Source organism: Deltaproteobacteria bacterium, from assembly GCA_026129095.1.
GTDB lineage: Bacteria > JAGRBM01 > JAGRBM01 > JAGRBM01 > JAHCIT01 > JAHCIT01.
The window spans coordinates 170,677-286,019 of the sequence record JAHCIT010000004.1; the positions used below are offsets into that span (position 1 = coordinate 170,677).

Consider the following 115,343-nt stretch of genomic DNA (forward strand, 5'->3'; position numbering starts at 1 on the left):
GCGGCCAACCCCGCCTGCGGCCTCCAGACCGGCTCATTCAGGCCCGGTTTTTGCCCCCTCCCAAACCCCCCTTGACGCCCCCGGCCCATCGTGGGAAGGTATCTTGACGGGTCTTTTTTAATGGAACCGGCAGTTCCAGGGAGTTGTGTTACCTGATGGTGACGGCGGGCCGAACATCCGGGGCTTTCGCATCCGGCAGCCTGACGGCGGGGTTTCTGGCCCTGCTGGTGCTGGGGCCGCTCGCGGGGGCGGCGTCGGCCCAGATTCCGGTGGGCCGGTCGGACTGGCAGACCCGGGGCGTCGCCGGGCGCGAACTTGCCATCGTCGAGCAGCAGATGGCCGAGGTGGCCAAGGGGGCGAACCTTTCCCTCACGCCGCTTGCGGGTTGCACCGAATCGGACTGCACGCAGCACGCGCTCTCCAGGGGGCTCTCGCGGTATCTCTATCTCGAAATCGAGGACATCGAGGACAAGGGCCTCCGGGTCCGCATCCGGGTGGTGGACGCGCTGGCGAACCGGCCGCTCGGGACGCGCTCGGTGCCGATCCAGAAGAACGACCGGCGGGGGACGCGATCGGCGCTGGAGGCGTCGGTGCGGGATCTCGCCTTCCACCTGTTCGGCCCGCCGGTGCCCGACACGGTAAGGGCCAGTGCCGCGAGCCAGCTGGCGTCAAGGCCGCCGCCCGAACCGGCCGCGCCGGTCCAGCCTGCCTCGCCTCCTGTATTCGCCCGCGAGCCGGAACCGCCGCCCCGCGCCGAGCCTCCGAAACCGGAGCCGCCCGCCGTCTCGATCACCCGCCAGCCGGTCCGCTACGAACCGGAGGAGGCGGCTCCCCCGCGTGCGGAACCGGTCGTGCCCGCCGCGCCGAAACCGGCACCCAGGCCTGTCGCCACTCCCCGCGCCACCGAGCCGCCGCCGCTCCCCGAACCTGTGCGGCAGCCGGAGCCGGTGCGCGAGCCCGAACCGGAGCCCGAATACGAGCCGCCGCGCCGCCAGCAGCCAGCCGACGAACGCCCGGCGAGCGAGCGGATCATCCCCGACAAGATCGATATCCCGTACCTGCCGTAAGGCCGCCTCACCGGTTGCCTCACCCCCTGCCCCCCTCTCCGGGAACCGGAGAGGGGGGACTGCGTGAGCAGCCGGGGGAGTGGTTGATGAGAGAGAACCCTTCCTGCCCTCTCCAGTTCCTGGAGAGGGCCGCGCCGCAAAGGCGCGGGGTGAGGCCGCCTTCCCTTGCCTCCCCCCGCACCGGCCGGTTAGCAAGGCGCCTCCGGATTGCCGGGAAACGGGAGTAACGAAAGACCATGCCGAAGCAGATTCTGTCCACCAAGGGTGCGCCGACCGCCGTGGGCCCCTACTCGCAGGGGGTCGTAGCGGGCGGTTTCCTCTACACGAGCGGGGCGATTCCGCTGGATCCGGCGACGGGCGAGGTGGTGGGCAAGACCGCCGCCGAGCAGGCGGTGCGCTGCATGAAGAACCTGGAGGCGGTGCTCGCCGCCGGGGGATGCACTTTTGCCGACGTGGTGAAGACGACGCTCTACCTCGTGAATCTCGCCGACTTCCAGACGGTGAACCAGGAGTACGCGAAGTTCTTCACCGCCGCCCCGCCCGCCCGCTCCACCGTGGAGGTGAAGGGGCTCGTCAAGGGCGTGCTGGTCGAGATCGACATGACGGCGCTCGTCCCCGAAAAGCCGTTCGTGCCGACACCGAACGACGTGCGCTGACAGTATTACCCTAGAGGCTCGACCGGAAGTCGTAGACCTGCTCGACGCGCTGGCCGCCGGTGCCGCCGGACCACTGTTCCCACAGCTGGACGAGGGCGAGCGCGCTCACCGGGAGCGTGACGAGCAGGCCGATCACGCCGCCGAAGGCAGCGACGAGATTGAGCGCGATGATGGCGAAGGCGGCCGGCACGGCATCGCCGGGATGGGCGCCGCAGGTCGAGGCGGCCTCGCGGAAGGTCTCGACGATTCCGGCGCCGCGGCTCGCCGCATTTTCCGAGCGGATGATGAACACCGGCCCCAGGATCACGGCGGCGATCATCCAGCCGATGAAGGTCGGCACGAACACCAGCACCGAGAAGGCGTAGGCGATGCCGATCACGTAGTCGTCGGGAAAGCCGGCGAAAGCGTTTTTCACGGTGGCGAGTCCGGGCTTCTCGCCGCGCCGGACGGCGCGGGCCGCTCCGCACAGGAGCAGCATGCCGGGTCCGGTGAGGATGATCGTCGGGATGAGGAGTAGCGACAAAAGGGCGACGAGCGACAGGTGCGCCGGGGCGGTGAGGTAGGACCGCCAGGCGTCAGCGAGGTTTTTCCTGAAGTTCACCGTTCAGGCGGCGGGGGTTTTCAGGCGGCCTTCTTCGGGGCGGCCTTGAGCGCGGCCTGCCGCGTTCCGCGCGGGGCCTTCTCGACCCGGCCACTGCGGATGCAGGTCGTGCAGACGCGCATGCGCTTGCTGCCGCCGGGGGTCTTCACCTTGAGGTTCTGGACGTTCACCGACCACTTGCGCCGCGTCTTGCGGTTCGAGTGCGAAACCTGGTTGCCGAATGTGGGGCCCTTGCCGCAAACTTCACATGCACGTGCCACTGCCGGAATCTCCCTGAAAATCTGGTACTTGCGCGTCCTGCGCGGCCGGGCGTTTCAGTCCCTGGGCCTGCCGCCACTCAGGCGGCGGACGGCCCCCTTAACACGGCCCGGAAGCCCCGGCAAGAGGGGGGAAAGGGAGCGTTTGTATTTACAAACGCAGGACATCCGGGCTATCCTTAAGCTGGCGTGAAGAAGCGCGGCCCGGTGATGTTCGACGGTTTCGACTGGGATTCCGGAAACACCGGGAAGGCGGCCAGACACGGGCTGAAGATCGCGGAGATCGAGGCCTTTTTCACGCAGGAACTGCTGGTAACGGACGACCGGCGCCATTCGTCGGCCGAAAAGCGACTGATCGCCGTCGGCCGGTCCACGGCAGGGAGACCGATGTTCGTGGCCTACACGCTGCGGCACAAGGACGGGCGGCTGCTGATCCGGGTGATTTCCGCCCGGTACGCGCACACCAGGGAGCTCAAAGCCCATGAAAAGCTCGAAGAAGAAAACCCGCAAGACCGCTGACCCGCTCGCCGGGGATCTCACCGGGCTTCTGGAGGACGGCGGCTGGCGGCGCGTGCGCTACGAACTGCGCCCGAAGGACCGGACCGTCACCATCCGCATGAGCTCCGAGCTGCTCCGGGCTGTCAAGGACCGGGCTGCCCGGGACGGCCTCGACTACCAGAAGTTCATCCGCCTCTCGCTCGAAAAACAGGTGAGCTGACGGCCGTCATTCGACCGTGAAGGCCGGCGATAGTAGGGTTGGCGCACCAGCCCGCCGAAAAGGATCTTTTCTCCATGTCCCACATCAACTGGAACGACAGGCTCTGTTTTGAACCCCGCGTGGCAAAGGGCGGCCTCGGCCTACCGGCGGACGACGACCGGAACTGGGAGTTCAGGGGCCGCGAGCTGGTGGGCCTCGTCGAGAAGCGGCGGGCCGCGAAAAAGGACCTGGGGTTCCTGGACCTGCCGGAAACGATGCCGGCAACGGCCGCCAAATGCCGTGACTACATCGCCCACGCCCGCGAGCACGGCCTCGACACGATGCTGGTGCTGGGGATCGGCGGGTCATCGCTCGGCGGCCGGATGCTGCAGGAAGCGCTTGCTCCGGCGACGGCGGCGGCGAGCACCCGCCCGCGTGCCGCCGGAACGATGCGCGTCCTGTTCGCCGATTCGCTCGACCCGGACACCTTCGCTACGCTGCTCGCATCGGTGGACTGCCGCAAAACCTGCGTGAACGTCATCTCCAAGTCCGGCTCCACCGCCGAAACGCTGGCGCAGTTCCTCATCTGCCGCGAGCGGTGGGAGCGGGAAACCGGCCCCAACTGGCACCACTACTTCTGCTTCACGACTGATCCGGTGAAAGGGCCGCTCCGCCAGATCGCCGGGCAGCACCATATCCGCAGCTTCGAGGTGCCCCCGAACGTGGGCGGGAGGTTCAGCGTGCTGTCGGCCGTGGGCCTTCTGCCCGCTGCCGCCATGGGGATTGATCTGGCCGAACTGCTCGCCGGAGCTGGCCGCACCCGTGACCTGTGCCTGAGGACCGACCCGCTCACAAACCCCGCGCTGCGGTTCGCCCTGATGCACCTCAAGCTGAAAGACCGGGGACTTGCGGAAACACTTATATGGCCTTACGTGGACCGGCTGCGGTCGTTTGGCCTGTGGTTCGCCCAGCTCTGGGCCGAAAGCCTGGGGAAAAGCACCCGTTCGCACCGGGCAAAACTCAGGCAGGGGTTTACCCCGGTCCTGTCGCTGGGGGCCGCCGACCAGCACAGCCAGCTCCAGCTTTATCTGGAATCCCCCGCCCGGCGGCTCGCCGTGGTGATCGGACAGGAGCAGCACCTGTCAGACCCCAGATTCCCCAGTTATTTCAATGAGTTTGAGGAAATCGCCTATCTCCCCGGCCACACCCTGGGGGCCCTCCAGGAAGCCGAGCGGCAGGCGACCGTCCTCAGTCTCGCGCAAAACGGCACCCCTGTCATACAGATTTCCATAGACAGCGTTTCTCCCCGTGTGATAGGCGATTTGATAATGCTGTTCGAGGCCGCCACGGTTCTCACCGGCGAAGGGCTCGGGCTGGACGCCATGGACCAGCCGGCCGTCGAACAGGGGAAGCGGTACGCCATGGGTACGCTCGGCCGCAAGGGTTACGAGCATTACCGGCTGGCCGCAGACGCAACGAAGTAGCTGCAGCCGCGGGTGGCGGCTCCGGAAGAGGGTTCAGGCAGGGTACGGGGGAGTTCCTGTGCCCGGGCGCCGGCAGGAAAGGCCGGTGCGGCGGCAAACAGTTTGTGAAGGGGTATCAGGCACCGCGAAATGTCAGGAAAAAGTCCACTCAAGTTTGAAACATTCATCGAGCAGTTCCCCAGGCGGCTCGAAAAGGCCCTGTCGGGTTTCCGGGTAATCCGCCGGCTCGGCGACGAGCTTGAATACGAATACCAGGGGTTCGACAACGCCCTCGACCTCAAGATCGTCTACGAGAAGTTCCACGAGATCAACGCCGACCTCGCCTCGCTGGTGGCCCGCTACGCCGACTACGTGCGCCAGTTCGCCGAGAAGTCCCGCCTGCCGCAGGCGACCGCGACGGCTGTGCAGCACTACAACGGCTACTCGGAGAAAGAGGCCGACTGGTTCGAGAAGGCCGCCGCCGAGCGGCGCCAGCGCCTGCAGCTAGCCGCGCCGCCGCCCCCGCCGCCGCCCGTCTCCACACCGTCGAACCGCCACCCGAAGGTGATCAAGGTAAAGCCCCGCCGCGCGCCCCGGCTTCTGGTGCAGCCCCCGCCGCCACCGGCGGCCGTCCCCCCGGCTTCCGGCAAGAGCGGCAACGGCTCCCACCCGGCGCCCTCGCGCAAGCGGGCAGCCCCGGCAGCGCGCAAGGCCGCCAAGGGTGCATCGGCCAGGAAGAGCCCCAAACGGGCCCCTGTCAAGGCCAAGCGCCCCGCCTCCAAGCCAGCGGGGCGCAAGCGGGCCAAGGCGGCCGCCAAGCCGCGTTTCATGGACCGGGTAAAAAAGCTGTTCGGACGCTAAAGGGAAAGCCCCGCCCGTCAGTGGGCAGGTTCGCGGGCGAAGTTCCGGTTCCAGCCGGGAATCTCGACCTCAAGATTCGCCGTCCCGTCGGGAACGGCCTGGCAGGCAAGCCGCGAGTCAGGCGTGTTGCCGGGGGCCTGCTCGATCCGGTCCAGTTCAGCGTCGGAAGGTTCGCTGAGGCTCCTGCCGCCCTGCCGGACGATGACGTGGCACGTGGAGCAGGCGCATACCCCGCCGCAGGCATGGTCAATGTCCACGCCATGCGCCAGCGCGATGTCGAGGATCGAGCCCGGCTCGCCGTCCCGTCCGTAGGGGATTTTCGCCGGGTCCACCTCGACGGTGACGTTCGCCGGCTGGAAGGTGACGCTGAACTTCTGCTGCGCCTTCCTCGCCTCGCCGCGCTGGATGTAGGGACTGCTTCCGCCCATCAGGAATCATGCTCCGAAAACCGGGCCACCAGGGCCCGGGCAGGTAATTGGCACGGCTTCCGGTAAAAAGGGAATATGGTGCCCCCGGCAAGAGTCGAACTTGCGACCTTGGCCTTAGGAAGGCCCTGCTCTATCCAACTGAGCTACGGGGGCGAAAGCTGGCAGGGGCGGCAAACAGAGGCTCCGCCCGGCATTCGCGGCCTGGCGGAGCCTGTGTTGAGGAAAACCCCAGGTTCCGGCCGCCAGAGGACGGCCGGAACCGGATCAGGCCGCGATCAGATATCGCGGGCCTTCACTGTGGCACGGTTCGAGGCCTTGGCCCGCTCGACGGCCTTGGCGACCAGGCGCTCCACCTCGGCGCTGATTGCCGGGATGGCTTCGGCCGAGCACTGCATCTTCTTGCTCTTGACCAGTTCCTTGATCTTCGACTGAACCACGTAAATTTCCTTGGACTTGTTGTTGCTCATTGAGCACTCCCTCCACAGTTTTTCTGACCCGGCCCCGGCTGGTAAATTCCCCGGAAACCGCCACCTGTGCGGCTCCGGCCAGTCCGCAGGACGCGCCTTATGCACCGAGAATGGCCTTTAACGGTATCTCCCGTCAACCAGAAAAATAGGCCCAAGCCCAATTTTATTGCCCTGTCAGTACTGGACCACCGAGGCCACACGGCAGGGTGAAAGGCGTTCACGTCCCTTAAGAAACTCCAGTTCCACCAGTACCGACAGCCCGGCCACATGCCCCCGGCACTCCTCGACCAGCTTGAGGACGGCCCCGGCGGTGCCCCCGGTGGCCAGGAGATCGTCCACGATCAGGACGTGGGCGCCCTCGGCAACCGCATCTGTATGAATTTGCAACGTATCCTCGCCGTACTCCAGGGCATAGGAGACGGTCTTCGTGCGCCAGGGGAGCTTGCCGCTCTTTCGCACCGGGACAAACCCGGCGTGCAGGTAGCTGGCGATGGCGCTGCCGAAGATGAACCCCCGCGCCTCGATGCCAAGCACCACGTCTATCCGTTCCACCTCGAACGGCTGGGCCATCAGCGTGATGGCGCTTTTCAGCAGCCTGGGATCGTGCAGGACCGGCGTGATGTCCTTGAACAGGATCCCCGGCTTGGGGAAATCCGGCACATCGCGGATGGCCTTGCGGATGGCAGCAACGGAAGCGGTCGTGGTGGTCATGGGGTTTCTCCTTTATGTTGAGCCGGCCTTTGGGCCGGCATTGCAGTTAAAAGAGACGGGCCAGGAGGGCCAGTCAGGACGCGGCTCAAGGCACCAGGGCCAGGGCCGTCAGCGCGGTGGTTTCAGGGAAACCCGCCAGCAGATTCATGCACTGGACGGCCGAACCGGACGCGCCCTTGCACAGGTTATCGATGGCCGTGACGATCACGACCCGTCCGTCCGGCGCCACGGCGCAGGAAAGGTCGGCATAGTTGGTCCCGTTCACGTCGCGGGTGGCCGGGAAGGCGCCTTCCGGGCAGATGCGGATGAACGGCTCGCCGGCATATGCCTTCCGCCACAGGCCCGTCACCTGCTTCCAGGTGGTTCCGGCCGGGGCCTTGGCATAGATCGTGGAAAGTATCCCGCGGTTCATCGGCACAAGATGCGGCGTGAACGTCACGTGGATGTTTTTCCCCGCCGCCACCGACAGCTCCTGCTCGATCTCCGGTGTGTGCCGGTGGGTGAGCACCTTGTATGCCTTGAAACTCCCCGATACCTCGGTGAAGAGATTATCCACCGACGCTCCGCGCCCCGCGCCGGAGACGCCCGATTTGGAGTCGATCACGATGTCCCCGGTCCCGGTCAGGCCGGCGCGCAGGAGCGGCGCGAGCGAGAGGATCGGCCCCTGCGGATAGCAGCCGGGGTTGGCAATGAGCCGGGCCTTTTTGATCCGGTCCCGGTAGATTTCGGGCAGCCCGTAGACCGCCTCCCTGAGGAACTGCGGCGCCGGGTGCTGGCCGTAAGTTTTCCCGTAAACGGCGGCGTCCTTCAGCCGGAAGTCGGCCGAAAGATCTATTACCTTCTTGCCGAGTTTCAGCACCTCGATGACTGTCGGGGCCGCTTCGGCGTGGGGAAGCGCGGTAAAGACGATATCGGCCGACTTCGCCGCCCGGGCCGGATCCAGCCGCTCCAGTTTCAGTCCGTCGTACGGCCCCTTAAGCGAGGGAAACAGTTCGGCCACCGGCTGACCGGCCGATTTCTCGCTGGAGGCGTAGACAACCTCCACGCCCGGATGGCCCGCGAGCAGGCGGAGCAGTTCGAGGCCCGTGTAGCCCGATGCGCCGCAGATGGCGACTCGGAGCCTCCCTGCCGCCGCTGAACCCTTTTTGCCTGCAGGCCGCTTTGCCATGCCGACCTCCCGAACTGGCCGCTGCCAGAAAGCCCGCTCTCAAAACCCGCCCAAAACCGAGGGGCGGCTTCCGGTATGCCCGGAATGCCGCCCCTGCTGCAAGTCCCGCCGGGAAACCGGGCTTAGCGCTTGGAGAACTGGTAACGCTTGCGCGCGCCGGGCTGTCCGTACTTCTTGCGCTCGACCTCACGCGGATCGCGGGTGAGAAGGCCATTCTTCTTCAGAACACCGCGGAACTCCGGGTTCGCCGCCACCAGGGCACGGCTGATGCCGTGGCGCACAGCCTCGGCCTGACCGGTGGTGCCGCCGCCCACGACGTTCACATAGACGTCATAGGAGCCGTTGGTGCTGGTCAGGTCGAACGGCTGGTTGATCTTCATCTTCGCCGTGTCGAGCTTGAAATACTCCTCGATCGGGCGGTGGTTCACCACGATATTGCCCTGTCCCGACTTCATCCGGATGCGGGCGATGGACCGCTTGCGGCGGCCGGTGGTGTTGATGGTCTTGGAAGCTGCTGACATGAACGCGTTTCCTTACGTCGTGGTGGGGGCTAACGGGTTTTCAGGCCCGTGCGGTGTGCTGCTTTTTGGAATCCAGTTCGAGCTTCTGCGGGTTCTGGACCGCATGGGGATGCTCGGGACCGGCATAGACCTTGAGCTTGGTGAGGAGCTGCCGGTTGAGCGGCGTGCGGTTCATCATCCGCTTGACGGCAACCTCGATCACTTCCTCGGGGCGGCGGTCCAGCATCTGGCGGGCGTTGGCCGACTTGAGGCCGCCCACATAGCCGGAATACCAGTGGTACATCTTGTCGTTCAGCTTGTTGCCGGTGAGCTTCACCTTGCTGGCGTTGACGACGATCACGAAGTCACCCGCATCGGTGTGCGGCGTGTAGGCCGCCTTGTGCTTGCCGCGCAGGACGTTGGCGACGCGGGTCGCCAGCCGGCCGAGCACGACGTCTTCGGCGTCCACGACCCACCACTTGCGCTCGATTTCGCCGGGCTTCGCAAACCGGGTAGCCATAACAGTCAAATCTCCTGTACTTACCGGGAGTTAGTCCTCCCGCTCCGGGCAGGGATACCTCCCGAAGGCGGCGGACTATAGGGAGAGCCCCCCCAGCCCGTCAAGAGCCATCGGGCAGCTTTTCGGCATCCGGGGACTTTAGGAGCGGTCAGGGGGCCGGCATCTGGAAAATGCAGGAATTTCCGGTCGTGGGGCAGTCCTCGACGGCGAGGTAGAGCTTTGTCCCGTCGGGGCTGGTGGCCAGCGCCGAGAACCGGCCCGCATCGAACGTCTGCCCGTTGAAGCGTGGGACGATGTAGTCGATGAAGTCCCCCGCCTGCGAGGTCTTCACGATGGACGAACTGCCCCGGTTCAGGATGTAGAGGTCGCTGGAACTGCGCAGGTGGTCGGGGGATCTGGCCGGCGGGTTTGTCGGCGCGAGGTCCACCGGCGTCGAGAGCAGCCCGCTCACGTCGATCTGGTAGCCGCCGCTGCGGTAGTAGACGCCACGAATCGTCCCCGCGTCCAGCCGTCCGAGCGAAAGCGCCTGGACGAGATTCCGGACCGGGTCGGCCACGAACAGCGTGCGGGTATCCTCGGTGTAGAGCATGCCGTGCTTGAGGCTGGGATCGTCGGTGATGAGCTGGCCGGCGTCGAGATTGATCGCGCACGGCACGAGCGGGTTCAGCGGGCGCAGCGTGCATGGGGGCGAAAGCTGCGAGACACCAGAATCGAGGTCGATCTGTACCGCGCCGCCGTCGCCGGTGGCGGCGAAGTAGACCGGGTTGCGGGTGAAATAGTCCACGCCGGGCGTCAGGGGGTTGTCGGCCTGGAAGCTGTCGGCACCCGCGCCCCCGAAGACGACGCCATAGAGGCCGTTCGAGAGCCCGTTGCTCGTCGCCGCCGGGACCAGCGAGTCGGAGCCGCAGGGCAGTCCCGCCGGGGAGCCCGCCACCTCGGCCCGGAGCCGGAACGGCAGGCGGGTGTTGGGGAGCTGCGAACAGGCGCGCATGTCCTCCTCGCCCCACCACACGCCGGTCACGGGGCCGCCGCGGCGGGGCGGGAATGCAGGGACGAGCGGACCGGCCGGAACGAGCGGATCCTCCGGGATGTAGGTCACCGGGCGGCCATCGGCGCCAATGGAGGCGGCCCGTCCGCCCGCCTCCACGGTGTCGGGGGCGGCGATATTGTTCAGGTTGAGGCCGCTCGACACCACGAACGGATAGCCGTCGTTCTGGACGGCGATGCCCGTCGGCGCATGGAACGGCGAGAGGGGGCCGAGCTGCTCGTCGCCGATGGGCGAGAAGTCCGGATCGGGCGGGATTTCCACCAGCGGCAGGCCCCGCAGAAGGAGCCGGGTGTTCAGCGCCGTCACGTCCTCGAAGTCGAGGAAGCCCGCGATGTTGCGGGCGATGAGCCGCAGGATGCCGGGCAGGCTGCTCCGGGGCGGAGTGGTCGAGAAGAGCGTTCCGCCGGAGATTTCGGCCGCCGGATGGAGCGATGGGTTGGTGCCGCCATCGGTGCGGTCGATGTTGTCGCCAACCGGGTTCCCGCCGTTCGAGCGCGACAGGACGAGGAGGCCCCCATTGAGGAAGTTGGCAACCGCCACCGGGTCGCCGACGAGCGGCGACGTGGGCACGTGCGCCGGCATCTGGCCCATGTCGGACACCATGCCGTCCACGGTGAAGACGCGGGATATCTCGACGAACGTGGGGCGGATGCGCTCGATGCCGATGATGACAAGGCCGTTCTCTCCATCGGCCACATAGGCATGGAAGTCGCCGTTGTCGAGCTGGCGGAGCTGGACCGTGAAGGCCGAGCCCGGCGTCACCACGGTCGTCGCCACCTTGGGCACGGACGGATCGCTCACGTCCACCAGCCGGATGTCGCCGTCGGCCACCACCGCCAGTTCGCCGATGGAGGCGATGTCGGAAATGTCGCTCGGCGGCAGCGCGCGGTAGTCAGCCGTGCTGATGATCGAGTTCGACCGCCAGGCAGTGAGGCGGCGGCCGCTGGAGGACAGCACGTAGAGGTTCTCGCCATTGGTGGCCGCGGCCACCGGGAAGTTGATCGGGCTCTGGTTGATTCCGCTCAGGAACGGGAAATCCACCGAGGCCGACTGGGGGATGCGCCGGTCGGAGGTGCCGCTGCCACTGCTCACGTTGATCGTGCGGATGCCGAGGCGGCCCACGCGGGGGTCGTCCGGGTTGGAAACCTCGCAGGGGACGGTGGGTGGCGGAAAGCAGCCGGGATCGGGCGGAAGCTCCACGACGGCGAGCACCTGGCTCTCGCTGAGCTTTTTCAGGCCGTAGAACGACACCACGCCGAAGTCGGCCGGCTCGCCGAGGAAGGTAGCCTCCGGGTAACGGATGTCCTGTGCGTCGATGCGGTACAGGCCGCGGGCGCCGGCCGACACCATGAGGCTGTCACCGGCGCAGGCGATCCCCGCCCCCTCGGCAAGTTCGAGCTGCACCTCGCCCAGCTTCACCGGGACGGTGGGATCCAGGCCGATGTCGAACGTCGCCACGCGGGACTGGAACGGCGGCGCCTGGAAGTCGAGCGAATAGAGCCGCCGCCCGCAGGCCCGGACGTCCGAGGAGCGCACATCGTCCTGGCGGCGGGTGATGCGGATGTCGCTGAGGTCGCTGAGGTCCATCGTGACAAGACCGCTCTCGCCGTAGGCGGCATAGGCGGTCCGGTAGGTCGCGGAAAGGTCGAAGTTCACGAGCGAGCCGGTGGACCGCTTGGTGGCGATGATCCGGGCGGCGTAGGCCCCGGCGACGAACGGCTCCTCGGGCGGTGCCCCGCCGCCGCCACAGGCGGAAAAGGAACAAACGGCGAAACCGGCGGCAAATAGCGAGACTGCCAGACGGCGAACAGCCCCATGCGGCCGCCATCTACGGCGCGCACTGCCCCCTGCCGGAGGTATTCTCGCAGTTTCCACAAACATGCGGAATCTCTGGACCTTTCTGCCCGTTAATGCAACATCATATCGCCGGGGCCGCCGGGGCCGCAACGGGCCTCACAAACATTCACAGGAGGGCCTTAAACCGCCCGGAACGTCCCCAAGGGGAAACTCCCCGTGGCCCTTTGGCCCGCTCTCGTAGTAGAAACCCTACCTTCATGAAGACTTCCCGCCAGACCAGCCTGTTCCTTTCGGCCGCGGCCCGCACCTTCGGCTGGCTCGGTGGCGGCGGGAACGCGCCCGGCCGGGGCCTTGCGCCAATTCTGGGCACGGCACTCGCGGGACTCATCGAGGCGGGGATCTACGTTGCCCTGTTCAACGCCTATATCCAGAACGAAATCCACCCGCAGATCGGCGGGGCGCTCACCGTGTTCATCTTCGCCGTCGCGAGCGGCTTTTCCCGCGAGGCGGGCCTGGGGCGGCTCGTGGACCGGGCGTTCGGAAGCGTCGGCGACCCGTCGCCGCAGGCCGGGCAGGCCGGGCAGGCCGGGCAGGCCGGGCAGGCGGGCGAGCGCGGGGCCGTGGGCGCGGGGCTCATCCTCATCGCCTGGATCGTGAAGTCCCAGGGGTTCGCCCAGATCATCGCCGCCGGGGACGACATCTCGCACCCGGCCTCGACGCTGCTCGTCCTGCTGCCGGTGACTGTGCGCGTGGCCGAACTGGCCCTCCTGGAACTGCGCGTCCGCACCCGGCAGGGGATGCTGAACGCCCTCATCGCCGCGCTCCTGTGGCTTGCCCTGTCGGTGCCGCTCGTCCCCGGCGCGTTCCTCGCCCCGCTGGCCCTCACCGCCGCGCCGCTGCTCCTCATCGGCGGCTCGTTCCAGAAGGAACTGACCGGCCGCGACCTTGCGGGACTCGCCGAGACGGGCTTCATCACCGCGCTCGCGGGGATCACGCTTGTGACGGTGATGTATTAGGGGGGGGGGGGTGACACAACTTGTCACGACCAACGGTTAGGTATTGCCTGCCGTTACCGGTGGAACGGGGCAGCCCGGTGCGCTAATAAATCCGTCGGTATTTCGAAATGATGAGCCTGACGCCAGGGATGATCTCGCTAATCCCGGCCATGAAGATATTTCGGCGCTTCTCGCGCCTTCAGGGAGCTAATGTTCGATGAACCTCACCGACCGTGAAAAAGAAGAGTTGAAAGCCCTCATCGACCGGGGGGAGCCGCTTCCGCCCCGCTACAAGCTGCGGCTGTTCAGCGACGCGCCGGAGGTGGAACTGATCTGGCAGGGCAAGACGAATGAGGTCACGAATGTCGTCCTCCCGTTCCAGTCCATCGAGCAGATCGACGAGCCGCGCAAGGCGGTCAATGAAGCCCTCAACCTGTTTTCGATGGATCGGTCCAGCGGCCGCCAGGCGAGCGGCTGGTCGAACAAACTGATTTGGGGCGACAACAAACTCATACTTTCCAGTCTCAAGAACGGACCGATGCGGCGGGAGATCGAAGCCGCCGGAGGATTGAAGCTCATCTATATCGATCCGCCATTTGATGCCGGGATGGATTTCTCTGTCGACCTCGACGTGGGCGATGACACCTTGACGAAAGAGCCAAGCGTCATTGAGGAACTCGCATATCGCGATACTTGGGGTAAGAAAGGTGAACGATATCACCAGTACATGTATGAGCGTCTGAATGTGATGAAAGAATTATTATCAGAGGATGGGAGCATATACGTTCATTGCGATTGGCATGTAGGACATTACTTAAAGATCATTCTCGATGAGTTATTTTCTCCGGATTATTTTCTCAACGAGATAGTATGGTATTATTATAATAAATTTCAGGGAAATATTAATCGGTTTGCGTCTAACCATGATGTCATTTTTTGGTATCGCAAATCTGATAAGTATATTTTTAACAAGCAACGAGAAGACCGAGACGAGAAAGTTCGTCAACTGAAACGCGTATGGGATAAAGAGAAAGGCGCGATCATCAATGCAAAAGGCCCCGATGGGAAAGTAATTTATATCGAATCCTCAGAAAAGACCGTTGATGATGTATGGCGTCTCTCTATGTTGCAGCCAGCAGATCGTACTGAAAATCTTTTCTATAGTACTCAAAAACCGGAAGCATTGTTAGGACGTGTGATATCTGCGGCTTCAAATGAAGGTGACCTAGTTGCCGATTTCTTCTGCGGTTCTGGAACTACCTTGGCCGTCGCCGAAAGACTGAACCGGAAATGGATCGGTTGCGATCTGGGTCGCTTCGCCATTCACACGGCCCGCAAACGGCTGATCGGGGTCCAACGCGCACTGAAGTCCGAGGGCAAACCGTACCGCAGTTTTGAGATATTGAACCTCGGTAAATACGAGCGGCAGTATTTCATGGGCGTGGACCCGAACCTGCCGGAAGACCAGCGCAAGGCCCAGTCGATTCAGCGCGAAGAGCATTACGTCAACTTGATCCTGACTGCCTTTAAAGCCGAGCGGGTGTTCCAGTCGCCGCCGTTTCACGGCAAGAAGGGTTCGACACTGGTGCTGGTTGGTCCGATAGACGCCCCGGTGACGCAATCCCAGATCAACGATGTCATCAAGGCGTGCCAGAAACTCCAGGTCAGCAAGGCGGACGTGCTCGGCTTCGAGTTCGAGATGGGCGTCACCCAGCACCTTCAGGACGAAGCCCGCAAGAAGGGCGTCGCCCTTGGACTCAAATACATCCCCCGTGACGTGTTCGATCCTCGCGCCGTCGAAAAGGGACAAGTGAAATTCTTCGACGTTTGTTATGTGGACGTGAAGCCATTCGTGAATAAAGGCCTCGTTTCACTCCGGCTGACCGATTTCGGCGTCTTTTACCGGCAGGACGATATCGAGGAGCTGACGGCTGACCTGAAGCCCGGCGGGAGCAAAATCACGGTCGAAAACGGTCAGGTCGTCAAGATCATGAAGGACAAGAAAGAAAAAATCACCAGAGAGATTCTCACGAAAAAGTGGTCCGACTGGATCGACTACTGGGCGGTGGATTTCAACTACGAAAGCCGCAGGGAGATCATCCGGGTGGTCGAAAACGGCGAAGAGAAGGAACTCTGGACCGGCGGCTATATCTTCGAGAACGAATGGCAGAGTTACCGGACCCGTAAGGACCGGTCTCTGGAACTATCCAGTGGAACGCATGAATATTCCGGCAAGGGCAAATACAAGATCGCAGTAAAGGTGATCGATATCTTCGGCAACGACACAACCAAGGTGCTGGAGGTGAAAGTCTGATGGGCTTCCACCCGCAGTTTCCCACTGACCCGTATCAGATTATTCACCCTGACGTTCGCTGGTATCCGGGCGAGGAGTTGCTGGGACGAATCGGTCTCGCAAATCTCCTGCCGCCGCTGGTACACCGCATACGGGAGGGCGTATGGAAGTGGAGGGATTCCGGATATGCAGGCGCCAGTGCGACGACCAAGGCACTGCTCCGGCACTGGTTCGAGACGGAACATCTCCTGCCGCAAACCGACGAAACCGTCGGAAAGTTCCGCTATTACTTTTCCCAGCGTGAAGCGGTCGAATCGGCCATCTGGCTCTATGAAATAGAAGAAGCCCGCGACCCCTACGGGCTCATCAAATATGACACCGCCGGGCAGGTCACTAAAAGCATGTTCCGGGAGGACTGGACCCGGTACGTGATGAAACTGGCGACCGGCGCCGGAAAGACCAAGGTGATGAGCCTGCTCATCGCGTGGTCGTACTTCCACAAGATCTATGAGGAAGATTCCGAACTCAGCAAGAACTTTTTGCTGATCGCGCCGAATATCATTGTGCTTGACCGGTTGGCGACCGACTTTGACGGCCTGAAGATATTTTTTGCCGATCCGGTGCTTCCGGACAACGGGTACGAGGGCCGGAACTGGCGTGACGATTTTCAGATCACGCTCCACAAACAGGATCATGTCAGCAACGTCTCCCCAACCGGCAATATCTTCCTGACCAACATTCACCGGGTCTACGAGAAGGAAGAGGCCCCGAAGACGTTTGAGGAAGCCAAAGACAAGCTCGATTTCTTCGCCGGTCCCCGCCCCACCGGGAAAACCACGGATTCAAAGGTGGACCTCGGCGATATCATCCGGAACGTCTCGGAACTGGTCGTCATCAACGACGAGGCGCACCACGTCCATGAGGAAGACCTGGCTTGGTTCAAGAGCATCGGGGACATTTCAAATCGCCTGAAACTGAAGGGCGGCAAGCTCTCGGCGCAGTTCGACCTCACGGCGACCCCAAAACACACCAACGGCGCGATTTTCGTTCAGACGGTCAGCGACTATCCCCTTGTCGAAGCCGTCAGGCAGGGGGTCGTGAAGACGCCGGTGCTCCCCGATCCGGCCTCACGGGCAAAACTTCAGGAGCGGAAAAGTGCGAAGTTCTCGGAGCGGTACCGGGATTATCTCCAGCTCGGCTATCTGGAATGGGAAAAGGTTTATGACGAGCTGGAACCGGCCGGAAAGAAGTCGATCCTGTTCGTAATGACCGACGACACGAAGAACTGCGATGAAGTGGCGGATTACCTCGTCAAGACTTTCCCGAAGCTGGAGGATGGTGTTCTGGTCATTCACACCAAGAACAATGGTGAGATCTCGGAGTCCTCAACCGGCAAGAACAAGGACGAACTGGACAGGCTCCGTAAGCTGAGCCGTGAGATTGATAGCTGGGATAATCCGTACAAAGCGATCGTATCCGTGATGGTGCTGCGCGAAGGCTGGGACGTGCAGAACGTCGTTTCGATTGTCGGCCTTCGACCGTTCAAAGCGGCGAGCAAGATTCTTCCCGAGCAGACCATTGGGCGCGGCCTCAGGCGGATGTTCCGGGGTCAGGACATCCAGGAGAAGGTCAGTGTGATCGGGACCGATGCCTTCATCGATTTTGTGGAATCCATCAAGGATGAAGGCGTTGAATTGGAATACGCGGCGATGAGTGACCGGACCAAGCCTCAATCGCCGACCGTGATCGAGGTGGACTCGGAGAACCGGAAGAAGGATATCGAAGCCCTTGATATAGAAATCCCGGTCTTGGCACCGCGAATCTACAGGGAATACAAGAACCTGGCCGAGATCAATGTTTCAGAGCTGCCTGCTCCGAAGCTGAAGCTGATTCCGTTCACGCCGGAGCAGCAACGGGAAATCATCTTTCTGGAGATCGACACTGGAGCCGAGAGCCACAAGACCCTGATGGACGGGGATTTTGTCCCCAACCATCAGAATATGATTACATTCTTCGCCCGAAGCCTGATGCGTGAACTGCACCTGGTTGGTGGATTCGACGGACTGTTCGGGATGATGAAGGATTATATCCAAAACCGGCTGTTCGAAATACCGGTCGATCTGGATGACCTCAATGTTCTCCGGAATATGTCCGAAATCGAACCGGTCAGGACGATTCAGGAAACCTTCCGGAAGGCGATCAACGATCTGACGATTCAGGACACGGGCACAACGAAGATCCAGGAATATATCAAGGTCAGCAAGACGCGACCTTACCTGTCCGACAAGAAGGAGTATTTCAGGCCGGACAAGTCGATCTTCAACAAGGTGGTGGGCGACAGCCAGCTTGAACTCGACTTTGCGGTATTTCTCGACAAGTGCCCGGACATCGTTTCGTACTTCAAGAACTCCAACGCGACCCACTTCAAAATCGAATACAACAAGGCCGGCGGCGGCATTGCCGACTATTATCCGGATTTCGTCGTGAACCAGGACGGCAATAACTTCTGGATTATTGAGACCAAAGGCCGGGAAGATCTGGACGATCCTCAGAAATGGGAACGCCTCAAGCAATGGTGCGAAGACGCAACTTCACTGGAGCCGAAGAAACGCTACCGGGCACTGTTCGTCCGGCAGGACGAGTGGGAGAAATACCATCCGGCGACGTTTAACGAACTGGTGAAGGCGGTTGGTTAACCCCCTCAGTGCAGCAGTTCGACGAGGCCGGGGGAGCGGAACTCCTGGAAATACCCGACGGCGGCGGAGACGGTCACGCCGCCAGGCGGATGCTTTTCGCGCCGAAGTTGGCGCGGATCTCCAGTTCGCCGCCGAGGGCCTCCACGCACTTGCGGAGCGTTGACACCAGATAGTCCGTCCGGTGCTCCAGCCGCGAGATTTCCGACTGCGACATGGCGGTCGCCTTTGCCATCTCTTCCTGCGTTTTGCCCAGCAGTTCGCGGAGCGCCCGGATGTTGATCGCCAGCACTTCCTCGGCGGCGGCCTTCTCGATGCGTGCTATCGCCTCAGGCGAAAGCTGGCTGTCACGCAGTTCCTTCCACTTGTGGATCGCCATGAGTCACCCTTTGCCTTTCTTCTGCGAGGCCGAAGCCCTTTCCATCTCTTCACGTTCAGCGAGGTACTGCTTCCAGATTTTCTCCGCCACCGGTATCCAGGTCCGGTAGAACCGGCCGTCGTCCTGTCCTTCCTTGTCGCCCCCGATAATCAGGACGGCATCCCGCGTCCTGTCGAACGCATAGAAAACCCGGATCGGCCTGCCCTTCGACTGGACCCGCAACTCCCTCAGGGCGATGCTGGCCCCCCTGATCTCGCTGCTATGAGGATAACCCAGTGCAACACCGCATTGCTCCAGCAGTTCAACGGAGTAGGCAACCGATTCCTTGTCCGTGTCGTCCAGCGCCCTGTACCAGTCGCCGAACTCATCGGTATGCACCACTTCCACCCTGCAATTATGAGGTTAAACACATAATGATGCAAGTGAAAAAATAGCCGCCCAGGCCAACCGGTAAGCCCAATATATTCAGAGGCTAATCCCCTCAGTGCAGCAGTTCGACGAGGCCGAGGGAGCGGAACTCCTGGAAATACTCGACGGCGGCGGAGACGGTCTGCGGGTCGCGCTGCTGGGCGGCGCGGCCGCTGCGGCCGACGGTGATCCGGCGGGTCTCGCCGTAGACGCGGATGAACTCGCCGAGCGATGACGCCCGCGCCGTCTGGAGGTGGCGGAAGAACTCGTACTGCGGCGAGGCGGGCTGGTAGGGGAGCTTGCGGCTCCGCGAGACGCGGATCTTCAGCGACTCCTCGGGGTTCACGCCGGGGCGCGCGAAGGCGTCCACGACGGTCTTCTCCCGCTGGTAGCTGACGGCGAAGGGGCAGAGCAGCGCCACCTGGCGCACGCTCCCCTCGGTGATGCCGCGGTAGTAGGCGCTCATCTTGAGGCGGTAGCCGCTCACGGTGCCGGAGAGGTTCCCCTTGCGGTCGTATTTCCAGTGGGAACGGCGGCCGGTCTCGTGCAGGCTGATGACGACGGAGACGAACCGCTTGCCCATCGTGGCGACGTCGGTGTCGGAGAGGATGGGCTCCCAGGTCTGCCCGGCGTAGTCGGGGTGCGAGTGGAAGTCGCCCACCTTCCGCCAGCGGTGGAACTCGTCCATGAGCTGCCCCACCCGGCCCACGCGCTGCGTGCTGACGGACACCTCCATGAACTTGCGCTCGGCCGACTGGAGCGGCACGGCGAGGTCCACGTGGCAGGCGTCGTCGGTCATGTGCCCCAGCAGGTAGCCGAAGCACTCGCGCTTGTAGACCTCGACGGCCGCCACGGTGAGCGCGACAAACGCCTGATCCGAAAGATAGACTCGCATGGCCTCATCTCCGCTCCGCCGGTTCCTTCCTCGTGTGCCTGTGAAGGACGGCGTATCTGCTTTGCGTGTAACGTCCGGGGCCTGTCCGCTGCGGCGCATCCAGGGGGCTGGATTCAGCGTCAGGCCATGCCACGGCTCGCTGGGGGAAAGTGTGGAGCCGGGCCGGATGGCGTGGCAAGGGAGGGGGCCATCGGGGAGCGCGGTAGTGTCTGAAATACCCAGTTATCCCAACAAGTTATAATATTTTCTGAGTCTCCAGGTCCCGCCTGTCCCGTTAATTTGATGCCCTGCGCTATTGCCGGGTGGCATTATGCCGATTTCATTGGGAACCTGGCCCAAGGCGGGCTAAAACTGATCCCCGTCAACCCGACACTCAACGAAAAGGGAGAGTCCCCAACCCATGATGGAACGCCGCTCATTCCTCCGCACCACCGCCACCGGACTTGTTGTCGCCCCCGCTGCCCTCGCCGCCGGATGCGCCTCCACCACGGCCCATGCCGCTTACAAGGGCAAGCCGTTCAAGGGCTCTCTGAAGGGGACCGAGTGGGAGGGCCTCGAAACGACGAGCCCCGACATCCAGCACCCGTATTTCACGGACAAGACCTGGGAGGCGACCATTCCCGACTACCTCGAGTACAACCGCATCCGCGAGGACACCCTCGGCCGCCGCAGCGACGAGATGATCATCAAGCACGAGCCGCACCTGAAAGTTGCCGGGAACCGGTCGGACTCGATGGTGGACTTCATCAACACGCTCAAGCATCCGCACGTCCACAACCACTGGTGGTCGTGGGTCGAGCTGTGGGACGGGAAAACCCAGCCCACGGTCATCAGCATCCTCGCGCCCAAGGAGGGGGAAACCCTCTACGGTCCCGAGGGCATCCAGTTCTTCGCCTGGCTCTACACGCCCAGGCCGTTCGGAAACGACGTGGTCCGCGTGCGGGCCTACTGCGTGACGCACGGCCTGTTCACCAAATACGAGAAGATCTAGGCATTGCGCGTGACCAGCGAAGGCCCACAACCCGCCGCCGCCCCGCGGCGGCCCCGGAAGAAATCCCTCGACCAGCGGATCGAGGGCGATCTGGAGCGCGGCGACCTCGCCTCGGCCCGCCGCCGGATCGAGAGCCGCCTCCAGATCGAAACCGACCCCCTGCGGGCCGGCCGGCTCCGCACCCACCTGATCCAGGTGCTGGTCCAGATGGGCGACCCGGAGCGGGCCGGCATGTACGCGCTGCTCGTCGAGGACGACTCGGCCGAGCTGAACAGCCTGCGGACGCTGTTCATCCGGCGGTGCGGGGGCTCCAGCCAGACGGTGAAGGACCGCTCGGCCGCCTACCGCCGTGCCGTCGGCCCCAGGGCGCAGGACCGTCTCGACCAGCTCTTCATGGACCTCACGCCGTTCAAGGCCCACCCGGAGAAGTGGCGCAAGATCAACCTCAACGAATCCCTGGGGACGTTCATCTTCCTTGGGATCATGCTCGTCTTCATCGTCATGGGCGTCCGGTCGTGCTCCTGAAGGGGCTCCCTCCCGCCGCCCGCCCGGCCGTGATATCCTCACCCTGACCGGCCATGAACCTGGCGAACCAGATATCGCTCATTTCCGCCGTGCTGTGCGCGGCGCTGGCGTTCGCCGTGATCTACAAGAACCGGCAGAACGATGTCCGCCGGACGTTTTCCTACGTGGCCGCCGGGCTCGCCCTCTGGAACCTGTTTGCCTACCTGGGCGGCATCTTCCCCCGGACCGAACTGCTCCACCGGTTCACGGTGATGGCTGCCGCGCTGATCCCGCCGCTCGCCATCCGGTTCCTGCGGATTTTCCTCTACGCCGAGATGCCGACCCTGAGGCGGTCCACCCGTTCCATGTCCACGGCCAGCACGCTGGTGATCCTGCTGGCGGCGGTCATCCCCGTCACCACAACCGCCACCGGCGCCGGCACACGCATGCCCTACCTCGATTACGGCATGCTGTTCTACCTGGGAATCACGGTTCTCTACTGCTTCTACATCCTGCTGCGCCGCGAGCGCGAACTGCCCCGCCAGACGACCGAGCGGACGCGCCTCAAGTACCTGCGCAACGGCTCGATGGTCATCCTGGCCGCGGGGCTCATCGACCTCGCCATCCTGCTGACCAGCGGCGAACGCCACCGGTTCTCGGCCATGGCGACAAGCGTCTACGCCTACTTCATCTACCTGTCGATCCTGAACTACCGGCTGCTGGAGTACCAGGAGATCGTCGTCCGCGCCGCCATCATCGCCACGATCGCCACGGTCTTCTCGGCCGTGTACGGGGTTCTGGTCTTCTGGGTCGATTCGTTTGGCGTGACCGTGCTCTACACGATGATCGCGTCGATCATCATCCTCGTGATCTACGATCCGGTGAACAAGTACGTCGAGGACCGGTTCGCCACGTTTTTCCTGCGCCCCAAGCGCGAACTGAGCGAGGTGCTCGCCGTCCTGAGCCGCGAGATGATCCGCGCCACCGACGCCCGGCAGCTCGCCTCGATCATCGCCCGGCACATGAAGGTGCTCGAACGGGTGACCGACCTGGCCATCTACTTCCGCGACCGCCGGACCGGGCGGCTGGGGCTCCACGCCTGCTTCGGCCGGATGGCGACCTCCCTGCCGCCCGTGCTGGACCGGCTGGAGCTGCTGTTCGAACTGGAGTCGAGCCGGTCGCCGCTTTCGGCCGAGCATCTGGAACAGGAACGGCGCGCCACGCCGCCGGGATCCCGGCGGGACTACCTGGGGGTGATCCACGGCGAGATGGAACGGCTCAACGCGGCGGTCGTCCTGCCGGTACCCGGCGCCGACGACCTCGCCGGAATCGTCTGCATCCGCGACGAGCGGGCGGTCGAGGGCTACGACGCGGACGAGATCACCCTGCTGGCCACCATCGCCACGCAGGCGGCGATGCTGCTGGAAAACTTCCGGTCCAACGACCGCATCCGCGCCCGGTCGCGCATGGCCGCGCTGGGAGAGATGGCCGCCGGACTGGCGCATGAAATCCGCAACCCCCTGGGTTCGATCAAGGGGGCCGTGCAGGTGCTCGAAACCAGCCGGTCGCCGGAGCAGAACCAGGAGTTTCTCTCGATCATACTGGAAGAAGTCCAGCGCCTGAACCGGGTGGTGAGCGAGTTCCTCAACTACGCCCGCGAGCCCAAGCCTCAACTGGAGCCGGTGGACCTGAACCGCCTCATCGAGCGGACGGCGCGGCAGGTGTCTCTGGCCGAGGAGCAGGGAGAGGTGAAGATCGTCCTCGATCTCGCCGAAAACCTGCCGCAACTCGCCGCCGATCCCGAACAGATCAAGCAGGTGCTCCTCAACCTTGTCAGCAATGCCTTCGTGGCCATGAAGGACCGCACAGCCCGCGTGCTCACGCTCCGGACCCGCTGGCGGCCAGCCCCCGACGGCGGACAGGGCTCGGTGGTGATCCAGATTGCCGACACCGGCAGCGGAATGAACCCCGAAACACTGGACCGGGTGTTCACGCCCTTTTTCACCACCCGGCCAGAGGGGACCGGCATCGGCCTGCCGGTTTGCGAACGGCTCGTCGAGGCCCACGGCGGCACCATCGACGTCAACTCCCGGGAGGGCGAGGGAACGGAGTTCACGATCGTCCTGCCGCTGCCGCCCGCCGAAGTCCCCGCAGCCGCAGGGACCACTGGAAACGCGGCGTGAGGGGTAGTGCCCTTCCCTAGTTCCCGTCCGGCGGGCTATGAACCCTTCCTGAATGGAAAACTCCGACTACAGCATCCTCGTCGTCGATGACGAACCGAACATGCGGAAAGTCCTCTCGGCGCTCCTGGGCGGCGAGGGTTACGACGTGGAGACGGCCGATTCCGGTGCGAAGGCGCTCGACATGCTCCGCCAGGACCAGTTCCACGCGATGATTACCGACCTGCGCATGCCGGGCATGGACGGCCTGGAACTGCTGCGGAAATCCCGGCAGTTCCAGCCGCGCCTGCCCGTCATCATGCTGACGGCGCACGGGACCGTGGACACGGCGGTCGAGGCGATCAAGCAGGGCGCGTTCGACTACCTTTCCAAGCCGTTCGACAAGAGCGAGATCGTGGGCGTGGTGGACAAGGCGCTCCGGTCGTACGAAATCTCCCAGCAGGATGTCGTGGACCCCGAGCGCAAGCCGGCCGACCTGCCGCTCATCGGCGAGCACCCGTCCATGAAGGAGATATTCCGGATGGTGGACAAGGTGGCAGCCTCGCCGTCCACGGTGCTCATCTCCGGCGAATCGGGCACGGGCAAGGAGCTCATCGCCCAGCTCATCCATGACCGGTCGGACCGGGCGAAAAAGCCGCTCATCAAGCTGCACTGCGCGGCAATCCCGTCAACGCTTCTGGAGAGCGAGCTGTTCGGATACGAGAAGGGCGCCTTCACCGGGGCCGTCACCTCCAAGCCCGGCCGGTTCGAGCTGGCCGATGGCGGCACACTGTTCATGGACGAGGTGGGCGACATTCCGCTGGAGATGCAGGTGAAGCTCCTGCGGGTTCTCCAGGACCAGCAGTTCGAGCGGGTGGGCGGCGTGAAGACCAGCCAGGTGGACGTGCGCCTCGTGGCCGCCACCCACCGCGATCTCAATGCCGCCGTCCGCGAGGGGCGGTTCCGCGAGGACCTGTTCTACCGGCTGAACGTCGTGCCCCTGCACCTGCCCCCGCTCCGCGAGCGGCAGAGCGACATCCCGCTGCTGGCCGACCACTTCCGGCGGAAGTTCAATACCCGGCTGAACCGCAACGTCCAGTCGATCTCGCCGGAAGCGATGGAAAAGCTGGCCGCCTTCAGCTGGCCGGGGAACATCCGCCAGCTCGAAAACGTCATGGAGCGGTCGATGCTGTTCTGCGAGGGGACCGTCCTCACCGGTCAGGATATCCCGTCTCTGGAGGGAACCGTGCCGCTCCCGCCGCCGGGAGCGGCGTCCGCCGCGGCCCCCGAAGCCGCCGCCGGGAGGTTCAAGGAACTGACCCGCGAGGCGTCCGTCCGGGTCCAGCGGGAAATCATCCTCAAGGCGCTCGAAGAGCACAACCACAACGTCACCCGAACCGCCAAGGCGCTCGGCCTTTCGCGCAAGGGATTGCAGCTGAAACTGAAGGATCTGGGACTCCGGTAGGGAGAACCTACAGGAGGCTGAGCGACTGGCTCTCGATGAAATGGAGTATCCGCTCCCGCAGCGGCACATCGATCTCCGTAAACTCGATGCCGATACCGGCGGTTTCCTCCTCGCGCACGTCCATCTGCCGCCAGCGGATCACGCCGCGGGCCTCGACCATGTCACCCAGATAGGGAAGCTGGAACCGGACTGTCACTTCGGTGCCGGGGGCGAGGCTGCTGCGCGCCCGGAGGAACATGCCGCCGCCGGAAAGATTACCGCCCGGCGAGAAGACCGTCGTCGCCGGCTGGGCCATGCACCGGACAGCCCCTTGGAACGGCACCCGGTGGTGTTTCCGTAGCTCCGAACCCTGTGACATGGGGCACATGCTATCAGAAATGGATGGCGCTCGCCACGTTTTTCATTTCCCGAATTGGCAGAAATGGAAACAGGACATCCGGCAGGCAAATTGTCTACTGCGGTATACCGGACAGTCGGTTCAGGGAGCGGACTGGTCAGCTGGCCGGAGCGGCGGCGGCAGGAGCGGCAGGCTGCGCCGCCGGGGCGTTCATGGTCATCAGCGTCTGCATGATGAACGGCTTGGCAATCAGGAACATGTTCGCAGTCTTGTCGATCTGCGTGGCGAGCCCCGACAGCAGCGAAAAGGTCCGGCCGTACAGGATGATGTCGTTGGGGATCGTGATCCGGTCGATCTTCTCGATCGTTGCCAGCACGTCCTCCCGGATCTTGCGGAAATCCAGGTTCTTCGCCTCCTGCGGCGAGAGGTGGAAATAGTGCTGGAAAAACTCCGACAAGATGGGGCGCACTGCCTCCAGGTCGGCGTCGCCCAGGACTCCCAGTCCCTTCAGCGCCGGAAGGAACTGGTTCACGTCCCGGGAGAGGAAAGCGAAAACGGCGGCGAGGAGCTTCTGGTGAAACTCCTTCGGGAGGATCTTCACCTGGCCGAAGTCGAGGACGCAGACGACCACCTTGCCGCCAATCTTGTTGAACATGAGATTGCCCGGATGCGGGTCGGACTGGAACACCCCGTCCTGGTACATCATCTTGGTCCAGGCGTTCAGGATCATCGTCAGCGTTTCACGGCGGTCGATCTCCAGTTCCTTCATCTTGGCGAAATTGGTGATCTTGTAGCCGTCGAAGAACTCCATGCAGATCACATGGCGCGTGGTGTATTTGCGGATCACGCGGGGGATGACGACCCCGCCCGTAAACCCGGCGAAGTTATTCCCGATCGTCTCGCAGTAGGCCGCTTCCTGCTCGTAGGAGAGTTCATTCGACAGCGCGTGTGACATCTCCCGGCCGATCACCGACAGGTCGGTGCGGGGAATGAAGATGTTGAACATCTTCACCGCCGTCCGGAGCATCCACAGGTCCACCTTCAGCTTGAACTCGATGTCCTCGTGCTGGATCTTGAGGACCACTTCCTCGCCCTCTTTCGTCCGGGCCCGGTGGACCTGTCCGAAACTGGCGGCGGCGAGCGCATTATGGTCGATCCACTCGAATATCCCGTCCGGTTCGCCGCCCAGTTCCGCCTTGAGGGTCTTGTGGATATAGGGCCAGGGCGTCGGCGGCACGCTGTCCTGGAGCAGCGACAGTTCCTCGATCCATTCCCGCGGCATCACGTCCACACGGGCGGAAATGAGCTGCCCCACCTTGATCATGCCGCCTTTCAGCTTCACGGCCATGCGGTAGAACCGCTTTGCGTACTTGCGGTGCGTGGCGCGCCATTTCTCGCGGGTGGTCCGTATTCCCAGCCACTTCCGCCGGTACCACAGGAACACGTAGTAGAGGTACATGGGCAGCAGCGTCCCGGCGATGATGCTGAAACGGTAAACGGTCGCAAGTGCCTGTCGCATGGGTTCGGGGTGCCGTCCTTACTGGCTGCGCTCGGCAAGCCAGAGCGCCATCGGCGCCCAGATGTGTTTCTTCGCCCGCGATCCGGTCACGAGACCGATGTGGCCCACCTCCACCTTGACGCAGGTCTTGTCCTTCGAGCTGACCAGGCCTATCAGCGCCTCGACAGATTCCGGTGCGGCCACCTTGTCGGTCATCCCGACGAACAGCAGCAGGTTGGCCTCGACGTTGGCGAGGTCCACGCGGCGGCCCTTCATCACCAGCTGTCCCCGGCGCACCTTGTCGTCGCGGATGAAGTCCGTCACGAACTGGACGAACGCCTCCTGCGGATAGGCGATGAAACCCCGCCCCCAGTCACGGATCGTCTCGAATCCCGCCACATACTCCCGGTCCCAGTAGTTCATCAGCAGGTTGAGATAGCGGGTCAGCATTCCGAACGGAGCGAGCATCTCGAAGCCGATGCGCGGCAGGATCGGCGGCAGGTTGCCCATCTTCTCCATCGTGGCCCCGATACCCATGCCGAAGAACTTCACCAGCAGGTTGACGGGGAACATCTTCGAGAAGTCGAACGGGCTCCCCAGCACGATGGCGTTCCGCAGGTGGGCGTCCTTCTGGTATACCGACGCGTACAGCATGCTCATGATGCCGCCCATAGACCAGCCGATTGTCGAGACCTCGTTCTCGCCTGTCACCTCGCAGATCTTCGCAATCGCCTTCGGGATGAAGTCGGTCACGTAGTCATCCACGCGGATTTCCCGGTCGGCGTCCGTCGGCGATCCGAAGTCCACCAGAAAGACATCGAAACCGGCATCCAGCAGGAAATGGATCAGCGAGTGTCCGGGGCGCAGATCGAAAACGTCCGGGTTCACCATGAGCGGCGGAATAATGACCACCGGGGTCCGGTAGGTCCGCGCCTTTGTCGTATGGTACCGGAGCAGCGTCACGTTCTCCCACATGAACACCGTGCGGGAGAACGAGCGGACCTGCGGCGTGAGCGGCCCCAGGACGGCGCGCTCGACCAGATGGGCCGAACCCAGCGCCATCCGCCGGGCCGTTACTGCTGGTCTGATCTGGGGAAGTGCCGCCACAACCTCCAGTGCATATCCGAAACCGCCCGAAACCCGCAAGACGGGAAGACCCTGAAAGCGCTTTAACCCGCGACTCCCCTTGCGGGTGCCGCCAGCGGACGTTTAACGTTCCCCGGCGCCCGGAATCAGGACCATGCCGCTTCCGCAATCGGACGATTTTCTCCAATCCTCCGGCGACACCGCCGGGCGGCCCCTTGCTGCCCGCGCGCTGGATCTGCTGGAAGCCTACCTGGAGGGTCATCCGCCCACCCGGTACGACACCCAGCAGGAGGCCTGGTTCGGCCTGTTCCTCGACGGGCGCGGCATCGGCCTCGAAGAAAAGCAGGAGATACTGGCCATCGCCCGCCGGTACCGGGAGTTTCTCGGCGAGAGCCAGCCATCCGCTGATCCGGCGGAGGATTCCGCCCCCAGCCAGCCCGCATCCACTGAACTGAAAAACCGGTTCAAGCCCGGTCCGTCGGTGGGTCCGCCCCCCCGCCCCGGCTGGAAGAAAAAGGTACAAGCGGCCGGGAAGCGGGCGTCTCCCGCAGGCAAGATCCGCCCCCCGGCGGCCGGTGCTTCACTACTCGCCATGGCCGGAATCGCCGCCGCGATCCTGTGGGCGGCCTACTGGATACTCGTCACCCGGCCGCTCGGCGACTTCGAGCACGATCTTGGGGAAAAGCTCCGCCGCAACCAGTCCAATACCCGCCCCGCCTATGGCGCATGGGTGATGGCCGAAGCAGAACGGCGGGGACTGGAGATCATCCCGGAGCGGTCGGCCATCAGGGTTCTCGGTGTACGGGAGTACCTTCTGGACAATTCTCCCATGCACAAGGTGGAGTTCCGGGCCGGGGTGCGGCTCCCGCTCCCGCTGGGCCTGCACTGGAACCGCACGGTCACCGTGACGACCGAGACCTACCACGTGCCGTCCGACTGGCCGCCAAAATCCGCCAGCCCGCAGCCCAGGACCAACATCGCCGCCAAAGCACCCCGCCGGAAGGACGCCATTCCGCGCCAGCCGTATGAGACGATCCTGGCAGCCCTCGCCGGAGCCCGCTCCAGTGTGCTGGCATTCTATGAGGAAAACCCCGAGGAGACCGGCCGCCTGCTGGAAACCGAGCTGAGGCGGCTGAATGAAGGCTTTGCCGCCCTGCCCGCGGCCGGATCGCCCGATGAGCAGCTGGTACGGGACGACCTCAAGACCAGCATCGAGCGGATACGGTCGATGTCCATCGTGATCAGCCAGGCCCGCGAGGGACTGATCACCTCCCGTCAGCTCCGGCAGTCGATTGACACGCTGGTCGCGCAGAGCGAGATGCACCAGCGCAAGGCCGAAGTCAGGCTGGGCAACTAAAACCAGCATGGCCCGGCGGCGCAAGAGGAAACGGAAAGTGGCGGCCCTCGTCAGTGCATTCATGGCCGCCCTCGCCATCGTCACGCTGGCGGTGAGCAGCGCCGCCTATCACATGGTGGTGAGAAAATACCCCGGTGCGCACATCGAGCGCAGCTACATCATGTCCGTTCTCGCCCGGGAGAGCCCGATCTACGCCTCTGACGGCGTGACGCGGATCGGTGCCTTCTCGGGCCTGGAGCACCGCGACTATGTGCCGCTCGACCAGATCCCGGCCGCACTCCGGCAGGCCATCGTCGCCTCGGAGGACCGGAAGTTCTACCGGCATTTCGGCGTCGATCCGCTGGCCATCGCCAGCGCCATCTACGCGAACCTCCGGGCGGGCCGGATGGTCCGGGGCGGGTCCACCATCACCCAGCAGACCGCCAAGAACCTGTTCAAGCGCAAGGACCGCAGTTTCCAGGAAAAGTGGCGCGAGCTGGTGAACGCCCTCCGCCTGGAGGCACACTACACCAAGGACGAGATCCTCGAGTTCTATCTCAACCAGTTCCACGTCAACGCCAATGGCCGCGGAGTCGGTGTGGCCGCCCGCCACTTCTTCGACAAGGAAGTGGCGGAACTGACACTGGTCGAGTCGGCATTCATCGCCGGGAGCGTGAAGGGACCGTTCTACTACGATCCGTTCTCGACGAGCGATCCCGACCGGCAGGCACGCAACATCGCACGCGCCAATGTCCGCAAGGACTACGTGATCCGCCGGATGTTCGAGGAAAAGTACATCGACCGGCCGGCATACGAGGCTGCCCTGGCCACCCCGGTGCCATTCCGGCAGGGACATTTCCGGTTCGAGCGGAACGTCATTGCCGACATGGTACAGCGCGAGCTGGCATCCGACGATCTGGCCCCGCTGCTCCAGGGCCGGGGCGGAGAAAGCCTGTACGCCTCCGGCTACCAGATCTTCACCAGCATTGACCCGGAAGCGCAGAAGGACGCCCTCTATGCCCTGCGGAGCCAGTTGAGCCGGCTCAAGATTCTGCTCGAAGGAACCGCGCCCGCACCCGCCACGCCGTCGCCGCCTTCCCGGACCGAGCGGGGCGACTTCCTTGCCGGTGTCGTGGCCGAGACCGGGGCCGATGGCGTCAGGGTGCGTCTCGGACCGCATCTGGCGCTCATGGACCCGGACGGAGCGGCCGCCTGTGCCGAACCCGCCAAGGGACACAAGACCGCGAACCCGTGGGCGCGGGTGACGGCCACGGAGATCCGCGCATTCATGCAGTCGCTCCAGCCCGGACAGACGGTGCCGGTCATCGTGCGGCGGGAACCGTTCACGGATGACAGCGGCGGCCACCCGGCGCTGCTTGACTGCGCCTATCCGTACACGCGGGAGGAAAAACTCCAGGGCGCGCTCATCGTCCTGGACGACGGCTTCATCCGGGCCGTGGCGGCGGGGTTCAGCAACGCCGATTTCAACCGCGCCGTGGATGCCCGGCGGCAGGCCGGTTCGGCCTTCAAGCCCGTCGTCTATTACGCCGCGCTGCAGCTGGGCTGGTCGCCGGCCGACATGGTGCGGAACCGGCGCGAGGTGTACCGCTGGGGGAACGTCAGCTACCGGCCCCGGAACGACCATCCGCCTGTCTCGGATGAAATGTCGCTCGCCTGGGTGGGCACCCAGAGCGAGAACTACGCCTCGGTCTGGCTGCTCGCGCATCTCACCGACCGGCTGACCGATCCGCAGTTCGCCGCAGTGGCCGGGGCGGCGGGGCTCGGACCGGCAGAGGGCGAAACCAGCCGCCAAACGATCGCCCGGCTCCGCGACCGGCACGGCATCATGATCCGGCAGGCGGACGTCCGCGAAGCGGCCTTCCAGCAGATCCGTGCCGGCCTCGTCCGGGACATGCAGTTCGCCGGCGAGGCCGCCTGCGCCGCCCAGCTCGACCGGCTCGGCTTCGATGCGACCACCCGCGAGGAAATCCTGGAGGCCCTCAAGGCCGAGCGGGACGAAAAGACCGAAGCCCGCCGCCCGGAACGGAAGGCCGACGCCGAAATCGCCGTGGAGCGGTACGAAAACCTCCAGCGCAACCTGAACGATCCGTCCGCGTTCACCGGCCTGCCCGTTCCGCTCGCCGGATGCAGCGGCGATGTCCGCAGACGGCTGGTGGATGAGACTGAAAAGCTCGCCCGCGAGCAGGGGATCCCCGTATCATTCGATCCTGCCGTGTGGCGGCGGTTCCGCGACTACCGGATGGCGGTCAATGTCCACTACGTCATCACGATGGCCCGTTCGCTCGGGATCCAGAGCCCGCTGGCTCCGGTACTGTCTCTGCCGCTGGGGACGAGCGACGTCACGCTGGCCGAAATGGCCCACTTCTACGAGGAAGCCGGACAGGGAACCACCCGCGGCCCCGCGCCACGGCTCGTGCGGGAAATACGCAGCGCCGAGGGCGAACTGCTGTGGTCCTACGAAGGAGAGCCGTCGTCCACCGGCTCGCCCCAGGTATCCGCATCGTGGCTGGAAATCCTGCGCAACACGCCGGTATTCGGCACGGCGCGGGGCGCGGCAGATCTCGTGACCCTGACCCGGAACCCGGACCAGCCGGGCGCGGACGTGCGGGTTCCCTTCTTCGGCAAGACCGGAACCACCAACCGGTACCAGAACGTCTACTTCGTGGGGCTTTTTCCCCGGCCCGACCCCGACGCGGGCGGCAAGCTCTCGCACCGGCAACTGTTCACCGTGGCGGCGTACATGGGATACGACGACAACCGGCCGATGACACACGGACGGGTGCGAGTGTACGGCTCGACCGGCGCGCTGCCGATGGTGCTCGAATCCGCCCGCGGAATGATCGACCGGGCGGACTACCCGTTCGACGCCGGCGATCTTGCCGTGCGCATGGCGAAGCTGCTCCCCATGGGCTACCCGGACGGGTTCCTTACTGTCTCGATCAACGCGACGACGGGACTTCCCGACGACGCCCAGATGATCCAGGACCGCACGGAACTGGAACTCTCGTCGCATCCGTACCTGGTCCTGCCGGGCCGGATCGTGGGAAACCGGTTCGAACCCGCACGTTTTTTTGAACCGGTGGCGGTGGAGCCGGTTCAGCCTGAAATCCCGCAGGCCGACCGGGAGGCACTGCTCAGGCTGCTCGAAGCGGTAACGCCCACTCCGGCCGGTGACGGCACTCAAACCCCGGCAAGGGAACCGTCGCCCGCGCCAGCAACTCCCGCCCCGCCGGAGGAAGAAACGGAACCGGGAAGCATCGAGGATATTCTGGAGGAACATCTGGGGCCGCCTTCGCCGCCGCCATCATCACCGCCACCCCCCGGCTCGATCCCTATTTAAGCGCATTAATGTGACCGCTACCGGCGGTCCTATTGACGGGAACCGGCCGGTAACGCCATTCTCGCCCGCCGATGCCATACTGGCGTTCGAAGATACTCCCTGGAGGTTTCTACCCCGTGAACAAGGCTATTGTGTGCCTGGCCATTGCGATCATCCCCGTTACCGGCTGCCAGCGCCGTGAGACGAGCGAGCTTCGCGAGCGTGTCATCAAGCTCGAAAACAAGATTGCCGACCTGGAAGAGCGCCAGTCGCAGACTCCGGTGGTCAATCCGGAAGACGCCAAGCGCCGCCAGCTCGAAAACCTGATCGCCGCGTTCAACCGGCTGGAGGAACAGTCCTACAAGGATGATTCCAAGGTGAAGGCCGGCGAGGGCTCGCTCGAAGTGATCGTGACGCCACGCGAGGGGCCGTCCTACATGCAGGCCCGTATGAAGCCGGACGAGGCCGAAGGCATCGCCGGCGTGACCGTCCGCGTGGCGGAGACGAAACTCCCGGTCGTGAATACGGCCGCCAAGGGATCGGTCTTCATCGGCAACCTCAAGGCCGGCAACTACACGGTCGAGCTGGACAAGGCCGGGTACCAGAAGAAGCTGTTTCCGGTCGAGGTTCGCGAGGGCAAGCGCAAGTCGCTCGTGACGTTCATGCTGAAAGAGGGCGAGGAAATCGGAGCCGCAGCGGGCGGACTCCTCCAGGGTCTCTCCGGGCAGGGCGGAGCTCCGGCAGGCAACGCCGGTGCCAACGGCGGCGAGAACACCTCGGAACAGATCAGGGATTTCCTCGGCAAGCTGCAGGAAGCGGCCGCACGCCAGCAGCGCCAGTCACAGGAACAGCCCTGACCGGGCGAATGCTTCCCGGTCGGTGAGCAGTCCTTCCCGGCGGTAGTGCCGGTTGCGATGAGCGTTCGCCGCATCCATCCGCGAAAGCGCGCCCACCAGCGGCACCTTGAGCCGCCACCGGTCATAGTCGAAGTAGGTCGATTCCATGATCCGCTGGAAGGCGGCATCGCGGCTGCGGATCAGCTCGATGTCGGTCAGCGCGCAGAGATGGAACAGCAGCCGGTGACACTCAACGAGCCGGTCCCGGGCCTTCTCGTCATAAAACCTTCCGGTAGTTTCTGCGGAGTGGTGCCGGATCCGGGCCGCTGGACAGTACGTGACCGTCCATCCGCGTTTCCAGGCCCGGAATGAAAGCTCGACATCCTCGCCATAGGCGGGACTGAACAGTTCCGAGTACCCGCCGAGAGCCATCCATTTTTCACGCGAACAGGCACTTGCCCCGCCGTGGGCGTGGGCGACCGGTGCACCGGCCGGCGGTGGCTCGCCGCCACCCAGCACCGGATGGCTGACCCGGAACAGGCCGTCCTCGCCGGTCCAGACCGAGGGGCTTTCATCGAGCCCGCCCTGCCGCGCATTGAGACTTGCAGCCGTGCGGGCGAACTCCTCCGGCCGCCAGCCAGCGGTGAGCCCGTCGAGCGTCTCCGGCTCCATGTCGTTGTTGAGAAGGATCACGACGCCGGCGCGGCTCGTTTCCACGCCGGCATTCACCGCCGCGGCATATCCCGCCGGTGCGGGAAGCTGGAGGGTGCGGATTCCTTCCAGCAGCGGGGCGGCGCCGGGATCGGGACCGTCCAGGACGACGGCGATTCCGGCGCCGATGGCCTCTGCCGCCCGGCGCACTGACGGGAGGTTCCGCCTGAGAAGGGTGGCCCCGTCACGGGAGGGAATGATGATTTCGGCCGTCATGGCCCCCAGTATCGCCGGTTAGGCAGGGCCGGTTCCAGTAACTATTGTTGGAAGCATATGCCCTCCCCGAACGGCAAACTCAGCGGCAAATCCGGCGGCAGGCCCGGCAAGGCCAGGATTGACCGGCTTCTCATGGACCGGGAACTGGCGTCATCGCTCACGGATGCCCGGGCGCTTCTCATGGCCGGCGAGGTGCTTGTGAACGACGTTCCCGTCACCAAGCCAGGGGCCACCGTCCCGGCGGACGCGACCGTGCGCCTCCGGTCGGCCCGCTCCCGGTATGTGAGCCGCGGGGGGCTCAAGCTCGAAGGCGCGCTATCGGACCTGAACGTAATGCCCAACGGGCTCGTGTGCGCCGACATCGGCGCCTCCACCGGAGGCTTTACCGACTGCCTGCTCCAGCATGGCGCGGCGAGGGTTCATGCGGTGGATGTCGGGCAGGCACTTATCGCCGAAAAGCTCCGGCAGGATCCACGCGTCATCCTGCACGAAAAGCTGAACGCCCGGTTCCTGAAACCCGAAGACCTCGGCGAGCCGGTAGAGCTCGCCGTCGCCGACTGCTCGTTTGTTTCGCTCACGCTGCTCCTGCCGGCGATCCGGACGGTACTCGCGCCGGGCGGGACACTGCTGGCACTGGTGAAGCCGCAGTTCGAGGCGGCCCGCGGGGAGGTCGAAAAAGGCGGGATCGTCCGGGATCCTGCGATCCAGTTCGCGGCGGTGGAGAAAATCGGGGCGGCCGCCGAAGTCCTCGGGTTCCGGGGTGCCGGCAGCGCGCCGAGCCGCCTAGCCGGTGCCGATGGCAACCAGGAGTATTTCCTCAAGCTCGTGGCGGAATGACCGGATTTCAGGCCGACAGATGACCATCGTCGAACAGGACCTGGTTGAACTGGAGCAGCCCCTCGGCGTCGAAGATGTCCCGGTCGAAGAACGGAACCTGGATGAAGAACTCCTTCGGGTCGCGGACCTTCTGGATCAGTTCCAGGTTCTTCTGCTCCCCGGCAGCGAGGATTTCCATGTTGGCATAGGTGTCGAGCAGGTCGCCCATCAGGTCGCGGGCCTTCCCGCCATAGGGCTTGAGGCCGCTGATCTCCGGCACGCGGTCCAGCAGTGCCTTCCGGTCAGCGGGGTTTTCGACCCAGGCGAGCTTGAGCGGGTCGATCTCCACTCCCGGCGGCAGGAAGTTGTTGTGGACACGGTTGATGATGAAACCGCCGAAGGGCATCTGCGCCTCACGGAGACGGTCGTAGAAGTAGCGCGTTTCGGTGAGCGTGAGCTTTGAGGGACTCGTTACGAGCAGAAACGAGGTCGTGGGCTGCCGCAGGAGGGCATCCACGCCGTAGGCGCGCCCCTTGAACCCCTGATAGTAGCCCTCGAACGATCCGACGAACTCGCTGATGTCGCGCAGTATCTCGCCTCCGATGATCATCTCCAGCACCTTGAAAACGGCGGTGGTGCCGAACTTCAGCATCCGCATGCCCACGCCGGGACGGCCGCCCTCTTCGGTATAGGGTTTCAGGAATGCGTTCACGAAGGTGCCGTCCTCCAGGAAGCTGAACAGCTTCCTGGGCGCTTCCAGGAAATCGAGCGCGTGCTTGGTGGGCGGCGTATCGAGCACCACCAGGTCGTAGTCCCCCTGCTGGTGCAGGTAATAGAGGCGTTCCATCGCCATGAACTCGCCCGCACCGACGAGGTGGTTCGACAGGTAGTTGTACAGACGGTTGCCGAGAATCTTGTCCCTGGAGCCGGAATCGGGCGCATAGCGGCGGACCACGTCGTCCCACTCCCGCTTCGTATCGAGCATCATGGCCGACAGGCTGCCCTTGAACTCGATACCAGCCGCCTCGAACTTCTCGCGCGGGACCTCCTTGATGGAGTTTTCCAGCACGTCAATGCCAAGCGCATTCGCCAGACGGCGGGCCGGATCAATGGTAAGAACCAGCACCTTGCGGCCCTCGATCGCCGCCCGGAGCCCGACCGAGGCCGCGACGGTGGTCTTGCCCACGCCGCCCGATCCGCAGCAGATGACCACGTTCTTCTCCCGGACGTGGCTGGCAAGGCGGCCCGGCTTCATGACGGCGCCTCCATGTCCTTCAGCCGCTTCTCCAGTTCATGCGAGAGGAACTCGATCGTCGTCTTGTCGTAGGTGCGCGAATAGATATACGGCAGTTCCAGCGTCGCCCTCGAGAGTTTCCGGTAGGCATCCACGTACTGCCGGTTCAGGTCGGCGCGTATCTGCTGGCTGGCCGCGCTCGACAGGACCGACCGGGCCAGATCGGGACCGCCCACCAGTTCGGCGACGCCCTTCACTCCTTCGGTCGAATCGTTGATCTCCTGCAGAAGGCCGGTGAGTTCCGGGCGCACGGCCGGAGGATGCACCGCATTCACGGCCAGCATCCCGCGCGGGAGCCGGATCTCGCCGTCCATCTTCGCAAGCAGCTCGACCGTCTCGTTATAGGGCATTTCCTCGGCCAGCGTGACCACGTGATAGAGCGCCCTGCCCGGCTGAGTGAAGTAGTCGGCCATGAGGCCGGCGTGCTTGGCGAGGGGCCCCACCCGGACCGCATTCTGCGTCTGGCGCGGCAGTGCCCACAGGGCGAGGCCGTGCCCGGTGGCCGGAGAGTCGATGATGAACACGTCGTACTTCGGGCGGCGGCCTTCCATCTGCTGCCCCATGTCCCATATCTTGCCCAGCACGACAAATTCGCGGAAACCCGGCATCCCCTTCACCCAGTGGCGCAGGAAGCCCCGGTTGAAGATCGCGTCATAGACCGTCTTGAGCCTGACAAACCGCAGGACATATTCTTCCATCGAGGAGTCTGGATCGACGTTCTTGGCAAACAGGTTGGGAAAGACCTCGACTTCGCGGTATCCGATGGGCGGCACCTGGAAGAGCTGGCTCATGCGTTCCTTCACATCGGTTTCGATAATGACGGTGCGCTTCCCGTGCCGGGCGAGCACCAGACCGAGCGCTGCAGACAGGCTCGACTTGCCCACGCCGCCCTTGCCGGTCATGACCTGAAACGGGTGGGCAAGGATCCAGTCGAGGTAGCTCTGATTTGCCATTCGGATGGTGATGCCAGAAAATCCTGATATTTCAGCAGGTTAGCAGGCTGACGCCGGGCTCACCCGCGGGAACGGGGAGCCTAAATGTGAAGGGAACCGGTGTCAAACGAGTTGGTCCATAATCCTTCAGAAACTCCTGAAATGAGGCCCGGAGCCGCACTGGCCGCCGTCGCCTTCGTTCTGGCGGTTGTGGCGGGCCTTGTGTGGGTGGCGTTCCGGGGCGAGCGCAACCTCGATGCGGCCCTCCGCCGGTGCGACCACCGGTACGCGGCGGCCCTGATTGACCGCGCCCCGCTCGGTCCGGTGAATGACTGTTACCAGGAGGTGTTCCGGCTGCGTCCCTGGAACCGGCAGACGGCCTTCCGGCTCCAGTCCATTGCCGATCTGGAACGGGAACGCGCCGGGCTCGCGCCGGAACAGGGTCCGCTCGCCGCGCTGGCGGCTGGCGATCTGGCCGCGTGTGACCGCATCGAAACCGATCCGAAACTCCAGACCCCGGCGATCCGCTCCGCCTGGCTGCGGCTGTGCCTGGAGTTGCGGCAAAATTAAACCGTGCGGGACCGGGTAATTTTGGCTATAATATCAGCCGCTTATGTAATTGGGTGGTATTTCGGGTAATGTCGCGCACCTGCCTCATCGTCGACGATTCGGAATCGATCCGGAACCTGGTGAACAGGATACTGATCGAGGAGCGGGTCTTTGACACCTGCCTGCTGGCCGCCGACGGCATCGAGGGGTTCAAGCTGCTGCTCAAGCACAAGCCGGACCTCGTGCTCTGCGACGTGGTGATGCCCGATCTGGACGGCTTCAAGTTCCTGGAACTGAAGAACGCGAAACCCGAACTGGCGAAGACGCCCGTCATCATGCTCACGAGCCAGGAGCAGGTCGGCATCAAGGTAAAAGCCCTCGAAGCCGGCGCGTCGGACTACCTCACCAAGCCGTTCGAGGCGAAGGAACTGGTTGCCCGCGCGCGGGTTCACCTCAAGATCAAGACGCTCCAGGACGAACTGGAGCGGCAGAACGCCGAGCTCGAGAAGCTGTCGAACACCGACTATCTGACCCGCATCAACAACCGGCGGCACTTCGTGGAACTGACCGAACTCGAATTCGCCAGGGCTGAACGGTACAACTCGTCCCTGTCGTACCTGATGATCGACATCGACCACTTCAAGCAGGTGAACGACACCTGGGGCCACCATGCCGGCGATGCCGTGCTGGTTGAGGTGGCAAAAGTGCTGAACGGCGGCCTGCGGGCCATCGACATCGTGGGGCGGTACGGCGGCGAGGAGTTCGGCCTCCTGCTCCCCGGAACCGACGAGGAAGGTGCGGCAATCGTGGCCGAACGGAACCGGGCCCGCGTGGAAAAACTCCGCATCGCGGTGCCTGACTCCGGCAAGGAGATCAGTGTGACGATATCCGTCGGCGGGGCGACCTACCCCCGGCCGGACATCAAGACCTACGAGGACCTGACGCGCGTGGCCGACATGGCCCTGTACGAATCGAAGAGCGCGGGCCGGAACCGCGTCACCTGGTCACATCACCGCGGGCTGGAACTGGTCCACAAGAAGGACGATTAGGAACCCGCTGTCGTCCGCTCCCGCCCGATCCTGACCGGAGCGGGCACGGACTGGTGGCGGAACTGGCGGATCACGTCGAGCAGGCGCTCGCGGGTAAACGGCTTCACCAGAACGGCGCGGCAACCGGCCTCCAGCGCACGGGCGTGCTCTGCCGTATCGCTCACGGCGGTCACGGCCACCACCGGCACGGTCCGGGTCCGCTCGTCTTTTCCCAGTTCACGGGCGACCTCGATGCCGCCGATGTCGGGCAGCTTGAGATCGAGGAGCACGATATCCGGCGGAGAGGCCTGGGCCTCCGCGATCCCGCTCCGGCCATTGGCTGCATGGCGGAATACCCCGCCTCCCGACTCGACAAACTGCTGCATGACCCGGGCGGTTGCTTCGTCATCCTCGATCGCCAGCACCTGTCCGATGGTCCGCTCGGTACGGATCGACCGCGTGCTGGCCGGTATGCGAACCAGGAATACGCTCCCCTTGCCCGCCTCCGTCTGGACCGTGATCGATCCGCTGTTCAGCTCCACCAGACGCTTGGCCAGCGGCAGGCCGAGGCCCAGCCCCCCGTGCTCACGGGTCGAACCGGAATCGATCTGGTGGAAATCGACGAAAATCTCCGGTACCTGGTCGAATGACATGCCCGGTCCCTCGTCGCGCACCTCGACGTAGGTGGACGCCACGCCCTGTCCCGCCAGCGCGAGAAACTGGTTGCCCGAGGTGTCGGGTTCGCCTTCGGAATAGACGCGGACCCGCACCGTCCGGCCGGACGGCGAGAACTTGATGGCATTCTGGATCAGGTCGTCGATCACCAGTCCCACCTTGTCCCTGTCGGCATCGACCGGGAGCGTCGCCTCCGGAGCCTCCACGGTCACCCGGACGTTTTTCTCGGCGCTGTAGGGGGCCAGGTTCTGCACCGTCTCGGCTACCAGTGCAGGCATGTCGAACACGGTCTTGAGCAGGTTCTGGCGGCGCGACTCGATCTCCGAAAAGGCCAGCACCCGGTTGATGAGCCGGATCAGGTGGCTCGACTTGTCGTGAATCTGGTTGATGCACTCCAGGTGGTCCGGGTCGAACTTCTCCTTCTCGGCCAGCAGGAGTTCGGTAAAGCCCAGAACGGCCGTCAGCGGCGTCCTCAGTTCATGGTTTACGTTGGCCACGAAATCGCTTTTCAGCTGGTCCAGGTGTTCCAGCCGCCGCTGGGCCTCGACGAGCTGCGCGTAGTTCTTCTCCAGCTGGCGATAGTTCTCCTCGGTCGTCTCGATGTGCATCTGGCTGGTGAGGAACACCCGGAACCGGCTGTCGAGCATGCCCTCGATCAGGCCCAGCACGAGCATGTCATCGGCCGACGCGCCGTTGCGCGACTTTTTGAGCGGGCGGTAGCCGAACAGCCCCATGATCTCTCCGGCACACCGGACCGGCCGGAAGGTATAAGACTGGCGATCGGCAGAAAACCTGTATATCCGGCGGTCGCCCGTGAAACCGATCGCCTCGATGGCGCTCTGGATCGTTTCCAGCTGGCGGCGGGCCGTAACGCGCTTGCCGGAGTCGTACACCACCGGATTGCTGACCGATCCGGGTGCCGCGAGGATCATCACGGCCTCCAGCCGGCGGGACAGCGGCTGGAACACCAGTTTCAGGTCCGCTTCCGAGAGCAGTTCCATCAGCGGCGGAGGCGTATGCAGGGATATCCTCATTTCGTCACCTCCCCGGAGGGACGGCGGAAGTTGCTCCGCACTGCCGACATGAACTCCTCCTCGGTCAGTCCGTACTTGCGCGAAAACTCGTACCGCGCCTCCAGGCTCTGGAACAGGCGGCGGACCAGTGCGTCCAGTGTGGGAATGACGCCCTTGCCCTCGATTGCCGAGGCCATGAACACGGGGATGCCGGTCTGGCCCCAGGTCTTCTGGATCAGCTCGGATGGCACCGCATTGGGAAGATCCCGCTTGTTGAACTGGATCGCAAACGGCATGTCCTCCAGGGACATGCCCAGTTCCTTCAGGTTCTCCTTCAGGTTCAGATAGCTGCTGGCGTTTTCCTTCTCGAGTTCCTTCTGGCTGTCGGCGATGAACGCCACCGCGTCGGTGCCCTTGAGCACCGCCCGCCGGGTCGTGTTGTGCTGGACCTGCCCTGGCACGGTAAACAGCTTGAGCTTCACCTTGAACCCGGCGCCCGTGCCTATCTCCATCGGGAGCAGGTCGAAAAAAAGCGTCCGGTCGCCTTCGGTGTCCAGCTTCATCAGCTCGCCGCGGCTTCTGGAACTCGCCGCCTTGTGGATCACCTGGAGATTGGTCGTCTTCCCGCTCAGGGCCGGTCCGTAGTAGACCAGCTTGAAGGTGATTTCCTTACGGGAAATATTGAACTCTGCCACAGTAAGTCCGCTTACCCGCGCCAGACGGACCTGCGCTCGCGCAGGACGTCATGCACCATCTTCTGGATGCGCTGCCTGAGCGCCTCGTTCAGCTGGTTGATCCGGATTTCGTCGCCGGGGTCGGCGCCCGCTTTCCGGTCAGGCCTGATGGGTTCTCCGAAACGGACGTACCACTTGGAGGGAAGCGGAACAAGTCCGCCCGGTCCAAGCCAGGGGAAAGTCGGCGTGATCGGAAACACCGGAAGGCCAAGCCACTTGGCCAACAGATCGGACTTGGCCAGCACCGGGTGGGTTTCCTCGCCACCGACGATGGCCGCAGGAATGATCGGACTCTGCGTGGCGATGGCGAGGCGTACCGTTCCGGCACGGCCGAACCGCTGGATCCGGTACCGGTCCCTGAACATTTTGGCCGCTCCCCGTGCACCTTCGGGGAAAACCGCCACCAGCTTCTCCTCGCGGAGCATCCGCTCGGCGTTCCGCCGGTCGGCGCGGGCGATCCCGGCCCGGCGCAGGAAGCCGGAGAGATAAGGCAGGGCGTAGGCAAAATCCTCGATCAGCGGGCGCAGGTCGCGCTGATTGGGGTGCTCGATCTGCACCGCCTCGCGGAGAATCACCGCATCCCAGGGAAGCAGGCCGCTGTGGTTGGCGACGATAAGCGCACGCCCCTCGGCCGGGATATTCTCGATACCGGATGTCTCCACCCTCCAGTAGGTGTCGTACAGGTACCGGATCCGGGGCTGGATCTCCTGCCAGTAAACGGCGTCGTAGCCGAAATCGTCCACGTCGGCACCGCGGGCCCGGAGCGATTTCCTCAGATGCCGGAGCCGCTCCCGCGACCGGCGGCCCGCCGCCATGTCGCGGAAGAAATCCATAAAACCCTTTTCGACGACCTCGCCCGGCTGCTCCTCGGCGGCGGAATCGAGCCGCTCGCGTGCCTCCCGGATCTTGCGCTCCATCTCGGCGCGGACCAGCGGGTCCTTCACGCCCTTGATGAGCGGTGCGAGCTCGCGCTCGATGCGGGCAGCCGCCTGGACGGGATGTTCAATTGGACGGGCCAAGTGGGATTACCCCCCGGGTGCGGCCCATCAGGCCGCCGCCTCGCTGACGTAGCGGCGCAGCCGTTCCTCGCCGGTGAACGCGAGCCAGGCTTCCTTGGTGGAGAAACGGGGCACGAAGCCGAGTTGCTCGCGTGCCTTGGCCGTGTCGGCCACGTTCAGGAACTGGAGGAACCGGAGATAGGCAGGCGGGATGCTGGTCACACCGCCCAGCCACAGGCTTGTCACGATCCCCCGTGCGGCGAAGGCGGGCAGCGCCATGTCGAACTTTCCGCCGATCTTGAGAATGGTGGAAAGCGGCAGCACGCCCCGCCCCGCGATGTTGAAGATACCCGACACTTCTGTCTTCTCCATCGCCAGCCGGAACGCCTCGATGGCGTCGTCCTCATGGAGGAACTGGATCAGCGGATCGTAGCCCATGATTGTCGGGACTGCGGAGCGCGACAGGAGGCGGGTTTCATACGTCCGGATGCGGGGCCCCAGGATCGTGGCGAACCGGAGCACCGTCACCCGGGTATCCTGGTGGCGCCGCGCATGGCGGGCCAGCAGTTCCGCCACCTCGACCCGGTTCTGGAGATACGGGAAATCGACGATCTCCCTGAGCGGCATATCTTCGGTAAGGAAGTTCGGATGGCTCGAAGCGGCATCGTACACCTTGGCCGTCGAGGGAACGACGATCTGCTCCACCCGGCAGCGTGCACAGGCGTTCAGGATGTTCAGGGTGCCGATGACCTCGAGTTCGTGCAGGTCGGTGTTGTTGACCTTGGGCCAGTTGGTGAAGGCGCAGTGGATGACCCGGGTGACGCCTTCCTTCTCGAAGATGTCGGCGATGCGGGCGTCGCAGTTCGGCTCGGTGAGATCGGTCTTGTAGAAAACGGTCTTTCTAATGGCGAGGGCCGGCTTGCGAATGTCGATCACCACCACCTTTTCGCACTGTTCGGACGAGCGCAGCCAGTTGAGCGCGTTGGACCCGAGAAACCCGTCTGCGCCGGTGATCGCCACCACGGCCGGGCGCTTCCCCGCCTTCGGGAGCGGCGCTCCGCCAGAACCCTTCGATGCGCGTTTGGGCCGCGGCGCCTTCCGCGGCGGTTTGGCGGATGTCGTTTCCGGTGCGTCTGCCACAAATCCCTCCTGCGGCCAGCGGAAAACTATCCTACGCGACGGCGGCCGTGTCAATGCAGAAACCGGAACTGCCGGGGCTTACCCCGGCAGCTCCGTACGTGATATGAACCGGTCCATGACCGATGATGCAGGCACCACATCCGCTGACCCGCTGACCCGGCTCGCCAGGGCCTGCGGCTTCCTGCTGCATCCGCTCGTCATCGGGACGCCGCCGGCGCTGTATGTCGGCATCCGCGAGTTCGGCGGATGGTCGGACATCACCCTGCGGCTCACCGTGCAGGTGACGTTCCTCGCCGTGCTCGCCCCGGCGGCCTACCTCGTCTACCTGTTCCGGTCGGGCCGGACCTCGGACGTCTTCATGTCGCTCCGTGAGGACCGCCGCTACATCTTCCCCATCGGCATGTTCAACCTCGTGCTGGTCTACATCACCTTCCGGTACCACGGGGCCACCGACCTTATCCAGAACGTGGTGCTCGCCGCCATGCTGGTGATGGCGGCCATGCACACCGGGACACTGTTCTCCAAGCCCAGCATGCACACCGCCGGAAACGCGGGGATATTCACCGCCATTGCCATCTGCGAGACGACGGCCGTCATCCCGGCCGGAATCGCCCTCACGGCGCTCGTCATGTGGAGCCGGGTCCGCGACCGCCGCCACACGGTGCCGGAGGTTTTCCAGGGGCTGGCAATTGGAGTGGCTGGTTCGGCGGTCCCCCTGCTCCTGCTCCAGTAACAAGGCGAGGAAGATGAACCCGCCGCTTCACTGGATTGACATGGGGACCATCCCCTATGGCCGGTGCATCCGGATCCAGGACGAACTGGCCGGCCGCCGCAGTGAACTGGACAGCGACTACCTCCTGCTGGCGCAGCATCCCCCGACCTACTCGTTCAGCCCGCGTCTGAAGGAGAGTCCCGCCTGCTGGAGCGCGGAATACTGCCGGCGGCACGGCATCGAGCCGGTGCTGACCAGCCGTGGCGGTGACCCGTGGTACCATTCGCCGGGGCAGATCTCGGGTTATGCGGTTTTCGACATCACCCGGCAGAATCTATCCCCCCGCGCCTTCGTCGCCCTCATGCAGCGGGCACTGATGCTGGTCCTGAAGGATGCAGGGGTGGCGGTCTTTACCCGCCCGGCGGCGGCGGGCCTGTGGGTGGACGGCCGCCAGATCGCCGGTACCGGTGTGCATCTTTCCCGCGGCGTGAGCCGTCACGGTTTCTTCCTGAACGTCGCGCCCGATCTCTCGCCCGTGGAGTTTGCCACGGCGGATGCCGTCCCCGGTCCCGCCGCGCCCGTCACCAGCCTTGAGAAACTCGGCGTGACCATGATGGCGGAAGCCATTATCCCGAAAATCGCCGCCGCCTTCGGCGTGGTCTTCCACCAGCAGGTCCGCCGGGCTGACAACCTGCCGCCCGGCCTCACGCCGTGAGTTCGGCCACCCGGCGTTTCAGCGCGGGCACGACTTCCCTTTCAAACCACGGGTGCCGCCGGAACCACATGAGGTTGCGGGGCGAGGGGTGCGGAAGCGGCAGGTAACGGGGTCCGTAATCCCGCCAGCGGCGGACCGTCTCGGCAAGGGTCTTCTTCCGGCTGCTCCCGAGATAGTGGGCCTGGGCGTACTGTCCGATGAGCAGCGTCAGCTCGACCTTCGGCAGTTTTGCGAGCAGTTTCGGCAGCCACACCTCGGCGCACTCCGGCCGGGGCGGCAGGTCGCCACGCTCCCCCTTGCCGGGGTAGCAGTAGCCCATCGGGATGATGGCGATGCGCCGCTCGTCATAGAACCGCTCACGGCCGATTCCCATCCAGTCGCGAAGCCGCTCGCCGCTCGGATCGTTCCAGGGGATGCCGGTGGCATGGACCTTCGTGCCCGGCGCCTGTCCCACGATGAGGAGACGCGCCGTCTCCGACGCCCTCAAGACCGGGTTCGGACCCAGCGGGAGCATATCCTCGCACAGGCGGCAGGCCCGGACCTCGGCCAGCAGCGAAGCGAGCGAATCAGGCGCGGCGGCCCGGCGCGGCATTGGTTCCCTCCCTGCCGGTATGATATCCGACTGGCCATTCAGCCCGGAAGGCGGGAGGCGGCCTCAGCATGGACTTTTCAACCATCGGAATCGTTGGTGGCGGCGTCATGGGTACCGGTATCGCCCAGGTGGCGGCCCTTGCGGGGTTCAGCGTTTTCGTGAAGGAGGTCGAGGAGAAGTTCCTCGAAAAATCGCAACTCGACCTGTCCACAGGCCGCTACGGGCTCGAACGGGCGGTGGACCGCGGGCGGGTGACGCCAGAGGACGCCAGGGCGGCCCTCAAGCGGGTGTCGTTCACGCTCGATCTTCCGGACCTTAAGGGGGCCGATCTCGTCATCGAGGCGGTGCCCGAGAACAAGCCACTCAAGGAAAAGGTACTGGCCGAACTGGACCGCACGCTGAAGCCGGAGGCGGTCATCGCCACCAACACGAGCGGTTTTTCCGTCACAGAACTGGCCCGGTCGGTGAAACGGCCCGGCCAGTTCCTGGGGCTTCATTTCTTCTCGCCTGTTCCGGTGATGCGAGTCGTGGAGATCATCCATCACCCGGAAACCTCGCCCGCAGCGATCGAAAGCTGCGAGGCGTTCGTCAGGAAGATTGGCAAGGAGTCGATCCGCGTGAAGGACGCCCCCGGCAAGTACGGCTTCGCCGCCAACCGCATCTACTTCGCCATGATCCAGGAGGCGCAGAAGGTCGTGGCGGAGGGGCTCGCCACTCCCGCCGACATCGACAAGGTGATGACGCTCGGATTCAACTGGCCGGTCGGACCGTTCGGCATGGTCCAGGGCGCCCGCGGCGGCTGGAAGAAGTAAAAACTACTCCTTCAGCTCCTCCGGCGTCACGTCGAGGTCCACCAGGGCATCGCCCCGGATGATCTTGAGCGGAACGCGGCGGCCGATGGAGCTTTCGTCCAGGTAGTTCAGGATGTCGTCCGGCCCTTCCACGCGCCGGGGGCCGATGGAGACGATCCGGTCGCCGGCGCGAAGCCCAGCGCGGCTCGCCGGACCGCCGCCGGCGAGCGACTTGACCACCATCGCCTTCTCCTGCGCCACCTGGAGCCTGCGGCGTTCCGGCTCGGCAAGCCTCACCCGCGAGCCGCCGAGGCCGAGCCACCCGCGCCGGATATGCCCCTTGGAGAGCAGCGTCGCCGCCGTGCGCCGGGCCGTGTCCGACGGGATGGCGAAGCACAGCCCCTGGGCGAGCCAGATGATCGCCGTGTTGATTCCCACCACCCGGCCCCGCGTGTCCACCAGCGGCCCGCCGGAGTTGCCGGGGTTCAGGGCGGCATCGGTCTGGATGACATTCTCGATGGGCCTTCCCGACCGGGCCCGGAGCGTACGTCCCAGCGCCGAGACGACGCCCGCCGTCACCGTGCATTCGAAGCCGTACGGGTTTCCCACCGCGACCACCGCCTGCCCCACGCGCAGTTCGTTCGAATCGCCCAGTTCGGCATGGGGAAACTTCCAGCCGTACAGCTTGAGCACGGCGAGGTCCGAGTGCGGGTCGGCGCCGATCTTCTGCACGTCATGGGCGGAGCCGTCGTTCATCACGGCACGGATCTTCCCCGCGCCCTCCACCACATGATGGTTGGTGAGGATGTAGCCGTCGGGCGTGAAGATGACGCCCGACCCCGACCCCCGCGCCTCCGGCCAGCGGCGGGGGCGGAACATCCGGGGCCGGGGGACGAGGGCCTTGGCGACCTCGATCTTCACCACGGCCGGGGAGACCTGTTCGGCCACCCGCATGACCGCGTGGCTATAGGCGTCCAGCGCCTCGGCACCGGGGATCGGTTCGTTCTGTGCGGGGGCGTCGCCGGTGGCCATATGAAAACTCTCCGTTCGTCTTTTTCGTGCGTTTCCCATGAGCGCGGCAGGGGCCGGCAAGGCGGCCCCTGCGAAGATCACCCATCTAGTGATGAATCCGGAACTGGCAAGGTTGAGCCTGACTACGGGAGCGGCTACTCATGCAACGTACTGAAACCGTAAAGGAATCCGGCCCCTTCGGGGCAACCGGCAGCGGCTTAAAACCCATGGCTCTCGACCAGATCGACGAGATCAAGACGCTCCTTCTCTCCCGCTACCCCATCCTGGTGCTGGACAGCCGGAGCCGCGACCGCGGCGAGCACATTCTCGGCCGGGCGGCGCGGGCCGCCAACATCCGGATGCTCTCCTGGGATCCGGTGGACGGGCTCCGGGGGGCCGACGGCCAGTTCGCCTACGAGGGCAAGCTGGAGCTGGTTGATGCGCTTAAGTTCATCGAGAACATCCCCATCCGCACGGTTTATGACTTCCGGCAGCTCGAGCATTTCATGGACGACCCGAAGGTGATCGAGATGCTCCAGCGCGTCGCCCGCCACTTCCACAAGATCGGCAGCACGCTCACGGTCATCGGAAACGGCGTGAAGATCCCGCCCTCGCTCCAGGCAAAGGCCGCCCAGGTGGACCTGAAGCCGCCCTCGATCGCCGAAATACAGCAGACGATCCAGTCCACGCTCATTGCCCTCAAGCGCGAGCACACCTTCACGTTCGAGCTCACCAAGCCCCAGTACGCCGAACTGGCCCGCCGGTTCCAGGGCCTCACGCTCGCCGAGATAGAACGCATCCTCACCAAGCTGGTTCTGGAGGACAGCAGGCTGGACACGAGCGACCTGAAGAAACTGCTCGACGAGAAACGGCGGATCTTCGAGGACGACGGCGTGGTGGAGTTCGTGGATACCCACGCAGGGCCGCTGAAGCTCGGCGGGATGCAGAACCTCAAGGGCTGGCTCGCCCGGCGGCGCGCCGCGCTCACCGCCCGCGAGGCCGAGGCGTTCGGCCTCACGCCGCCCAAGGGGCTCCTGCTGACCGGCGTGCAGGGGTGCGGCAAGTCGCTGGCGGCGCGGGTGATCGCCCATGAGTGGAATCTCCCGCTGCTCAAGCTCGACCTCGGCCGGATCCGCGACAAGTACGTGGGCGAGACGGAAAAAAACCTCCGCCGGGCGATTGAGATCGCAGAGCACACCGCGCCGTGCGTCCTGTGGCTGGACGAAATCGAGAAGGGAATCCAGCAGGACGAGATGGACGGCGGGCTCTCGAAGCGGCTGCTCGCCTACCTGCTCACCTGGATGCAGGAGCGCAAGTCGCGGGTCTTCCTCGTGGCGACCTCCAATGACATCGAGGGGCTGCCGCCGGAACTGCTCAGGAAGGGCCGCTTCGACGAGATCTTCTTCATTGACCTGCCCACGCCCGGCGAGCGGCGGGAAATCCTCACGCTGCACCTGGAAAGCCGGGGCCGGTCCGTAGCCGATTTCGACATGGACCGGCTGGTGGAGGCGAGCGACGGCTGCTCCGGCGCGGAGATCGAGCAGGGGATCGTGGGCGCCCTCTACCGGGCGTTCGATTCGCCGGAGAAGAAGCTCACCACCCCGCACATCGTCGAGGAGTTCCGGTCCACCCAGCCCCTGTCGGTGGTCATGTACGAGAAGGTGGACGCCCTGCGCCGCTGGGCCGAAAGCAGAACGGTCAGGGCGAGCTAGTTCCTGCTTCCCCGCCCCTCGCAATCATCTCCTCCAGCCAGCGGACGGCCATGTCGGCGGTCTGCTGGAGGCTCACGGGCGAGCAGTTCTCCTTCGTGTCGGTGCGCTTGTGCCAGTGGGGATAGTCGAGGTCTATGACGAGCGCCGAGGGGATGCCGCGTGCCATGAGCGCCAGGTGGTCGTCGAAGATCATGCGGCCGGGTTCGGGGCGGAACACCGCCCGGTCGCCATGCCGGAACAGTTCCTCGTAAAGCCACGGGTAGCCGCGGAAGGAGAGATCCTCGGCCCGGACCAGGTAGTCGCGGTCGGCCACCATGTCGAACACCACGGCGGCGCGGTAGCAGGCGACCTCCCCGGCGGCGAGTTCCGAGGCGAACCGCTTGGAGCCGGTGAAGTAGAGGTCGGTGCCCTTCACGCCCTCCTCGGCATCGAACATCACGATCTCGATGCCGAAGGGAAGCTCCGTCCGTGCCTGCATCCGCCGGGCGATGTCGAGCAGGACGGCGACGCCGCTCGTCCCGTCGTTGAAGCCCGGCACCGGCAGCCCGGCGAGCACGGGATCAATCTCCTCGTCCGCCACGGCGCGGGTATCCCAGTGGGTGCCCAGCAGGATCGTCTGCTGGCATGTGGGGCCGCGCCGGGCGACGAGGTTCGCCAGTTCCATGCCGCCCCAGTGCGGGGTCGAGTCCGGCAGCCGGAAGCGTTTCAGTTCCGCCTCGAAACCGTAGCCCCGGAGGCGTGCGGCGATCTGCTCCAGCGCGGCGAGCCGTTCAGGGTGTCCCACGTGGCGCGGCGGGAGCGCGTCCACCCAGAGTGCCTCCTGCCAGGCAGTGTGCTCCGGGCGGGGTTCATGCCGGCCGCCGGAACCGTCCACGGGCTTGCCGCAGCTTCCAAAACCGGCGACGAGCAGGCAGCCCGCCAGCAGGCAGCCGCGGTCCAGGGACGGAAACCGCCGGACCATCAGAAACTCCTCTTCAGCATCAGCGCCGCCAGCGCGTCCACCGGCGCATGGTCGTCGGTGAAGGCCGGGTAACTGGCCATCCATTTCACTTCCATCCGCTGAAACGGGTGGAACCGTTCATCCCGGTCCATCGGCACCGCCTCATTCGATGCCAGCAGCATGAGGTTCTGCGGAATCCGGCCGTCGTAGTACCGCGTGGCGAACACGCGGACATGGGGGAATGCCTCGCGCAGGGCCGAGATCATCCCGCCGGGGAGGCGCGATCCGTCGCCCTCCTTCGCCCCGATGACGTTGATGAGGAGCCGCCCCTCAGGCGTCAGGCGGCTCCGGATCAGGCGGAAGTATTCCACCGTCGAAAGGTGCGGCGGAATGCGGTTCACCCCCTGGTAGGTGTCGGCGAAGATGGCGTCGTAACGGCTGGTGTCCTGGATGAGGAACCGGCGGGCGTCCCCCGTTGCGCGGACAAGATGGGGGATGTCGTCCGCCCCGAAATACCGGGAGGCCACCCGGTGCAGGGCGGGATCAATGTCAACGACCGTGAACCCGGCATCCGGGTAACGCTCGGCGAGGAAGCCGGGCAGCGAGTAGGCCCCCGCGCCAAGGAACAGCAGCTTCCGGGGCGGCCGGGCACTGTCCAGCATGAGCGGCCAGTATTTGAGGTATTCAAAGGCGAGTTCGCCGGTCTCCATGTCGCGCCCGCCCTCGTAAGTCGAGTTGAGGCGGAGGTAGCGCACCGTGCCTTCTTCGGTGACGTCGATCCGGTGGTAGAAGCTGTGCTCGCGGTGGATGACGCCGTTCTCCGGCCGGGGCTCCGGCCACGCGCCCGCGCCCAGGGCCGCGAGAGCGAGCACAATCCCCGCCGCTTTCGTTCTTCCTGGAATCCGGCAGAACAGAAGCCCGGCAGTCCCGGTCAGCACGGGAATCGCCGCCGCCACCCAGAAGGTGCTGCGGATTCCCAGCGCGGGAACGAGCAGCCAGCCGCCACCCACGGCTCCGGCGATGGAACCCAGAGTGGATGCACTGCCGACGAAACCGGCGCGGCGTCCCAGCGTGGAGCCGGTGGAAAAGACGAGCCGCACGGCAAATGGCCAGCTCATCGACAGGACGAGGCACGGCGGCGCGAACAGGATCAGGCAGGCGTAGACGGTCCCCCCCACGGGTGACATGCGGGCGAGGTCCTCGCCGGTCACGGCGCCCGAAAGCGGCGGAATAAGCGCCGTGAGCGCCCCGCCCGCGAGGATCACCAGGAAAAATGTCTGCGCGTCCGGCCGCCGGTCGGCAAGCCAGCCGCCCGCCACGTAACCCGCGGCCATCGCGCCCAGGACCACGGCGATGGTCGTGGACCAGGTGTAGAGCGAATCGCCGAGCCACGGGGCAAGGAGTTTGGGCCCCGCGATCTCGACGGCGAGCACCGAAAAGCCGGTGAGAAAAGTGCAGAGCGCGAGCACCGGGACCGGCAGTCCGGCGCGGCCGTCTTCGCCGGCGAACTCCTCCGGTTCCGGCGGGGACTCCGGACCGCGTTTCCGCCGGGGACTCACGGGGCGGGGGTGCTCACCACGCCCGGCTCGCGCCGGCGCTCGATCAGGTAAAAACGCAGGTCGCTGGAACGCTCAGCCTCGACCATGAACCGCTCCAGCCCCTCGACCGCCTTGATGGCAGCGCGCACGTCATCGAGATTCTTCACCGCCCTGCCCTCTATCCGGCGGATCACGTCACCCGGCAGCATCCCCACCTCGTCGGCGGGGCCGCCCCGGACAACGTAGGAGACGATCGCCCCTTCCATCGAATCGAGCTTGCGGGTGAGCATCACGTCCGTGGTGATGTCCTGGACGAAGAAGCCGTACTGGGTCTCGACCGTCTCGGGCCGTACCTTGGGCTGGGTGCCGACCGTGACTTTCACCGTCGCCGGCTGGCCGTCCCGGATCCGCACGATCTCGACCACTTCCCCCGGCTGGGTGGCGGCCACCATGCGGGTGAAGGCCATCACGTCCGTCTCATCAGGCACGTCCACCTCGGTCCCGCCAAACCGTGTCACGATGTCCCCCGGCCTCAGGCCCGCCGCGTCGGCCGGTGAGCCCGGCATCACGCGGTTTACCACCGCGCCGGTTTCCCCCTGGAGTTTCCAGTAAGAGGCGAGCTTGCGGGTCAGCGGCTGGAAGCTGACGCCAAGCCACCCGCGCCGGATCGACCCGCGCTCCATGATGCTCTGGTGGACGCCAAGGGCCGTCTCGATGGGGATGGTGAGGCCAATGCCCCGCCCGGCAGCAATGGAGTTGATCCCCACCACCTCGCCGCTGAAGTTCACCAGCGGCCCGCCGGAGGAGCCCTGGTCTATCAGTGCGTCGGTCTGGATGAACTCGTTGATGACACCCTTGAACCGCAGGTTCCTGCCCTTGGCCTGGACAATGCCGAACGAGACGCTCCCGTCCAGCGCGTAGGGATTTCCGATGGCGAGCACCAGCGAGCCCACCTTGAGATCGGCCGACTTGCCGAACTTCGCCGGGCGCAGGCTCTTTGCGTGCTTGCCGGGGTCTATCCTGATCACGGCGAAATCGGTCTGGGCGTCCTCGCCGAGCACTTCCGCCGCGAACGATTCGCGTATGCCCGGTACCGTCACCGTCACCTTGGTGGCGTTTTCGATGACGTGCTGGTTGGTGAAGAGCACTCCGTCGCGTCCGAAGATGATCCCCGATCCGGTGACGATCTGCTGGTCGTTGTTCCGCCGGAGCACGGCCTCGATGAACACGACCGAGGGAGTGACCTCCTTCGCGACGCGGATGATGTCGTTTTCCAGGTCGCGCAGGGCGCGGCTCGTCTGGGCGGCCGAGGGAGCCGGTTGCAGGAGTGCGGCGGCCGCCAATGCGGCCATGAGCACCAGATGGAACCGGCTCAGGCGGCCGGCTGCTTCTCGAAACCGAGCCGGTGGCTGATCTGCCGGGCGGCGTCGATCACGGCGGGCGCCAGCTCCCGGGCGATCCGTTCGTCGCCCATGCGCGAACTGGGGCCGGACAGTGTGATGGCTCCGGCCGGATGGCGGGTATGATCGAAAATCGGGACGGCCACGCATTTCACGCCCTCTTCATATTCTTCGTTATCAGTGGCGTAACCGCCGGAGCGGACCCGGTTCAAGTGCTCGACGAACTCGCCCCGGTCAATGATCGTGCGGGCGGTGTAGGCGGTGAGGCTGGCCAGCGGGAATATCCGCTTGATTTCATCTTCGGACATGTGCGCGAGCATCGCCTTGCCAACGGCCGTACAGTGAACCGGAAGCCGCAACCCCACCCGTGGCACCACCCGGATCACGTGGGTGGACTCGACCACATCGAGGTAAACCATCTGGCCGTCCCGGAGGATGGCGACGTAGGCCGTTTCGTTGGTCTTCCGGACGAGGTCTTCCAGCACCGGGCGAGACGACTGGACGAGGCCGGACTGCTGGATGAACGTCTGGCCGAGTTCCAGGGCGCGGATGCCGAGCCGGTAGTTCCCCGTCACCGGGTTCTGCTCGATATATCCGTGGTGCTCCAGCGTGGCGAGCAGGCGGAACACGTTGTTCTTGTGCAGCTTGAGCCGCTTGGCCAGTTCCGTCACGCCCAGTTCGTCGCTTGCCGAGGACTTGAACTCCTCCAGAAGCTCCAGCGCATGCGAAACCGCCTGAATGGTGTAGTCCGACTTCTGCCGTTTCATGGAAACCCCTGCCGCCCCGGGCCCGCCCCAACGCCAATTCTGTCCATTTCGACCCACCGCGTCAATCCAGAAATGACGCCTTACGTTATCCAGGTGCCAAAAGACCTGAATAGTCAAGTAAATACAGTGACTTATAAATATCTCTTACGACTGCTCGACCCGCAGCCGGTGGGGAACCGATAGCAGGAACGGCCTGCTCTGGACGGCTTCAAGGGCCTTGAGGAGCCCCTTTTCGGCGACGGGGTGGGTCATCATCACGACCTCGACCGGGTGATCCCCGGTTTCGCCATCCGACTGGACCATACGGGCGATGGAAACCCCGTTCTGGCCAAGTGCCTGGGCAAGGGCGGCGAGCACCCCCGGCTCATCACGGACCTCGAACCGGAGGAAAAATGGCGAAGCCATCGCGGCGAGGTCGGCCGGAACGCCCGCCTCCAGCCGGTTATGGCCGAATACCGGCACCCGCCCCCGGCAGCCGAGACCGCGCACGGCCTCCAGAATGTCGCCCACAACGGCGGTAGCGGTGGCCCCGCCGCCGGCACCAGCGCCGAAATAGATGGTTGTTCCGAGATTCTCGCTCTCCACCAGCACGGCGTTCATGGGACCGTCCACATGGGCGAGCAGGGAGCGCCGGGAGACGAGCACCGGCTCGACGCGTGCCGCGATGCGGCCGTCGGCACCGCGGGCTGCCGTCCCCAGCAGGCGGATTGCGAAGCCGAAGTCCCCGGCGTAACGGATATCCTTCAGCGACACCGAACTGATGCCGGTGGCCCGAATGGTGCCGGGCATAAACCGTGCACCGAAGGCGGCCATCATCAGCACGCAGAGCTTGTGGGCGGCATCGATACCGTCGATGTCGAACGATGGATCGGCTTCGGCATAGCCCAGCCGCTGCGCGTCTTTCAGGACCGGCTCGTACTCGACGCCCCGCTTTTCCATCTCCGTCAGGATGTAGTTGCAGGTGCCGTTGATGATCCCCTTGATACCATTCACGCGATCGCCAGCGAGCCCCTCGCGGAGCGCACGGATCACCGGGATTCCGCCCGCGACGCTCGCCTCGAACAGGAAATCCGCGCCGCCTGACCGGCAGGCGTCCAAGATTTCCTCGGCATGGTGGGCGATGAGCGCCTTGTTGGCCGAGACGACGGTCTTGCCCTTGCGGAGCGCGGCGAGCACCAGATCCTTCGCCGAGGTCACGCCGCCGATCAGTTCGACCACGATCTGCACGTCCCCGTCGTCCACCACAGCCCTGCCATCGGCCGACAGGCGGCACCCGGCCGGAAGTCCGGGAAACTTCTCGCCGCGCGAGACGCCCCGGTCGGCCGCATGGACCAGCTTTACCGGTTCGCGGAGCTTGTGGCCGAACGAACCATTTTCCCCGCCGCCCAGAATAGCAGCGGTTTTCAGCCCGACGGTTCCCAGCCCGATGATGCCGACGCCGACGCTCACGGTTTCTTCCCTCTGGGGCCCCGCCCGGATCCGGCGGCGGAAGCCCGGCGGGACGGTTTTTTCGCGGGCGGAGGCAGTTCCGGCGGCTTCTGTAGAGCCAGCTTGATCGCCCGGCAGGCCTGCTTGATGCGGTTGTGGTTCTCGATCAGCGCAAAACGAACGTGCCCGTCGCCATTCTGGCCGAAACCAATGCCGGGGGCGACCGCCACCCGTGCCTCTCTCACCAGCATCTTGGAAAACTCCAGCGAACCCATAGCCCGGTGGCTTTCCGGCAGCGGCGCCCACAGGAACATGGTGGCCTTCGGCGCCTCGACCGGCCAGCCGGCGCGATTGAGGCCGTTCACCAGCCAGTCCCGCCGCTCCTTGTAGAGAAGGCGCACTTCCTCGACCACCGACGGCGGGCTACGGAGCGCCGCCACGGCGGCGATCTGCACCGGCTGGAACATGCCGTAGTCGAGGTAACTTTTCAGCCTGCCCAGGGCACCGACAATCTTCTGGTTTCCGGCGAGGAAACCCACCCGCCAGCCGGGCATGTGGTACGACTTGGAAAGCGTGAAACTCTCCACGCACCGCTCGCTCGCGCCCGGTACCTGAAGGATGGACGGCGCACGGTAGCCGTCGAACACGAGGTCCGCATAAGCGAGATCGTGAACGACCCACAGGTCATGCCGGTTCGCCAGCTCGACGATCTCCTCGAAAAACCTCAGGTCACAGACATGCGTCGAGGGGTTCGCCGGGAAACTGACGATGAGGCCCTTCGGCTTCGGCCCCTTGCGCGAGGCGAGCCGCTCCCGGATCCGTTCCAGGAACTCCCCGGTGGTATTCAGGGGAATGTCCACCGCCGTCCCGCCCGCCAGCACCACGGCCCACCGGTGAATCGGATAACAGGGGTCCGGTACCAGCACGGCGTCCCTGGCCTCCGGATTCACGATGGCGAACATGAGGTGCGAAAGCCCCTCTTTCGAACCGATGGTCGCGATCACCTGGTTGTCGGGATTGAGCCGGACATCGAACTTGGCCGCGTACCAGTCGGCGACCGCCAGACGCAACCCCCGGATTCCCACCGAAAGCGAGTAGCGGTGGTTGCGCCCGAGCTGGGCGGCCTCGACCAGCTTGTCCACGATGTGCTTCGGGGTCGGATGGTCGGGATTTCCCATGCCGAAATCAACCACGTCCTCGCCGCGTGCCCGCGCCTCGGACCTCAGCTTGGTAACTTCAGCCAGAATATATGGAGGAAGCAGTCCGACCCGGTAAAAATTGAAGTCCATCTAAAGCCTGCACTGGCACCCGCGCCTCAAGGACAAGGCACATACACGGCCTGACAAACCGGAATCAAATCCGGGGGTTGGAGGGCTTTCCATACCCGCTGCCGGTAGCCGCGGTTCCCCTTCCCCCGGGCGATTGAACTAGACTGCCCCCGTGCAGCTCAAACCGGAACAGAAAAAGCGGCTGGAGGATTTCCGGCTGGTCGTGCAGGGGCTGGGACTGGACGCCGCCGAACTGGAGGAAACCGTCCAGACAGCCGAGCGGTACGAGCTGTTCTGCCTGCTCCAGGAGACACCGTTTTCGGAAACCAGTTTCCGCAGCTACCTGGCCGCTCTTGGCAAGGGCACGCTCCCTCCGGAAGAACAGAAACACCAGCGCGACCGGCTGCAGCGCTACTACCATGCCTTTTACAGGACGCTGAAGGAATCCGCGAAGGAGCCTGCCGGGACACCCGGCGAGAACCTGCCGCCTGCCGTTTCTTTGGCCCCTGCCGCACCCGTGCGTGAGCCGCTGAAACCCCTCCGCGGTAGCATCACCTGTCCCAAGTGCGGCACCCAGCAGACCGAAAGCGCCGAGTGCATCAAGTGCGGGGTCGTGTTCGCCAAGATCGGCATCGGCAAGGACGCCATCCAGGGTGCCGTGCTGCCGGGCGACCTCGCTTTCCAGCGGGCGCGGTTCGAGAACGACCGCACGACAGCGCAGCTCCTGTGGATGCTGTTTGCCTATGTCGCCATGCCGCTGGTGTTCGTCTTTGTCATCGGCACGTACGAGCTTTCCCACCGGGAGCAGCGGACCGCCCTCAGCCGGGCCCATACCGATCTCGACAACCTGAAGAATGAGTCGAAACGGGAGACCGGGTCCGCGGGCGATGAAAAGGCGCTGTGTGAACTGCTCCGCGGGCGAGCGCTGCCTGCCGCGTTCACTCTCAATTACCGTCCGGTTCTTCGAGAGGACGACGGCGGCGACGTACCCGCCACGTTCGTCCTCGCCAGCAACCAGGGCGAGCGGGCCGTGTTCGAAATCGAGCAGGCAGTCATCACCTCGGAACGGTGGATCGACGCTGGCACCGGAAACCCCGCTGACGACTTCACGTCCCGGGTCGCCTACGAGAGGGAAATGTACAGCCGGAATCTCGGCGAATATGATTTCGCCAGGAACTCCCGCACGCTCCGGCCGGGCGAGCCAAAACCTGCCCGCGAGGTCAACGTCAATATGGCCGGCTATCTCGACCAGCCCGGGCGCTACGACTTCGAGTTCCTGTTCCGGCTCCGTTCGGCCGAGCCTTCGGCCCTGCGAATCCCGGACCGGGTCAACTGGACAGAACTCAGGGTCCGCTGTCCGGTTCGTGGCGTGACCTATATTCCGCAGGCCGTACGTCAGCAGCGCGAGGCCGCCTACGAGCAGCAGATCACCGATCAGGAGGACCGGATTGCCGGGCTGGAGCACCGGGTGGGACGGACCGCCCTCATACGGAATACGCTCCGGATCGCGGTCGTGCTCTATGGCATCTGGGTCTACTATTCGATCCGGCCACGCAGGGAGGGCGAGCTGGCCTAGAACCCCAGCTCATGCCGGAGCGAAAGCAGGTCGAGTGTCTTGGCGAGCCGTTCGACCGAGGGGATCAGGACGGCCGTCTTTTCCAGTTTCACGATGCCCTTGTCGCGGAGCGTGAGAATCACCCGCTTCACCTGGGTGACATCGACACCCATCGTCTCGGCCATCTCGCGGGGAGTGATATTGACGTGGACCCCGTCATCGGACGGAAGTCCCTTGTCATCAGCGATCTGGAGCAGCGCATTGATCACGCGGCTCTCGATATCGTGATACAGCAGGTTGACGATGTGGTTGTCGGCGTTCTGGAGACGCGAGGCGAGCGTCTTGATGATCCGGATGGCGAGACCCAGGTTGTTGACGATCAGCTTTTCAAAGCCTTCCTGCTGGAACCGGAGCAGGCGGACGTTCGTGGCCGCCTCGGCCGACAGGCTGCGGGGCCGGTGGTTGAGCACCGACATCTCGCCGAAGAATTCGCCGGGACCGACTGTTTGCAGCACCTTCCGGGTGCCGCGGATCAGCTTGAACAGCTTCACCTTCCCTTCCTGGACGATGTACATCTCGCCGCCGGCATCGCCCTCATGGAAGATCATCTCGCCGGCCCTGTATTCGGATCCGAAGCGTTCAAAAACACGGACCCGCTCGGCGGATGCCTCCGCCGCCTCGATCTCGTAGGTCTTGTCGACCAGGTGCTCGGTTTCGCCGGTCAGCACGTTCGCCGGCTTGCTGTCAGACACTCAATGTGCCGCCTTTCCAGGGGCCCATAACTTATACGGGAATCGCCGGATTTTCCACTGGCGGGGTTTCAGCGGCGCCCGCAGGCCGCTTCCACGTCGGCGGGCGCCTTGGGAACCACGGTCAGGTCCAGCGGCGGCCCGCTGGGCCGGATCACCACGTCATCTTCTATGCGGATACCGCCGAAATCCAGATACTTCTCGGCCAGTGCGAAGTTCACCATGCCGCGCAGCTTCTTCCGGCGGATGGGGCTCCTGATCAGCGCCTCGATGAAATAAAGTCCCGGCTCGACCGTGACAACGAACCCCGGCTCCAGTTTCGCGTTGAACCGGAGTACCGGCCGGCCCCGTGTGCGGAGCTTGCGCCGGCGGCCGCCCGTCACGTCATGGACGTCGAGCCCCAGCATGTGCGACAGGCCGTGCGGGTAGAACAGGGCGACGGCACCCGCCTCGACCAGTTCCGAGATACCGCCCTTCAGGAAGCCGAGATCCTTCAGGCCTTCGCCGAGCACACGGAGCGAATGGATATGCAGTTCCGCGCTCGTGATGCCCGCCCTCGCCCGGCTGATGCACTCGACCTGGGCAGCCAGGACCACCTCGTAGAGGTCACGCTGGCGGCGGGTGAACTTTCCAGACACCGGAAACGTGCGCGTGATGTCGGCCGTGTAGCCCCGGTACTCGCCGCCCGCGTCCACCAGCAGAAGCTCGCCCGCCTGCATCCGGCGATTGTTCGACTGGTAGTGGAGCACGGCGCTGTTCGGACCGCTGGCGACGATCGACGGATATCCCTCGTGGCGCATGCCGGAAGCCCGGAACTCCCGCTCCAGATCCGCCTGCACCTCGAACTCGTACCGGCCCGGCCGGGCGGCGCGCATGGCCGCCAGGTGCCCGCGCGCGCTCTGCTCGTTGGCATAGCGGAGCAGCCCGATCTCGCCCGGCGTCTTGACGGCGCGCAGTTCCTGAAGCGCCTCACGGAAGGGGCCCGTCTTTTTCACCAGGCCGCGAGATGCGGGGGGCTTCACCAGGGAAAGTCCGGCGGCGTTGCCGTAAACCTGCCGGTACCCGCGCCTCCGGCGCGTGACCTCCCGCGGAAGTTCGCCGAGGTAGTGTGCGCGCCGGATACCGTAAAACCGTGCGGCCTCGGACGGCGAGGGAATATGGCCGCGCCAGACAATCTGTTTTTCGTCCACCGGCGGAACGAACAGGACCGACTCCCGGCGGCGCGGGTCCAGAAGCAGCACAAAATCGGGCTCCTCGATGCCGGTCAGATAAAGGAAGTCCGATGACTGCCGGAACAGGTAGGCGACGTCGTGGTTGCGGACTGTTTCCGAATCGGCGCGCACAAGAATGAGCCCGTCGGGCAGTTTCTCCATCAGCGCCCGTCGGTGCTGTTCGTGAAAACCGTAGTGGTTGGGCAATGCTGGCAAGCTGGTCAGAACTCCGCTGGACGCTTTTACCCCTGCGACCGGGCGCGGGACAACCCGGCAGTCCAGTTGTGTATACGAGTTGATCTAAATCACGGGACTGACAGGGATTTTCCGTTTTGGTCAATCGCCCCAGCCTGCAGAACGTCGCGCCGCGTCATCCGGCAATCCCCGTCCCGACACGCAAATAGTGGCGTAACTATCTAATTTCGCTTGTTATTCCTTATGGTTTCGTCACCCAATGAGTGCTAATTTAAGAGTCATAAAACGCTGCGTGGTGGCAGCCGTTGGTTCGGGATGGGAACAGGAATGTTTCCTGACCGGCGTCAGCCTTTAGGGTGAACCGGTTTCAAGCTTAGGGTTAGCAGTTTTGGCGATCGACAAGAGCAAGATTATCCAGCAGGCCCAGAAGCACATTCAGGGCCAGAAATGGGACAAGGCGATCGAGTGCTACGAGCAGCTCGCCAAGATTGAGCCCAAGGATACCCGTGTCCGCCAGAAGATCGCCGAACTTTACTACCGCAAGGGTGATATAGCCAAGGCGCTGCAGAGCTACTCGCTTGTCGCCGATTCGTACACCCGGGAAGGTTTTTACCAGAAATCCCTGGCCGTGTACAAGCAGATGCTCCAGATCAAGCCGGACTTCGTTCCCGCCTACGAGCACCTCGCCGATGTCAGCATCAAGCTGGGACTGACCAACGACGCGATCAACTACATCAAGGTCGTCATCGCCCACTACGAAAAGGAGGGCAAGGTTCTCGAGGCGCTGGATGCGATCAAGAAACTGATTGAGATAGACCCCGGCAATATCGCCTCGCAGATCAAGCTGGCCGAACTGTACGCGCGGGAAGGCCATCGCGAAGATGCCATTCGCCAGCTCAATTCGCTGGTGCCGGGCCTTGAGCAGAGCCAGAACTGGGACGACCTGATCCGGATCCGCGAACGGATGGCGGCATTCGACCCGGAACACACCGGGCACATCAAGGTTTACTACAAGCTGCTCATGCGGCTGGGCCGCTATCAGCCGGCCTTCCAGGGACTGCAGCGTTACCTCAAGACCCACCGCAACGAGGTCGAGGCCATCGAGGACCTTTCCATCCTCCTGCGGGAACTGGGCAATGCCAAGCATGAGAAGGTCGCGCTGAAGGAACTGGCCCGCCTGCTGGGCGAAAACGCCGATCCAGCACGCCTGGAGCAGATCTACACACGCATTCTGGAAATCGACCCGGAAGACCAGGGAGCTTCCGAGTATCTCCATGCCCTTCAGGCGAACATGACGACCGAAGACGAAATGGGCGACGAGACCGCCCACGAGGACGTGGACGTCGCTGGCGAGGAGATGATCGGTTCCGAAGACGGGGAAATGATTGGCGATGACGACGGCATGGTCGATGACGACATCGAGATTGCCGGGCAGGAACACCTCGACACGATGCTCGTTGGCGCCAGCGGGGCAGAAATCGCCGCCGACCAGATCGATGCCTATCTCACCGAGGCGGACGTCTACGTCAAATACGGACTGATCGACAAGGCCGTCACCCATCTCCAGCGGCTCATCGCCTCACAGCCGGACTGCATCCCCGCCTACCACAAGATGCGCGAAGTGCTGATGGCCGGTTCCCGGGGCGGCGAGTTCGCCGGAATCGTCAACGCCGGTGCCGATGCCTTTGGGAAAGCCGGGGGTGATCCCTCCTCCATCCATGCACTCCTTTCCGCGCCGGCGCCCGCCCAGAGAGTGGCACCGGCGGCCGATATCGACCCGGATGTCGCCGCCATCGTGGCCGAATCGGCTGCGATGGATGAGGGGCTGATTTCTGACGAACTGGCGAACGCGGTCGGTGGTGCCCTGGACGCCCAGCTCGGCGGCAATGCAGGTGGCGAAGTGCCCACCGTCGAGCCGGACGCCGAACTGCCGCCGGACGAGGAAATGTCGATCGAAATCGACATTGACGCTCATGGTGCACCCGCTGCAGCCGGAGCGGCCGACAGGAACCCGCTGGCTGGCGCCGATCTGGAGTCCGACCTCAACTTCAACACGCCGGAAGAGCCATCGCTCGAACTGGCGATCGACGAGCCGCCCCCTGCTCCAGAGCCGGCTCCAGCAGAGGCTCATCTGGACGGCGGTTCGCTCGAAGCGGATATCGCTGACGAAGCGGTCCCGGAACCTCCGGCTCCTCCTCCGCCCACGCTGGAAGCCGAAGCAGAACTCGCCTCCGGCCCGCCACCCGACTTCGACGACACCACCCTGGACGGGGACATGGCAGCGCCACCTCCCCAGCCGCCAGCAGCGCAACCACAGGCAGCGAAGGCTTCGCCCGCTCCAGTGCTGAAACCACCGGTTATCCAGAAGCCTGCCATCAGCAAGCCGCCGGTTATCCAGAAGCCGGTCATCCCGAGGCCACCGGTCCCCGGTCCGGCCGTACCGAAGCCGGTAGCGGCGCCTGCGGTGAAACCGCCTGCGATTGCCAGGCCGGAACTGCCCAAATCCGGGATGGTAAAGCCGGTCATCACAAAACCGGAACCGGGAAAACCGCTGGTTGTGCCCAAACCTGCATTGAAACCGCCGTCCATCGCCCGGCCGTCAATCGTGGCACCGGTAAAACCAGGGGTTCAGACTCCCGCTGCCCTGAAGACGCCACTCGCCGGAAAGGCACCACTCCCCAAACTTGCGCCGCTGCCAAAGCCAGGAGCGGCCGGACTGCCCAGGCCAGCGCTGAAGCCACCGGCATTCAAGCCACTTGCTCCGCGGCCGATCAAGCTGCCGACCATCCAGAAGGAACCGTTCACCGAAGAACTCGAACAGGCGGACTTCGAGATCCAGCAGGGCCTGTTCGACGAGGCCCGCATCACGCTGGACATGATACTCGCCCAGGAACCCAATCATCCGAAGGCCAAGGCGAAACTGAACGAGCTGGTCGCCGCGGAAAAGGCGACACGAGAAGAGAAGGACGGCGTATTCACGCCCGAGTTCGGCGGCGGCGAGCAGGTGTCGGTCGAATCGGTCCTCAAGGCGTTCCAGACGGGCGTAGACAAGACCGTAGCCAAGGAAGATTCCCAGACCCGTTTCGACCTGGGGCTTGCCTACCGGGAGATGGGCCTGTTCAGCGAGGCGGAACGCGAGTTCAGACTCGCACTGGATGGCGTCGGGGCGCGGCGGCCTGACTGCTGGAGCATGATCGGGCTCTGCCAGATCGACCAGGGTAACCCGGCAGCCGCGGCCGAGAGTTTCGAGCAGGGCCTTGGAGAGACCCATGAACCCGAAGTCCGCTGCAACATGGCCTACGAACTGGCCAATGCGAAGATGGCCCTTGGCGACAAGGAGGGCGCGCTCGGGCTGCTTGTCTGGATTGACCAGGAAAAACCGGGGTTCCGCCATACTGGCGAACTGATCGCACAACTCAGGCTCGATGGAGCCACTTCGGGCCCCACGCCGCCACCTGCTCCCGACAGCGGCCCTGGCTCGGGAACGCGGGCGAACGTGTCGTATGTGTAGATGGAGTAATACGAGATGAACTATCTCCAGTACTACGGGCTGTCGCAGGAACCGTTTTCGAACGCGCCGGTTTCCAAGTTCTATTTCAACAGCTCGCAGCACGCCAAGGCGCTGCTCCGGCTGCAGGCCGTGGCCGAGGGCATGAAGGGCCTCGGTGTGCTCGTCGGTGACATCGGCGCCGGCAAGACCACCCTCGCGCGCCGGATGCTCGACCAGCTCCCGGAGGACGAGTACGAAGCGGCGCTGCTGGTGATCATCCACTCCGGCATCACCGCCGAATGGCTCCTGAAGCGCATCGCCTCGCAGCTGGGGGTGAAGACTCCGGCCGACGACAAGCTGACCGTCCTGTCCCAGCTCTATGAACGGCTGGTCGAGATCAACAAGAAGGGGAAGAAGGCCATCGTCCTCATCGACGAGGCGCAGATGCTCCAGACGCGGGACATCATGGAGGAGTTCCGCGGACTCCTGAATCTGGAGATACCCGGGTCAAAGCTCATCACGTTCATCTTCTTCGGCCTGCCCGAACTGGACCAGAACCTGAAGCTGGACGAACCACTCGCAGGCCGCATCGCCATGCGCTACCACCTGGAGCCGCTGAACGAGGAAGCCACGACCGCCTACATCGACCACCGGCTCCGGCTTTCGGGCTGCACCAAGCCGTTGCTCCTTCCGGACGCCATCAGGGTGGTTCACCAGTATTCCCACGGAATACCCCGGATCATCAACACGATCTGCGACAACGCCCTGTTCGAAGGTTCCCTCACCAAGCAGGAACAGATTGGCGCCAGCCTGATCCGCCAGATCGCCAGCGACCTGGGGCTGGACCAGACCGGCCAGAGTCCGGCTGCCCATGCCGTCCCGAAACCCGCCGGTGCGCCAGGACTGAAGGCCCCGCCCGCCACGCCCCGGCTGAATGTGCCGCCGTCGCGTCCCCCCGCATCACAACCGGCCGCCGCCAGTCATGCGGCAGCCCCGCACAAGCCGACGGCCAAGGACGAGGTGACATCGCTTATCGGCGGCGCAGCCGATGACGAGATCGACGACATCCTGGGCAAGATCGGCACCTGAACGCCGGAACCGTTCCAGCTAGACATCGAACCGGTTGATCGAAAACGGCTCCAGACTCATGTCCGGAGTTTCTCCGTTGATCAGTTGCCGGAGCAGGCGAGCCGATACCGGCGTGAGCAGGATTCCGTTCCGGAAATGGCCGGTCGAGATGAAAAGCCCTTCCGTCTGTGTCCGGCCGATGACCGGAAGGAAGTCCGCCGTGCAGGGGCGGAGCCCGGCCCATGTCTCTATCACTTCGGCATCCCTGGCAGCCGGAATGGCTTTCTGGAGCAGCCCGGCAAGTTTACGCAGGCCCTCGACCGTCACCTGTTTCTCAAACCCGGCCATCTCCATCGTCGAACCGGCAATGATCCGTCCGTCGTCACGGGGGACGGCGTAGCCCTCCTGCGTGAACACCACCCGGCCGAGTGTTCCCTTTGGCGTCCGGACAGCGAGCATCTGGCCACGAACCGGTTGCACGAGATCGGGCGGAAGTTCCGTCCCCGGTACCAGCGACGACCAGCTTCCGGCGCACAGGCACACCACGGGCGCATCCACTGGTCCGCCGTCCATCTCGACTCCGCGCACCTTCCCGCCTTCGATTCTAACCCGGCGGACCGTCTCCCCGCTGATGACGCTCACACCGGCCGTCACGGCGGCCCGGAAAAGCGCCTGCACCAGAAGCCGGTTATCCACGATTCCGTCGTCCGCAAAATGCAGCGCGCCGGATACTTCCGGCGACAGGGCCGGTTCCTTCCTGCGGGCATCGTCCCCGGAAAGCACCTCCACCGGAAGTCCTGCCTCCTGCTGCCACGCCCGAATGGAATCGAGCCAGCCCTGGGACTGCTCATCGAAGGCGACCTTGAGCAGTCCCGACCGGCGGTAGCAGATATCGACTCCCGTTTCCTCACGGAGTGCGGCGGCAAATCCCTCGTAGAGATCCCGGCTCTTCAGGCACAGGTCCATGAACGGCCCCGGCCCCCCGGCCTCGGCCTGGGCACCGAGAATGCCGGCTGCCGCCGATGACGCCTCGGCGCCCGGAACGGCCTTTTCCAGCATGACGACATCACGGCCGCTGCGGGCCAGCTCCCGCGCCAGGGCCGAACCCATTACGCCGCCGCCAATGACAATAATTTCCGCCCGCCGCATGCCGGGGGAGTCTAGCAGGGATTCAAGGAGGGAATATGACCAGTCACAGAGTCGCCGGTCAGGGCAGATAGGGCATCGGATCAATGGCCTGCTTGCCGTCGCGGAGCTCGAAATGCAGGTGTGGCGTCGTGGCGGCACCGGTATCACCCACAGTGGCGACCACCTCTCCGGCGCGGATGAAATCATCCTTCTCCACAAGGTTCTCGTCGTTATGGGCATAGACCGTCGCCCAGTTTCCAGTATGCCGGATGATGATAAGGTTGCCGTAGCCCCGGAGACCATCGCCCGCATAGATCACCCGGCCATCGGCGGCAGCACGGATTTTCGTTCCCTTCGGCGCGCCCAGATCAAGGCCGTCGTGATTGCGGCCGCTACGGGGACCGAAGGCAGACAGCATTTTCGGTTTTTCCAGCGGCCAGATGAGGCGAATGGGCGGACTCTTCACCACGGCACGGGGCGCTGGTTCGACCGACGCGACACGCTCGCCGCTTGAGCGCCGGGGCGGCGGTGCATCGGACGCCTTGTCGCCTGCCTGTGGCTTGCGCGCCGCATGGACCGGCTCCTGCGCGCCGGGAACCCAGAGCCGGTCTCCCACATTGATCCGGTTCGGATCCTTGACGCCGTTCCAGATCGCCAGCAGTTCGGGGTCCATGTCGTAGCCGCGGGCAATGACGGACAAGGTCTCGCCGCGCTGGACCTCGTGATAGACGCCGCGCTTCTGCGCGCAGGCGGACAAACCAGCCAGCGTCAGGAGAGCCGCCATGAGCGCATATGTACGTACGGATCGCACCAGAACTTTCCAGATGCGTGCGGGAGGAAGAAGGACGAAGAAATTATAGGTCAATGAGGGTAAATTGTCCATGAAAACCGGCACGCGGCACGCTTAGCGAACTACTTATCGAATGCTGTGGGAATATGGACGATCATCTTCAACGCCGCGAAGTGGGTCATGTTGAGATGGAGCGGCGTAATCGACACGAAGCCGTCCTTCACCGCATTGAAGTCGGCGTGATCGTGCGTCTCGATCACCTTCTGTTCACCGGCGATCCAGTAAACCTTCCGGTTGAACGGCCCTTCCATCGTCTTTACGGTCTGTTCGTACCGGCGGCGGCCCTGGATGGTGATCTTGGAACCCCTGATTTCGGCGGCGGGGATGGCCGGGATGTTGACGTTCAGCAACGTGTCCGGTGGAAGACCGTGGGTGAGCACCCAGCGGGCCACATCGGCGGCCACTTTCGAGGCGGGACCGTAGTCGGCATCCAGCGCCTTCGTGGCGAGCGAAAAGGCGACCGACGGAATGCCAAGTATGCACCCTTCCATCGCCGCGCTCACGGTGCCCGAATAGGTCACGTCGTCGCCCAGGTTCTGTCCGTGATTGATGCCGCTCACCACGAGGTCCGGGGTCCGGCCTTCCAGGACCACGTTGACACCCATGATGACGGCATCGGTCGGCGTCCCGTCCCAGGCAGTGACGCCGGGGGCGACCTCGATCCGCTGGAGCGGACGGGAAACGGTGAGCGCGTGGCCCATCGCCGACTGTTCCCGGTCGGGCGCGGAGACAATCACCTCGGCACCCATGTCACGCATGGAATCGGCCAGCGCCCTGATGCCCGGAGCCCAGACGCCGTCGTCGTTGGAAACGAGAACCAGGGGGCGTTTGTCCGTGCTGTGCTTGGTTTCCGGCATCGGGTGGGGCTGGCGGGAGCACGGGCGGACAGGGGGTAAAATCTGGTCGGGCTGGGGGGACTTGAACCCCCGACCTCACCCACCCCAAGGGTGCGCGCTAGCCAACTGCGCTACAGCCCGGTACGAGTTCTTTTTTCTGGCGGTCCCGCCGCCGCGCACCGGAGTAACCGGTTGCCGGTGGCAAATCAATGACACGAACGGCGGGAACCGGCGGTCAGGGGTTGAGAATGTTTTTCAGCACCTGCGAGGGCTTGAACGTGAGTACCCGGCGGGCACTGATCTTGATCTCCTCGCCGGTGTGGGGATTGCGGCCGATACGGGTCCGCTTGGACTTCACGACGAAGTTGCCAAAGCCAGATATCTTCAGGCGGTCGCTCCCGGTCAGGGTCTCCTTGATGATCTCGAACATCCCCTCGACGATCTCGGCCCCTTCCTTCTTGGAAAAGCCGACCTTCTGGTAGACCGCCTCGACAAAATCAGCCTTGGTCATCGTGCCCATTCAGATTTCCCTCAAACCAGCCGCGCCGGGAACCCTTGTTCCCCGGCATCACTCATCGTGGCGGCATTTGGGGTATCTTACCCCGTCCCGCCGAAAAGACAAGTATTTCTAGTGCCTTAGCTCGACGCCCAAATCGGCCTTGAGACGTTCCAGAACCCGGCTTTCCACGGCCCGGATCTGGTCCTCGGTGAGCGTTCCCTCCCTGGACCGGAGCCGCACGGCCACGGCCAGCGAGTGGGTGCCTTCAGGAAGCTTGCCGCCCCGGAACAGGTCGAACACCTCGACCTCCTGGACCATCTCTCCGCCCGCCTGCCGGATCAGGGCCGTCAGGCTGCCCGCCGGCACGGTATCGGGCACCACGAACGAAAAGTCCCGTTTTACCGGCGGGAACCGGTCCGTTTCAGGAAGCTGTTCCATATTCCGCAGGAGACTCACCAGCGGCCCGGTTTCCAGTTCCAGCACCGCTATCCGCCCCTTGAGGTCGTAAGCGGCGGCTGTCTCCGGGTGGAGTTCGCCGTACACGCCGATGGTCTGGCCGTTAAGGACGATCTCTGCCGACCGGCCCGGATGAAGGAACGGCTCCTGAGCCCGGCTACCGGTCTTCAGTGGCGCATGGAACCGGGGGCCAATGGCCTCCACCAGTGCCTTCATCTCAAAGAAGGTTTCACCCCGGACGCTTTCCTGCTCCCAGAAGGTTTTGCCTTCCGGGGACTGGATGAGCGCGGCCAGCACGCCGCGCTCGGCGGGAAGCGACTCGCCCTTCACCGGCCGGTAAACCCGGCCGAGCTCGAACAGCCTGAGACGCCCTGCCCCGTGATCGGCATTGAACTTGGCCACGGCGGCAATCGAGGGAAGCAGCAGTGTCCGCATCACCGACTCGTCGCTGCGGATCGCATTCTGGAGTTTCACCGCCGTCCGGCGCGGATCGTTCGCCGCAAGGCGGAACTGGTCCGGCCACCGGTCGGAAACAAACGTATAGGTGATGCACTCCACAAGTCCCCGGGCGACGAGGAGGCTTCTCAGGCTTTCAATCCCCGCCCACGGCGAGAGATCCGAAACGGGCTGCGCGGCCACGGCTGGCAGCGTCGCCGGCACCTTTTCGTAGCCGTCCACCCGGACCAGTTCCTCGATAAGATCGATTTCCCGCTCTATGTCATGCCGTGCCGCCGGCACCGTCACCTTGAGCGCCGCGCCGCCACCCGACACCTTCATGCCGAGCCGGGCAAGCACATCGGTCACCGTGGCCGCCGGTATCTCATATCCGAGGATACGGCTGATCCGGGCCGGACGGAGATCCAGTTCGCGGGGGCGGAGGCCGCCGGAGGAAACCTCGATACGGCCTTTCGACACCTCGCCGCCGCCCAGTTCAGCCATCATCCGGGCCGCATGGTCCAGCGCCACACCGGTCCGCACCGGATCAATGCCGCGCTCGAACCGGTAGGAACTCTCGCTCACGAGCCCCGTCGCCTTCGAGCTTTTCCGGACGGCTGACGGATGGAACCACGCGCTCTCGATGAAGACGTCCGCCGTCTTCCCGGTGACTTCCGTGGATTTCCCGCCCATGACGCCACCCAGCGCCACCGGCACGTCACCTGAAACGATCGTGAGCTGGCCCTCGAAAAGCTGCCGCTCGATGCCGTCCAGCGTCGTCAGTTTTTCTCCCGCCCGGGCGCCCCGGACCCCGATGGCCCTTGACGGAAGCAGGGCAAGATCAAATGCATGCAGAGGCTGGCCGTGGAGCAGAAGAATGTAGTTGGTGATGTCAACGATGTTGCTGATCGCACGGATACCATGGGCCTGGAGACGCCGGGACAGCCAGAAGGGGCTCGGCCCCACCCGGATGCCTTTCACGATCCGCCCGCAGTAGAGCGGACAGTCGGTGCCGTTCTCGACCGTGACAGCAACCTGATCCTTTGCCAGCGGTCCGGATTCCACAAGCTGGAACTTCGGCTCGGCCATGTCGAGCCGGAGCAGCGCCGCCAGGTCGCGGGCGATTCCCACCACCGACAATGCGTCGCCGCGGTTCGGCGTCACGGCGATCTCCAGCACAGCGCCGTCCCCTGCGACATCGGCGAGAGGCAGCCCCGCCGCCGTTCCCTCCGGAAGTTCCCACAGGCCGGACTTGTCGGCCGAGATCCCCAGCTCCGACTGCGAGCACAGCATCCCCCGGCTCTCGACGCCGCGAATCTTCGCGGCCTGAATGACCGTCCCGTCCGGAAGCCTGGCGCCTTCCTTTGCCAGCGGAACGATCATCCCCTCGCGGCAGTTGGGGGCTCCGCAGACGACCTTCTGCTCCGCCCCGCCGGCGTCAACCGTGGCCAGCCGGAGCTTGTCGGCCGAGGGATGCGGCTCGACCTTCACCACGCGGGCCGTCACCACCCCCTGCCACTGGACAGCCGGATCATGGATCGCCTCCACTTCCAGCCCCGCCTGGGTGAGGACGCGGGCGATCTCGGCCGCCGGGATCTTCAGGCCCGGCAGCAGTTCACTCAACCAGTTTACCGATACGCGCATCGCTTCAGTTCATCCCGCAATTCACGCTAGTAGCGGCCCAGAAACCGGACGTCGTTCTCGAAAAAGAGTCTCAGGTCGGGAATCCGGTATTTCAACATGGCGAGCCGCTCAATTCCGGTCCCGAATGCAAACCCCTGCACCTTTTCGGGGTCGTAGTTCACCGCCTTGAGGACGTTGGGATCCACCATCCCCGCTCCCAGCACCTCAAGCCAGCCGGTGTGCTTGCAGACGCCACAGCCCTTGCCGCCGCAGAACACGCACTGGATGTCCACTTCAGCCGATGGCTCGGTGAACGGGAAGAAGCTCGGCCGCAGGCGGACTTCCTGTTCCGGACCGAACAGTTCCCGGATAAACGCCCGCAGCACGCCCTTCAGGTCCGCAAAGGTGATCTGCTCGTCAATCCAGAGCACTTCCATCTGGTGAAACATGGGTGAATGGGTCTGGTCCGAATCACACCGGTAGACGCGACCGGTGCAGATCACCTTCACCGGCGGCTTGCGCTTGAGCATCGCCCGGATCTGGACCGGCGACGTGTGCGTGCGAAGCACCACGCCGGGAGCGACATAGAACGTGTCCTGCATGTCGCGGGCCGGATGGTCAGCGGGAAAGTTCAGAGCCTCGAAGTTGTAGTAGTCGAGCTCGACTTCCGGCCCGTCCACGACACTGAATCCCATCCGGAGCAGGATATCGCGCACCTCGCGTTCCATCTGCGAAACGGGATGCATGCGGCCGAGCGGCACTCCCCGCGACGGCAAGGTGATGTCCAGCGATTCGGCGGCGAGTTTCTGGTCCAGTTCCGCGCTGTACAGTTCACGGCGGCGTGCTTCCATCGCGGCCGTGAGCTGTTCCTTGGCTGCATTGGCGGCCTTGCCCAGTTCGGCCCGCTCGGCGTCCGGCACGTTCCGGAGCGTGGCGAGGACATCCGAAACAAGGCCCTTCTTGCGGCCCAGATACCGGGTATCGATCTCCTGGAGCGCCGCGACAGAACCCGCCGAGGCAATCTCGGCAAGGCCCTGTTCGGTCACCGCCTTCAGACGGGAGGCCGGAGTGGCGTCGGGGGTGCCCATCTGGCCGGGACTGCTCAGGCCGCGGCCTGTACCTGGTCAACCAGCGCCTTGAACCCCTGCGGGTTCTCAAGGGCGAGTTCCGCCAGCACCTTCCGGTCCAGTTCGATGCCGGCCTTCTTCAGCGCGGCGATGAACTGGCTGTAGGACAGTCCGTGCTCGCGCACGGCGGCGTTGATCCGCTGGATCCACAGTCCGCGGAAGTCCCGCTTCTTCACCCGCCGGTCGCGGTAGGCGAACTTGCCGCCGCGGATAACCGAATCACGGGCGGTCTTGATCAGGCGGCGATGGCCGTGACGGCGGCCCTCGGCGAGGTTCAGTATCTTGTTGCGGCGGGCGCGGGCTTTCGTTCCACGTTTGGCTCGGGGCATGGTACAAACTCCTTAAGAAAGAATAAAAACCGATAAGATACGGATCAGCCGTTCGGAAGCATCCTGCTTGCACGGGCTTCATCCGCGCCGGAGACGTAGGCACGCTTCCGGTGGGCCCGCTTGGATTCCTGGCTCTTGCCAGCAAGCAGGTGCCGCGCATGGGCGTGCTTGAACTTGATCCGGCCGGACGGCTTCTTCTTGAGGCGCTTGGCCGCAGACTTGAGCGTCTTGATCTTGGGCATGGGTTGTCGTCTCCTCTTTATAGCTTCCAGGGGCCCGTTTCGCCTGGCCTGACCAGCTCCGGAGACCCTTGGAAAGGCCTCTGGCCGGACGCCAGACTCACGGGGGGAGTCCCGGTCGGACCGGGTGTATTCACGGGACCGGGGGTAAAAGTCAACCGCAATCCGGATGCCCTCCGGAAACCCCAAACCACGATAAAGACTCCGGTTCTTGGCCCCTCTGCACCCGTGGATTAACAGGAGAGTCGCGGAGGGTTTCCACCATGTCAGAACCGGCCTGGATGATCTACGGCGCCAACGGCTACACGGGGGCCCTGGCGGCCGAAATCGCCGTCAAACGGGGCAAACGGCCGGTTCTGGCGGGGCGGACTGCCGACCGGATCCGTCCTCTCGCCGAGCGTTTGAAGCTCGATTACCGGGCCTTCGGTCTCGACCGCCCGGAGGAGATCCGCAAGGGGCTCGACGGCATGGCGGCGGTCCTGCACTGCGCGGGTCCGTTTTCGGCGACGAGCCGCCCGATGGTGGATGGCTGTCTGGCGGCCGGGGTCCACTACCTCGACATCACGGGCGAGATCGAGGTTTTCGAGGCCATCGCCGCACGTCATGAAGAGGCCAAGGCCGCGAAAGTGGCGCTGATGCCCGGAGTGGGCTTCGACGTCGTTCCGTCGGACTGTCTTGCCGCCTCGCTGCACCGGGCGCTTCCGGATGCCACCGAGCTGGAACTGGCCTTTGGAGGCTTCAACAGGATCAGCCCCGGCACCCTCAAGACGGTGGTCGAGGGAATCCCCCACGGCAGCAAGATCCGGAAAGACGGCAAAATTGTTTCCATCCCGACGGGATCGCGCACCCGGCCTCTCAGGCTGGGCGGCAAGTCATACACGGGGGTTTCCATCCCCTGGGGCGACGTCTCGACCGCCTACCAGTCCACGGGCATTCCGAACATCACGGTCTATGTGCCGGTACCGGCGCCGGTCATCGCGGGAATGAGGATTGGCCGCCCGTTTCTGCCACTGTTCGGGCGGCCAGCTGTCCAGCGGTTCCTGAAAAACCAGATCGAACGGCGCGTGACCGGGCCGGATGAAACCTACCGCCAGTCGGCGAAGGTTTACCTCTGGGGCTGCGTGAGAAACGCCTCCGGCAAGACCGTTGAGGGAACGCTGGAGATTTCCGAAGTATACCTCTTCACCGTGGACGCGGCCCTCGCCGCCACCGAACGGGTCGCCGCCGGCGAAGTGCCGGGCGGAGCCTGGACACCTTCAAAGGCGTTCGGCGCCGGTTTCATTACCCGGCTACCGGGCGCGAAACTGCAGATCGGATAGGGACTGCCAGCGGCAGTTTCATGACCAGGTTTTCATCTTCGCACCGCCCTGCCCCGATGGACAAGTTTCGCCGGCAGCGGGTAGGCTTCGCGGACAACTCTCATTTCCCGCGAAAGGAAAATGTACACCATGACGACCCGCACACGCTTTTTTCTGGCCACCGCCCTGGCTGCCGCCCTCCCGCTGGCCGGCGCAAGCTCCGCCAATGCCACCCACAAGATCGACCCCGTGCATACCTATGTGATGTTCAAGGTCCTGCACATCGGCGCCGCCTACAACTGGGGGCGATTCAATGACATTTCCGGCTCGATCTCCCTGAACACGGAGAAACCCGAGGCCAGCGCCGTTGATTTCACCATCAAGCCGGCCAGCGTGGACACCAACAATGCCAAGCGCGACGATCACCTGCGCGGGCCCGATTTCTTCCTCGCCAAGCAGTTCCCGAACGCCACCTTCAAGTCCAGGTCGGTGAAGAAGTCTGGTGACAAGACCTGGGATGTTTCCGGCGATCTCACGATCCGCGGTGTCACCAAGCCGCTGTCGTTCACCTTCACCGAGGTCGGCCGCGTGAAAAACCAGACCGGCAAGGAAGTCGTGGGCGGCCACACCACCTTCACGATCAAGCGCAGCGACTTCGGGGTGAACTACGGTATCCCGAACATCGCCGACGAGGTGGAACTGCACGTCTCGGTGGAAGCGATCGCGGAATAGCACCCGTTGCTGGCCAGTGCCCTTATCTATGGAGTTTTCCTGCCCGCCGCACTGGCGGCGGCGGTCCTGCTCAGTTCGCTCCGGCAGCGGGAAGGCGGTGACCGGCGTGCGGCGTCGGCTTCCGCCCTCCCCGCCGCCGTGGGCCTGGGCTTCGTGGCCGGTTATGCGGGAATCTCCGGCGTGCCGAAGTTCCCGCCGGTCGTGACAGGCGAGTGGCTTCCGTTCATCGCCTTCGCAGCGACGGCCTTCGCCCTTGGGTTTGCCTTCTGGAAGCCCCCTGCATGGGTGCAGCTTCTCAAGAGCTTCCTGGTGCTCGCCGCCGTCCAGTGGCTGATGCTCCGGCCGCTCATGGAACACACCTGGGAAGGCGCGGCCGGCTGGCTGTGGCTTGCCGGAACGTCACTGGCGGGACTGGCATACGTGGAGGCCAGCGAGCGGATCGCCGCGAAAACGGCCGACCATTCGCTGCTCGCCGTGGCGGGCGCATCGGGCGCGCTTACCGCGGGCACCCTTGGACTCTCCGGCAGTGCGCTGCTGGCGCAGCTTATGGGTGTGCAAGCTGCTGTCTGCGGAGTCCTGTACCTGGTGACACTGAAAAAACCGGAACTCAATGCACGGTTCATGGCCCTTCCAGCTGGCGCCATCCTGCTGGCACTTGTGGCCAATGGCCATTTCTATTCGGAGTTTTCGCTGACAGGAGCCGCCCTCGTCATGGCCGCCCCCCTGCTGCCGCTCATCGCTGCATGGAAGCTCCCCGAATCGGTTTCCGGCTGGAAACGAAGCATTCTGCTCGGTACGCTGGGCGCAGTAACGCCCGCCGTCGCGGCACTGATGGCGGTCCAAACCCCGCCCGACGTCTACTACTGATGCCGTCAGGCCGTTGTCGCGCCTTCGGAAGCGGGGCGGACGGTGCGGGCATACTTGGCGAGAACGCCGCGCTTTACCTTCAGTTCCGGCTGCTTCCACGCCGCCCGGCGCTTTTCCAGTTCCGCATCTGAAAGATCAACGGCGAGGAGTTTCCGGACGGCGTCAATCGTCACCTTGTCGCCTTCCTTCAGCAGGCCGATCGGCCCGCCGGTCCAGGCTTCCGGCGTCACATGGCCCACCACGAGACCGTGCGAGGCGCCCGAGAACCGGCCATCCGTCAGCAGTCCCACCTTCTCGCCGAGCCCCTGCCCGACCAGCGCGGCCGTCACGGCAAGCATCTCGCGCATGCCGGGACCGCCCACCGGACCCTCGCCACGGATCACGATCACATCGCCCGCCCGGATCTGCTTCGCCTGTATGGCCGCAAAGCAGGCCTCCTCGCCCTCGAATACACGCGCCGGACCGGTGATCCGGCGGGCCTCCTCGGGCAGACCAGCAACCTTGGCCACCGCGCCGCCCGGCGCGAGGTTCCCGCGCAGGACCACCAGGTGTCCCGTCGGGTACATGGGGGCATCGAACGGCTTCACCACGTCCTGTTTCCGCTGGTAGATGCTGGCCACGCCTTTGAGGTTTTCCGCCAAGGTCCTGCCCGTCACGGTGAGACAGTCGCCGTGCAGCATCCCGCGGTCCAGCAGCGCCTTCAGGACGGCCGGAGTGCCGCCCACGCGGTGCAGGTCGTTCATCACGTACCGCCCGCCGGGCTTGAGGTCAGCCAGATGCGGCACCTTGTCCCCGAGGCGGTTCATGTCGTCGAGCGTCCACTCGACCTCGGCCTCATAGGCGATGGCGAGCAGGTGCAAAACGGCGTTGGTCGAGCCACCAAGCGCGAGCACCAGCGTATAGGCGTTTTCGAGCGCCTTCTTCGTGACGATCTGGCGCGGGCGGATATCCTTCTCGATCAGGTTCACCAGCGCCTTGCCCGCAAGGAACGATTCGCGCTCCTTGCCTGCCGTCACGGCCGGCATGCTGGCGCTGTAGGGTAGCGACATCCCCATCGCCTCGATGGCGGAACTCATGGTGTTCGCCGTGTACATGCCGCCGCAGGCGCCCGGACCGGGACAGGCCTCGAACTCGATCCGGTCCACCTCGTCCGTGCTGAGGGTGCCCGCCTGCTGGCGGCCCACGGCCTCGAACACCGTGGCGATATCAATATCCGTCCCGTCGGCGCCCACGCCCGGCAGGATGCTGCCGCCATAGACGAAGATTGACGGCACGTTCATGCGGACCATCGCCATGAGACAGCCGGGCATATTCTTGTCGCACCCGCCGAAGGCGAGGATTCCGTCGTGGTTCATGCCGCCGGCGACCACCTCGATCGAATCGGCGATCACCTCGCGGGAAACGAGACTGTACCGCATCCCGAGATGGCCCATCTGGATCCCGTCGGAGGCGGTCGGCGCGCCAAAAATCTGTGGCACTCCGCCCGCCGCCCGGATACCCTCGCTGGCTTTCCGGGCCAGGCGGTCCAGATGGTCGTTGCAGGGCGTGATCTGGCTGTAGAGCGAAGCGACCCCGATCATCGGGCGGCTGAAGTCGGTATCGAGGAAACCGACGCCCCGCAGCATGGCGCGATTCGGGGCGCGGGAGATCCCCTCGGTGGTCAGGCGGCTCCGGCGGTTCAGATCGTTCGGCACGGCATACTCCCTTGTAACTACAGGCAAATTGCTGCCCGGCGTGTGCATCTACACGGCACCGGGCCTTGCTGGCAACGGTCCCCGGCCAATGCCGGTCCCCATCATCTTGTAATAACAAAAGAAAATAGCCGGTTTAATTTGCCGGCTGCTGGAATTGGTGCTTGGATTATGATCCATATCAGCTTTCCGGAGGGGAAATGCCAATCCAGAACGGACGCCAGCGCAAGCTGCTGGCCACCACCATCCTTTTCGCCACGCTCTTCTTTACCGGCTGTTCGTTTGCCGTGGTACCGCAGACCTGGCCCGCCATCATGGTCGCCATGGTGCTGGTGTTTGCGGCCGCCTGCGGAAACGGCACGACCTCCACGTCGACAGACGATGATGACGATGACCTGACCGGCTGCGGCCCCCGTCAGACCATCGTCGAGATCTTCGACAACGACGTGGACAACTGTATTGGTTTCCGGATCACCCTGAGCGGGGATAATGGCCTTGGACGGTCCGTTGCACCGGCCGGCGACATCAACGGCGACGGTTTCGACGACATCCTGATCGGACTCTCCCGCCGGGATCTGTCAAACGAAGGCCGTGGGTCTGCAGTGGTGCTGAAGGGAAAAGCGGGGCCGTTCAGCGATATCAGCCTCGACAGCCTGTCATCCGGCGACGGTTTCCGGATCGACGGCCAGGATGAAGCCGTATACGTCTACGAAGGCGGGGCATACTACTGGGAATGGGATCAGGACCAGCGGTTCGGACGGGCACTGGCGGGCGGCACCGACTTCAACGGCGACGGCTTCGCCGACATGATATTCGGATCGCACCTTACCCGGTGGGGGTATTATTACGAATGGACCGGAGAAGGGGCCTTCACCGAAGGCTATGACAATTATGACAATGGCCGCGGGTACATCCTGTTCGGCCGGGAAACGGACTTCTCCCATCCCCTGCCATTTACCAGCTTCGATTTCGGTGAAGGTGGTGGCCTTGTGGTCCGGGGCAGCCAGGAAGACGGGCTTTTTGGCTTTTCGGCGGCCTCCTCATGGGACATGAACGGCGACGGGTTTGCCGAAGCCCTGTTTGGTTCACATTCCTACCAGACCCAAGCTGAAGGCACCTATCACGGGCTTGCCTGGATTGCCCGTGGCACCGATAGCCATACCGGCGGGTTTGAATCCGGTGACATTGGCGGAGAGGGTCTCCCCGGTAACCGGATATCCCACCCAGGAAATTCGGGATACGGATTCGGGTTTGCGCTCGCCGGAAGCGGCGATGTGAACGGCGATGGATACGCCGACATTGCTGTTTCCAATCCCTGGCTGCACATCGAGGGCGATAACTCCGGACGGGCCTACGTCGTGACCGGCAGCCCCGTCATGAACGACAATAACAACCGGGTGCCATCAATCGCTTTGTCTGCCGATGGCTATGGATGGTATTTGGGCCACAGCGTGGCGTTCGCCGACGTGAACGGCGACGGGTACAGCGACCTGATCGTTGGCGTACCGGCCTTTGGGGTCGAGGGCGAAGGCTCGGAAGGCATCGTGGCAGTACGGTTTGGATACAGCGGATACAGTGAGGGGTTCCCATATAACCAGTCCTTGGGAAGCCTGAACGGGTCCAACGGTTTCATGCTGTTTGGCAGTGCCGCCAACGATGGAACCGGAAGGTCCGTCGCCGGTATCGGCGATTTCAACGGGGATGGCTTCGACGACATTCTCATCGGGGCTCCGTTTGCAGACCCGACTACCGGCGATATCGAAGGGATCAACAGCGCCGGAAAGGCCTATATCGTTTTCGGCAAGGCTGACTGGACAGCCGATGGCGGCACGATGTCACTCAGCACGCTGAACGGCATGAACGGTATCACCGTTAGCGGAACACTGGCGGGCAGCATGCTCGGCTACTCGGTTGCCGCCGGCGGCGACATCAACGGCGACGGTTTCGCGGACGTCCTGATCGGCTCACTCGGCTATTACGGGGACGGGAAACAGGTACTGGTCCTGTTTGGCGGCGACGTGACCGGCAGCGTAACGGCTGAAGGCACAGCAGCCGGTGATACCCTGTCCGTGTCGGGTGGCGGCGCCGCCGTGGGAGGCCGCGGGAACGACATCATCACCGCTACCGGCGAGGGAAATACGCTGATCGGCGGCGCTGGCCATGACCTGTTCGAAGTCAGCGAGCCGTATTTCCAGAAGGTGGACGGCGGCTCCGGCTTTGACGTCCTTCGCTTCACCCAAAGCGGCTACACGATCAGAACGGGCAAAGGCTGGTGGTCGAATAACCGCAACGCCGGGCTGGATATCCGGAATATCGAGGCGATCGACCTTGGCGGAACAGGTGAAGGGAATGCTCTCCAATTGTCCCGCGGAGCGATCTCGCTCATGTCCACCACATCGTCGTCTCTGTATATTCTTGGTGGAACGAACGATTACGCCTGTACCTATGGCACCTCATGGAGCATGGGAGATGGCCAGTCGATCGATATTGGTGGCGATACCATCCAGTTCGGCCGCCGGGACCATGACGGCCTCAGCCTGTTCATCCAGGAAGGCATGACTTTCAGCGACAGTTGCGACTGACCGCCTTTGATGGATAACGACGACTACGAGGGAACCCCGGTTCAGGGGATGGCACAGCCCGCCCCGCAGGGGCGCGGCGGACGGCCCGGCGCGGCCATGACGGCCGGAATCAATAACGCAGCCGCGCAACCTGATGTACATCCACAAAAGTTCGACGTCTCCGCCTCGCGGGGGTTTCCGGCCTGGCTTCACCGGATGGGCGCGAGCCTGTCGTTCACCACCTATCAGGCCGGCAAGGTGTTTTTCATCGGTCTCAATCCCGACGGCCGCCTGTCACTCTTCGAGCGTACGATCCCCCGCTGCCTGGGCATGACCTTCCACCAGAACAGCCTCTATATCAGTTCGCTCTGGCAGATCTGGCGGTTCGAGAACGTGCTGCCTCCGGGGCAGCTCCACGACGGCTACGACCGGCTCTACAAGCCGCAGATGAGCTGGGTAACGGGGGATCTGGATGTTCACGACATGGCCGTGGACAAAAACGGGCGGCTGCTGTTCGTGAACACGCTGTTCTGCTGCCTGGCAACGGTCAGCGGCGCGCACAGCTTCGTGCCCCTCTGGAAACCACCGTTCATCAGCAAGCTGGCCGCCGAGGACCGCTGCCACCTGAACGGCCTCGCCATGAAGGATGGCTTGCCCAAATACATGACCGCCGTGGCCGAGTCCGACGGCCCTGATGGCTGGCGTGAGCACCGCCGTTCGGGCGGCATTGTCATTGACATCGACACGAATGAAATCGTCTGCCGCGGCCTCAGCATGCCGCACTCCCCGCGCTGGCACGACGGGAGACTGTGGCTTCACAACTCGGGCACGGGCGAGTTCGGCTTCGCGGACCTGAAGACCGGCAAGTTCGAGCCCGTGGCCTTCTGCCCCGGCTACCTGCGGGGGCTCGATTTCATCGGCCAGTTCGCCGTAACCGGCCTTTCCCGCATACGGACGCGCAACACCAAGAGCTTCGGCGGCCTCCAGCTCGACGAGAAGCTGGCCGAAAAGAAGCTTTCCTCCCGGAGCGGCATTTTCATCATTGACCTCAAGAGTGGCGACATCACCGACTGGTTCCAGGTGGAGGGCGCCGTGGAGGAGCTTTACGATACGGCTATCCTGCCCGGCGTCCACCGTCCGATGGCGGTCGGATTCCTGGGAGACGAGGTACGCCGGATGCTGACGATGGCCGACCCGGCTGCTAAAAAGCCGGCATGAGCGAACCGTCCCTTGAATCCTCGATTCTTTCCTCCGGCAAGACGGAACAGTCCAGCCAGATCCGCCTGTACCGGAAGGTTTTTCCGACCGATGCCTGCCGCGAGATTATTCGCGTGTTCCGTGATTCGCCGGACAAGGTGCTGAGCCACGTCCACAATGGCAGCCCCGAAGTGACCCGGCAGGGAAAAGTCGTCAACCTGAAACCCAAACCGGAATACGAGGAGGCACGGAAACTCCTTTTCGGCATATGGAGGCAGGTGACGTTCGATTTTGCCCGCCACGATCCGGGACTGAAAATCATGGTGGCGGGGAGATTTCTCTTTTCGCACCCCCGCATCGAAGAGGTGCAGCCGGAGCAGGAGTTCACCTGGCATATCGACGCCCGGCAAACGTTCCAGGCGACCCGCTTTCTGACCATCCTGACCTACCTGAACGATGTCGCCGAAGGCGGCGAAACGGAGTTCTCTTATCAGGGGATAAAGGTTCAGCCCGAAGAGGGCTCCATCCTGGTCTTTCCGCCCTACTGGACCCATGTCCACCGGGGCGCGCCGCCCCGGTCAGGCGTCAAGTACACGGCGGGAACCTACGCAATGGTTGAACGGGTGATGGACCAGCCGGCGGGTGCGAAGTTCCGGCCGCCGCCGGGAAATACCTAGGTGTCCCGCCTGTCCATCAGAAACATCATGTCCGGAGACCGTTTCACTTCCGGCCAGTGACGGCTCCACGCATAGAGGCCGCCCCGGTGGGCCTTTGACGGCGGCTCGATATGTAGCCTGCGGCGCACGTCGTCGAGCGGGAGCTCCAGCATCTCCTCCAGCGGCTCCGCCAGCAGCCACTTGGCCCGCCGGCCGCGCTCCCACGCCGCCAGCATGTAGGGCTGGAAACCCCATCTGTCATTTGGCAGGGCGAGCGGAGCAAAACCGAAAGCAACACCCGCCAGCACCGCCACGCCGAAGATCGGCGACTGGCCGTAAGTAAAAGCCAGCAGCGCCGCCTCGCCCAGCTCGTCGGCACCATAACCGGCGAGCGGGTGCCACAGGTCGTGGTTGTCCCGGAACCGGTCGCGGAACCACTGGCGGTCGGCGTCCACCTTCAGCTGGGGATCGTCCTCCCGGTAGGAGCTCGAAGTCGCTTCGGCGAGGCCGTAACCGTCGAGCCGCTCCTCTTCCATGTAACGTGCATAGGCGTAGCCGAACGTGTTCTTCGGCAGCCGGAGCAGGCGGGTCCGGTTCCCGGTGAGATATTCCAGCAGCGACGGTTTTTCCCTGAGAAGCTTCTGCCCGCGGGCGGTCCGGCGGAACCGCTGGAAGGCCCGTTCGAGGCCGTCGCCTTCCAGCGAAAAAACCATCTCCGCCACCTTGTCGGAGCGGCTCGTGTCTTTCACTACTTCCAGAAGAGCCTTCCCTGCCCGTCCCCACTGGTATTTGAATGCAGGCAGGCGGTCCGTCTCTCTGGCGCCCATAAGAAACCTCGCTCCCATAACCCCGGCAACCTCTTATTGAAGTTGCCGCTTGACAACCTACCTGCGCGCAGGCAGATTGTCAACGTGAATGCACGGGCGACACTGGGGACACGGGCCGAAAAAACTCACGCGGCCATTCTGGAAGCGGCTGAGGATATCTTCGCACTCAAGGGTTTTGCGGCGACGCGCCTTGAGGACATTGCCGAGAAAGTCGGCATCAAGCGGGCCTCCCTCGTTTATTACTATCCCGACAAGCAGGCCCTCTATGCCGAAGTACTGAAAGAAGTGTTTGGAGACCTGTACGAAAAAGTCTCGGCCGCATTCGGGGAAGAAGGCCCGCTGGCAGCCCGGATCGAGGCGATCTCTCTTGCCTGGGTGGACTACCTGGCTGCCCGGCCCTCGCTGCCCCGTCTCCTGCTCAGGGAGATCGCCGATGCCAGCCCCCGCCCCAGCGATGCGATTCTGAAAAGCGTGATGCCGTTCTTCCAGATGATCCAGAAGGGATACATGGAGGGAGTTCGCCAGGTGAAAAGGCCGGCAGATCCGGCAGCGGCCCTCGCGTTCTGCAGCGTGGTTTCGGGCGCGACAATCTTCCAGCTGGCCGCCATTCCGGCCCTCTCGCCGGCAGGTATCCAGATGCCCACCGGTCCGCAGATCGAACGGCTCCGCAGCGGAATATCGGAACTGGTCCGTGTCCTGCTTGCTCATGGCGGCCTGTCCGTCGAGCAGTCCGGCTGAACGCGCAGGCGGGGAAAAGGAAAAGACGATATGGAAATGGTCCCCGCCACCCAGCCGTTCCACTATGAATACGTACAGGCGAACGGACTCAGGTTTCGTGTCGCCACGGCCGGAAGCGGAGAGAAACTCGCGCTTCTGCTGCACGGGTTTCCGGAGTTTTCCCACTCATGGAGGTTCCAGATCCCGCTGCTCGCCAGACTCGGCTACCGGGTCTGGGCCCCCGATCTCCGCGGCTATGGCGGAAGCGATGCGCCCGATGGGGTCAAGAACTACCGGATCTCGGAAATACTGAAAGACATCGCCGGGCTCATTGATGCTGCCGGAGCGGAAAGTGTCACGCTCGTGGGGCACGACTGGGGGGCCTACATTGCCTGGAACTTTGCCATCCGGAAGGTCCGTCCGCTGGACCGGCTCGTCATCATGAACGTCCCCCATCCGGGCGTCATGGAACGGGCCATGGGAAAGCTCAACGATGGTTCGTTCAACTGGGCCCAGCTAAGGCGGTCCTGGTACATGTTTCTTTTCCAGATTCCCCGGCTGCCCGAGGCACTGAGCACCTGGGGTCATGCCAGGTGGCTCGCCTCGGCATTCCGCAAGCAGATCCCTGATTCCCGGCTGCTCACTGACGAGGATATCCAGGCCTACCGTGACAACGCCTGCCTGCCCGGACGGATGACGAAGATGATGAACTACTACCGGGCCATGCTGCAGGGAGATGCGCCCAAGCTGCGGAAGCATGGCTACCCGGTGATCGAAACGCCCACGCTGATGCTCTGGGGGGATGGGGATATCGCCCTTGGCAAGGAACTGACCTACGGCACGGACCGATTCGTCCGGAACCTCTCGATCCGCTATCTTCCCGGCATATCCCACCTCGTCCAGCAGCACGCGCCGGGGACCGTGAACGCCATGCTGAAGGCATGGCTCGCCGGGAGCGAGATCCCCGAAGCGCATGAACTTGGGCTGCAGCGGGCCTCCTGACTTCCCGCCCGGCAGCCCCCAGGAGATGATCCGATGAAAAGTTTCAAGAACCGGATTGCCGTCGTCACCGGTGCAGGCTCAGGCATCGGCCGGGCGACGGCCATCGCGCTGGCGAAGGAAGGCTGCGACGTGGCTGTCTCGGATATCAATGAGGCCTCCGCCGCCGAAACGGCCAAATTCATCGAAGCTCTCAGCCGGAAAGCGAGTGTGCACCGGATTGACGTCTCCAGCCGGCAGGAGATGGAAGCCTTTCCCACCGAGGTGCTGAAGACACATGGCAAGGTGAATATCATCGTCAACAACGCCGGGATCGGTATTGCCGGTTCGTTCCTGGACCAGTCAATCGAGGACTGGGAAAAGATCGTCGGGATCAACTTCTGGGGGGTCGTCTACGGCTGCAAGTTCTTCCTGCCGCACCTGCTCAAGGCAGAGGAAGGACATATCGTGAACATTTCCAGTCTTGCCGGTCTGGTGCCGGGACCGGGAATGTCATCCTATGGCGCGACCAAGTTCGCCGTGCGCGGGCTGTCGGAGGCGCTCTACAGCGAACTCAAGAAGACCCGTGTCGGAGTCACCAGCGTTCATCCCGGGATGATCAACACGAACATTCCCAAGGCGACGAAGTTCATCAACCCCAAGGATCCTGGTGCCCAGAGCCGCGGGGCGAAAGCCTTTGAGCGGTTCGGCCATCCGCCGGAGGCCGTCGCCAAGGCCATCGTAAAGGCAATCCGCAGCAACCGGCCGCGGACCATCGTCGGAGTCGAGGCCAAGGTATTCGACGCCATCCAGCGGGCCGCGCCGGAACAGTTGATCCGGTTTTCGAGCCGTCTGTCGGGACAGATCACGGGCCAGTAATCCAGTTTTCAGCACCGGAGGAAATCACCATGTCAGGACGAATGAAGTTCGGAATCTTTCTTGCCCCGTTTCATCCGGTGGATGAAAACCCCACGCTCGCGCTGGAGCGTGATCTTCAGCTCGTCCAGTGGCTGGACACCCTGGGCTACGACGAGGCCTGGATCGGCGAGCACCACTCGGCCGGGTACGAGATCATCGCGAGTCCCGAGGTGTTCATCGCCACGGCGGCCGAACGCACCCGGCACATTCGCCTCGGGACCGGCGTCTCGTCGCTCCCCTACCACCACCCCCTCATGCTGGCCGACCGGATCATGCTCCTCGACCACCTGACCCGCGGACGGGTGATGTTCGGCGTGGGCCCCGGCTCCCTCCCTTCGGACGCCACCATGATGGGTATCGAACCTGCCCAGCAGCGCGACATGATGGACGAGGCGATATCAGTGCTGGTACCGCTGCTCCGCGGAGAAACCGTCACCTGCAAGACCAGCTGGTTCGAGCTGAAAAATGCGCGGCTCCAGCTGAAGCCCTTTTCCCGCGACGGGATCGAGATCGCCGTGGCCTCGATGGTCTCCCCGGCTGGCGCACGGGCGGCCGGCAAGTACGGCCTGGCGCTGCTCTCCATCGGGGCTACGACACAGGGCGGTTTCAATGCGCTGGCGAGCAACTGGAAAATCGCCGAGGAAAAGGCCGCCGAATACGGCCAGACGGTTGACCGCAACGCCTGGAGGCTCGTGGGGCCGATGCATGTGGCCGAAACCCGGGAAAAGGCCCGCGATAACGTAAAGTTCGGCCTGGGAAAATGGCTGACCTACTTCACTGAAGTGGGCGCCCTGCCCCTCGTCCCCGGCGGCGACCCTGACAAGGCGGTCGATTCGCTCATCAAGACCGGCATGGCCGTCATCGGCAGCCCGGATGACTGCATCCAGCAGATCGAACGGCTCCAGAAGGAGTCAGGGGGCTTCGGCGGAATGCTCCAGATGGCGGTCAACTGGGCGGACTTCGAGCAGACAAAGAAGAGCTACGAACTCATCGCCCGGTATGTATTTCCGCATTTCCAGGGAACAAACACGGCCCGCGAGGTCTCCATGGAATCGGCCCGGCAGAACCGGCCGGAACTGATCGGCAAGGCGACCGGTGCCATCGCCGCCGAGATCAAAAAGCATTACGAGGAAAAGAAGGCCGCCGAGAAGAAGGCGGGATAGCCTGCCGGCCATCCGCCCCCGTTTGCAACAACCGGTTGACCGGCCTGGCCCTATGACCATCATCATGGTCCGGCAGGGTCCACTACAATAGACTGCGGCTTTACGGCTACCAGAATCCCGGTTTTGGGATTTTTCCGGCCGGTTGAGGGGAGCCGCCCTACGCCTTGAGCCACATCAGCCAGATCGTCCGGACCGTCTGTCCCTATTGCGGCGTCGGCTGCGGGATGGGACTCCGCGTGGAAGGCTCACGGGTCACCGGCGTCGAGCCGCTGGCCACACACCCCGTGAGCCGCGGGGAACTGTGCACCAAGGGCTGGAGTTCCGCCTTTGGTATCGGTGCCGAAGACCGCATCACCACGCCCCTGATCAAGGAACAGGGCAGGTTTCGCCGGGCAAGCTGGGACGAGGCAGCCGGATATGTCGCCGACGCCCTGCAGGAAGCCATCCGGACAAGCGGTCCGGATTCGACTGGAGTGGTGAGCTGCGCCCGTGCCACCAACGAGGACAACTACGCCGCCCAGAAGTTCGCCCGCCTTGTTCTCGGAACGAACAACGTCGATCACTGTGCCCGCATCTGCCACAGCCCGTCGGTGGCAGGACTGAGGCAAACGCTCGGTTCCGGCGCCATGACCAACTCCATCACCGACCTTCATGAGGCTGACCTGATTGTCGTCTGGGGCAGCGACACGACCGAAAACCACAGCATCATCGGCGGGCAGATAATCCGCGCGAAACTGGCTGGAGCGAAGCTGCTCGTCGTGGATCCGCGCAGGATACGCCTGGCGCATCTGGCTGACCTGCATCTCCAACCCCGGCTTGGAACGAATATCGCTCTTGCCAACGGCCTTTTGCATGTGATCTTCCGGAACGGGTGGGAGAACCGGGATTTCATCTCCAGCCGGTGCGAGGATACAGCCGGGCTCCGGAAGAAAGTGGAAGAGTACCCCCCTGACCGCGTCGCCAGCATCACAGGCGTTCCCGAAACCGATATCGTTGAGGCCGCCCGCCTGTACAGCCAGTCAAAGGCGGCATGGCTCTGCTACGGCATGGGGATCACCCAGCACGCCACCGGCACCAGCAACGTCATCGCCCTGTCGAACCTCGTGCTGGCGACCGGCCAGATCGGACGGCCCGGGGCAGGGATCAATCCCCTCCGCGGACAGAACAACGTGCAGGGGGCCTGCGACATGGGTGCCCTGCCCAATGTGTATCCGGGCTACCAGGACGTCCTTGATCCGGCCATGCAGGCAAAGTTCGAGAAGGCATGGAATGGGCCCGTGCCAAAGACTCCGGGCATGACCTCGCTCGGCATGACTTCGGCCGCACTGTCGGGATCATTCAAGTGTCTCATCATCATGGGTGAAGATCCGGTCGTTACCGATCCCGACCAGAATCATGTGCGGCGGGCGCTCCGGGCCCTGGACCTGCTGGTGGTGTCGGAGCTCACGCTCACCGAGACGGCCAAGGAGGCGGACGTCATCTTTCCAGCGGCGTCCTTCGCCGAAAAGGACGGAACCTTCACCAGCTGCGAACGGCGTGTCCAGCGGGTCCGGGCGGCCATTCCGCCGCCGGGCGAGGCCCGTCCCGACTGGCGGATGCTGGGTGAACTGGCGCGCCGGATGGGGAAAAGCGGACTCGACTGGGAGAGCGCCACCAATATCTTCGATGAAATGGCCGCATTGAGTCCCATCCACTCGGGCATGAGCTTTGCGAAGGTCAGCGCGGGCGACGGCATCCAGTGGCCATGCAACGCAGAACATCCCGGCGGCATGTCCGTGCTGCACGAAAAGTCATTTCCAGTCGGACGCGGCCGGCTGATTCCGATCTCGCATGCAGGACCTGCGGAACTGCCCGATGAGAACTATCCGTTCTGGTTCACAACGAACCGGCTCCACTTCCACTACGGATGCGGCTCGATGACCCGCAAGTCGCCGCTGCTGGAGCGGGAAATCCCGGATGGCCTGGTGTTCATGAATCCCGCGGACGCCGGGCAGCTGGGGCTCAGGGACCGGAGTCCGGTGAGGATCGTTTCCCGGCGCGGAGCGGTCGAAACCCGCGCCATCCTGACCGACGACCTGCCGCCTGGAACCCTCACCATGCCGTATCACTTCCGGGAAGCGCCCTCGAACCTCGTCACCAATACCGCGCAGGATCCGGTGACGAAGATGCCTGAGCTTAAGGTTTGTGCTGTTCGCGTGGAAGTCCTTCCCGCCGGTCATGTTCCCTCCAATCCCGTTGGACCGGAGACGCTCCCCCTGTGAACGTGTTTGAACTCCCCGCGCCGGAGCTGCTGAGGGCCCACCTCGCGAGGTCGCGGCGTGTATATGAACCTCGGTCCGATTCGACCGGCACAGTTCACTGGCTGGAGGCGGGAACGGGCTTCGAGGCCCGGTTCGATCCGGCGACGCCGCTTGCCCAGTATTCTCCCAAGCAGTTTTTCTTCGCTGAACGTGAAGCCCTGCACCGTTTTGACGGGCGCGAATATACGGAAACCCTGCCGGAGACAGGGCCGCAGGCGCTGTTCGGAGTCCGGGCCTGTGACCTCACCGCCATCGCCTATCAGGACCGGTTTTTCCGCGACGACCCGCACTACCAGGCCCGGCGGCGGACAATGCTGCTCGTCGGGATCGACTGCCTGAAGCCCTGCGAACGGGGATTCTGCCCCACTGTCGATGCGGGACCGTTCGTGCGTGAAGAGACCGCCGATCTGGTGCTCCACCAGTCCGGGCCCTCTGGCCGGTGGCTCATCTACGTCCAGTCGGAAGCGGGACAGAATGCCCTCGAAGGGCTGAGTCTCATACCGGCGACGGGCGACCCGGTGGCGGACCGATCGGCCGCCGAGCAGCCGGTCATCGCCGCCTTTCCCGATGCGTCCCATGTCTCCCAGGGAGTCCGGCTGCTGAACGAGGGGAAGATCAGGCCGGAGACCTGGGACCAGCTGGGTATCCAGTGTTTTGCCTGCTCCGGTTGCACGTCCCTGTGCCCCACCTGCTCCTGCTTTGCGACCTACGAGCGCCCGCTACCGGACGGTGGGCAGGAAACACAGCGATGCTGGGATTCCTGTCTGTACGAAGGCTTCCAGAAGGAGGCCAGCGGGCATCACCCCCAGCCCACGGCCGGGCAACGGGTGTTCCGGTACTGGTACCACAAGTTTTCAGACGACTACCTGCCGGAGTTCGGCCGCCATGGCTGCGTCGGCTGCGGCCGATGCGAGCAGACCTGCCTCGGTGTCATCGGGGTCCATTCCATCATGAAGCGGATTGTTCAGGAGAACGCCCGATGAAGGGGCTTATGACTCCGGCTCCTGTCCGGATCGCGAGCGTCTATGACGACGGTGAAGATACGCGTCATTTCACGCTGGAACCGGTCCATCAGGGAGCGGCTGTAACCGCCGAGCCCGGCCAGTTTTTCATGCTGGCTGTTCCGGGTTCCGGCGAGGCACCGTTCACCTACGTCAGGCTGCCCGATACGCATGGCAGATTCGACATGGTGGTCCGGCGGACGGGGAAGCTGACCCATGCCCTCTTCGACCGGAAGCAGGGGGATATCCTCGGCTACCGCGGCCCGTTCGGGCACGGATGGCCCCTCAACGAACTCCAGGGGCGGCGGGTGATGGTGATTTCCGGCGGATGCGGGCTTGCACCGCTGGCCGCCGTGATCGACTGGCTGATCGAGGGCCGGACCACAACGGCACTCATATACGGTGCAAGAAACCCTGCCGCGCAGGTACTGGCGAGGGAGCGGGCGCTCTGGGCGCCGAAGCTCCCCATCCTTGAGACATTTGACCAGACCGCACCGGGCGTGCAGCGGACCGGAACCCCGCTGACCGCCCTCGGAGCGGCAACGGAACGGCTGGGCGGCGCGCCGGAAATTGTCCTGACCTGCGGCCCGGAAGCGATGATGGAAGCAGTGGCCCGCCATTTCGTCGATTCCGGACTTCCGGCTGACCGTATCTGGCTTTCAATGGAAAGGCGGATGCATTGTGGAGTGGGGCTCTGCGGACACTGCTACATTGCGCATACCTACGCCTGCCGTCAGGGGCCTACCTACCGGTGGGATGAGATCTCCACCCTCCGGCAACGGGCGCCTTCATGGCCCGGCCACGTGCGAGAAGTGAGGCACTGCTAGATGGACGGACCCAGCCTCGACGCATACACACCCGCCCAGATGGCTGCCCGGGTCGAGCAGGCGGGCGTCGGGAAGGCGAACCTCGACGCGGCCAGCCTGTTCGCGCTCGCCGTGCTCGCCGGCGCATTCATCAGCCTGGGAGCTGCCTTTTCCACCGTCACGATCGCCGGAATCGACGCGGGATTCGGCATTACCCGGCTGCTCGGCGGCCTCACCTTCTGCCTGGGACTTATCCTCGTGGTTGTCGCGGGCGCGGAGCTGTTTACCGGAAACAACCTGATCGTCATGGCATGGGTGAGCGGAAAGGTCTCCACCGGCAAGCTGCTCCGGAACTGGGGGATCGTCTATGCCGGCAACCTCGCCGGAGCCCTGGCGACGGCCCTGGCGATGACCTGGGCCCGGTCATGGCTGCCTCCCGCCGATCCGGTGGGGCTTGCCGCGCTGAAGATCGCCCAGACGAAAGCCTCCCTTCCATTCATGCAGGCCTTTGTGGCCGGTGTGTTCTGCAACGCGCTGGTGTGTCTCGCCGTCTGGTTATGCTTCAGTGCGCGGACCACGACGGACAAGATCCTTTCCATCCTGTTTCCGATCACCGCCTTCGTCGCGCTCGGCTTTGAGCACAGCATCGCCAACATGTACTTCATTCCGCTCGGGATATTCCTCGCATCCAGACCGGCCCTCGCCGCCGCATCGGCCCAGGCCGGGATACAACTGGAAGCCGTCAACTGGTCCGGATTCCTGAGCAATCTGGTCCCCGTCACCGCGGGGAATATCCTGGGCGGCGCGCTCCTGGTCGGCGGGGTGTACTGGTTCATATATCTGCGAAAACCCGCCTGACGGCTGGTTTCCCCCGCAGCTACAGGGCTGCTCAGGGCATCCCCCAACGACATTGCCGGTTCAGAAATCACATTCCGGTTCCCGTAATTTCCATATCTTGCAGATATCCGGTGAGAGCTCCCCGGGTTTTTGGTAAAATAGGTGCGATGTTCGGAGGGGCAATCAAGGGGACCGCCGTGGCGGCCATTATCCTGCTGTCGCTGATGGTGGCAGGGGGATCGGCATGGTCGGCCTATTCCTTTCTGGAGCAGGAAACCACACGGCAGCTCCGCCAGCGGGCGATTACCGTCGGCCGGATGCTTGCATTCAACGTGCGCGCAGGAATCGAGTTCGAAGACATCGAGACAGTACAGGCGGTGCTGGATGCGATCAGGGACAACCCTGAAATCGCCCTGGTGCAGATACTGGACACCAGGGGGAACCCTGTTGCTACCTACCCTCCCCTTCCCGCCGACAGCGTTCCGGTGAGGACCGGCAGGGCATCCGGGTCCAACCTGATCGTTGAGGAGATCCCGATAGAAGGGGTCGTGTCAGCCGGCCGGATCGGGACCGTTCTCATTGGCGCCAGTGCCATGGAACTGAAGCAGTTCCGGCAGCGAAGCGTGTTCGTTCTTGGTGTTGCGACCCTGATCATGACACTGCTGTCGGCCTCATTTGCACTGTTCTTCGCCGGGCAGTTTTTCAAGCGAAAGCGGGCCGAACTGACACTGGGTGGACTCGCTAACGCCCTGCCGGGACAGGCCTTCGTGATCTCCAGGGATGGCCACTTCCTCAACACGTTCGGTTCCGGCGAAACCTCCATGCTCCAGGCGGCTGGCTTCAAGGGTGATCCGACCGGCCGCAACCTGACCGGACTGCTGGGCCCAGCGCAGGCCGGACCGCTGCTCGAAGCCATCGCCCGTTCAGTCGATCACCGGGAACCCAGCCGCCTGGAGTTCCGGATCGGGACGAACCACCAGGCCAAGTGGTTTGAAGGACGTCTTTCACCACTGGAATCGGACGGCGTATCGCCGGGCCGGGTCATTCTCCTCACTCATGATATTACCGGCCAGCGCAAGCTGGCCGACCAGATCGCCCAGGTGCAGAGACTGGACGCGATGGGACAACTGGTGGGTGGAATCGCCCACGATTTCAACAACATCCTGAATGTGATCGTCAGCCACGCCGAACTGCTCCGGATCGAGACCGGGGCCTCCGACAGCCGGATATCCGACGTGAACGGAATCCTGGCAGCCGCCCACCGGGGCGCCCAGGTTACTCACCGGTTGCTCGCTTTTGCGCGGAAGGAGGTCGTTCAGGTCCAGAATATAGACCTGGGCGAGATCGTCCGCAGGATGCAGCCGCTTCTGGAACGTGCGGTCAGTGAACGGATCACCCTGCGGATCTCCATTGGCGTGGGACTGGCTCCGGTAACGGCCGCCGTCAGTCAGATCGAGCAGGCCCTTCTGAACCTGGTCATGAATGCCAGGGACGCCATACCGGATTCCGGCGTTATCGTCGTCGAGGTTGCCAATGCCATCCGCCATATCCCCGACGCCAGCGCGACTGGAGAGCGGAAAACCGGTGGACGATCAAAGCCGAGCGTCATGCTGGCGGTGAGCGATACCGGCGCCGGTATTCCCCCCGAAATCCGGGACCGGATCTTCGAGCCGTTTTTCACCACGAAGGGGATCGGACAGGGCACGGGGCTCGGACTCTCCAGCGTTCACGGTATCGTCAAGCAGAACGGCGGGCACATCGAGGTCTATTCGGAGGCCGGATCAGGCACAACATTCAAGCTCTATTTCCCCGCCGCCCAGGGAATCATCGCCGAACCGCTGGGACCGGTGAACGACCAGTCCGCCCGGCTTCCCCGCGGACGGGAAACAGTCCTGCTGGTGGAAGACGACGCGCAGCTCCGGACCGCCAACACCCGCCTGCTGAAGAGCCTGGGATATACGGTGCTGGAGGCCGACGATGGAGAGGACGCGCTCTATCTGGCAAAACGGTTCAGCGGGCCGATTGATATCGTTATCACGGACGTGGTGATGCCCAAGGTCACAGGGCCGGAACTGGTCATCAAGCTGAAGGCCATGCGCCCCCAGACCCATGTGCTCTATATTTCCGGCTATACGGACAACGTGGTCCTTTACCACGGCGTCCAGCACGAGGGGGTCCACTTCCTGCACAAGCCATTTGCCGCCGAGGCGCTGGCCTCGAAAATACGGGTCATCCTCGACGAGCCGAAACTGGTTCTGGTAAAAAGCTGAAAAACACGGTCAATGCCCATTCAACTGGTTTTCTGGCCATAAATGAATTGCATTTTTCCGCCCCGATCAGGCAAGTATGGAGCGGGGCTGGATTGCCCGTGACAGAGATCACACGGCGTGATCTCGGGTCTTTCAGGAGGAACGATTCCAGATGAAGGTTCTTTGTTGCCATCCGAGCGGCCTGATGTACACCGAGATCTATCTGCGGCTCGAACCGCTCGGCGTCGAACTGGCGGCGGCCGCTGCCCGGCAGGCCGGTCACGACGTCCGGCTCATGGACCTGCAGGCCGAAACCCACAAGGACTATTTCAAGACGCTGGATGACTTCCGCCCCGATGCCGTCTGTTTCGGCGTCAACTACCTGGCGAACATTCCGGAAATCATCGATCTGGCCAAGGCCACACGGGAAAAGTTTCCGGAGATCTTCTTCTTCATTGGCGGGCATTCGGCGTCGTTCACCGCCGAGGAGATCCTTGAACATGCCGCCGGGGCAATCGACTGCGTGGTGAAGGGCGAAGGCGAGGAGATCATCCCCCTTCTGCTGCTCGCTGCCGCGAATGACCGGAAGAAGCTTCACACCCTGCCCGGCGTCGTGACCAGCGAAGGCGAGGGACCACCCCCGAGAATCATCGAGGATCTGGACAAGGTCGTCCCGGCGCACGACCTTCTTCAAAAGCGGCGCAAGTATTTCATCGGAGTGCTCGACCCGGCCGCTTCCATCGAGTTCACCCGTGGCTGCCCGTGGGACTGCTCGTTCTGCAGCGCCTGGACATTCTATGGCCGGACCTACCGCCGCCGGACCCCGGAGAGCATCGCCGACGAGCTGCAGCGCCTGAAGGAACCTGGCATCTTCATCGTGGACGATGTCGCTTTTATCCAGCCCGAACACGGCTATGCCATCGGCAAGGAAATCGAAAAGCGCGGTATCAAGAAGCAGTTCTATCTGGAAACCCGGGGCGACGTGCTGCTCCGCAACAAGGACGTGTTCCATTACTGGAAGACCCTGGGCCTCCAGTACATGTTCCTGGGGCTCGAGGCGATCGACGCCGACGGGCTCAAGCAGTTCCGGAAGCGGATCAACATCACGCGAAACTTCGAGGCGCTCGAATTCGCCCGCTCGCTCGGCATCATGGTCGCCGTGAACATCATCGCCGACCCGGACTGGGACGAAAAACGGTTCGAGGTCATCCGCGAGTGGGCCTTGTCGATCCCCGAAATCGTCAATGTCAGCGTCAATACGCCCTATCCCGGAACCGAGACATTCGTGACCGACTCCCGCCAGTTCGCCAGCCGCGACTACCGGCTGTTCGATATCCAGCACGCGGTGCTCCCGACCAAGATGCCGCTGGAGAAGTTCTATGGGGAACTGGTGAAAACCCAGCAGATACTGAACATGAAGCATCTGGGCTGGCGGGCCCTCAAGGATACGGCCATCATTGCCGCCAAGCACCTCGCAAGCGGGCAGACGAATTTCGTCAAGATGCTGTGGAAGTTTAACAGTGTCTACAATCCCGAGCGGCAGCTCTCCGACCACCGCAGGCCCGTCAAGTATGAAATGCGGCTGCCCAAGGTGCTGCCGGAAGGCCAGCGGCCGAGCCGGGACCAGCTCTACATCCTTCAGCCGGATGCCGCCAAGCAGATCGAAGTGCCGGCCTGAAGTTCAGGCAGTGCATGTGCACAGGGCCAGCCCTTGCGGCTGGCCCCTGCTTTTCATGCCACAACCGGGGTTTGGCTACCGGGAAGCCAGAATCGCGTCGATTTCCGCCTTGAAGGCGGAGAAAGGCTGCGCCCCGGACAGCTTCTTGCCATTCACGAGGAACCCCGGAGTGCCAGTGATGCCGAGGGCGCTTGCCTCCGCCATGTCCTGATCGAGCTGCTTCTGAGTCTCCCGGTTCTCAAAGCACTTCTTGAACTTCTGCTCGTTGATGCCGAGAGTCTTCACGAAATTGTAGGTCTTGTCCTTGAGATTTCCCTCACTGAGCGACTTCTGGTTGTCGAAGTAATAGTTGTACAGCTTCCAGAACTTTTCGTCGCCGGCGTCACGCTGCACGCACAGCGATGCAATCGAGGCTTCATCGGCCCACTTGTGAAACGGCAGGGGCAGGTGCTTGAAGTAGAATGTCACCTTGTCCTTGTAGGCAGGATAAACCTCCTGCCGCATGGTCTTGGCGGCACGGTCGCAGAACGGACACTGGAAGTCCGAGAACTCGACGATCACCACCTTCCCGTTTTTCGCGCCCTGCTTCGATGCACCCTCCAGAGTGACCATCTTCATCCGCTCGGCCCTGGGATCGGACTGTGTGTCGGTCCAGACTCCGAAGGTGGCGAACTGTCCGTCATCGGTCACCATCAGCTCGCGGCCGCCTTCTTCCTCGTCTTCATCCGGGGTCAGCGCCCGGAACGACAGGATCTTGAACCCCGGCATCTCCGACTTGCTCACCTGGTCCAGCTTGTACATTCCTCCGATGGTCACCCAGCGTCCGTCTTCCGAGGCGTAAACCGGCTTGGTGATCGTCTGCCCACGGGCGCCGAGCACCGCCTCGCCCACAAGAACACCTTTTGCCGACGACCTGCGGAAATTCTGGATCTGGATGGTGATTCCGGGCCGGGAGATCCGGTCCTCCAGGGCGGTTACCATCTTGCCGATCACTTCGGCCGGAACATTTACCGGCGCATTCTCTGTCCATGAAGAATCCTTGCCCGGCTCCTGGGCGTTGGCTGCTGCGGGACGAAGCACGCTGAATACGCCGCCTTCTCCCGGAGCCACCGCCTCCCGGGCCACCGGTTTCGCGGCCGCTGCAGACGGACGGGCCCGGCTGGCGGTATCTTCCTTCTTTTCGCTGGCAGACTGCGTACATCCGGCGGACGACAGGACGGCCGCAGATGCGAGACAACCGAGGACCCCTCGTAACTTCAACATGGTCGAAACATACCTCTCTGGCACCCACCGGTCCCCGGCAGGCGCATTTACAAGCCTATAACTGCCAACTGTTCAGGAAAGACAGGTATCCAGCCAGAACTGTCAGATTGTCGGTCACCAATAGCATACCCACCAGCAAAAGGATGCAGCCGGAGACTATCTCCACCTTGCGCATGTGAAGCTTGGCACGGCTCATCGCCTTGAGGGCCGGCCGGATCAGAAGCCCGGACATGAGAAACGGTATTCCCAAGCCGGCCGAGTAGATGACCAGCAGGCCCACACCCTGCGACAATGTCTCCTGCCGTTCCGCCATCAGCAGGATTGCCGCCAGCACCGGCCCAATGCAGGGCGTCCAGCCAAAGGCGAACGCCAGCCCCAGCAGATAGGCCCCGGCAAGGCTGGCCGGCCGGTGCGTCGTGTGAATACGCGCCTCCCGGTACAGCAGCGGAATCTTGATAACACCCATCATGTGCAGGGCAAAGACGATCACCACCACCCCGCCGGCTCGCCCCAGCCACGGCTGGTTCTGGAACAGCACAGAGCCGATGGCACTGGCGGTCGCCCCCAGCAGGACAAAAATTGTTGAAAACCCGAGTACAAAGAACAGGCTGGCCAGGGCCACCCGCTGCCCGGCTCCTTCGGCCAGGGCGTTCTCGTGCCCGGCTGTGCCTCGCAGATCGTCCATGGACACACCGGAAATAAACGACAGGTAGCCGGGAACGATCGGAAGCACACAAGGAGACAGAAAACTCACCACCCCCGCCAGAAAGGCGGCAAAGATGGTCACATGCTGGATGGCATCCACAACGCAGACAGCCTACCGGCCAGGATACGTCCGGACAATGGACGAGATAGCTAAACTCCCGATTCTCAACGTATTTTCATCTGTCTTGTCCAGCCGAAGCCGGGGAACCATACCAAACTGGCTTGCCCCGGAAGGTCGGCCGGGGATCCTTGCGCCACTTGCGCCGGATCAGGCGGTGGACCTCCTGGTAGGTTTCGAATGCCCGGTAGTGGTCGAGCGTCAGGTTGGACGTGAGACGGGGCAGGACATCCTCGAGAATAGCCACATCGTCCAGAGCAGCCGACAGCACGATCGTCTTCCGGTTTGCAGACAGGGTGAGCCCGTCCGACTCCTGAAGCTCACGAACCAGCTGCTGCCATGAAACGGGATCCAGAACCTGCCCGGTAAGCGCCGGGTAGACCTCCGGCCATTCGGCCAGCGTACTTTCCATGTCTTCCGTCAGAACCGAATCTATGAAATACGCGAAAGAAGGCCACTTGCGCTTTGCCTGAATGAGCAGCTCGCGGTAGCCCTTCGGCTTCAGCCGGAGCAGCCCCTTCACATAATCGGGCCGTACCAGCGCCGATTTCTCCTCCAGAAACCGTTCGGCAAGTATCTGGCCACTCTCAGGCATTTGCATGGCGTAGATCGAGGCCACGGCAGTGGAACGGATTTCCTGGTCGCTGTCACCAAGCGCCTTCGTAAGCGCAGACATAGCCAGCGGGTGTGCCATTTCACCCAGCACGAAGACGATTTCCCGGCGGACGGCACGGTCGGTTTCCTGGTCATACATCCGTGTCAGGAAGGGAACCGATCGCTCGTCATCCATTTTTCCGAGCGCCCAGACCGCCGTCCGCCGCCGGTCCCCCTTGAGCGAGGGGATGGTCTTTTCGAGTTCGCGGGCGACGGGAACCCAAGGATAGTGGTCCATGAGCGCCATGAGGCTGCGCCACCGGACGTCGTTCACCAGAGATGGTTTCCGGATGATCTCAAGAGTCCGTTTCAGGCCAGCCTCCCCCGCCGAAGCGAGCAAAAATGCCATCAGCGCAGGGCTGTGAACCTTGCCTTCCAGTTCGGCCAGTTCGATATCCATCGGAGGGATATCGAGCAGGCGGTTCATGATGGCAGCAGTGTCCTGCCCCTCCAGACGCAGACAGATATGCAGCCATCTGACAAACAGATCCGGGTGCAGGGTCGCCCCCACGGGTTCGAGGGCACGCCGGGAGAGTTCGACACCTGAGGGGCCTTCGGCCAGCACGAGCAGGGAGGCAATGACGATCAGGTATGCCGGGTTATGATGGCCCTGCTGGAGTGCCTCGCGCAGGAGCGATATGGCGTCCGGGCCTGCACGCTCGAAGCGTGCAACCGCCTCTTCCATCCGCCGCCTCTGGATTTCGGACTCGTCGTGTTCCTTGGACTGACCGACCGTTTCGAGCGTCTTCAGCGCATCCCTGAGATCAGCCTGCTGGCGCTCGCTCGGCGACCGGTAAATCTGGGCGGCTGCTGGAGATGCACCGAGAACCACCAGAAGTATGACTGCTGCCCATGAAACCGGATGAAGCATATGGACCTCGCTTGATGCGGCAAACGCATCAATTCAAAACCTTCGTGGCGTTCCAGGTCCACGACCCCTGCCAGTTCCCGTTTTCGCTTGCGTCCCTGCAAGCAGGTTTGGTATTTTAGTAGAAGGTTCAGGACTGGTTGCCAACTTGTAACGGTTTAAATCTGACCGGGGAAAAGTGCGAAAGCATTTCTTAACGGACCAAGCTTGTTGCCTCTGCCTGGCGGCGCGCCAGCGGGGGTTCTTCCTTCACAACCCAGACTCCAGTTTACCCAGACCAAGGGAGGTCATGTCATGCCTGCAGTTCGGCTGGAAATTCATCCGGTAAACCCGCAACGGCGCTTTCTGGAACGGGCCGTCGAGATCCTTCGAAACGACGGCGTCATCATCTACCCCACCGATACGGTGTACGGGCTTGGGTGCAACGTCCATTCACGAAAGGCCATCGAACGCATCCACCGGATCAAGAAGCTGAAACCGGGCAAACCGCTCTCATTCGTCTGCGCGGACCTGTCACATCTTTCCGAATACGCGACGGTTTCAAAGCCTACATTCCGCCTGCTCAAGCACTATCTCCCCGGACCCTATACGTTCATTCTGGAAGCGTCCCGGGAAGTCCCCAAGCTGCTCCTTTCCAGGCAGAAAACGGTCGGCATCCGGGTGCCGGACTGCAAGTGCTCAAGGGAACTGGTCAAGCTGTGCGATGCGCCGATCGTCTCGTCGTCAGTTGATGACCGCACCGAAGGGCTCGCCAACGGGCAGCGGCGAATGCTGGCCGATCCGGACGAAATCGAAGCCCAGTACGGCAATGATGTGGACCTGATCCTGGACATGGGACCGCTGGGCGGCGAGGCGTCCACGGTTGTCTCCCTGATCGGCGACGAGCCGACCCTGCTGCGTGCAGGCAAGGGGAAAAGCTACTGGTCGGATTCCGGTGGCTGGATCGAAAACGGCGCCGGCGACATTTCGCTGCGCGCACTGGCCTGACGCCGCGTCCAGCCTAACACCGGATATTTCCGGCAATCCCGGTCCTGCGGTTTCCTGCTACCCGTTCAGGGACTTCAGATAGTCTTCCCGGTCATCGTCGTCGTAAAGCGTCTCGTACGCCTTGGTGATCTGGAGGTAAATCGCCGCCACCTTGGCCCGCTCCGCCTGGTCAATATCATGGCTGAGTTTGGCCGGGTGGAATATCCGCGCCAGTTCCACGTACGCCGTCCGCACTTCTTCCCGGCCTGCATTCCGGGTGACTCCAAGCACCTGGAAATAGTCGTCCGAGTCCAGCGTCTTGAACTTCTCGGCGATCCGCTCGAAGAACGGCAGCTCGGACAGCTTGCCAGGAACCCGCTGTGCGGCCGGGACATCCAGCGTATCCGACGGAACAGCGGGCGGCGGGACCGAATGGCTGGCGACAATCACACCGGGAATGTCGGGCGCCATCCCCCGGTCGTCTGCAGGACGGACCGGCAGCATTTCACTGCTTACGCGTTCGCTCAGCCGTTCGGAGTCCGGGTCCGGAAGCGCCTTGAACTCCATATACCCCAGGACCATGAACCCGTATGCAAGACGCAGCATCTGTTCCGGCCGGGGGGCCACTTCCAGAACATTCCGGAGCGTCCTGCGCCCATCCACCAGCCGGAGCAGTTCTGCTTCGTCATACTCCAGCACAAAGCCGGCGAGATCGCTGTCAAAATCCGCCCAGCTCACCACCTGGTTTGCGTAAGGCACCATCCGTTTCTTGATCGAGTCGAACGCCATGCGCCGGACAACAGCCTCCTTGAACGAATGCTGTAGCGGTGTGCTGCCCGCAGGCGCAGGTCCCTTCGGCTTCTCCGGAACGAAACTGTATTCGCCGGCCGCCCATGAAAAGCAGTTCTCGAACTTCTCCGCATGCTGCCGGTTCAGGGCCGCCTGGAGCTCATCGGCGGTCAGAAGCCCCAGTTCCACCAGCACGTCGCCGTGGCGCTTCTTCCGCTGCTTGGAAATGAGCCGCGTGTCGTCGCACTGGGTCTGGGTGATCTTTCCCTCGGCGACCAGCAGCCGTCCCAGCACCTCACTGAGCAGGTTCGACTGGATACCGGTCAGGGCACCATGGACGAAACCAAATGTTTTCCTGACCTTCGCCTTGATGGCTGTCAGCGTTCCGGTGCGCTTTTCGGTAACAATCGAACCGATCACTTCGGCGAACGGTGTTTCGGCGAAGGTTCCCTGATACCCACCCCCCGCAGCCTCTGACTGTAATCCCGCGCCTCCGGCCTCTTCCCCTTCATCATCCACCCCGGAGTCAACCTCTCCTGCGTGGAAAAGGATACGGTCCCGCAGCAGCCCCAGGTTGAGCGGCTTGGTCAGAAAATCATTGGCGCCGTATTTCTGCCGGGCCTCGTTCTGGACCTGGGAGGATTTGTACACCGCGCTCATCAGGATGATCGGCAGCTTCAAACCATCGGCCTGCTTGCGGATCGCCTGGCAAAGCTCGAAGCCCGTCATTTTCGGCAGCAGCACATCCGACAGGATCAGGTCCGGCCGGTCCGTCTCAAAAAACTTGAGCCCTTCCAGTCCGTTTGTGGCAAAAACGATCCTGAGCGGCAGGTCCTGCAGCCCTTCCGATATGAAACTTCGCACCAGCTTGTCATCCTCGACGACAAGCAATTTTTTCGTGGAGTCGCCCACCCTGGCCCGGTTCCCTCGCACCCACGCGCCCGCAAGGCACGCAGCATTCAGTTCGGTTGCGAACAGTATACGGGTGCACTGAAAATCGAGTCAAACTTCGGCGGTGCCCGCCGCAACAAAACAGGATCCGCCAACTTTTGCAGCGCCCCGGTTGTGCCGGCAATCCGATTCAGAGCGGTACGGGCCGGAAAGAATCAGTTGGAAATCTCGAACTCTCCGCCATCCTCTTCGCACTGGTCCGTTTCCGAGGAGAAGCTGTCAGCTGATTCGTAGGACCCCAGAAACAGCAGGACACGGGTCAGCGCGAAATCAACGCCACCGAATCTCCGGTCCTCCGGGATAATGCAGGCGGCCTGGGCCTCTGCCCGGCCGGTACACAGCTCATCCATCAAATAGGTCCCGCCAAAGGTGGCGCACTCTGCTTCCAAACGGTCATGGGCGGCCGTCCGCTGGCCGTCCTGCAGGGCCGGAAGCACCCGGTACTCAATACAGCGGCCAGTGACACTGTCCAGGCAGCTTCCTGCCAGTGCAAAACTGGTGTCGGCCCGGTTGCAGCCGGTCGCCGCCATCAGAGCCATCGCTACCGGAACCCATTGAATACACCTGTTCATGCCGGATCCGCTACCCCACTCTCCGATGCATTCAGTGAAACTCCAATACGCCGTCACGGCCGTTACAATCGCTGATTATTTCCGGGTCGCCGGCCGAATCCCATTGACCGGACATCCAGACGCGCATTCCCGCCAGCCCTGCACTGTCCGGCGGTTCGACGCAGGTGGCATAACGGTCTTCACCGGGGCACCCGAACAGGGGATTGAAAAGCCCACCAGCCGCAGTGCATTCCGGACCGACTACCGCCATGCAGGCCTGCGTAAGCTCCTTGCGAAGTCCCACAGCCGAATCAATACCGTCACAAAGCCCTTCCGACTGCTGGATGCAACTGCACCCGATAAGCCCGACGGGGGGCACCGACCTGCCACACCCGGCCAGTGGCAGGAATCCCACGGCAAAACAGACTGCCAGCAGGTCCATCGCCCGTTTTTTCCCTGTCAGTTGCCTCAAGCGTGACTCCCCGCCGGTGTCCGTATCCGGTCAGGGGTCACAGGACAAATCCGAAGGACCATCGAATGAACCATCCTTGGATTCGCAATCCGCCTGAATGTCACAAATCTGTTCGTCTGTAAGTCCGGGGTCCGAGTAGAAGCGGGTTTCGGTGATGCCATCGCCGGACTGCTCGCAGGAGGCAATAACCCCTTCATCAGGGCAGCTTTCCAGGGCCGTACCGCCGCCGTCACGGCAGGCGTCGTCAACCGACTCGATCTCCAGTCCCAGGTTGAACCCCGGCGGAAGATCCAAGCCTCGCAGATCATATTCCCACTGTTCGCAAATGAAGCCGTTCTCGCAGGCCGTCGTCGCCGACAGGGAGGCCCCGCCTCCGCATCCCGCCAGAACCGCACACAAGACCAGTCCTGTCACCACGTATTGCATTCAGCCATCCCCGTATCCGGACCGAACATATGGCCCGGTCAAGCGTTCCACTAACCTGGCGTGGCACTGCCGCCCGAATGATGGAAGTCTAGGCGAGCATCAAAGCCGAGGGAAACCCCCGCCGGAACCATTCTCATGGTGTTTCCGCTGACCACATGCCCTTGAGAGGCGCCGCCTGGCATATGCTTCGGGCACCATCCTGGGCGTCTTCCAGGGTTCCCGTGCCGTCCCAGTACACCGACACCGAAGCCACGAAGTCGAAATGGATGCCCTGCCCTTCATAAATGAATGTCTGGTCCCGCCGCTCGGGAACCTGGCACCGGCCGATCCGGCCATTTGCCGCCAGAAGTTCCGGACAGTCCAACAGTTCCACCGACAGGGAACCGGTTTCGGAATCGTAAGCCTCGCCGGTTTCCACACATACTTCTCCCGCCGCCGCCTGCCGGAGCGCTTCTGTCCCCGCAACGGTTTCCACGGCATCGACTGCCACATCCACTTCAACGCAGATGGGAACTGTTGCCAGCGGCGCCGAACAGGTTCCGGCCCGCTGCAAGCCGCGCCCGTCACCGCCACAGGCGGTGGCCAGCATCAGGAAAACCGGCGCTACCTTCCAGAATCTGCCCAACAGTTCAGTCCTTCAGCAGGGACTTGGCGATAATATGACGCTGGATCTCGCTGGTCCCTTCATAGATGCGAAGACCGCGGGCTTCGCGGAAAATGTGCTCGATCTCGCATTCCTTCATGTAGCCCATGCCACCATGAATCTGGACGCACCGGTCCACGACGCGCCAGAGCGCCTCCGTGCCGTAAAGCTTGCACATCGAGGCTTCCGTATCGACGTTCTGGCCCTGATCCTTCCGCCAGGCCGTGGCGTAGAGGAACTCCCGGAGCGTGGCGATATCCACCTCGTTGTCAGCCAGCATGAACTGGACGGCCTGCTTCGTGGCGATCGGCTCGCCGAACTGGATGCGCTGTTTCGCGTAGGCCACGGTCAGTTCCTGCGCCCGCTGCATGGCCCCAAGCGACCTGGCCGCGATGGAGAGGCGGCCGGCAGCCAGCACCCTGAGGCCGAGCCGGAAACCGCCGCCCACCTGGCCGATGACGTTTTCCTCAGGCACCCGGCAGTTCTCGAACACGATCTCGCACTGGCGCACCACATCCGAACCCATGCTCGCCATGTGGCGCGTGATGCTCATTCCCGGCGTGTCGCGTTCGATGGCGAAGGCCGTAATGCCGCCCTTGGCGCGCTTGTTACGGTCAGTCAGCGCGATGATGGTGAAAAATCCGGCGATATCGGCACGGGTGATGAAGTGCTTGCGGCCATTCAGAACCCAGTGCTTGCCGTCCTTAACCGCAAGTGTCTCGATGGCGGCGGCGTCGCTTCCCGCCGCTGGCTCGGTGATGGCAAAGGCCGCGATCACCTCGCCACTCGCCAGCCGTGGCAGGTACTTCTTCTTCAGGTAGTCCGATCCTTCATAGACCACCCCCATTCCGCCTATCCCGTTGCTGCCGGAAATCAGCAGGTTGAAACAGTTATGGGCGAAGGCGAACTGCTCCTGGATCAGCATGTAGGCGAGTGTTCCCAGATTCTGTCCGCCGAACTCCTCGGGAACCATAATACCGAAATATCCCAGTTCGCGAAGCCGCTGGATCAGTTCCGGGGGAATACTCCTGGTTTCCTCGATCCGCATCGTGTGCGGCATGAGCTCCTTCTGAACAAACTTTCGGGTCGTGTCGCGGAGCATCTGCATGTCGTCGGACAGTTCGTAGTGCATGAAAATTCCTCGCGGCCGGTTAATTGACCGGTACAACGGCCAAATCAAGAGGAGAACCGGAGCGATTCCGGCCGGCAGGAAACAGCCTACTTGCCCTTGAATCCGGGAGGACGCTTTTCGTTGATGGCGCGGATCCCCTCACGGGCGTCCTCGCCGTAGGTGGCGATTGTCTGGTGGGCGGCTTCCAGTTCCAGAACGGCCCGCATGGAGCTTTCCAGCGCGAGGTAGACCTGCCGCTTCACCATCGACAGGGAACCGGTTGGACCCGAAGCGAGCTTTTCTACAAAAGAGGCCGCTTCCTCGTCGAGCTTCTCATCGGGGACAAGGCGGTTCACAAGACCAATCGCCTTCGCCTCCTCTGCCATGACCAGCTCGCCGGTATAGTACATCTCCAGCGCCTTCGCATGGCCGACAAGTTTCGGAAGAAGAAACGAAAGACCCAGGTCCGATGCAAGGCCGATCTTCGTAAACACCGCCCCGAATTTTGCGGTCGTGCTGGCAAGCCGGATGTCGCAGGCGGCGGCGATGCTGAGGCCGGCTCCGACGCATGCTCCCCGGATCACCGCGACCACGGGCTTCGGGCAGGCAGTGAGGCTGGAGGCGACCCCGCTGATCTCCGTGAGGTAGTTCCATCGTCCGGGGACAGGCTGCGAAAGCCGCGCCTCCATGGTCTTGACGTCGCCGCCCGCTGAAAACGCTTTTCCCGCGCCAGTCACCACGAGCACCCGGATGGCCGGGTCATCCGTGGCCTTGCGGATACCTTCCAGGATCGGCGGGAACTGCGCCGGTCCGAGCGGGTTCAGCTGCGCGGGCCGGTTCAGCCGGATTGTAGCCACCGGCCCGTCTGTCTCGTAAACCACCGCATCATCGGCTGCCTGTGCAAGGGGAGGCATAAGTTCTGAACATCCTTCCAAAGTCTTCAGTTACATCGGAACGTAGTACCGGTCCACGCCCTTGACCATCCTGCAGTCGATGGCGGCTTCGCGGAGCAGAAGGTCAACATAGCAGAACGCCACTGCCAGGGAGGAAATCAGCCGGTCCGGTCCCGGTTTCCCCGCGATTTCCCACGGGGTCAGTTCCTCGTCGATCAGCCGGGACATGAGGCGCTGGGCACTGCCGCGAAAATGATGGATTTCCTCGTCCAGTGCCCCGTCCGGGTTCGATATGGTCCCACCATGGCCGGGGAATACCACCTTTGGACCGAACTCCTTGAGCCGCTCCAGACCGTCCACCAGTTGCGGGCCGGCGGCCACATGGGAGCCGTTCGCACTTGCAGCCAGCAGCGGAGCCGGGAATACGTCCACGCCTACATTGTCTCCGGCGAATACCTCGCCACCATCGTCGTGAACGAGCACGATCGCACCGGGATGGTGTCCCGGCGCCTCTTCCACACGGAACGGAACACCCGCAAGGTCCAGCACGTCACCGCCATTGACCGCGTGAACTGCCGGTCCGGGCAGATCAGCCATCGTACGGCGGCGACGGTAGTCATCCAGTGCTTCGTCGACTCCTCCCTTGCCACCGCCGGGGACTCCCCACCTGAGCAGTTGCGACCGGAGCTGGCGAATCTCGCTATCCACCGCCTTCTGCACGGAAGGCAGCCATTTCGCATCGTACCGGCTTGTATAAACGGCAAGTTCCGGGAACCGGGCCTTCAGCACGCCAATGCCCCCCGCATGCTGCGGATGTCCATGCGTGATCACCAGCTTATGCAGGGCTTCCGGCGCCACAGAGGCCGCCTTGAGCAGCGCCAGTATTGCGGCGGCCGTCTCATCCCCTTCAGGCCCGGCGTCCACGAGCGCGCCTTCGCCGTCCTTCCCGCGGACAAGATGGACATTGGTATCCGGGCCAATGCGGAGCCTCCAGACCTCGAATGGCCCCGCATTCCCCTCCCCATGATGGATACACTGGATATCCGCCGGCATCGGCTCCCCGAATACCCCAACTGGACTTTCCCGCCAAGACCTTTTTTGCATGCCACTGGCAAGATACGCTTTTCCGCATGGAACTTGGGATTAGCCGAAAAGTGGCGATTGTGACCGGCGCCAGCAAGGGGCTCGGCCGGGCCTGCGCCGAAGCCCTTGCCAGGGAAGGTGCGAGGCTCGTCATCAGCGCCCGCACGGCGCCGGATCTGGACCGCGTGGCCGGGGAGATCCACGGACGCACGGGGGCCGACATCGCCTATTTCGCGGGCGACATGGGCGATCCTGCTACTGCAGACCGTCTGGTCAGGTTCACAGCCGAAAAATTCGGAGCAGTCGATATCCTTATCAACAATGCGGGCGGACCTTCGGCCCTTCCATTCAGCGAAACCGATGATGACGGGTACCGGGTTGCCCTGCAGCGGAACCTGCTTGGCAATATCCGGCTGATCCACGCGGCCATCGGCCCCATGCGGAAACGGAAATGGGGGCGGGTGCTCTCCATCACCTCATTCGGCGGCCGGCAGCCGATCCCGAGCATGTACTATTCGAATACCGCCCGCGCTGCGATGCATGGCTTTTCCAAGACCCTCGCCCACGAAACCGCCGCTGACGGCATTACCGTCAACTGTGTCTGCCCCGGGTACATCCTCACCGACCGTCTCCGGGGGTTCATATCCATGATGGCCGGGCAAACCGGCATGACGCGGGAGGCCTACGAAGCCCAGACCCTCCGCGACGTGCCCGCCGGGCGCTTCGGTACTCCTGAGGAATTCGCCAACGTCGTGGCTTTCCTCGCCTCCGAGCGGGCGGGCTACCTGACGGGCAGCCTCATCACCATTGACGGGGGGCTGGTAAAGGGGTTGTGACGGCCAGACCGCTCATTTCTGCCCAACCTGTCGGTTGTCATAAAACTCCTGCTAGGCAGACCCTATTATCCAGAATGCGTGCGTGTATGCTTTCCTGAGGTGTTTTTATGACCGAACTCCCTTTGCATCCTGCCATTGTCCACATTCCCATCGGCATCGCCCTTGCGCTCCCGGTCGTCGCCGGCGCAGCACTGGCGGGCATCTGGCTCAAGAAGTTCGAACCGAGGACCTGGTACCTGATTTTGCTCCTCCAGCTCATCCTGCTGGCTGGAGGTGGGCTCTCCATGAATACCGGCGAGGACGAGGAGCACAAGGTGGAGGCGATCGTCGCGGAAGAACTTATCGAATCCCATGAAGAGACAGCCAAGCTGTTCATGCTGATATCGGCACTGGGGACTATCGGCAGCCTGGGAGCCATCGTGGCGATGCGGTCGAATGAAAAGACCGGGCGGTACATCATGGCGGGAACCACCGCCGTGCTGGTTGCGGCTGCTGGCATGGCTCTGGCCACCGGCCACGAGGGCGGCGAGCTGGTATACCGGCACGGTGCGGCAGGAGCCTACACGGCACCGGCCAGCGCGCCCGCCGGCCAGCCGCGTGGAGAACGGGACGACTAGAACCGGACCCAGTTCACCTTCGGCGGATTCCTGGCGATCTGCCTGAAAAAGTTCCGGGCGATCACCATCCGGTGCACTTCCGAGGGGCCGTCATAGATGCGGAAGGCCCTGCCCTCGCGGAAGAACCGCTCCACCGGCGTATCTCCGGAATAGCCGAGCCCTCCCATCACCTGGACGGCGCGATCAAAAACGCGGTTGACCGCCTCGGACGCGTACAGCTTCGCCATCGACGTCTCTTCGCGGGCCTCGCTCCCCTGGTCCAGCAGCCAGGCGGCATGCAGCGTAACAAGTTTCGCCGTGTGGAGATCCATCACCGAATCGGCCACCGACCACTGGGTATTCTGGTGGTCCGCGAGCTTCACCTTGAACGCCTCGCGTTCGAGAGCACGGTGAGCCATCAGGTCGAGGGCCCGTTCCGCGGCACCGATCCAGCGCATGCAGTGGGTAAGCCGTGCCGGCCCCAGCCGCACCTGCATCAGCTTGAAGCCCTCTCCCTCCTTGCCCAGCATCGCCGACTGCGGCACGCGGACATTCTCGATCACCATCTCGCAGTGCCCGCCCGGCCCGTGGGTACCGAGTACCGGCACCATGCGCTTGACGGTAAAGCCGGGCGTGTTCATCGGCACCAGGAAAAGCGAAACCCCCTCATGTGCCTTCACCTTCGGATTGGTCACCGCCGCAAAGATGCAGAAACCCGCGCCCATGGCGCCCGTCGTGAACCACTTGTGGCCGTTCAGTACCCATTCGTCGCCGTCCCGGACGGCGGTGGACTTCACCATGCTGGCATCGGCACCGACACCCTGTGCCGGTTCGGTCATGCCGAAACAGGAACGGAACTTCCCCTCGACCAGCGGCCGGAGATACCTGCCCTTCTGCTCGTCATTCGCCGTCTTCCAGAGCAGATGCATGTTGCCCTCGTCCGGCGCCGCGCAGTTCAGGGCCACGGGTCCGAGGAGCGAGCGTCCTGCCGCCATGAACACGGCGGCCGTTTCCACATGTGACAATCCCTGCCCGCCCAGTTCCACTGGCAGGTGCGGCGTGTAGATGCCCCAGTCGCGGGCCTTCTGCCGCATCTCGGAAATCAGCTCGTCGGGCAGATGGTCCGAATCCTCCCGCCCTTCATACGGGATCACCACCTCGTCAATGAACCTTCGGACCGTGGCGGAGAGATCCTCAGCGCGCTTGGACATGGTGAAATCCATCTGTTTTGCCTCCCTGCCGCAGCAGGCCCGGTATCGCCAGGCCGCCGGCGGCGCCAGTTTGAATGGATACAGCCGGAAAAGGGAAGGGAAACCGGAATGATCCGGCCACGAAGATCAGTCCGCAATCGGAATCCGGATAGTAGCTATGGTCCCCTCGCCCGCCGTGCTCCTGATATCAATGCTGCCGCCGATACGCGACAGCATGACGTGGGTGATGTACAGGCCGAGCCCCACGCTGTGCCCCTCACCTGATTTTTCTCCGGTTGTAAACGGCTTGAACACATGTGGAAGCAGGTCGGCAGATATGCCCCTGCCACGGTCGGAAACCGTGCAGATGAGATCGCCACCAATCCGTTCGAGGCGGAGTGACGGCGGGATGGAACTCCCTGACCGTGCCGCATTGTCCACAACGGCAAGGAGGATTTTCGTCAGGTACCGCTGTGGCACCAGAAGCCCCGACAGCGGCTTCAACCCTTCGATCTGGAGCTGCGGGAAGGCTCCCTGCACTACACCCATAACCGTCGCCAAAGCGGCCCGGTCCTCGACAGCCGCCAGTTCATCTGACAGTTCGTACATCCGGTTCACGATGAGCGATGCACGCTCCTGCCCCCGGAACGACATGGACAGTGCCTGCAAGGCGGCCGACTTTTCGGCCGCTGCCAGCGAGGGCGACTGCCCGATGTCTTCCTTCAACATCTGGAGGATAGAGAAGCTGGACCCCAGCGGATTCCGGAGTTCATGGGCGGCGCCGTGAACCAGCGAGCCGAGGGACGCGAGAGCTTCGGACCGGACGAGCTGGTCCTGTGTGGACTTCAGTTCGGCATGAGCCTTGGAAAGGTCGTCATAGGCCGATGCGAGCGCCCGTTCACTGGACCGGAGACGTGCGAACAGTGCCGAGGTCAACCCTACGATGAGCATCGCCAGGAAAAGCCCCAGGGCGAGCCGCTGCTGTTCCCATAAAGCCGACAGGCGTCCGTCCACTACAGGCGGGCTTTCCATCAGGGGTGCGTAAGGCATCCAACCCGCGGTCATGGAAACCGTTGCAGCCGTAATCATCAGGAGCCCCGCACCGGTCCCCGCAATTACAGGCCTCGGCTCGAAGTAGAGGAAGGCGAGAATCACCCCGCCGATCAGCTGGACCCAGGCGAGATTGTCGTCCGGGCCGAAGAACCACGCCCCCACCGTGTTGGCCAGCGCGTAGTAGATGACTGTCACATAGACGAGCAGGAACAGTTCCGGCCGCGTCTTGCGTACGGCCAGCGCGATAGCGGCAATGACGGCCCACCCTGCGATGAGTCCCTTCACCGTGCGGATGAAAACCGGCAGAACATCCCGGTTCACGAACGGCAACAGTCCGGGGTCAGCCTCGACCTGGTAAAGATAGTTCAGATTACCGGCCGTGATGACGCCGCAGATACCAGCGGCGAAGAGACACTTGTCCGCATTGCTCCAGTGGATGGAGCGTGCGAAAAAATCGCGTATCCGGCGAAGCACAGACATGGAACGGAAACCCTATCCCGGCGTCTCGACAATTACCCGTTGCATCGCATAAAACTGCCGGGCAAGAAAAGAACCCGGCCCTGGTTCATGATGAACCAGAGCCGGGTCGGGGAAGGGGAGGGAACTAGGTGATACCAAGATGACAGATTCACCTGAACCCCCTCTTAAGGCCGTGTTAATTGAACTTCATTTCCCCAATAAAATCCGTGATTTCTGATACGTTTGATTCCGCGAGGCCGGCTGGAAGGCCGCTTTTGGGAGCGAAAACCCCGTGAAATCCAACGTCAGAATAGGCACCCGGGGATCGAAGCTAGCGCTGTGGCAGGCGAACCATCTGGCTGACCTTTTGCGTCAAAAGCATCCTGGAATCGAAATTGAACTGGAAACGATCAAAACCACCGGAGACCGGGTTCTGGATCGTCCACTGGCGGAGATCGGTGGAAAAGGCCTGTTCGTGAAAGAGATCGAGGATGCCCTGCTCTCCGGCCGCATTGATCTCGCCATCCATTCGCTCAAGGACGTGCCAGCCGAACTTCCGCCGGGGCTGGGTCTGGTCACGTTTCTCCCGCGCGAGGATCCACGCGATGCCCTTTGCGTCCGGGGCCGGAAAAATCTCGCGGAACTTCCTGAAGGGGCACATGTGGGGACATCGAGCCTCCGGCGGCAGGTTCAGCTCAAGCGGGCGCGCCCTGACCTCAGGATTTCCCCGCTTCGGGGAAATGTTGATACCCGGCTTCGCAAGCTGGACGATGGCGAATACGACGCGATCATACTGGCAGCGGCCGGGCTGAAGCGGCTCGGCCTCGACGGCCAGATCGGCGAGCTCGTCAGTACGGAAACCATGATTCCGGCCGTCGGTCAGGGAATTCTTGCCATCGAAGCCCGCCTCGAAGACATGGAGACGCGCCATCTGCTCGGTCCGCTGAACGACAGCGAGGCCTCCAAGGCCGCCCGTTGTGAACGGGCCCTGCTTGCCGGGATGGGAGGCTCCTGCTGGCTGCCGATGGGAGCCCATGCCCGGCAGGCCGCCGGTGGTCTTTTGCTCACGGCGTTCGTCTCGTCTATCGACGGAAGCTGCTTCCTCCGGCATGATGCGACCGGAACAGACCCTGTCCATCTCGGTACCGAAACAGCCGAATGGCTGATCGGGAACGGCGGCAGGCAGCTCTTGAAGGATATCCAGGACCGGCATGGGAACTGACGGCATAACCGGAATCGTATATCTCGTCGGCGCGGGGCCGGGGGATCCGGAACTCCTGACGCTCAAGGGCAGAAGGCTGCTCGGCGAGGCCGATATCGTCTTTTATGACTATCTCGCCAATCCCGAACTGCTCACGCATGTCCGGCCCGGAGTCCGGACCGTTTTCGTCGGGAAAAAAGGCGGCACCGACTATATCCAGCAGGACGAGATCAACCGGCTGATCGTCGAGGCGGCCAGGGCCGGCCAGAAGGTCGTGCGGCTCAAGGGCGGCGACCCGCTGGTCTTCGGACGCGGCGGCGAGGAGGCGGAAGAACTTGCCGCCGCCGGGATTCCGTTCGAGTTCGTTCCGGGCATCACCAGCGCCATCGCCGCTCCGACCTATGCCGGGATTCCCCTCACTCACCGGGATTTCACGGCCACGGTCACTTTCGCCACCGGAAACGAAAAGGAAGGCAAGGAAGGCTCCCTGCTGCCGTGGGAAAAACTCGCCGCACCGGATTCCACGCTCGTCATCCTGATGGGCGTCAAGCAGCTTGCCAGCAACGTCGAACAGCTCATCCGTCACGGCCGTGCGCCACATACCCCGGCGGCACTTGTGCAGTGGGGCACCTGGAACCGCCAGCGAAGCGTCACCGGCACGCTGAACGACATCGAACTGAAGGCAAGGGAGGCGGGCATCGAGGCCCCCGCCGTATTCATCGTCGGCGAAGTGGTCGCCCTCCGCGACAAGCTGAACTGGTTTGAAACCCGCCCCCTGTTCGGCAAGCGCGTGCTCGTCACCCGTGCCCGCAAGCAGGCCAGCGAATTCGCCCGCGGCCTCAGGGAACTGGGCGCCGACGTGCGCGAGACCCCGGCCATCGAAATCGCCGATCCCGAAAGCTGGGGGCCCTTCGATAATGCCGTGAAATCCATCGAGCGCGACACCTGGCTGGTGTTCACCAGCGCCAACGGTGCCGAGAAAACCGTCGAACGGCTCCGGGCAACCGGTCATGACATCCGTGCGCTCAAGGGCCCCCGTGTGGTGGCCATTGGGCCAGCGACGGCCGCCGCCTGCGAAGCCGCCGGACTCAAGGTGGACGCCGTGCCGGGCGAATTCGTCGCCGAGGGCGTGGTGAAGTTCTTCGAGACCCAGGATGTCAAAGGCCGGCGCATCTCGGTCTTTCGCGCAGCCGAGGCCCGCGAGGTGCTTCCCGATGCGTTGAGGCAGATGGGCGCGGACGTGAACGTCGTACCGGTATACCGCACGGTTCAGCCGGCTGCCGGCGGCGAGGAACTGGCCGCCGAACTCCTGTCCGGCGCCATCGACCTGGTGACATTCACCAGCTCTTCCACGGTGACAAACTTCATCAGGCTCATTGGCGAACCCGCGGCCCGAAAGCTGCCGCCACCGGTGAAAATTGCCACCATCGGCCCGATCACCGCCGAGACCGCCCGCAAGGCGGGATTCCGTGTCGATATCGAGCCGCCGGACTTTCACATCCCGTCATTTCTCAAGGCTATCGGGCAATACTACGCTCGCCGCTGATGCCCTCCATCTGGTATTTCGGAACACCCGGTTTCGCTGTCCCGCCGCTCCAGGCGCTGCTGGAACACGGCGAAAAGGTGTCACTGGTCGTCACGCAACCAGACCGTCCGGCGGGCCGCAGGGAAGAACTGAAGGCCCCGGAAGTGAAGCAGTTCGCGCTCGCCCATGCCCTGCCCGTATTCCAGCCGGAACGGGTCCGGGCACCCGAGGCAATCTCCAGGTTCCAGGCCGAGGCGGAAAAGGACTGGCCGGAACTGGCGGTCGTCACCGCCTTCGGACAGATCATCCCCAAGACGCTTCTTGCTATACCCCGGCGTGGTTTCTGGAATATTCACGCCTCTCTGCTCCCCAGGCTCCGTGGTGCATCGCCGATACAGGGAGCGATTCTGGAGGGCATGGGCGAAACCGGTGTCACCATCATGCAGATGGATGAGGGACTGGATACGGGAGATATCCTGCTCACCCGGACCTGCCCCATTGGGCCGGACGAGACAGCCGGTGAACTCCACGACAGGCTGGCCCCACTGGGAGCGGAGGCCCTCATCGCCGCGCTTGATCTTGCCCGGCAAGGCAGGTTGACGCCCCGGAAGCAGGACGATTCCCTCTCCACCCATGCGCCCAAGCTGGACCGGGCCTCGGGGCAGATCGACTGGTCCCATCCGGCCAGACGCATCGTGGACCAGATCCGGGCGCTGAACCCGTGGCCCTCGGCACAAACCACGCTGGAACAGGAACGGATCAAGATTCACCGGGCGCAGGCGGTGCCGGGATCCGGAGCCGCCGGCACGATCATCAGCTACGAACCTCTTGTCGTGGCCAGTGGCGAGGGAGCCGTGGAAATCCTCGAACTCCAGCGGGAAGGGAAAAAACCGCTGGGCGCACACGATTTCGTCCGGGGGCTGCGCCTCAAACCCGGCGCCCGGTTCGGCAGATGAAACCACCGGCGCGCCCCCGGGGGCAGCATTCAACGAACCTGAAGCCGTCACGCCTGTCTCCCCGGCAAGCCGCGCTCGAAACCCTGCTTGAGGTGGGACGCGGCGCTCATCTGGATGCTGCCCTGGATGCCCGCCTCCGGCAGATCGAACGGCCCGAGGACCGGGGGCTCGCCACCACCATCGCCTATGGAACGCTCCGGTGGCGGGGGCAGATTGATCCAGTGCTGGCCGGGCTTTCTTCCCGGCCGATTGACACTCTGGACAGGCGGCTACTGGAAGCGGCGCGCATCGGACTGTTCCAGCTCATGTACCTCAGCCGGGTTCCCCACCACGCCGCCGTGGCCGAAACGGTCGCGCTGATTCCCGAACAGCATCTTCGCAACTTCGCCAACGGCGTCCTGCGGGAAGCCGCCCGCCGGGTCGAAAAGGGCGATCTCCGGTATTCGGACACCAGTTCGCCGGAAACACTGGCCCGCACGGCGAGCCTGCCCCTCTGGTATGTGCGTCGGTTATGGCACCGGCTGGGTCCAGAGGCTGCCGTGCGGGCAGCAGAGGCCCTGAACCAGACGCCACCGGTATTTCTCCGGATCAATACCCTGAAAATCACCCGTGAGGGCCTGCTCGACCGTCTTCGCGTGGTAGGAACCGAACCTGCTGCGTGTGCATTTTCACCAGCCGGGATCGAGCTCAACGGGGCGCGCGCCATCACCGACCAGATCACTGGCGGCGGCTTTGCCTTCATTCAGGACGAGGCGAGCCAGATGGTCCCCCTTCTGGTGGACCCCAAACCGGGAGAGAAAATCCTGGATCTGTGCGCCGCGCCCGGCGGCAAGACGCTGGGCCTTGCGCTCCTTTCCGGAGGCAAGGCGGAGATTACCGCCGTGGACCGTTCGGCACCCCGGCTGAAACGGATCGACACACTGGCCCGGTCGCTCGCCATACCCGGCATCAGGACCATGCAGGCAGATGTCTCAGCACCGGTGCCCGGACTCGCCCCGCAGTCATTCGACCGGGTACTCGTGGACCCGCCCTGCTCGGCTATGGGCACGCTGCACAGAAACCCCGATGCCCGCTGGACCCGGCGCGAGGAAGACCTGCCGCTCTATGCCGCCACGCAACGGAAAATCCTTGAACAGGGATGGAACCTCCTGAAGCCGGGCGGGCGGCTTGTCTACTCGGTCTGCACGGTCGAACCGGAAGAAACGACCGGCGTTACCGGCGCATTTCTCGCTGCACATGCGGATGCACGCCCTGTTCCGGTCACGCGTGCGGCTGCCGGGCTTGCGGCCGAAACCGCCGCCAGAATCTCCACACGGGAGGGCCACTTCCGGA

General features: G+C 63.7%; 104 protein-coding genes and 2 tRNA genes (1 of these 106 running past the window's edge). 49 read left to right on the forward strand and 57 right to left on the reverse strand.

Annotated features, from left to right (window positions below; translation table 11 throughout):
* The first annotated feature begins 155 nt into the window (after positions 1 to 155).
* Both KIT79_07420 and KIT79_07425 read left to right on the forward strand, forming a co-directional pair.
* Positions 156 to 1,067: a hypothetical protein gene (locus KIT79_07420; protein ID MCW5829131.1), complete on the forward strand. Its 912-nt coding sequence runs from the start codon at positions 156 to 158 to the stop codon at positions 1,065 to 1,067.
* A 236-nt stretch (positions 1,068 to 1,303) separates the two neighbouring features.
* Positions 1,304 to 1,723, forward strand: a complete 420-nt coding sequence (locus tag KIT79_07425) for a Rid family detoxifying hydrolase (protein MCW5829132.1) — start codon at positions 1,304 to 1,306, stop codon at positions 1,721 to 1,723.
* A gap of 10 nt (positions 1,724 to 1,733) precedes the next feature.
* Here the strand turns inward: KIT79_07425 and KIT79_07430 are convergent, their stop codons facing one another.
* Together KIT79_07430 and rpmB are read right to left on the reverse strand one after the other, a co-directional pair.
* The gene (locus KIT79_07430) at positions 1,734 to 2,324 is read right to left on the reverse strand and encodes a hypothetical protein (protein MCW5829133.1); all 591 of its coding nucleotides are present in this window, start codon (positions 2,322 to 2,324) and stop codon (positions 1,734 to 1,736) included.
* A 20-nt stretch (positions 2,325 to 2,344) separates the two neighbouring features.
* Positions 2,345 to 2,584, reverse strand: coding sequence for a 50S ribosomal protein L28 (gene rpmB / locus KIT79_07435; protein MCW5829134.1), 240 nt, complete (start codon positions 2,582 to 2,584; stop codon positions 2,345 to 2,347).
* A gap of 204 nt (positions 2,585 to 2,788) precedes the next feature.
* On the opposite strand from rpmB, the gene KIT79_07440 reads away from it, so the two are divergent.
* The 4 genes from KIT79_07440 (at position 2,789) to KIT79_07455 (ending at position 5,602) form a co-directional block, all read left to right on the forward strand.
* Entirely contained in the window at positions 2,789 to 3,100 is a 312-nt protein-coding gene (locus tag KIT79_07440; GenBank protein ID MCW5829135.1) for a BrnT family toxin, read from the forward strand.
* Entirely contained in the window at positions 3,063 to 3,299 is a 237-nt protein-coding gene (locus tag KIT79_07445) for a CopG family transcriptional regulator (GenBank protein MCW5829136.1), read from the forward strand. Before KIT79_07440 ends, KIT79_07445 begins: the two co-directional genes overlap by 38 nt.
* Before the next feature lie 74 nt (positions 3,300 to 3,373).
* Positions 3,374 to 4,762, forward strand: a complete 1,389-nt coding sequence (locus KIT79_07450) for a glucose-6-phosphate isomerase (protein MCW5829137.1) — start codon at positions 3,374 to 3,376, stop codon at positions 4,760 to 4,762.
* A 129-nt stretch (positions 4,763 to 4,891) separates the two neighbouring features.
* The gene (locus KIT79_07455) at positions 4,892 to 5,602 is read left to right on the forward strand and encodes a hypothetical protein (protein MCW5829138.1); all 711 of its coding nucleotides are present in this window, start codon (positions 4,892 to 4,894) and stop codon (positions 5,600 to 5,602) included.
* Positions 5,603 to 5,619: 17 nt separating this feature from the next.
* Here the strand turns inward: KIT79_07455 and KIT79_07460 are convergent, their stop codons facing one another.
* The 8 genes from KIT79_07460 to KIT79_07495 all read right to left on the reverse strand — a co-directional run bounded on the left by KIT79_07460 (position 5,620) and on the right by KIT79_07495 (position 12,325).
* Positions 5,620 to 6,030, reverse strand: coding sequence for a 2Fe-2S iron-sulfur cluster binding domain-containing protein (locus tag KIT79_07460; protein MCW5829139.1), 411 nt, complete (start codon positions 6,028 to 6,030; stop codon positions 5,620 to 5,622).
* Positions 6,031 to 6,106: 76 nt separating this feature from the next.
* A tRNA-Arg gene (locus KIT79_07465) sits at positions 6,107 to 6,183 on the reverse strand.
* Between the two features lie 122 nt (positions 6,184 to 6,305).
* Positions 6,306 to 6,497 (reverse strand): hypothetical protein, encoded by a 192-nt coding sequence (locus KIT79_07470; protein ID MCW5829140.1) that lies wholly within the window; start codon positions 6,495 to 6,497, stop codon positions 6,306 to 6,308.
* A 174-nt stretch (positions 6,498 to 6,671) separates the two neighbouring features.
* Entirely contained in the window at positions 6,672 to 7,208 is a 537-nt protein-coding gene (locus tag KIT79_07475) for an adenine phosphoribosyltransferase (protein ID MCW5829141.1), read from the reverse strand.
* 85 nt (positions 7,209 to 7,293) lie between these two features.
* Positions 7,294 to 8,376: an N-acetyl-gamma-glutamyl-phosphate reductase gene (argC, locus tag KIT79_07480; protein ID MCW5829142.1), complete on the reverse strand. Its 1,083-nt coding sequence runs from the start codon at positions 8,374 to 8,376 to the stop codon at positions 7,294 to 7,296.
* A 122-nt stretch (positions 8,377 to 8,498) separates the two neighbouring features.
* Positions 8,499 to 8,897 (reverse strand): 30S ribosomal protein S9, encoded by a 399-nt coding sequence (gene rpsI, locus KIT79_07485; GenBank protein ID MCW5829143.1) that lies wholly within the window; start codon positions 8,895 to 8,897, stop codon positions 8,499 to 8,501.
* A gap of 40 nt (positions 8,898 to 8,937) precedes the next feature.
* A complete protein-coding gene (gene rplM, locus KIT79_07490; GenBank protein ID MCW5829144.1) occupies positions 8,938 to 9,396 on the reverse strand; it encodes a 50S ribosomal protein L13 in 459 nt (152 codons plus the stop codon).
* Between the two features lie 148 nt (positions 9,397 to 9,544).
* Positions 9,545 to 12,325 carry a hypothetical protein gene (locus KIT79_07495; protein MCW5829145.1) on the reverse strand — a complete coding sequence of 927 codons (2,781 nt, stop codon included), beginning with the start codon at positions 12,323 to 12,325 and terminating at the stop codon, positions 9,545 to 9,547.
* 173 nt (positions 12,326 to 12,498) lie between these two features.
* On the opposite strand from KIT79_07495, the gene KIT79_07500 reads away from it, so the two are divergent.
* The 3 genes from KIT79_07500 to KIT79_07510 all read left to right on the forward strand — a co-directional run bounded on the left by KIT79_07500 (position 12,499) and on the right by KIT79_07510 (position 18,225).
* Entirely contained in the window at positions 12,499 to 13,257 is a 759-nt protein-coding gene (locus KIT79_07500; GenBank protein ID MCW5829146.1) for a hypothetical protein, read from the forward strand.
* Positions 13,258 to 13,453: 196 nt separating this feature from the next.
* The gene (locus tag KIT79_07505) at positions 13,454 to 15,550 is read left to right on the forward strand and encodes a site-specific DNA-methyltransferase (GenBank protein MCW5829147.1); all 2,097 of its coding nucleotides are present in this window, start codon (positions 13,454 to 13,456) and stop codon (positions 15,548 to 15,550) included.
* A complete protein-coding gene (locus tag KIT79_07510; protein ID MCW5829148.1) occupies positions 15,550 to 18,225 on the forward strand; it encodes a DEAD/DEAH box helicase family protein in 2,676 nt (891 codons plus the stop codon). Before KIT79_07505 ends, KIT79_07510 begins: the two co-directional genes overlap by 1 nt.
* A gap of 73 nt (positions 18,226 to 18,298) precedes the next feature.
* Here KIT79_07510 and KIT79_07515 read toward each other — a convergent pair whose 3' ends face one another.
* The 3 genes from KIT79_07515 to KIT79_07525 all read right to left on the reverse strand — a co-directional run bounded on the left by KIT79_07515 (position 18,299) and on the right by KIT79_07525 (position 19,904).
* Positions 18,299 to 18,601: a helix-turn-helix transcriptional regulator gene (locus KIT79_07515; protein ID MCW5829149.1), complete on the reverse strand. Its 303-nt coding sequence runs from the start codon at positions 18,599 to 18,601 to the stop codon at positions 18,299 to 18,301.
* 3 nt (positions 18,602 to 18,604) lie between these two features.
* Positions 18,605 to 18,988, reverse strand: a complete 384-nt coding sequence (locus tag KIT79_07520) for a type II toxin-antitoxin system RelE/ParE family toxin (GenBank protein ID MCW5829150.1) — start codon at positions 18,986 to 18,988, stop codon at positions 18,605 to 18,607.
* A gap of 94 nt (positions 18,989 to 19,082) precedes the next feature.
* Positions 19,083 to 19,904, reverse strand: coding sequence for a Mov34/MPN/PAD-1 family protein (locus KIT79_07525; protein ID MCW5829151.1), 822 nt, complete (start codon positions 19,902 to 19,904; stop codon positions 19,083 to 19,085).
* Between the two features lie 400 nt (positions 19,905 to 20,304).
* Here KIT79_07525 and KIT79_07530 point away from each other — a divergent pair, with 400 nt between their 5' ends.
* From KIT79_07530 to KIT79_07545, 4 genes are read left to right on the forward strand one after another with little or no spacing between them, the layout of a single operon-like run.
* Positions 20,305 to 20,895: a hypothetical protein gene (locus KIT79_07530; GenBank protein ID MCW5829152.1), complete on the forward strand. Its 591-nt coding sequence runs from the start codon at positions 20,305 to 20,307 to the stop codon at positions 20,893 to 20,895.
* Between the two features lie 9 nt (positions 20,896 to 20,904).
* Entirely contained in the window at positions 20,905 to 21,420 is a 516-nt protein-coding gene (locus KIT79_07535; GenBank protein ID MCW5829153.1) for a hypothetical protein, read from the forward strand.
* Positions 21,421 to 21,473: 53 nt separating this feature from the next.
* Positions 21,474 to 23,582 carry a hypothetical protein gene (locus KIT79_07540; protein ID MCW5829154.1) on the forward strand — a complete coding sequence of 703 codons (2,109 nt, stop codon included), beginning with the start codon at positions 21,474 to 21,476 and terminating at the stop codon, positions 23,580 to 23,582.
* A gap of 52 nt (positions 23,583 to 23,634) precedes the next feature.
* Positions 23,635 to 25,023 (forward strand): sigma-54-dependent Fis family transcriptional regulator, encoded by a 1,389-nt coding sequence (locus tag KIT79_07545; protein MCW5829155.1) that lies wholly within the window; start codon positions 23,635 to 23,637, stop codon positions 25,021 to 25,023.
* A gap of 7 nt (positions 25,024 to 25,030) precedes the next feature.
* Here KIT79_07545 and KIT79_07550 read toward each other — a convergent pair whose 3' ends face one another.
* The 3 genes from KIT79_07550 to KIT79_07560 form a co-directional block, all read right to left on the reverse strand.
* Positions 25,031 to 25,381 carry a PilZ domain-containing protein gene (locus KIT79_07550; protein ID MCW5829156.1) on the reverse strand — a complete coding sequence of 117 codons (351 nt, stop codon included), beginning with the start codon at positions 25,379 to 25,381 and terminating at the stop codon, positions 25,031 to 25,033.
* A 136-nt stretch (positions 25,382 to 25,517) separates the two neighbouring features.
* Complete coding sequence (locus tag KIT79_07555) at positions 25,518 to 26,879, reverse strand: AarF/ABC1/UbiB kinase family protein (protein MCW5829157.1); 1,362 nt, start codon at positions 26,877 to 26,879, stop codon at positions 25,518 to 25,520.
* Positions 26,880 to 26,897: 18 nt separating this feature from the next.
* Positions 26,898 to 28,004 (reverse strand): alpha/beta fold hydrolase, encoded by a 1,107-nt coding sequence (locus KIT79_07560; protein ID MCW5829158.1) that lies wholly within the window; start codon positions 28,002 to 28,004, stop codon positions 26,898 to 26,900.
* A 94-nt stretch (positions 28,005 to 28,098) separates the two neighbouring features.
* Here KIT79_07560 and KIT79_07565 point away from each other — a divergent pair, with 94 nt between their 5' ends.
* The 3 genes from KIT79_07565 to KIT79_07575 all read left to right on the forward strand — a co-directional run bounded on the left by KIT79_07565 (position 28,099) and on the right by KIT79_07575 (position 33,477).
* On the forward strand, positions 28,099 to 29,301 hold the full coding sequence (locus tag KIT79_07565; protein ID MCW5829159.1) for a hypothetical protein: 1,203 nt from the start codon (positions 28,099 to 28,101) through the stop codon (positions 29,299 to 29,301).
* Between the two features lie 37 nt (positions 29,302 to 29,338).
* A complete protein-coding gene (locus KIT79_07570) occupies positions 29,339 to 32,641 on the forward strand; it encodes a transglycosylase domain-containing protein (protein MCW5829160.1) in 3,303 nt (1,100 codons plus the stop codon).
* A 116-nt stretch (positions 32,642 to 32,757) separates the two neighbouring features.
* Positions 32,758 to 33,477 carry a hypothetical protein gene (locus KIT79_07575; protein MCW5829161.1) on the forward strand — a complete coding sequence of 240 codons (720 nt, stop codon included), beginning with the start codon at positions 32,758 to 32,760 and terminating at the stop codon, positions 33,475 to 33,477.
* Here KIT79_07575 and KIT79_07580 read toward each other — a convergent pair.
* The gene (locus tag KIT79_07580) at positions 33,460 to 34,383 is read right to left on the reverse strand and encodes a glycosyltransferase (GenBank protein ID MCW5829162.1); all 924 of its coding nucleotides are present in this window, start codon (positions 34,381 to 34,383) and stop codon (positions 33,460 to 33,462) included. The genes KIT79_07575 and KIT79_07580 overlap by 18 nt on opposite strands.
* 57 nt (positions 34,384 to 34,440) lie before the next feature.
* Here KIT79_07580 and KIT79_07585 point away from each other — a divergent pair, with 57 nt between their 5' ends.
* Entirely contained in the window at positions 34,441 to 35,220 is a 780-nt protein-coding gene (locus KIT79_07585) for a TlyA family RNA methyltransferase (GenBank protein ID MCW5829163.1), read from the forward strand.
* A 7-nt stretch (positions 35,221 to 35,227) separates the two neighbouring features.
* Here the strand turns inward: KIT79_07585 and KIT79_07590 are convergent, their stop codons facing one another.
* On the reverse strand, positions 35,228 to 36,454 hold the full coding sequence (locus tag KIT79_07590; GenBank protein ID MCW5829164.1) for an ArsA family ATPase: 1,227 nt from the start codon (positions 36,452 to 36,454) through the stop codon (positions 35,228 to 35,230).
* On the reverse strand, positions 36,451 to 37,446 hold the full coding sequence (locus tag KIT79_07595) for an ArsA family ATPase (protein MCW5829165.1): 996 nt from the start codon (positions 37,444 to 37,446) through the stop codon (positions 36,451 to 36,453). Before KIT79_07595 ends, KIT79_07590 begins: the two co-directional genes overlap by 4 nt.
* Positions 37,447 to 37,587: 141 nt before the next feature.
* On the opposite strand from KIT79_07595, the gene KIT79_07600 reads away from it, so the two are divergent.
* Positions 37,588 to 37,995, forward strand: a complete 408-nt coding sequence (locus KIT79_07600) for a hypothetical protein (GenBank protein MCW5829166.1) — start codon at positions 37,588 to 37,590, stop codon at positions 37,993 to 37,995.
* A 68-nt stretch (positions 37,996 to 38,063) separates the two neighbouring features.
* The gene (locus tag KIT79_07605; protein ID MCW5829167.1) at positions 38,064 to 39,023 is read left to right on the forward strand and encodes a diguanylate cyclase; all 960 of its coding nucleotides are present in this window, start codon (positions 38,064 to 38,066) and stop codon (positions 39,021 to 39,023) included.
* Here the strand turns inward: KIT79_07605 and KIT79_07610 are convergent.
* From KIT79_07610 to KIT79_07625, 4 genes are read right to left on the reverse strand one after another with little or no spacing between them, the layout of a single operon-like run.
* A complete protein-coding gene (locus KIT79_07610; GenBank protein MCW5829168.1) occupies positions 39,020 to 40,711 on the reverse strand; it encodes a response regulator in 1,692 nt (563 codons plus the stop codon). The genes KIT79_07605 and KIT79_07610 overlap by 4 nt on opposite strands.
* Positions 40,708 to 41,385, reverse strand: coding sequence for a hypothetical protein (locus KIT79_07615; protein ID MCW5829169.1), 678 nt, complete (start codon positions 41,383 to 41,385; stop codon positions 40,708 to 40,710). Before KIT79_07615 ends, KIT79_07610 begins: the two co-directional genes overlap by 4 nt.
* An 11-nt stretch (positions 41,386 to 41,396) precedes the next feature.
* Positions 41,397 to 42,443 (reverse strand): acyltransferase family protein, encoded by a 1,047-nt coding sequence (locus KIT79_07620; GenBank protein MCW5829170.1) that lies wholly within the window; start codon positions 42,441 to 42,443, stop codon positions 41,397 to 41,399.
* 27 nt (positions 42,444 to 42,470) lie between these two features.
* Complete coding sequence (locus tag KIT79_07625) at positions 42,471 to 43,562, reverse strand: NAD-dependent epimerase/dehydratase family protein (protein MCW5829171.1); 1,092 nt, start codon at positions 43,560 to 43,562, stop codon at positions 42,471 to 42,473.
* Positions 43,563 to 43,677: 115 nt separating this feature from the next.
* Between KIT79_07625 and KIT79_07630 the strand changes: the two genes are divergently transcribed.
* Together KIT79_07630 and lipB are read left to right on the forward strand one after the other, a co-directional pair.
* The gene (locus KIT79_07630; GenBank protein ID MCW5829172.1) at positions 43,678 to 44,295 is read left to right on the forward strand and encodes a hypothetical protein; all 618 of its coding nucleotides are present in this window, start codon (positions 43,678 to 43,680) and stop codon (positions 44,293 to 44,295) included.
* A gap of 13 nt (positions 44,296 to 44,308) precedes the next feature.
* The gene (lipB, locus tag KIT79_07635; GenBank protein MCW5829173.1) at positions 44,309 to 44,989 is read left to right on the forward strand and encodes a lipoyl(octanoyl) transferase LipB; all 681 of its coding nucleotides are present in this window, start codon (positions 44,309 to 44,311) and stop codon (positions 44,987 to 44,989) included.
* Here the strand turns inward: lipB and KIT79_07640 are convergent.
* Complete coding sequence (locus KIT79_07640) at positions 44,979 to 45,581, reverse strand: uracil-DNA glycosylase family protein (GenBank protein MCW5829174.1); 603 nt, start codon at positions 45,579 to 45,581, stop codon at positions 44,979 to 44,981. The two genes, lipB and KIT79_07640, sit on opposite strands and share 11 nt — an antisense overlap.
* A 68-nt stretch (positions 45,582 to 45,649) precedes the next feature.
* Between KIT79_07640 and KIT79_07645 the strand changes: the two genes are divergently transcribed.
* The gene (locus KIT79_07645; protein ID MCW5829175.1) at positions 45,650 to 46,393 is read left to right on the forward strand and encodes a 3-hydroxyacyl-CoA dehydrogenase family protein; all 744 of its coding nucleotides are present in this window, start codon (positions 45,650 to 45,652) and stop codon (positions 46,391 to 46,393) included.
* A 3-nt stretch (positions 46,394 to 46,396) separates the two neighbouring features.
* Here the strand turns inward: KIT79_07645 and KIT79_07650 are convergent, their stop codons facing one another.
* Positions 46,397 to 47,404 carry a trypsin-like peptidase domain-containing protein gene (locus KIT79_07650; GenBank protein MCW5829176.1) on the reverse strand — a complete coding sequence of 336 codons (1,008 nt, stop codon included), beginning with the start codon at positions 47,402 to 47,404 and terminating at the stop codon, positions 46,397 to 46,399.
* Between the two features lie 140 nt (positions 47,405 to 47,544).
* Between KIT79_07650 and KIT79_07655 the strand changes: the two genes are divergently transcribed.
* Complete coding sequence (locus tag KIT79_07655) at positions 47,545 to 49,095, forward strand: AAA family ATPase (GenBank protein ID MCW5829177.1); 1,551 nt, start codon at positions 47,545 to 47,547, stop codon at positions 49,093 to 49,095.
* Here the strand turns inward: KIT79_07655 and KIT79_07660 are convergent.
* From KIT79_07660 to KIT79_07685, 6 genes are all read right to left on the reverse strand, one after another.
* Positions 49,082 to 50,056 carry a M28 family peptidase gene (locus KIT79_07660; GenBank protein ID MCW5829178.1) on the reverse strand — a complete coding sequence of 325 codons (975 nt, stop codon included), beginning with the start codon at positions 50,054 to 50,056 and terminating at the stop codon, positions 49,082 to 49,084. The genes KIT79_07655 and KIT79_07660 overlap by 14 nt on opposite strands.
* Positions 50,056 to 51,594, reverse strand: coding sequence for a fused MFS/spermidine synthase (locus KIT79_07665; GenBank protein ID MCW5829179.1), 1,539 nt, complete (start codon positions 51,592 to 51,594; stop codon positions 50,056 to 50,058). Before KIT79_07665 ends, KIT79_07660 begins: the two co-directional genes overlap by 1 nt.
* Entirely contained in the window at positions 51,591 to 52,925 is a 1,335-nt protein-coding gene (locus KIT79_07670; GenBank protein ID MCW5829180.1) for a trypsin-like peptidase domain-containing protein, read from the reverse strand. The genes KIT79_07665 and KIT79_07670 overlap by 4 nt, the downstream gene beginning before the upstream one ends.
* Positions 52,926 to 52,945: 20 nt before the next feature.
* Entirely contained in the window at positions 52,946 to 53,740 is a 795-nt protein-coding gene (locus KIT79_07675; GenBank protein ID MCW5829181.1) for an IclR family transcriptional regulator, read from the reverse strand.
* A 144-nt stretch (positions 53,741 to 53,884) separates the two neighbouring features.
* A complete protein-coding gene (locus KIT79_07680; GenBank protein MCW5829182.1) occupies positions 53,885 to 55,189 on the reverse strand; it encodes a homoserine dehydrogenase in 1,305 nt (434 codons plus the stop codon).
* The gene (locus tag KIT79_07685; protein ID MCW5829183.1) at positions 55,186 to 56,457 is read right to left on the reverse strand and encodes an aminotransferase class I/II-fold pyridoxal phosphate-dependent enzyme; all 1,272 of its coding nucleotides are present in this window, start codon (positions 56,455 to 56,457) and stop codon (positions 55,186 to 55,188) included. Before KIT79_07685 ends, KIT79_07680 begins: the two co-directional genes overlap by 4 nt.
* Before the next feature lie 151 nt (positions 56,458 to 56,608).
* On the opposite strand from KIT79_07685, the gene KIT79_07690 reads away from it, so the two are divergent.
* Positions 56,609 to 58,012 carry a hypothetical protein gene (locus tag KIT79_07690; protein ID MCW5829184.1) on the forward strand — a complete coding sequence of 468 codons (1,404 nt, stop codon included), beginning with the start codon at positions 56,609 to 56,611 and terminating at the stop codon, positions 58,010 to 58,012.
* Here the strand turns inward: KIT79_07690 and KIT79_07695 are convergent.
* Positions 58,009 to 58,743: a Crp/Fnr family transcriptional regulator gene (locus tag KIT79_07695; GenBank protein ID MCW5829185.1), complete on the reverse strand. Its 735-nt coding sequence runs from the start codon at positions 58,741 to 58,743 to the stop codon at positions 58,009 to 58,011. The two genes, KIT79_07690 and KIT79_07695, sit on opposite strands and share 4 nt — an antisense overlap.
* A gap of 68 nt (positions 58,744 to 58,811) precedes the next feature.
* Positions 58,812 to 60,167, reverse strand: coding sequence for an aminopeptidase P family protein (locus tag KIT79_07700; GenBank protein MCW5829186.1), 1,356 nt, complete (start codon positions 60,165 to 60,167; stop codon positions 58,812 to 58,814).
* Between the two features lie 367 nt (positions 60,168 to 60,534).
* On the opposite strand from KIT79_07700, the gene KIT79_07705 reads away from it, so the two are divergent.
* Both KIT79_07705 and KIT79_07710 read left to right on the forward strand, forming a co-directional pair.
* Entirely contained in the window at positions 60,535 to 63,657 is a 3,123-nt protein-coding gene (locus KIT79_07705) for a tetratricopeptide repeat protein (GenBank protein ID MCW5829187.1), read from the forward strand.
* 15 nt (positions 63,658 to 63,672) lie between these two features.
* Positions 63,673 to 64,725 (forward strand): AAA family ATPase, encoded by a 1,053-nt coding sequence (locus KIT79_07710; protein ID MCW5829188.1) that lies wholly within the window; start codon positions 63,673 to 63,675, stop codon positions 64,723 to 64,725.
* A gap of 18 nt (positions 64,726 to 64,743) precedes the next feature.
* Here the strand turns inward: KIT79_07710 and thiO are convergent, their stop codons facing one another.
* The 9 genes from thiO to rpmI form a co-directional block, all read right to left on the reverse strand.
* Entirely contained in the window at positions 64,744 to 65,853 is a 1,110-nt protein-coding gene (thiO, locus tag KIT79_07715; protein MCW5829189.1) for a glycine oxidase ThiO, read from the reverse strand.
* Between the two features lie 58 nt (positions 65,854 to 65,911).
* Entirely contained in the window at positions 65,912 to 66,643 is a 732-nt protein-coding gene (locus KIT79_07720; GenBank protein MCW5829190.1) for a peptidoglycan DD-metalloendopeptidase family protein, read from the reverse strand.
* A 101-nt stretch (positions 66,644 to 66,744) separates the two neighbouring features.
* A complete protein-coding gene (surE, locus tag KIT79_07725; protein ID MCW5829191.1) occupies positions 66,745 to 67,539 on the reverse strand; it encodes a 5'/3'-nucleotidase SurE in 795 nt (264 codons plus the stop codon).
* Positions 67,540 to 67,582: 43 nt separating this feature from the next.
* Positions 67,583 to 67,659 (reverse strand) — tRNA-Pro (locus KIT79_07730).
* A 94-nt stretch (positions 67,660 to 67,753) separates the two neighbouring features.
* Entirely contained in the window at positions 67,754 to 68,029 is a 276-nt protein-coding gene (locus tag KIT79_07735) for an integration host factor subunit alpha (protein ID MCW5829192.1), read from the reverse strand.
* Between the two features lie 117 nt (positions 68,030 to 68,146).
* Positions 68,147 to 70,552, reverse strand: coding sequence for a phenylalanine--tRNA ligase subunit beta (gene pheT, locus KIT79_07740; protein MCW5829193.1), 2,406 nt, complete (start codon positions 70,550 to 70,552; stop codon positions 68,147 to 68,149).
* 26 nt (positions 70,553 to 70,578) lie between these two features.
* A complete protein-coding gene (gene pheS / locus KIT79_07745; protein MCW5829194.1) occupies positions 70,579 to 71,619 on the reverse strand; it encodes a phenylalanine--tRNA ligase subunit alpha in 1,041 nt (346 codons plus the stop codon).
* A 14-nt stretch (positions 71,620 to 71,633) separates the two neighbouring features.
* Positions 71,634 to 71,987: a 50S ribosomal protein L20 gene (gene rplT, locus KIT79_07750; protein ID MCW5829195.1), complete on the reverse strand. Its 354-nt coding sequence runs from the start codon at positions 71,985 to 71,987 to the stop codon at positions 71,634 to 71,636.
* A gap of 44 nt (positions 71,988 to 72,031) precedes the next feature.
* A complete protein-coding gene (gene rpmI / locus KIT79_07755; GenBank protein ID MCW5829196.1) occupies positions 72,032 to 72,229 on the reverse strand; it encodes a 50S ribosomal protein L35 in 198 nt (65 codons plus the stop codon).
* 260 nt (positions 72,230 to 72,489) lie between these two features.
* Here rpmI and KIT79_07760 point away from each other — a divergent pair, with 260 nt between their 5' ends.
* The 3 genes from KIT79_07760 (at position 72,490) to KIT79_07770 (ending at position 75,123) form a co-directional block, all read left to right on the forward strand.
* Complete coding sequence (locus KIT79_07760) at positions 72,490 to 73,545, forward strand: saccharopine dehydrogenase NADP-binding domain-containing protein (GenBank protein MCW5829197.1); 1,056 nt, start codon at positions 72,490 to 72,492, stop codon at positions 73,543 to 73,545.
* Positions 73,546 to 73,674: 129 nt separating this feature from the next.
* Positions 73,675 to 74,256 (forward strand): YceI family protein, encoded by a 582-nt coding sequence (locus KIT79_07765; protein ID MCW5829198.1) that lies wholly within the window; start codon positions 73,675 to 73,677, stop codon positions 74,254 to 74,256.
* 6 nt (positions 74,257 to 74,262) lie between these two features.
* Positions 74,263 to 75,123, forward strand: a complete 861-nt coding sequence (locus KIT79_07770; protein ID MCW5829199.1) for a hypothetical protein — start codon at positions 74,263 to 74,265, stop codon at positions 75,121 to 75,123.
* A gap of 5 nt (positions 75,124 to 75,128) precedes the next feature.
* On the opposite strand, the gene ilvD is transcribed toward KIT79_07770, so the two are convergent.
* A complete protein-coding gene (ilvD, locus tag KIT79_07775; protein MCW5829200.1) occupies positions 75,129 to 76,817 on the reverse strand; it encodes a dihydroxy-acid dehydratase in 1,689 nt (562 codons plus the stop codon).
* A 197-nt stretch (positions 76,818 to 77,014) separates the two neighbouring features.
* Here ilvD and KIT79_07780 point away from each other — a divergent pair, with 197 nt between their 5' ends.
* The 3 genes from KIT79_07780 to KIT79_07790 all read left to right on the forward strand — a co-directional run bounded on the left by KIT79_07780 (position 77,015) and on the right by KIT79_07790 (position 81,249).
* Positions 77,015 to 79,396 carry an FG-GAP repeat protein gene (locus tag KIT79_07780; protein ID MCW5829201.1) on the forward strand — a complete coding sequence of 794 codons (2,382 nt, stop codon included), beginning with the start codon at positions 77,015 to 77,017 and terminating at the stop codon, positions 79,394 to 79,396.
* 96 nt (positions 79,397 to 79,492) lie between these two features.
* On the forward strand, positions 79,493 to 80,593 hold the full coding sequence (locus tag KIT79_07785) for a TIGR03032 family protein (GenBank protein ID MCW5829202.1): 1,101 nt from the start codon (positions 79,493 to 79,495) through the stop codon (positions 80,591 to 80,593).
* Positions 80,590 to 81,249, forward strand: a complete 660-nt coding sequence (locus tag KIT79_07790) for a 2OG-Fe(II) oxygenase (protein ID MCW5829203.1) — start codon at positions 80,590 to 80,592, stop codon at positions 81,247 to 81,249. Before KIT79_07785 ends, KIT79_07790 begins: the two co-directional genes overlap by 4 nt.
* Here the strand turns inward: KIT79_07790 and KIT79_07795 are convergent.
* The gene (locus tag KIT79_07795) at positions 81,246 to 82,055 is read right to left on the reverse strand and encodes a hypothetical protein (protein MCW5829204.1); all 810 of its coding nucleotides are present in this window, start codon (positions 82,053 to 82,055) and stop codon (positions 81,246 to 81,248) included. The genes KIT79_07790 and KIT79_07795 overlap by 4 nt on opposite strands.
* 42 nt (positions 82,056 to 82,097) lie before the next feature.
* Between KIT79_07795 and KIT79_07800 the strand changes: the two genes are divergently transcribed.
* The 10 genes from KIT79_07800 (at position 82,098) to hpnR (ending at position 94,702) form a co-directional block, all read left to right on the forward strand.
* On the forward strand, positions 82,098 to 82,793 hold the full coding sequence (locus KIT79_07800; GenBank protein MCW5829205.1) for a TetR family transcriptional regulator: 696 nt from the start codon (positions 82,098 to 82,100) through the stop codon (positions 82,791 to 82,793).
* A 36-nt stretch (positions 82,794 to 82,829) separates the two neighbouring features.
* Positions 82,830 to 83,774, forward strand: coding sequence for an alpha/beta hydrolase (locus tag KIT79_07805; GenBank protein ID MCW5829206.1), 945 nt, complete (start codon positions 82,830 to 82,832; stop codon positions 83,772 to 83,774).
* Positions 83,775 to 83,807: 33 nt separating this feature from the next.
* The gene (locus KIT79_07810; GenBank protein ID MCW5829207.1) at positions 83,808 to 84,629 is read left to right on the forward strand and encodes an SDR family NAD(P)-dependent oxidoreductase; all 822 of its coding nucleotides are present in this window, start codon (positions 83,808 to 83,810) and stop codon (positions 84,627 to 84,629) included.
* Positions 84,630 to 84,658: 29 nt separating this feature from the next.
* Positions 84,659 to 85,831, forward strand: a complete 1,173-nt coding sequence (locus KIT79_07815) for an LLM class flavin-dependent oxidoreductase (protein ID MCW5829208.1) — start codon at positions 84,659 to 84,661, stop codon at positions 85,829 to 85,831.
* Between the two features lie 173 nt (positions 85,832 to 86,004).
* The gene (gene fdhF, locus KIT79_07820; protein ID MCW5829209.1) at positions 86,005 to 88,092 is read left to right on the forward strand and encodes a formate dehydrogenase subunit alpha; all 2,088 of its coding nucleotides are present in this window, start codon (positions 86,005 to 86,007) and stop codon (positions 88,090 to 88,092) included.
* A complete protein-coding gene (locus tag KIT79_07825) occupies positions 88,089 to 89,114 on the forward strand; it encodes a 4Fe-4S dicluster domain-containing protein (protein ID MCW5829210.1) in 1,026 nt (341 codons plus the stop codon). The genes fdhF and KIT79_07825 overlap by 4 nt, the downstream gene beginning before the upstream one ends.
* On the forward strand, positions 89,111 to 89,959 hold the full coding sequence (locus KIT79_07830; protein ID MCW5829211.1) for an FAD/NAD(P)-binding protein: 849 nt from the start codon (positions 89,111 to 89,113) through the stop codon (positions 89,957 to 89,959). The genes KIT79_07825 and KIT79_07830 overlap by 4 nt, the downstream gene beginning before the upstream one ends.
* Complete coding sequence (locus tag KIT79_07835) at positions 89,960 to 90,796, forward strand: formate/nitrite transporter family protein (GenBank protein MCW5829212.1); 837 nt, start codon at positions 89,960 to 89,962, stop codon at positions 90,794 to 90,796. It abuts the gene before it with no gap.
* A gap of 146 nt (positions 90,797 to 90,942) precedes the next feature.
* Positions 90,943 to 93,045 carry a response regulator gene (locus KIT79_07840; protein ID MCW5829213.1) on the forward strand — a complete coding sequence of 701 codons (2,103 nt, stop codon included), beginning with the start codon at positions 90,943 to 90,945 and terminating at the stop codon, positions 93,043 to 93,045.
* A gap of 151 nt (positions 93,046 to 93,196) precedes the next feature.
* Positions 93,197 to 94,702: a hopanoid C-3 methylase HpnR gene (gene hpnR, locus KIT79_07845; protein MCW5829214.1), complete on the forward strand. Its 1,506-nt coding sequence runs from the start codon at positions 93,197 to 93,199 to the stop codon at positions 94,700 to 94,702.
* Between the two features lie 75 nt (positions 94,703 to 94,777).
* Here hpnR and KIT79_07850 read toward each other — a convergent pair whose 3' ends face one another.
* The 3 genes from KIT79_07850 to KIT79_07860 all read right to left on the reverse strand — a co-directional run bounded on the left by KIT79_07850 (position 94,778) and on the right by KIT79_07860 (position 98,313).
* A complete protein-coding gene (locus KIT79_07850) occupies positions 94,778 to 95,965 on the reverse strand; it encodes a DsbA family protein (GenBank protein MCW5829215.1) in 1,188 nt (395 codons plus the stop codon).
* Positions 95,966 to 96,020: 55 nt separating this feature from the next.
* A complete protein-coding gene (locus KIT79_07855; protein MCW5829216.1) occupies positions 96,021 to 96,761 on the reverse strand; it encodes a cytochrome c biogenesis protein CcdA in 741 nt (246 codons plus the stop codon).
* A gap of 85 nt (positions 96,762 to 96,846) precedes the next feature.
* Positions 96,847 to 98,313 (reverse strand): HEAT repeat domain-containing protein, encoded by a 1,467-nt coding sequence (locus tag KIT79_07860; GenBank protein ID MCW5829217.1) that lies wholly within the window; start codon positions 98,311 to 98,313, stop codon positions 96,847 to 96,849.
* A 291-nt stretch (positions 98,314 to 98,604) separates the two neighbouring features.
* Between KIT79_07860 and KIT79_07865 the strand changes: the two genes are divergently transcribed.
* Positions 98,605 to 99,297 (forward strand): threonylcarbamoyl-AMP synthase, encoded by a 693-nt coding sequence (locus tag KIT79_07865; GenBank protein MCW5829218.1) that lies wholly within the window; start codon positions 98,605 to 98,607, stop codon positions 99,295 to 99,297.
* A gap of 57 nt (positions 99,298 to 99,354) precedes the next feature.
* On the opposite strand, the gene KIT79_07870 is transcribed toward KIT79_07865, so the two are convergent.
* The 8 genes from KIT79_07870 to KIT79_07905 form a co-directional block, all read right to left on the reverse strand.
* Entirely contained in the window at positions 99,355 to 100,977 is a 1,623-nt protein-coding gene (locus KIT79_07870; GenBank protein ID MCW5829219.1) for a response regulator, read from the reverse strand.
* Positions 100,978 to 101,171: 194 nt separating this feature from the next.
* On the reverse strand, positions 101,172 to 101,588 hold the full coding sequence (locus tag KIT79_07875) for a hypothetical protein (GenBank protein MCW5829220.1): 417 nt from the start codon (positions 101,586 to 101,588) through the stop codon (positions 101,172 to 101,174).
* Positions 101,589 to 101,619: 31 nt separating this feature from the next.
* On the reverse strand, positions 101,620 to 102,009 hold the full coding sequence (locus KIT79_07880; GenBank protein MCW5829221.1) for a hypothetical protein: 390 nt from the start codon (positions 102,007 to 102,009) through the stop codon (positions 101,620 to 101,622).
* 60 nt (positions 102,010 to 102,069) lie between these two features.
* Complete coding sequence (locus tag KIT79_07885; protein ID MCW5829222.1) at positions 102,070 to 102,465, reverse strand: hypothetical protein; 396 nt, start codon at positions 102,463 to 102,465, stop codon at positions 102,070 to 102,072.
* A 133-nt stretch (positions 102,466 to 102,598) separates the two neighbouring features.
* A complete protein-coding gene (locus KIT79_07890) occupies positions 102,599 to 103,090 on the reverse strand; it encodes a hypothetical protein (protein ID MCW5829223.1) in 492 nt (163 codons plus the stop codon).
* A gap of 4 nt (positions 103,091 to 103,094) precedes the next feature.
* Positions 103,095 to 104,240, reverse strand: coding sequence for an acyl-CoA dehydrogenase family protein (locus tag KIT79_07895; protein ID MCW5829224.1), 1,146 nt, complete (start codon positions 104,238 to 104,240; stop codon positions 103,095 to 103,097).
* 86 nt (positions 104,241 to 104,326) lie between these two features.
* Positions 104,327 to 105,133 (reverse strand): enoyl-CoA hydratase/isomerase family protein, encoded by an 807-nt coding sequence (locus KIT79_07900; protein MCW5829225.1) that lies wholly within the window; start codon positions 105,131 to 105,133, stop codon positions 104,327 to 104,329.
* Positions 105,134 to 105,163: 30 nt separating this feature from the next.
* Positions 105,164 to 106,165 (reverse strand): MBL fold metallo-hydrolase, encoded by a 1,002-nt coding sequence (locus KIT79_07905; GenBank protein MCW5829226.1) that lies wholly within the window; start codon positions 106,163 to 106,165, stop codon positions 105,164 to 105,166.
* Between the two features lie 101 nt (positions 106,166 to 106,266).
* On the opposite strand from KIT79_07905, the gene KIT79_07910 reads away from it, so the two are divergent.
* On the forward strand, positions 106,267 to 107,031 hold the full coding sequence (locus KIT79_07910; protein ID MCW5829227.1) for an SDR family oxidoreductase: 765 nt from the start codon (positions 106,267 to 106,269) through the stop codon (positions 107,029 to 107,031).
* A gap of 107 nt (positions 107,032 to 107,138) precedes the next feature.
* A complete protein-coding gene (locus KIT79_07915) occupies positions 107,139 to 107,648 on the forward strand; it encodes a hypothetical protein (GenBank protein MCW5829228.1) in 510 nt (169 codons plus the stop codon).
* Here KIT79_07915 and KIT79_07920 read toward each other — a convergent pair.
* Both KIT79_07920 and KIT79_07925 read right to left on the reverse strand, forming a co-directional pair.
* Positions 107,645 to 108,850, reverse strand: coding sequence for an acyl-CoA dehydrogenase family protein (locus KIT79_07920; protein MCW5829229.1), 1,206 nt, complete (start codon positions 108,848 to 108,850; stop codon positions 107,645 to 107,647). The two genes, KIT79_07915 and KIT79_07920, sit on opposite strands and share 4 nt — an antisense overlap.
* 114 nt (positions 108,851 to 108,964) lie before the next feature.
* Positions 108,965 to 110,350 (reverse strand): HAMP domain-containing histidine kinase, encoded by a 1,386-nt coding sequence (locus KIT79_07925; protein ID MCW5829230.1) that lies wholly within the window; start codon positions 110,348 to 110,350, stop codon positions 108,965 to 108,967.
* A gap of 271 nt (positions 110,351 to 110,621) precedes the next feature.
* Here KIT79_07925 and hemC point away from each other — a divergent pair, with 271 nt between their 5' ends.
* The 4 genes in view from hemC to rsmB are tightly spaced (each overlapping or abutting the next) and all read left to right on the forward strand, a layout consistent with a single transcriptional unit that may run on beyond the window.
* Positions 110,622 to 111,551, forward strand: coding sequence for a hydroxymethylbilane synthase (gene hemC, locus KIT79_07930; protein MCW5829231.1), 930 nt, complete (start codon positions 110,622 to 110,624; stop codon positions 111,549 to 111,551).
* Entirely contained in the window at positions 111,541 to 113,076 is a 1,536-nt protein-coding gene (gene cobA, locus KIT79_07935; protein MCW5829232.1) for a uroporphyrinogen-III C-methyltransferase, read from the forward strand. The genes hemC and cobA overlap by 11 nt, the downstream gene beginning before the upstream one ends.
* Positions 113,076 to 114,011: a methionyl-tRNA formyltransferase gene (gene fmt / locus KIT79_07940; protein MCW5829233.1), complete on the forward strand. Its 936-nt coding sequence runs from the start codon at positions 113,076 to 113,078 to the stop codon at positions 114,009 to 114,011. Before cobA ends, fmt begins: the two co-directional genes overlap by 1 nt.
* Positions 114,008 to 115,343, forward strand: partial view of a 16S rRNA (cytosine(967)-C(5))-methyltransferase RsmB gene (rsmB, locus tag KIT79_07945; GenBank protein MCW5829234.1) — the 5' portion only. Its footprint extends 59 nt past the window's final position; the window shows 1,336 of its 1,395 coding nt (coding positions 1-1,336); the start codon lies at positions 114,008 to 114,010; the stop codon falls past the right edge of the window. The genes fmt and rsmB overlap by 4 nt, the downstream gene beginning before the upstream one ends.

Bases quoted from the DNA above. Each gene is read 5' to 3' on its own strand.
- KIT79_07610 (MCW5829168.1), bottom strand. From the start codon at position 40,711: ATGAGGATATCCCTGCATACGCCTCCGCCGCTGATGGAACTGCTCTCG.
- KIT79_07795 (MCW5829204.1), bottom strand. From the start codon at position 82,055: ATGGGCGCCAGAGAGACGGACCGCCTGCCTGCATTCAAATACCAGTGG.
- KIT79_07470 (MCW5829140.1), bottom strand. From the start codon at position 6,497: ATGAGCAACAACAAGTCCAAGGAAATTTACGTGGTTCAGTCGAAGATC.
- argC (MCW5829142.1), bottom strand. From the start codon at position 8,376: ATGGCAAAGCGGCCTGCAGGCAAAAAGGGTTCAGCGGCGGCAGGGAGG.
- fmt (MCW5829233.1), top strand. From the start codon at position 113,076: ATGCCCTCCATCTGGTATTTCGGAACACCCGGTTTCGCTGTCCCGCCG.
- KIT79_07450 (MCW5829137.1), top strand. From the start codon at position 3,374: ATGTCCCACATCAACTGGAACGACAGGCTCTGTTTTGAACCCCGCGTG.
- KIT79_07425 (MCW5829132.1), top strand. From the start codon at position 1,304: ATGCCGAAGCAGATTCTGTCCACCAAGGGTGCGCCGACCGCCGTGGGC.
- KIT79_07765 (MCW5829198.1), top strand. From the start codon at position 73,675: ATGACGACCCGCACACGCTTTTTTCTGGCCACCGCCCTGGCTGCCGCC.
- KIT79_07455 (MCW5829138.1), top strand. From the start codon at position 4,892: ATGTCAGGAAAAAGTCCACTCAAGTTTGAAACATTCATCGAGCAGTTC.
- KIT79_07920 (MCW5829229.1), bottom strand. From the start codon at position 108,850: ATGGATTTCACCATGTCCAAGCGCGCTGAGGATCTCTCCGCCACGGTC.
- KIT79_07710 (MCW5829188.1), top strand. From the start codon at position 63,673: ATGAACTATCTCCAGTACTACGGGCTGTCGCAGGAACCGTTTTCGAAC.
- KIT79_07830 (MCW5829211.1), top strand. From the start codon at position 89,111: ATGAAGGGGCTTATGACTCCGGCTCCTGTCCGGATCGCGAGCGTCTAT.
- KIT79_07555 (MCW5829157.1), bottom strand. From the start codon at position 26,879: ATGCGACAGGCACTTGCGACCGTTTACCGTTTCAGCATCATCGCCGGG.
- pheS (MCW5829194.1), bottom strand. From the start codon at position 71,619: ATGGGCACCCCCGACGCCACTCCGGCCTCCCGTCTGAAGGCGGTGACC.
- KIT79_07835 (MCW5829212.1), top strand. From the start codon at position 89,960: ATGGACGGACCCAGCCTCGACGCATACACACCCGCCCAGATGGCTGCC.
- KIT79_07685 (MCW5829183.1), bottom strand. From the start codon at position 56,457: ATGGACTTCAATTTTTACCGGGTCGGACTGCTTCCTCCATATATTCTG.
- KIT79_07585 (MCW5829163.1), top strand. From the start codon at position 34,441: ATGCCCTCCCCGAACGGCAAACTCAGCGGCAAATCCGGCGGCAGGCCC.
- KIT79_07815 (MCW5829208.1), top strand. From the start codon at position 84,659: ATGTCAGGACGAATGAAGTTCGGAATCTTTCTTGCCCCGTTTCATCCG.
- KIT79_07780 (MCW5829201.1), top strand. From the start codon at position 77,015: ATGCCAATCCAGAACGGACGCCAGCGCAAGCTGCTGGCCACCACCATC.
- KIT79_07445 (MCW5829136.1), top strand. From the start codon at position 3,063: ATGAAAAGCTCGAAGAAGAAAACCCGCAAGACCGCTGACCCGCTCGCC.
- lipB (MCW5829173.1), top strand. From the start codon at position 44,309: ATGAACCCGCCGCTTCACTGGATTGACATGGGGACCATCCCCTATGGC.
- KIT79_07675 (MCW5829181.1), bottom strand. From the start codon at position 53,740: ATGAAACGGCAGAAGTCGGACTACACCATTCAGGCGGTTTCGCATGCG.
- KIT79_07600 (MCW5829166.1), top strand. From the start codon at position 37,588: ATGAGGCCCGGAGCCGCACTGGCCGCCGTCGCCTTCGTTCTGGCGGTT.
- KIT79_07495 (MCW5829145.1), bottom strand. From the start codon at position 12,325: ATGTTTGTGGAAACTGCGAGAATACCTCCGGCAGGGGGCAGTGCGCGC.
- hpnR (MCW5829214.1), top strand. From the start codon at position 93,197: ATGAAGGTTCTTTGTTGCCATCCGAGCGGCCTGATGTACACCGAGATC.
- KIT79_07630 (MCW5829172.1), top strand. From the start codon at position 43,678: ATGACCGATGATGCAGGCACCACATCCGCTGACCCGCTGACCCGGCTC.
- pheT (MCW5829193.1), bottom strand. From the start codon at position 70,552: ATGCGCGTATCGGTAAACTGGTTGAGTGAACTGCTGCCGGGCCTGAAG.
- KIT79_07595 (MCW5829165.1), bottom strand. From the start codon at position 37,446: ATGGCAAATCAGAGCTACCTCGACTGGATCCTTGCCCACCCGTTTCAG.
- KIT79_07500 (MCW5829146.1), top strand. From the start codon at position 12,499: ATGAAGACTTCCCGCCAGACCAGCCTGTTCCTTTCGGCCGCGGCCCGC.
- KIT79_07670 (MCW5829180.1), bottom strand. From the start codon at position 52,925: ATGGCCGCATTGGCGGCCGCCGCACTCCTGCAACCGGCTCCCTCGGCC.
- KIT79_07905 (MCW5829226.1), bottom strand. From the start codon at position 106,165: ATGCCGGCGGATATCCAGTGTATCCATCATGGGGAGGGGAATGCGGGG.
- KIT79_07605 (MCW5829167.1), top strand. From the start codon at position 38,064: ATGTCGCGCACCTGCCTCATCGTCGACGATTCGGAATCGATCCGGAAC.
- surE (MCW5829191.1), bottom strand. From the start codon at position 67,539: ATGCCGGAAACCAAGCACAGCACGGACAAACGCCCCCTGGTTCTCGTT.
- KIT79_07510 (MCW5829148.1), top strand. From the start codon at position 15,550: ATGGGCTTCCACCCGCAGTTTCCCACTGACCCGTATCAGATTATTCAC.
- KIT79_07790 (MCW5829203.1), top strand. From the start codon at position 80,590: ATGAGCGAACCGTCCCTTGAATCCTCGATTCTTTCCTCCGGCAAGACG.
- KIT79_07645 (MCW5829175.1), top strand. From the start codon at position 45,650: ATGGACTTTTCAACCATCGGAATCGTTGGTGGCGGCGTCATGGGTACC.
- KIT79_07860 (MCW5829217.1), bottom strand. From the start codon at position 98,313: ATGCTTCATCCGGTTTCATGGGCAGCAGTCATACTTCTGGTGGTTCTC.
- KIT79_07640 (MCW5829174.1), bottom strand. From the start codon at position 45,581: ATGCCGCGCCGGGCCGCCGCGCCTGATTCGCTCGCTTCGCTGCTGGCC.
- rplT (MCW5829195.1), bottom strand. From the start codon at position 71,987: ATGCCCCGAGCCAAACGTGGAACGAAAGCCCGCGCCCGCCGCAACAAG.
- KIT79_07895 (MCW5829224.1), bottom strand. From the start codon at position 104,240: ATGCACTACGAACTGTCCGACGACATGCAGATGCTCCGCGACACGACC.
- KIT79_07785 (MCW5829202.1), top strand. From the start codon at position 79,493: ATGACGGCCGGAATCAATAACGCAGCCGCGCAACCTGATGTACATCCA.
- KIT79_07590 (MCW5829164.1), bottom strand. From the start codon at position 36,454: ATGAAGCCGGGCCGCCTTGCCAGCCACGTCCGGGAGAAGAACGTGGTC.
- KIT79_07525 (MCW5829151.1), bottom strand. From the start codon at position 19,904: ATGCGAGTCTATCTTTCGGATCAGGCGTTTGTCGCGCTCACCGTGGCG.
- KIT79_07580 (MCW5829162.1), bottom strand. From the start codon at position 34,383: ATGACGGCCGAAATCATCATTCCCTCCCGTGACGGGGCCACCCTTCTC.
- KIT79_07840 (MCW5829213.1), top strand. From the start codon at position 90,943: ATGTTCGGAGGGGCAATCAAGGGGACCGCCGTGGCGGCCATTATCCTG.
- KIT79_07880 (MCW5829221.1), bottom strand. From the start codon at position 102,009: ATGGACCTGCTGGCAGTCTGTTTTGCCGTGGGATTCCTGCCACTGGCC.
- KIT79_07900 (MCW5829225.1), bottom strand. From the start codon at position 105,133: ATGCCTCCCCTTGCACAGGCAGCCGATGATGCGGTGGTTTACGAGACA.
- rplM (MCW5829144.1), bottom strand. From the start codon at position 9,396: ATGGCTACCCGGTTTGCGAAGCCCGGCGAAATCGAGCGCAAGTGGTGG.
- KIT79_07545 (MCW5829155.1), top strand. From the start codon at position 23,635: ATGGAAAACTCCGACTACAGCATCCTCGTCGTCGATGACGAACCGAAC.
- KIT79_07655 (MCW5829177.1), top strand. From the start codon at position 47,545: ATGCAACGTACTGAAACCGTAAAGGAATCCGGCCCCTTCGGGGCAACC.
- KIT79_07540 (MCW5829154.1), top strand. From the start codon at position 21,474: ATGAACCTGGCGAACCAGATATCGCTCATTTCCGCCGTGCTGTGCGCG.
- KIT79_07760 (MCW5829197.1), top strand. From the start codon at position 72,490: ATGTCAGAACCGGCCTGGATGATCTACGGCGCCAACGGCTACACGGGG.
- KIT79_07805 (MCW5829206.1), top strand. From the start codon at position 82,830: ATGGTCCCCGCCACCCAGCCGTTCCACTATGAATACGTACAGGCGAAC.
- KIT79_07735 (MCW5829192.1), bottom strand. From the start codon at position 68,029: ATGACCAAGGCTGATTTTGTCGAGGCGGTCTACCAGAAGGTCGGCTTT.
- KIT79_07475 (MCW5829141.1), bottom strand. From the start codon at position 7,208: ATGACCACCACGACCGCTTCCGTTGCTGCCATCCGCAAGGCCATCCGC.
- KIT79_07650 (MCW5829176.1), bottom strand. From the start codon at position 47,404: ATGGCCACCGGCGACGCCCCCGCACAGAACGAACCGATCCCCGGTGCC.
- KIT79_07865 (MCW5829218.1), top strand. From the start codon at position 98,605: ATGCCTGCAGTTCGGCTGGAAATTCATCCGGTAAACCCGCAACGGCGC.
- KIT79_07925 (MCW5829230.1), bottom strand. From the start codon at position 110,350: ATGTCTGTGCTTCGCCGGATACGCGATTTTTTCGCACGCTCCATCCAC.
- KIT79_07850 (MCW5829215.1), bottom strand. From the start codon at position 95,965: ATGTTGAAGTTACGAGGGGTCCTCGGTTGTCTCGCATCTGCGGCCGTC.
- KIT79_07915 (MCW5829228.1), top strand. From the start codon at position 107,139: ATGACCGAACTCCCTTTGCATCCTGCCATTGTCCACATTCCCATCGGC.
- KIT79_07565 (MCW5829159.1), top strand. From the start codon at position 28,099: ATGCCGCTTCCGCAATCGGACGATTTTCTCCAATCCTCCGGCGACACC.
- cobA (MCW5829232.1), top strand. From the start codon at position 111,541: ATGGGAACTGACGGCATAACCGGAATCGTATATCTCGTCGGCGCGGGG.
- KIT79_07810 (MCW5829207.1), top strand. From the start codon at position 83,808: ATGAAAAGTTTCAAGAACCGGATTGCCGTCGTCACCGGTGCAGGCTCA.
- KIT79_07550 (MCW5829156.1), bottom strand. From the start codon at position 25,381: ATGTCACAGGGTTCGGAGCTACGGAAACACCACCGGGTGCCGTTCCAA.
- thiO (MCW5829189.1), bottom strand. From the start codon at position 65,853: ATGCGGCGGGCGGAAATTATTGTCATTGGCGGCGGCGTAATGGGTTCG.
- KIT79_07660 (MCW5829178.1), bottom strand. From the start codon at position 50,056: ATGGTCCGGCGGTTTCCGTCCCTGGACCGCGGCTGCCTGCTGGCGGGC.
- KIT79_07505 (MCW5829147.1), top strand. From the start codon at position 13,454: ATGAACCTCACCGACCGTGAAAAAGAAGAGTTGAAAGCCCTCATCGAC.
- KIT79_07460 (MCW5829139.1), bottom strand. From the start codon at position 6,030: ATGGGCGGAAGCAGTCCCTACATCCAGCGCGGCGAGGCGAGGAAGGCG.
- KIT79_07530 (MCW5829152.1), top strand. From the start codon at position 20,305: ATGATGGAACGCCGCTCATTCCTCCGCACCACCGCCACCGGACTTGTT.
- rpmI (MCW5829196.1), bottom strand. From the start codon at position 72,229: ATGCCCAAGATCAAGACGCTCAAGTCTGCGGCCAAGCGCCTCAAGAAG.
- KIT79_07885 (MCW5829222.1), bottom strand. From the start codon at position 102,465: ATGCAATACGTGGTGACAGGACTGGTCTTGTGTGCGGTTCTGGCGGGA.
- KIT79_07420 (MCW5829131.1), top strand. From the start codon at position 156: ATGGTGACGGCGGGCCGAACATCCGGGGCTTTCGCATCCGGCAGCCTG.
- KIT79_07515 (MCW5829149.1), bottom strand. From the start codon at position 18,601: ATGGCGATCCACAAGTGGAAGGAACTGCGTGACAGCCAGCTTTCGCCT.
- rpsI (MCW5829143.1), bottom strand. From the start codon at position 8,897: ATGTCAGCAGCTTCCAAGACCATCAACACCACCGGCCGCCGCAAGCGG.
- KIT79_07875 (MCW5829220.1), bottom strand. From the start codon at position 101,588: ATGAACAGGTGTATTCAATGGGTTCCGGTAGCGATGGCTCTGATGGCG.